This window comes from Massilia timonae CCUG 45783 (assembly GCF_000315425.1).
Taxonomy (GTDB): Bacteria; Pseudomonadota; Gammaproteobacteria; order Burkholderiales; family Burkholderiaceae_D; genus Telluria; species Telluria timonae.
Genome location: NZ_JH992922.1, coordinates 1,341,234 through 1,454,328 on the forward strand (window position 1 = coordinate 1,341,234; position 113,095 = coordinate 1,454,328).

Annotated in this window: 100 protein-coding genes; 62 read left to right on the top strand and 38 right to left on the bottom strand. The window is 65.5% G+C overall.

All coding sequences use genetic code 11. From position 1 onward, the window contains the following. Positions 1-1,524 (bottom strand): IS3 family transposase gene (locus HMPREF9710_RS05635; RefSeq protein WP_229409735.1). Its coding sequence is split into 2 segments (ribosomal slippage), with 1,525 coding nucleotides annotated over them: positions 1-1,062 and positions 1,062-1,524; the frame shifts between segments, so codons are not numbered across the junction. This gene is flagged as partial in the annotation. A 293-nt stretch (positions 1,525-1,817) separates the two neighbouring features. Between HMPREF9710_RS05635 and HMPREF9710_RS05645 the strand changes: the two genes are divergently transcribed. Then, the gene (locus tag HMPREF9710_RS05645; RefSeq protein WP_005664665.1) at positions 1,818-2,861 is read left to right on the top strand and encodes a retropepsin-like aspartic protease; all 1,044 of its coding nucleotides are present in this window, start codon (positions 1,818-1,820) and stop codon (positions 2,859-2,861) included. Between the two features lie 7 nt (positions 2,862-2,868). On the opposite strand, the gene HMPREF9710_RS05650 is transcribed toward HMPREF9710_RS05645, so the two are convergent. Both HMPREF9710_RS05650 and HMPREF9710_RS05655 read right to left on the bottom strand, forming a co-directional pair. After that, positions 2,869-4,311: a DHA2 family efflux MFS transporter permease subunit gene (locus HMPREF9710_RS05650; protein WP_005664668.1), complete on the bottom strand. Its 1,443-nt coding sequence runs from the start codon at positions 4,309-4,311 to the stop codon at positions 2,869-2,871. Between the two features lie 117 nt (positions 4,312-4,428). After that, positions 4,429-4,992: an acyloxyacyl hydrolase gene (locus HMPREF9710_RS05655; RefSeq protein ID WP_005664670.1), complete on the bottom strand. Its 564-nt coding sequence runs from the start codon at positions 4,990-4,992 to the stop codon at positions 4,429-4,431. Positions 4,993-5,194: 202 nt separating this feature from the next. Between HMPREF9710_RS05655 and HMPREF9710_RS05660 the strand changes: the two genes are divergently transcribed. Continuing rightward, positions 5,195-5,851: a suppressor of fused domain protein gene (locus HMPREF9710_RS05660; RefSeq protein WP_005664672.1), complete on the top strand. Its 657-nt coding sequence runs from the start codon at positions 5,195-5,197 to the stop codon at positions 5,849-5,851. Between the two features lie 3 nt (positions 5,852-5,854). On the opposite strand, the gene HMPREF9710_RS05665 is transcribed toward HMPREF9710_RS05660, so the two are convergent. Continuing rightward, positions 5,855-7,048: a M20 aminoacylase family protein gene (locus HMPREF9710_RS05665; RefSeq protein ID WP_005664674.1), complete on the bottom strand. Its 1,194-nt coding sequence runs from the start codon at positions 7,046-7,048 to the stop codon at positions 5,855-5,857. 174 nt (positions 7,049-7,222) lie between these two features. Here HMPREF9710_RS05665 and HMPREF9710_RS05670 point away from each other — a divergent pair, with 174 nt between their 5' ends. The 4 genes from HMPREF9710_RS05670 (at position 7,223) to HMPREF9710_RS05685 (ending at position 14,047) form a co-directional block, all read left to right on the top strand. Beyond that, a complete protein-coding gene (locus tag HMPREF9710_RS05670) occupies positions 7,223-9,325 on the top strand; it encodes a molybdopterin-containing oxidoreductase family protein (protein WP_005664676.1) in 2,103 nt (700 codons plus the stop codon). Positions 9,326-9,350: 25 nt separating this feature from the next. Next, positions 9,351-10,427, top strand: coding sequence for an aminopeptidase (locus HMPREF9710_RS05675; RefSeq protein WP_005664678.1), 1,077 nt, complete (start codon positions 9,351-9,353; stop codon positions 10,425-10,427). 160 nt (positions 10,428-10,587) lie between these two features. Beyond that, entirely contained in the window at positions 10,588-12,279 is a 1,692-nt protein-coding gene (locus HMPREF9710_RS05680) for a long-chain-fatty-acid--CoA ligase (protein WP_005664679.1), read from the top strand. 85 nt (positions 12,280-12,364) lie between these two features. Next, positions 12,365-14,047 (top strand): long-chain-fatty-acid--CoA ligase, encoded by a 1,683-nt coding sequence (locus HMPREF9710_RS05685; protein WP_005664680.1) that lies wholly within the window; start codon positions 12,365-12,367, stop codon positions 14,045-14,047. Positions 14,048-14,080: 33 nt separating this feature from the next. On the opposite strand, the gene HMPREF9710_RS05690 is transcribed toward HMPREF9710_RS05685, so the two are convergent. Continuing rightward, positions 14,081-14,524, bottom strand: a complete 444-nt coding sequence (locus HMPREF9710_RS05690; RefSeq protein WP_005664681.1) for an acyl-CoA thioesterase — start codon at positions 14,522-14,524, stop codon at positions 14,081-14,083. Positions 14,525-14,586: 62 nt separating this feature from the next. Between HMPREF9710_RS05690 and HMPREF9710_RS05695 the strand changes: the two genes are divergently transcribed. Beyond that, complete coding sequence (locus HMPREF9710_RS05695) at positions 14,587-16,464, top strand: ABCB family ABC transporter ATP-binding protein/permease (protein WP_005664683.1); 1,878 nt, start codon at positions 14,587-14,589, stop codon at positions 16,462-16,464. 4 nt (positions 16,465-16,468) lie between these two features. Here HMPREF9710_RS05695 and HMPREF9710_RS05700 read toward each other — a convergent pair whose 3' ends face one another. Together HMPREF9710_RS05700 and HMPREF9710_RS05705 are read right to left on the bottom strand one after the other, a co-directional pair. After that, entirely contained in the window at positions 16,469-17,752 is a 1,284-nt protein-coding gene (locus HMPREF9710_RS05700; RefSeq protein WP_005664685.1) for a metal-dependent hydrolase family protein, read from the bottom strand. An 89-nt stretch (positions 17,753-17,841) separates the two neighbouring features. Next, on the bottom strand, positions 17,842-19,110 hold the full coding sequence (locus HMPREF9710_RS05705; protein ID WP_005664686.1) for a dicarboxylate/amino acid:cation symporter: 1,269 nt from the start codon (positions 19,108-19,110) through the stop codon (positions 17,842-17,844). Positions 19,111-19,400: 290 nt separating this feature from the next. Here HMPREF9710_RS05705 and pyrC point away from each other — a divergent pair, with 290 nt between their 5' ends. From pyrC to HMPREF9710_RS05725, 4 genes are read left to right on the top strand one after another with little or no spacing between them, the layout of a single operon-like run. After that, complete coding sequence (pyrC, locus tag HMPREF9710_RS05710; RefSeq protein WP_005664688.1) at positions 19,401-20,450, top strand: dihydroorotase; 1,050 nt, start codon at positions 19,401-19,403, stop codon at positions 20,448-20,450. A gap of 8 nt (positions 20,451-20,458) precedes the next feature. Further along, positions 20,459-21,250: a DUF3025 domain-containing protein gene (locus HMPREF9710_RS05715; protein ID WP_005664690.1), complete on the top strand. Its 792-nt coding sequence runs from the start codon at positions 20,459-20,461 to the stop codon at positions 21,248-21,250. 14 nt (positions 21,251-21,264) lie between these two features. Beyond that, complete coding sequence (locus HMPREF9710_RS05720) at positions 21,265-22,254, top strand: Gfo/Idh/MocA family protein (RefSeq protein ID WP_005664691.1); 990 nt, start codon at positions 21,265-21,267, stop codon at positions 22,252-22,254. Between the two features lie 10 nt (positions 22,255-22,264). Then, on the top strand, positions 22,265-22,621 hold the full coding sequence (locus tag HMPREF9710_RS05725; protein WP_005664693.1) for a glyoxalase superfamily protein: 357 nt from the start codon (positions 22,265-22,267) through the stop codon (positions 22,619-22,621). Between the two features lie 12 nt (positions 22,622-22,633). Here HMPREF9710_RS05725 and HMPREF9710_RS05730 read toward each other — a convergent pair whose 3' ends face one another. Beyond that, a complete protein-coding gene (locus HMPREF9710_RS05730; protein ID WP_005664695.1) occupies positions 22,634-23,380 on the bottom strand; it encodes a tetratricopeptide repeat protein in 747 nt (248 codons plus the stop codon). A gap of 182 nt (positions 23,381-23,562) precedes the next feature. Between HMPREF9710_RS05730 and HMPREF9710_RS05735 the strand changes: the two genes are divergently transcribed. Beyond that, positions 23,563-24,300 (top strand): NYN domain-containing protein, encoded by a 738-nt coding sequence (locus tag HMPREF9710_RS05735; protein ID WP_005664697.1) that lies wholly within the window; start codon positions 23,563-23,565, stop codon positions 24,298-24,300. A 16-nt stretch (positions 24,301-24,316) separates the two neighbouring features. Here HMPREF9710_RS05735 and HMPREF9710_RS05740 read toward each other — a convergent pair whose 3' ends face one another. Both HMPREF9710_RS05740 and recG read right to left on the bottom strand, forming a co-directional pair. After that, positions 24,317-24,700, bottom strand: a complete 384-nt coding sequence (locus HMPREF9710_RS05740) for a hypothetical protein (protein ID WP_157225435.1) — start codon at positions 24,698-24,700, stop codon at positions 24,317-24,319. 31 nt (positions 24,701-24,731) lie between these two features. Next, positions 24,732-26,792 (bottom strand): ATP-dependent DNA helicase RecG, encoded by a 2,061-nt coding sequence (recG, locus tag HMPREF9710_RS05745; protein ID WP_005664700.1) that lies wholly within the window; start codon positions 26,790-26,792, stop codon positions 24,732-24,734. Between the two features lie 105 nt (positions 26,793-26,897). Between recG and queA the strand changes: the two genes are divergently transcribed. The 5 genes from queA (at position 26,898) to secF (ending at position 32,546) form a co-directional block, all read left to right on the top strand. Beyond that, on the top strand, positions 26,898-27,920 hold the full coding sequence (queA, locus tag HMPREF9710_RS05750) for a tRNA preQ1(34) S-adenosylmethionine ribosyltransferase-isomerase QueA (protein WP_005664702.1): 1,023 nt from the start codon (positions 26,898-26,900) through the stop codon (positions 27,918-27,920). Between the two features lie 10 nt (positions 27,921-27,930). Continuing rightward, on the top strand, positions 27,931-29,070 hold the full coding sequence (tgt, locus tag HMPREF9710_RS05755) for a tRNA guanosine(34) transglycosylase Tgt (protein WP_005664703.1): 1,140 nt from the start codon (positions 27,931-27,933) through the stop codon (positions 29,068-29,070). A 177-nt stretch (positions 29,071-29,247) separates the two neighbouring features. Then, positions 29,248-29,577, top strand: a complete 330-nt coding sequence (yajC, locus tag HMPREF9710_RS05760; protein WP_005664704.1) for a preprotein translocase subunit YajC — start codon at positions 29,248-29,250, stop codon at positions 29,575-29,577. A gap of 56 nt (positions 29,578-29,633) precedes the next feature. Then, on the top strand, positions 29,634-31,508 hold the full coding sequence (gene secD / locus HMPREF9710_RS05765) for a protein translocase subunit SecD (protein ID WP_005664706.1): 1,875 nt from the start codon (positions 29,634-29,636) through the stop codon (positions 31,506-31,508). A 15-nt stretch (positions 31,509-31,523) separates the two neighbouring features. Continuing rightward, positions 31,524-32,546: a protein translocase subunit SecF gene (secF, locus tag HMPREF9710_RS05770; RefSeq protein WP_005664708.1), complete on the top strand. Its 1,023-nt coding sequence runs from the start codon at positions 31,524-31,526 to the stop codon at positions 32,544-32,546. A gap of 381 nt (positions 32,547-32,927) precedes the next feature. On the opposite strand, the gene HMPREF9710_RS05775 is transcribed toward secF, so the two are convergent. The 5 genes from HMPREF9710_RS05775 to HMPREF9710_RS05795 form a co-directional block, all read right to left on the bottom strand. Continuing rightward, entirely contained in the window at positions 32,928-34,748 is a 1,821-nt protein-coding gene (locus tag HMPREF9710_RS05775) for a glycoside hydrolase family 15 protein (protein WP_005664709.1), read from the bottom strand. Continuing rightward, a complete protein-coding gene (locus HMPREF9710_RS05780; RefSeq protein ID WP_005664711.1) occupies positions 34,741-35,538 on the bottom strand; it encodes a glucose 1-dehydrogenase in 798 nt (265 codons plus the stop codon). The genes HMPREF9710_RS05775 and HMPREF9710_RS05780 overlap by 8 nt, the downstream gene beginning before the upstream one ends. A gap of 264 nt (positions 35,539-35,802) precedes the next feature. After that, positions 35,803-36,636, bottom strand: a complete 834-nt coding sequence (locus tag HMPREF9710_RS05785; RefSeq protein WP_005664712.1) for an HDOD domain-containing protein — start codon at positions 36,634-36,636, stop codon at positions 35,803-35,805. Positions 36,637-36,724: 88 nt separating this feature from the next. Next, complete coding sequence (locus HMPREF9710_RS05790; protein ID WP_005664713.1) at positions 36,725-37,006, bottom strand: hypothetical protein; 282 nt, start codon at positions 37,004-37,006, stop codon at positions 36,725-36,727. After that, positions 37,003-37,437: a MarR family winged helix-turn-helix transcriptional regulator gene (locus HMPREF9710_RS05795; protein ID WP_229409737.1), complete on the bottom strand. Its 435-nt coding sequence runs from the start codon at positions 37,435-37,437 to the stop codon at positions 37,003-37,005. Before HMPREF9710_RS05795 ends, HMPREF9710_RS05790 begins: the two co-directional genes overlap by 4 nt. A 218-nt stretch (positions 37,438-37,655) precedes the next feature. On the opposite strand from HMPREF9710_RS05795, the gene HMPREF9710_RS05800 reads away from it, so the two are divergent. The 10 genes from HMPREF9710_RS05800 to HMPREF9710_RS05845 all read left to right on the top strand — a co-directional run bounded on the left by HMPREF9710_RS05800 (position 37,656) and on the right by HMPREF9710_RS05845 (position 53,001). Continuing rightward, positions 37,656-38,594, top strand: a complete 939-nt coding sequence (locus tag HMPREF9710_RS05800) for a GlxA family transcriptional regulator (RefSeq protein ID WP_005664717.1) — start codon at positions 37,656-37,658, stop codon at positions 38,592-38,594. Between the two features lie 133 nt (positions 38,595-38,727). Then, positions 38,728-39,969 carry an acetylornithine/succinyldiaminopimelate transaminase gene (locus HMPREF9710_RS05805; protein ID WP_005664719.1) on the top strand — a complete coding sequence of 414 codons (1,242 nt, stop codon included), beginning with the start codon at positions 38,728-38,730 and terminating at the stop codon, positions 39,967-39,969. A gap of 115 nt (positions 39,970-40,084) precedes the next feature. Beyond that, a complete protein-coding gene (locus HMPREF9710_RS05810) occupies positions 40,085-41,146 on the top strand; it encodes an arginine N-succinyltransferase (protein ID WP_005664720.1) in 1,062 nt (353 codons plus the stop codon). After that, positions 41,137-42,189 (top strand): arginine N-succinyltransferase, encoded by a 1,053-nt coding sequence (gene astA, locus HMPREF9710_RS05815; protein WP_005664722.1) that lies wholly within the window; start codon positions 41,137-41,139, stop codon positions 42,187-42,189. Before HMPREF9710_RS05810 ends, astA begins: the two co-directional genes overlap by 10 nt. Beyond that, positions 42,182-43,678: a succinylglutamate-semialdehyde dehydrogenase gene (gene astD / locus HMPREF9710_RS05820; protein WP_005664723.1), complete on the top strand. Its 1,497-nt coding sequence runs from the start codon at positions 42,182-42,184 to the stop codon at positions 43,676-43,678. The genes astA and astD overlap by 8 nt, the downstream gene beginning before the upstream one ends. A 2-nt stretch (positions 43,679-43,680) precedes the next feature. Then, a complete protein-coding gene (astB, locus tag HMPREF9710_RS05825; RefSeq protein WP_005664725.1) occupies positions 43,681-45,021 on the top strand; it encodes an N-succinylarginine dihydrolase in 1,341 nt (446 codons plus the stop codon). Positions 45,022-45,121: 100 nt separating this feature from the next. Continuing rightward, positions 45,122-49,813, top strand: a complete 4,692-nt coding sequence (locus HMPREF9710_RS05830; protein ID WP_005664727.1) for an NAD-glutamate dehydrogenase domain-containing protein — start codon at positions 45,122-45,124, stop codon at positions 49,811-49,813. A 3-nt stretch (positions 49,814-49,816) separates the two neighbouring features. Further along, positions 49,817-50,803: a succinylglutamate desuccinylase gene (locus HMPREF9710_RS05835; RefSeq protein WP_005664730.1), complete on the top strand. Its 987-nt coding sequence runs from the start codon at positions 49,817-49,819 to the stop codon at positions 50,801-50,803. 101 nt (positions 50,804-50,904) lie between these two features. Further along, on the top strand, positions 50,905-52,017 hold the full coding sequence (locus HMPREF9710_RS05840; protein WP_005664732.1) for an NADH:flavin oxidoreductase/NADH oxidase: 1,113 nt from the start codon (positions 50,905-50,907) through the stop codon (positions 52,015-52,017). A gap of 123 nt (positions 52,018-52,140) precedes the next feature. Continuing rightward, the gene (locus HMPREF9710_RS05845) at positions 52,141-53,001 is read left to right on the top strand and encodes a head GIN domain-containing protein (protein WP_005664734.1); all 861 of its coding nucleotides are present in this window, start codon (positions 52,141-52,143) and stop codon (positions 52,999-53,001) included. Here the strand turns inward: HMPREF9710_RS05845 and HMPREF9710_RS05850 are convergent, their stop codons facing one another. After that, positions 53,002-54,192, bottom strand: a complete 1,191-nt coding sequence (locus tag HMPREF9710_RS05850) for a globin domain-containing protein (RefSeq protein WP_005664736.1) — start codon at positions 54,190-54,192, stop codon at positions 53,002-53,004. A gap of 258 nt (positions 54,193-54,450) precedes the next feature. Between HMPREF9710_RS05850 and HMPREF9710_RS05855 the strand changes: the two genes are divergently transcribed. Together HMPREF9710_RS05855 and HMPREF9710_RS05860 are read left to right on the top strand one after the other, a co-directional pair. Next, entirely contained in the window at positions 54,451-55,932 is a 1,482-nt protein-coding gene (locus tag HMPREF9710_RS05855; RefSeq protein WP_005664739.1) for an APC family permease, read from the top strand. Between the two features lies 1 nt (position 55,933). Next, entirely contained in the window at positions 55,934-56,608 is a 675-nt protein-coding gene (locus HMPREF9710_RS05860) for a CatA-like O-acetyltransferase (protein ID WP_005664741.1), read from the top strand. On the opposite strand, the gene HMPREF9710_RS05865 is transcribed toward HMPREF9710_RS05860, so the two are convergent. From HMPREF9710_RS05865 to HMPREF9710_RS05880, 4 genes are all read right to left on the bottom strand, one after another. Next, on the bottom strand, positions 56,571-57,665 hold the full coding sequence (locus HMPREF9710_RS05865; protein ID WP_005664742.1) for an alpha/beta fold hydrolase: 1,095 nt from the start codon (positions 57,663-57,665) through the stop codon (positions 56,571-56,573). The genes HMPREF9710_RS05860 and HMPREF9710_RS05865 overlap by 38 nt on opposite strands. 161 nt (positions 57,666-57,826) lie before the next feature. After that, positions 57,827-59,986 (bottom strand): S46 family peptidase, encoded by a 2,160-nt coding sequence (locus HMPREF9710_RS05870; protein WP_005664744.1) that lies wholly within the window; start codon positions 59,984-59,986, stop codon positions 57,827-57,829. Between the two features lie 294 nt (positions 59,987-60,280). Further along, positions 60,281-61,546, bottom strand: a complete 1,266-nt coding sequence (gene cls / locus HMPREF9710_RS05875; protein WP_005664746.1) for a cardiolipin synthase — start codon at positions 61,544-61,546, stop codon at positions 60,281-60,283. A gap of 82 nt (positions 61,547-61,628) precedes the next feature. Next, entirely contained in the window at positions 61,629-61,898 is a 270-nt protein-coding gene (locus HMPREF9710_RS05880) for a GlsB/YeaQ/YmgE family stress response membrane protein (RefSeq protein WP_005664749.1), read from the bottom strand. Between the two features lie 301 nt (positions 61,899-62,199). Between HMPREF9710_RS05880 and HMPREF9710_RS05885 the strand changes: the two genes are divergently transcribed. After that, positions 62,200-63,522, top strand: a complete 1,323-nt coding sequence (locus HMPREF9710_RS05885) for a hypothetical protein (RefSeq protein ID WP_005664751.1) — start codon at positions 62,200-62,202, stop codon at positions 63,520-63,522. An 87-nt stretch (positions 63,523-63,609) separates the two neighbouring features. On the opposite strand, the gene HMPREF9710_RS05890 is transcribed toward HMPREF9710_RS05885, so the two are convergent. Genes HMPREF9710_RS05890 through HMPREF9710_RS05900 form a run of 3 tightly spaced genes read right to left on the bottom strand, consistent with a single transcriptional unit; the run spans position 63,610 to position 65,315 of the window. Beyond that, positions 63,610-64,179, bottom strand: coding sequence for a YceI family protein (locus HMPREF9710_RS05890; protein WP_005664752.1), 570 nt, complete (start codon positions 64,177-64,179; stop codon positions 63,610-63,612). A gap of 36 nt (positions 64,180-64,215) precedes the next feature. After that, positions 64,216-64,770: a YceI family protein gene (locus HMPREF9710_RS05895; RefSeq protein ID WP_005664755.1), complete on the bottom strand. Its 555-nt coding sequence runs from the start codon at positions 64,768-64,770 to the stop codon at positions 64,216-64,218. Continuing rightward, positions 64,767-65,315, bottom strand: coding sequence for a cytochrome b (locus HMPREF9710_RS05900; RefSeq protein ID WP_005664757.1), 549 nt, complete (start codon positions 65,313-65,315; stop codon positions 64,767-64,769). The genes HMPREF9710_RS05895 and HMPREF9710_RS05900 overlap by 4 nt, the downstream gene beginning before the upstream one ends. 187 nt (positions 65,316-65,502) lie before the next feature. Between HMPREF9710_RS05900 and HMPREF9710_RS05905 the strand changes: the two genes are divergently transcribed. Continuing rightward, complete coding sequence (locus HMPREF9710_RS05905; RefSeq protein ID WP_371855224.1) at positions 65,503-67,422, top strand: TOL_0244 family TonB-dependent receptor; 1,920 nt, start codon at positions 65,503-65,505, stop codon at positions 67,420-67,422. 38 nt (positions 67,423-67,460) lie between these two features. On the opposite strand, the gene purB is transcribed toward HMPREF9710_RS05905, so the two are convergent. Beyond that, positions 67,461-68,852, bottom strand: coding sequence for an adenylosuccinate lyase (gene purB, locus HMPREF9710_RS05910; RefSeq protein WP_005664761.1), 1,392 nt, complete (start codon positions 68,850-68,852; stop codon positions 67,461-67,463). Between the two features lie 157 nt (positions 68,853-69,009). On the opposite strand from purB, the gene HMPREF9710_RS05915 reads away from it, so the two are divergent. Both HMPREF9710_RS05915 and HMPREF9710_RS05920 read left to right on the top strand, forming a co-directional pair. Further along, a complete protein-coding gene (locus tag HMPREF9710_RS05915; RefSeq protein WP_005664763.1) occupies positions 69,010-69,624 on the top strand; it encodes a glutathione S-transferase C-terminal domain-containing protein in 615 nt (204 codons plus the stop codon). A 14-nt stretch (positions 69,625-69,638) separates the two neighbouring features. Beyond that, positions 69,639-70,565, top strand: coding sequence for a PfkB family carbohydrate kinase (locus tag HMPREF9710_RS05920; RefSeq protein WP_229409739.1), 927 nt, complete (start codon positions 69,639-69,641; stop codon positions 70,563-70,565). Between the two features lie 80 nt (positions 70,566-70,645). Here the strand turns inward: HMPREF9710_RS05920 and bfr are convergent, their stop codons facing one another. The 3 genes from bfr to HMPREF9710_RS05935 form a co-directional block, all read right to left on the bottom strand. Further along, the gene (gene bfr, locus HMPREF9710_RS05925; RefSeq protein WP_005664766.1) at positions 70,646-71,116 is read right to left on the bottom strand and encodes a bacterioferritin; all 471 of its coding nucleotides are present in this window, start codon (positions 71,114-71,116) and stop codon (positions 70,646-70,648) included. Between the two features lie 304 nt (positions 71,117-71,420). Beyond that, a complete protein-coding gene (locus tag HMPREF9710_RS28795; protein WP_157225437.1) occupies positions 71,421-71,969 on the bottom strand; it encodes a response regulator transcription factor in 549 nt (182 codons plus the stop codon). A gap of 190 nt (positions 71,970-72,159) precedes the next feature. Then, a complete protein-coding gene (locus tag HMPREF9710_RS05935; RefSeq protein WP_005664770.1) occupies positions 72,160-72,369 on the bottom strand; it encodes a (2Fe-2S)-binding protein in 210 nt (69 codons plus the stop codon). 235 nt (positions 72,370-72,604) lie between these two features. Here HMPREF9710_RS05935 and HMPREF9710_RS05940 point away from each other — a divergent pair, with 235 nt between their 5' ends. From HMPREF9710_RS05940 to HMPREF9710_RS05950, 3 genes are read left to right on the top strand one after another with little or no spacing between them, the layout of a single operon-like run. Next, positions 72,605-72,868, top strand: coding sequence for a FeoA family protein (locus HMPREF9710_RS05940; RefSeq protein ID WP_040775774.1), 264 nt, complete (start codon positions 72,605-72,607; stop codon positions 72,866-72,868). Between the two features lie 4 nt (positions 72,869-72,872). Next, positions 72,873-74,753 carry a ferrous iron transporter B gene (feoB, locus tag HMPREF9710_RS05945; protein ID WP_005664773.1) on the top strand — a complete coding sequence of 627 codons (1,881 nt, stop codon included), beginning with the start codon at positions 72,873-72,875 and terminating at the stop codon, positions 74,751-74,753. Between the two features lies 1 nt (position 74,754). Continuing rightward, positions 74,755-75,009: a DUF6587 family protein gene (locus HMPREF9710_RS05950; RefSeq protein ID WP_005664775.1), complete on the top strand. Its 255-nt coding sequence runs from the start codon at positions 74,755-74,757 to the stop codon at positions 75,007-75,009. Between the two features lie 9 nt (positions 75,010-75,018). Here HMPREF9710_RS05950 and HMPREF9710_RS05955 read toward each other — a convergent pair whose 3' ends face one another. Beyond that, positions 75,019-75,891 (bottom strand): DUF72 domain-containing protein, encoded by an 873-nt coding sequence (locus tag HMPREF9710_RS05955; protein ID WP_040775090.1) that lies wholly within the window; start codon positions 75,889-75,891, stop codon positions 75,019-75,021. 142 nt (positions 75,892-76,033) lie between these two features. Here HMPREF9710_RS05955 and HMPREF9710_RS05960 point away from each other — a divergent pair, with 142 nt between their 5' ends. From HMPREF9710_RS05960 to HMPREF9710_RS05970, 3 genes are read left to right on the top strand one after another with little or no spacing between them, the layout of a single operon-like run. Further along, complete coding sequence (locus HMPREF9710_RS05960; RefSeq protein ID WP_005664779.1) at positions 76,034-76,708, top strand: glutathione S-transferase; 675 nt, start codon at positions 76,034-76,036, stop codon at positions 76,706-76,708. Positions 76,709-76,720: 12 nt separating this feature from the next. Beyond that, a complete protein-coding gene (locus HMPREF9710_RS05965) occupies positions 76,721-77,497 on the top strand; it encodes a 5'-3' exonuclease (protein WP_005664780.1) in 777 nt (258 codons plus the stop codon). 15 nt (positions 77,498-77,512) lie between these two features. Continuing rightward, positions 77,513-77,911: a response regulator gene (locus HMPREF9710_RS05970; RefSeq protein ID WP_005664781.1), complete on the top strand. Its 399-nt coding sequence runs from the start codon at positions 77,513-77,515 to the stop codon at positions 77,909-77,911. A 6-nt stretch (positions 77,912-77,917) separates the two neighbouring features. Here HMPREF9710_RS05970 and HMPREF9710_RS05975 read toward each other — a convergent pair whose 3' ends face one another. Next, the gene (locus HMPREF9710_RS05975) at positions 77,918-78,649 is read right to left on the bottom strand and encodes a GAF domain-containing protein (protein WP_005664782.1); all 732 of its coding nucleotides are present in this window, start codon (positions 78,647-78,649) and stop codon (positions 77,918-77,920) included. Positions 78,650-78,818: 169 nt separating this feature from the next. Between HMPREF9710_RS05975 and HMPREF9710_RS05980 the strand changes: the two genes are divergently transcribed. Continuing rightward, the gene (locus tag HMPREF9710_RS05980; RefSeq protein WP_005664783.1) at positions 78,819-80,597 is read left to right on the top strand and encodes a putative bifunctional diguanylate cyclase/phosphodiesterase; all 1,779 of its coding nucleotides are present in this window, start codon (positions 78,819-78,821) and stop codon (positions 80,595-80,597) included. Between the two features lie 3 nt (positions 80,598-80,600). Here the strand turns inward: HMPREF9710_RS05980 and mnmA are convergent, their stop codons facing one another. Beyond that, positions 80,601-81,713, bottom strand: coding sequence for a tRNA 2-thiouridine(34) synthase MnmA (gene mnmA, locus HMPREF9710_RS05985; RefSeq protein WP_005664784.1), 1,113 nt, complete (start codon positions 81,711-81,713; stop codon positions 80,601-80,603). 18 nt (positions 81,714-81,731) lie between these two features. Continuing rightward, positions 81,732-82,214 carry an NUDIX hydrolase gene (locus HMPREF9710_RS05990; RefSeq protein WP_005664785.1) on the bottom strand — a complete coding sequence of 161 codons (483 nt, stop codon included), beginning with the start codon at positions 82,212-82,214 and terminating at the stop codon, positions 81,732-81,734. 246 nt (positions 82,215-82,460) lie between these two features. On the opposite strand from HMPREF9710_RS05990, the gene HMPREF9710_RS05995 reads away from it, so the two are divergent. From HMPREF9710_RS05995 to HMPREF9710_RS06020, 6 genes are all read left to right on the top strand, one after another. Further along, on the top strand, positions 82,461-83,573 hold the full coding sequence (locus tag HMPREF9710_RS05995) for a Re/Si-specific NAD(P)(+) transhydrogenase subunit alpha (protein ID WP_005664786.1): 1,113 nt from the start codon (positions 82,461-82,463) through the stop codon (positions 83,571-83,573). 40 nt (positions 83,574-83,613) lie between these two features. Beyond that, on the top strand, positions 83,614-83,964 hold the full coding sequence (locus HMPREF9710_RS06000; protein WP_005664787.1) for an NAD(P) transhydrogenase subunit alpha part 2: 351 nt from the start codon (positions 83,614-83,616) through the stop codon (positions 83,962-83,964). Then, entirely contained in the window at positions 83,961-85,418 is a 1,458-nt protein-coding gene (locus HMPREF9710_RS06005; RefSeq protein ID WP_005664789.1) for an NAD(P)(+) transhydrogenase (Re/Si-specific) subunit beta, read from the top strand. Before HMPREF9710_RS06000 ends, HMPREF9710_RS06005 begins: the two co-directional genes overlap by 4 nt. Before the next feature lie 142 nt (positions 85,419-85,560). Further along, positions 85,561-86,166, top strand: coding sequence for a TetR/AcrR family transcriptional regulator (locus tag HMPREF9710_RS06010; RefSeq protein ID WP_005664791.1), 606 nt, complete (start codon positions 85,561-85,563; stop codon positions 86,164-86,166). A 159-nt stretch (positions 86,167-86,325) separates the two neighbouring features. Beyond that, on the top strand, positions 86,326-87,477 hold the full coding sequence (locus HMPREF9710_RS06015) for an alkene reductase (protein ID WP_040775779.1): 1,152 nt from the start codon (positions 86,326-86,328) through the stop codon (positions 87,475-87,477). After that, a complete protein-coding gene (locus HMPREF9710_RS06020; protein ID WP_005664795.1) occupies positions 87,474-88,226 on the top strand; it encodes an SDR family oxidoreductase in 753 nt (250 codons plus the stop codon). Before HMPREF9710_RS06015 ends, HMPREF9710_RS06020 begins: the two co-directional genes overlap by 4 nt. 88 nt (positions 88,227-88,314) lie before the next feature. Here the strand turns inward: HMPREF9710_RS06020 and HMPREF9710_RS06025 are convergent, their stop codons facing one another. The 4 genes from HMPREF9710_RS06025 to HMPREF9710_RS06040 are packed head-to-tail and all read right to left on the bottom strand — an operon-like array spanning position 88,315 to position 92,603. Beyond that, the gene (locus tag HMPREF9710_RS06025; protein ID WP_005664798.1) at positions 88,315-89,463 is read right to left on the bottom strand and encodes an FAD-dependent monooxygenase; all 1,149 of its coding nucleotides are present in this window, start codon (positions 89,461-89,463) and stop codon (positions 88,315-88,317) included. Further along, positions 89,460-90,806 (bottom strand): Xaa-Pro aminopeptidase, encoded by a 1,347-nt coding sequence (gene pepP / locus HMPREF9710_RS06030; protein WP_005664800.1) that lies wholly within the window; start codon positions 90,804-90,806, stop codon positions 89,460-89,462. Before pepP ends, HMPREF9710_RS06025 begins: the two co-directional genes overlap by 4 nt. After that, positions 90,803-91,525: an N-acetylmuramate alpha-1-phosphate uridylyltransferase MurU gene (gene murU / locus HMPREF9710_RS06035; RefSeq protein ID WP_005664802.1), complete on the bottom strand. Its 723-nt coding sequence runs from the start codon at positions 91,523-91,525 to the stop codon at positions 90,803-90,805. The genes pepP and murU overlap by 4 nt, the downstream gene beginning before the upstream one ends. 7 nt (positions 91,526-91,532) lie before the next feature. Next, the gene (locus HMPREF9710_RS06040) at positions 91,533-92,603 is read right to left on the bottom strand and encodes an aminoglycoside phosphotransferase family protein (RefSeq protein WP_005664804.1); all 1,071 of its coding nucleotides are present in this window, start codon (positions 92,601-92,603) and stop codon (positions 91,533-91,535) included. 114 nt (positions 92,604-92,717) lie between these two features. On the opposite strand from HMPREF9710_RS06040, the gene HMPREF9710_RS06045 reads away from it, so the two are divergent. The 5 genes from HMPREF9710_RS06045 to HMPREF9710_RS28210 all read left to right on the top strand — a co-directional run bounded on the left by HMPREF9710_RS06045 (position 92,718) and on the right by HMPREF9710_RS28210 (position 98,735). Further along, positions 92,718-94,970, top strand: a complete 2,253-nt coding sequence (locus HMPREF9710_RS06045) for an LPS-assembly protein LptD (protein ID WP_005664807.1) — start codon at positions 92,718-92,720, stop codon at positions 94,968-94,970. A 69-nt stretch (positions 94,971-95,039) separates the two neighbouring features. Next, entirely contained in the window at positions 95,040-96,434 is a 1,395-nt protein-coding gene (locus HMPREF9710_RS06050) for a peptidylprolyl isomerase (RefSeq protein ID WP_005664809.1), read from the top strand. Positions 96,435-96,438: 4 nt separating this feature from the next. Further along, on the top strand, positions 96,439-97,530 hold the full coding sequence (gene pdxA, locus HMPREF9710_RS06055) for a 4-hydroxythreonine-4-phosphate dehydrogenase PdxA (RefSeq protein ID WP_005664811.1): 1,092 nt from the start codon (positions 96,439-96,441) through the stop codon (positions 97,528-97,530). Between the two features lie 14 nt (positions 97,531-97,544). Then, a complete protein-coding gene (gene rsmA, locus HMPREF9710_RS06060; protein WP_005664813.1) occupies positions 97,545-98,318 on the top strand; it encodes a 16S rRNA (adenine(1518)-N(6)/adenine(1519)-N(6))-dimethyltransferase RsmA in 774 nt (257 codons plus the stop codon). Between the two features lie 249 nt (positions 98,319-98,567). Then, complete coding sequence (locus tag HMPREF9710_RS28210; RefSeq protein ID WP_005664814.1) at positions 98,568-98,735, top strand: hypothetical protein; 168 nt, start codon at positions 98,568-98,570, stop codon at positions 98,733-98,735. 184 nt (positions 98,736-98,919) lie between these two features. Here HMPREF9710_RS28210 and HMPREF9710_RS06065 read toward each other — a convergent pair whose 3' ends face one another. Next, positions 98,920-99,555, bottom strand: coding sequence for a hypothetical protein (locus tag HMPREF9710_RS06065; protein ID WP_005664819.1), 636 nt, complete (start codon positions 99,553-99,555; stop codon positions 98,920-98,922). Between the two features lie 20 nt (positions 99,556-99,575). Continuing rightward, positions 99,576-100,160: a hypothetical protein gene (locus tag HMPREF9710_RS06070; protein ID WP_005664821.1), complete on the bottom strand. Its 585-nt coding sequence runs from the start codon at positions 100,158-100,160 to the stop codon at positions 99,576-99,578. A gap of 240 nt (positions 100,161-100,400) precedes the next feature. On the opposite strand from HMPREF9710_RS06070, the gene HMPREF9710_RS06075 reads away from it, so the two are divergent. The 3 genes from HMPREF9710_RS06075 to HMPREF9710_RS06085 all read left to right on the top strand — a co-directional run bounded on the left by HMPREF9710_RS06075 (position 100,401) and on the right by HMPREF9710_RS06085 (position 104,602). Further along, the gene (locus HMPREF9710_RS06075; protein WP_005664823.1) at positions 100,401-101,102 is read left to right on the top strand and encodes an HAD family hydrolase; all 702 of its coding nucleotides are present in this window, start codon (positions 100,401-100,403) and stop codon (positions 101,100-101,102) included. 119 nt (positions 101,103-101,221) lie between these two features. After that, positions 101,222-102,250, top strand: coding sequence for a heat-inducible transcriptional repressor HrcA (gene hrcA / locus HMPREF9710_RS06080; protein ID WP_005664825.1), 1,029 nt, complete (start codon positions 101,222-101,224; stop codon positions 102,248-102,250). Positions 102,251-102,400: 150 nt separating this feature from the next. Continuing rightward, the gene (locus HMPREF9710_RS06085) at positions 102,401-104,602 is read left to right on the top strand and encodes a FepA family TonB-dependent siderophore receptor (protein WP_005664827.1); all 2,202 of its coding nucleotides are present in this window, start codon (positions 102,401-102,403) and stop codon (positions 104,600-104,602) included. Positions 104,603-104,700: 98 nt separating this feature from the next. Here the strand turns inward: HMPREF9710_RS06085 and fur are convergent, their stop codons facing one another. Further along, the gene (gene fur, locus HMPREF9710_RS06090; RefSeq protein WP_005664829.1) at positions 104,701-105,132 is read right to left on the bottom strand and encodes a ferric iron uptake transcriptional regulator; all 432 of its coding nucleotides are present in this window, start codon (positions 105,130-105,132) and stop codon (positions 104,701-104,703) included. A 79-nt stretch (positions 105,133-105,211) separates the two neighbouring features. On the opposite strand from fur, the gene HMPREF9710_RS06095 reads away from it, so the two are divergent. From HMPREF9710_RS06095 to HMPREF9710_RS06130, 8 genes are all read left to right on the top strand, one after another. After that, positions 105,212-105,838, top strand: coding sequence for an outer membrane protein assembly factor BamE (locus tag HMPREF9710_RS06095; RefSeq protein WP_005664831.1), 627 nt, complete (start codon positions 105,212-105,214; stop codon positions 105,836-105,838). Continuing rightward, positions 105,838-106,650 (top strand): 4-hydroxy-tetrahydrodipicolinate reductase, encoded by an 813-nt coding sequence (dapB, locus tag HMPREF9710_RS06100; RefSeq protein WP_005664834.1) that lies wholly within the window; start codon positions 105,838-105,840, stop codon positions 106,648-106,650. The genes HMPREF9710_RS06095 and dapB overlap by 1 nt, the downstream gene beginning before the upstream one ends. After that, positions 106,650-106,976 (top strand): barstar family protein, encoded by a 327-nt coding sequence (locus tag HMPREF9710_RS06105; protein ID WP_005664835.1) that lies wholly within the window; start codon positions 106,650-106,652, stop codon positions 106,974-106,976. Before dapB ends, HMPREF9710_RS06105 begins: the two co-directional genes overlap by 1 nt. Positions 106,977-107,106: 130 nt before the next feature. Continuing rightward, entirely contained in the window at positions 107,107-109,749 is a 2,643-nt protein-coding gene (gene leuS, locus HMPREF9710_RS06110; RefSeq protein ID WP_005664837.1) for a leucine--tRNA ligase, read from the top strand. 8 nt (positions 109,750-109,757) lie between these two features. Then, a complete protein-coding gene (locus HMPREF9710_RS06115) occupies positions 109,758-110,267 on the top strand; it encodes an LPS-assembly lipoprotein LptE (protein WP_005664839.1) in 510 nt (169 codons plus the stop codon). A gap of 14 nt (positions 110,268-110,281) precedes the next feature. Continuing rightward, entirely contained in the window at positions 110,282-111,295 is a 1,014-nt protein-coding gene (gene holA / locus HMPREF9710_RS06120; protein WP_005664841.1) for a DNA polymerase III subunit delta, read from the top strand. A 66-nt stretch (positions 111,296-111,361) separates the two neighbouring features. Then, positions 111,362-112,627, top strand: coding sequence for a glutamate-5-semialdehyde dehydrogenase (locus HMPREF9710_RS06125; RefSeq protein ID WP_005664842.1), 1,266 nt, complete (start codon positions 111,362-111,364; stop codon positions 112,625-112,627). Between the two features lie 21 nt (positions 112,628-112,648). Next, a complete protein-coding gene (locus HMPREF9710_RS06130) occupies positions 112,649-113,062 on the top strand; it encodes a CopD family protein (RefSeq protein ID WP_005664844.1) in 414 nt (137 codons plus the stop codon). Positions 113,063-113,095 lie beyond the last annotated feature (33 nt).

Consider the following 113,095-nt stretch of genomic DNA (forward strand, 5'->3'; position numbering starts at 1 on the left):
TCCGTTCCGGATTCAACCAGACTTGATCGTCAAGTTCCCAGTTCCTGGTGCCCTGCGACCAGCGCTGCGGGTTGCGCTTTCTAGCCTCGTGATAGACCTGCTCACGAAGCTTCAAAATCGCCGCGTCTTGCCCGCAGTGGCGCTGTGCCGGGGTCACGAATTTCAGGCCGCTGTGCTTGTGATCGTGGTTATACCAACGCACGAATTTCTGCGTCCATGCCTGCGCCTCTTCCAGGCTTCCGAATGGCTTGTTCGGGTAATCTGGGCGATATTTGCAGGTCTTGAACAGCGACTCGGCGTATGCATTGTCATTGCTTACACGTGGCCGGCTGAACGAGGGCGCCACACCCAGCTGTTCCAACGTGGCCAACATGGTGGCGCCCTTCATGGCGCTGCCGTTGTCCGAATGGAGCACCAGTGGACGACCGGCCAGCCCCTCGGCCAAGCTAGTGCGGCGCATCAACCGTGAAGCCAGTTCCGCCGATTCCGCCACGTGCACCTCATGCCCGACGACTTTGCGGCTGAAGATATCGAGCACCATGTACCAGTAATAGTATTGGCCTTTGATGGCGGCCGGCATCCAGGTGATATCCCAGCTCCACACTTGGTTCGGAGCCGCGGCGCAATGACTCGTGAGCACGCGCTCACAAGGTTTCTTCGCGCGGCCCCGATGATGCTGTTGCGCCGCCGCTTTCAGAACGCGATAGAAGCTTGACTCGGACGCCATGTACACGCCCCGATCGGCCAGCGCTGGCACGATCTGGCTGGGCGGTAAGCTGGCGAATTCCTCGCTGTTGGCAACGGCGAGGATTTCGGTACGCTCATCCTCGCTCAGCTTGCTGACCGGTTCTGGCCGCACGCTGGAGGGACGACCGTCGCCGGCCACGGCATCGTCGCCATTGCGCACCCAGCGCTGGAAAGTACGCAAGGTAATGTCCAGCTCGATGCAGGCTGGCGCCAACCGGCTGCCGGCGGCCTCTGCTTCACGGATCAACTCAACACACAACAGGCGATCTGGGACGCTGATCAGTCTTCCTCTTTGTCCCCCCAGATCGCCTGGGCTTTTTTTCGCAGGATCAGCAGCGCGGCCGCCTCGGCCAGCGCCTTCTCCTTGCGCTGTAAATCCTTCTCCAGTTGCCGGATGCGCTTTTTGTCCTCCTTCGACTGCGCCTGCTGCTCCCGCGTCTGCTTTACCACGCTCGCATTGGCCGACATGCATGCGGCACGCCACGTGGCAATCTGCTCCGCGAACAGGCCCTTGCGACGGCAATACTCGGCCAGTTCGCTTGTGTTCAGCGCAGCCGTTTCCAGTACCACGGAAAACTTGTCTTCCGAAGTCCATTCCTCGGCATTCTTTCCACTACCTGGCACCAGCGTTCCTTGATTACGAAGTTGACGGCGCCAAGTATAAAGGGTCTGTTCGGTGATCCCGCTCTCGCGGGCCAACTCCGACACCAGCCTGTTCTGCGGCGGCATCATCTGCCGAAGTAGCGCTTCTTTCCGTTCTGCTGAATACTGCTTCACACGATCTCTCTTGCCCGTCCCCGGTTGGTATTTACTTCATCAGGTGACGCGACAACTATTCTGACACCGGGGGATTACGACCCGCTAATGCACTAATGCATGTCGCACGGAAAAGAATCACGGAGTTGATTGCGCCGGAAAGTCAATGATTTTGTCGTCGCCAGAAGCGGATTTCACCTCCAATTACCTGATTTGCATAACTTCAATCCCAAGCGGGTAATCTCGTGGCGCCGATCACTTACATGCATTGAAGTATCTATACTGTGTCTTTCCTGAACTTGCTATGGATGGCGATGACCAATCGATTCTCGACGCTGTATGTCCGCCTGGCCGGCCCGCTTTTGCTCGCGGCCCTGATGAGTTCCAGCCCTGCGATTGCGCAATCGCTCCCTGCCAGCTGCGAGATGGGTGAACTGGCCACGGTGCCGCTCACGTTCACCGACGATCTGCGTCCCATCATGAAGGCCAGTCTCAACGGTTCCCCTATTTCCGCCGTGGTGAACATCGGCTCGCCACAAACCATCGTCCTCAACAAGAAGACCCTGGATCGTCTCGCCATCAAGCTACGTCATGTCACCAGTACCACGTTCCAGGAAAGTAGGAGCGGCACAACGGATTTCATCCCGCAAGGTGAATTCATGCCGTCTGGCCAATTCATCGTCAGGGAAGGCGTAACGACCTTTGTCGACGACGCCTCTTTCGGTCGGACGAAGCTGACGGACAGCTGGTATCTGGTCGAGGATTTTATGGACGACACTTTCGGCGCAAGGGTTGGCGCCGGCAATCTCTTGCTCACGGATCTCGAAGTCGCCCTGGACGAGGGCTATCTGAAACACTTCAACCCGCAAGGCTGCTTCAGGGAGCATCTCGCCTACTGGGACCCGGACGCCGTCGCCGTCCCCATCCGGGTAGACCTGTGGAAGCGCGATCCACGTCCGGTGTTCAGCGTGCTCATCAACGGCAAGGAGGTCTGGGCGCTATTGTCGACGGCGACGCCGCATTCCTACCTTCCGGCAGTCGCCGCGGAGCGGCTGGGATTGACGCCCGCCGCATCCGGCGCGACCCGTGAGGACCCGCTTCCCGGCCACGGCCAGGACAAGCCGGTGTGGAACGTGCCAGTAGGTCAGATGTCGATCGGCGGACTCGAGGTCAAGGACTTCAATGTGCGCCTGATGGACCTGCCGTATTCAGGCGCGATCCTGATATTGGGCACCGACTTCCTGCACCGCCACCGGACCTATATCGCGATGAGCCAGCGGCAGGTGTACTTCTCCGCCGTCAAGAATCCGATCCTGAAACGCGGCTCGGTCGAAGTGATCTCGCAACCGGTGAAATAAGGCGCCGTCACTGCGCCGTCACCGTCACCGGCTCGGCCGTCGGCGCCACGCTCTGCCCGCGGCTGATGCTGTCGCCATCGTTGCGGCGCAGGCGCCAGAACACGGCCGAGGAGAGCAAGGTCAGCACCGCCAGGACGGCGAAGCCATGGTGCAGCGCCTGCGTCACCTGGCCCTGGTTGGTTTGCGACACCCCGCCCAGGAACCAGGCGGTGACGATCGACCCTGCCGCCAGGCCAAAGCTCATCGACAATTGCTGGAACGAGCTGGAAATCGTGCTGGCCATGCTGGTATCGGCCGGCTCGACGTCGGCATAGGCCAGCGTGTTCATGCTCGAGAACTGCAGCGAGTTGAAGAAGCCCTGCATCAGGCCGATGCCGACGATCACCGCCAGCGGCGTGCCGGCATCCACCAGCGTGAACATCGCAATGGTCACGCCGATCATGATCGTATTCACCAGCAGCACCCGGCGATAGCCGAAGCGCGCCAGCAAGCCGGGCGCGAACACCTTCATGCCCATTGCCGCCAGCGCCGACGGCATCATCAGCAAGCCCGATTGCCATGCCGGCAGTCCCAGGCCCAGCTGGTACAGCAGCGGCAGCAGGAAGGGCAGGCCGCCGACGCCGAGACGGGTGAGGAAGCCGCCCAGCACCGCGATACGGAAGGTGCGCACCTTGAGCAGGGTCAGGCGCAGGAGCGGGAATTTGGTCCGGCAGGCATGCCAGGCATACGCGCCCAGCAGGCCGAGCGCCAGCAGGAACAGCAGGCCGGCCGTCATGCCGTCGAGCGTATGCTCGCCAAACACTTCCAGCACCCACGACAACAGGGCGGTGCCGCTGCTGAACAGGATCAGGCCGGGCACGTCGAGCGGACGCCGCTGTTCGGAACGGTAGTCAGGCATATGGCGCCAGACAAAATACAGCGCAGCCAGTCCGACTGGAATATTGACGAAGAAGATCACGCGCCACGAGGTCCAGTGCACGATCAGGCCGCCGACCGTCGGCCCCAATAGTGGCCCGATCAGGGCAGGGATGATGACGAAGTTCATCGCCCCCAGCAGCTCGTTCTTGGGGAAGGTGCGCACGATCGACAGGCGGCCGATCGGGATCATCATGGCGCCCCCCAATCCTTGCAGCAGCCGGGCGCCGGTCATCATGTGGGCGCTCACTGACAGCCCGCACAGCACCGATGCGAAGGTGAACACGGCAATGGCCGTGAAGAACACGCGCCGGGTGCCGAAGCGGTCGGCCATCCAGCCGCTCAAGGGAATGCCGACCGCAAGGCCGAGGATGTAGCTGGTGACGACCGACTTCAGGCTCAGTGGGGTGACGCCGAGGCTGGCGGCAATGCTGGGAATGGCGGTATTGACGATGGTCGCATCGAGCTGCTCCATGAACAGGGCAGTCGCGACGAGCCAGGGAAGGTAGCGCTTGAGGGTGGGCGAAGGGGTCAATCGGGCCTCGTGAAAACGGCAGGCGGCAGTGGCCGCCAGAGGCACGATTGTGTCACAAACTGCAAGACGACCGCGCCATGGACCGGCCGCTGCCGGCCCATGCGCGCATCATGCACATCAGAAGCGGTAAGCCGCCTTGGCGATGAACCAGTTGGCGCCCGCGTTCGGGCTCTTGATGCTGGCGTTCGAGTAGTGCTGGTACTTCAGGCCGAAGTCCCATTTCTGGGTGGTGTAGCCGATGCCGATGTGGTCGCCGAACTGGAAGGCGGTCGACAGTTCCTTGTCTTCGTTCTTGTACAGGGTCGAGAACAGGTTGACGCCGATACCGATCTCGCCATACAGGCCGAGCTTGTTGTCATTCTGGTAGCGGAACACCGGGGTGAAGCCGATGACGCCGATGTTTTTGTTCTGGCCACGGACGTTCTCGTAGGAATTCAGGCGCCACAGGGCCAGGTTGCCTTCCCAGTAGCCCGACAGGTGACGGCCGTTGCCGGCGAACCAGCGCTTGTCCCAGTCGGACTGGACCGCGATGCGGTACATGCGCTGCTGCGGGTTGGTGCCGACTTCAAACGAGGCGGAGTCGATGTAGCCATTGCCGACGGTGGACTGGGCCGAGGCGAACGGAGCGAACAGCGCGGCGCAGAGTGCAGCCAGCGCGCTGATTTTCTTGGTAGTGATCATGGTTATCCTTGGAAGGAAAAAGCGTCATTCTTATTTGATACGCTATTGTACAAGCGAGAACAATAGCGTGCTGGCGGCCACGCAACCATGCGGCGAAGGTATCATAGACGCCCGCTGCGACATAACCACATCAACAATAATGGCCGAACCAACCGCTCCAACCGAACCAAGCATCGCTCCGTTATACCCGCTCGCCGCCCCCATGGCGCGCCAGCCCGAACCCGCGGTGCTGCCGCACGATCCGGTGGGCGAGCACATCGCCGCCCACCTGGGCAAGCCCGCCCTGTACTTCCACGAGACCCAGGCCGACGGCGTCCAGGTCGACATCCACGTGGTCAAGCCGACCGCGTCCTATCCCTATGTGCGCCTGGTGACATCGGGCATGAGCAAGCAGCCGATGAATGTGCCGGAAGGCGCGCCGGCTTATGCCGAGCTCATGATGGCCCTGCCGGCGAACTGGCAGCTGGACGAAGCCGCGATGCAGGACGAGCGCTGGTACTGGCCGGTGGCCCTGCTGCGCCACCTGGCGCACTATCCGCACAAGGAGCGTACCTGGATCGGCCTCGGCCACTCCTTGCCGAACGGGAACCCGGCCAAACCGTATATCGCTAGCATCGGCTTCTGCGGCGCCATCGTGCTGCCGCCCGCATCGAGCCCGGAACCGTTCCATTCGGTCACGGTCGACGGCAAGGACGTCTATTTCCACTGCGTCGTGCCGCTCTACAAGGAAGAGCTGAACCTGGCGCGCCGCCGCGGCTTTCCGGAACTGATCGACAAGTTCAATGAGTACGACGTCACCGACGTGGTCGACCCGGCGCGCAAGAACACGGCCCGAAAGAAATTCCTCGGGCTGTTCTAAGGCTTAGGCCACCGGCAGGCTCATCTCCGCCAGCCGCACCCAGTAGCTGGCGCCGATCGGCAGCAGGTTGTCGTTGAAGTCGTAGCTGGCATTGTGCAGCTGGCAAGGGCCGAGCCCATGGCCGCCGGCGCGGTGATCGCCTTCGCCATTGCCGATGAAGACATAGCAGCCCGGCTTGGCTTGCAGCATGAAGGCGAAGTCCTCGGCGCCCATGGTCGGTTCGACATCGGCATTGACCTGGGCCGGGCCCACCACCGCGCGCATCGCCTCGATCGCGAACGCGGTCTGTTCCGGATGGTTGACCAGCGGCGGGTAATTGCGCTTGAAACCGAAGTCGATGCTGGCGCCAAAGCCAGTTGCGATGCCATTCGCCATTTCTTGCATGCGGCGCTCGACCAGGTCGAGCACCTCGGTGGTGAAGGTGCGCACCGTGCCGACCAGTTCGGCTTCATCGGGGATGATATTGGTGGCGCTGCCGGCATGGATCTGCGTGATGGACAGCACCGCGGTATGCAGCGGGTTCTTTTCGCGCGAGACGATGGTCTGCCAGGCTTGCGCGATCTGCACCGCCACCATCACCGGATCGATGCCGCGATGCGGCTGCGCCGCGTGCGCGCCCTTGCCGCGCACGGTCACGCGGAACTCGTTACTCGAGGCCATCATCGGGCCGGAAACGACGCCGAAATGCCCTTCCGGGATGCCTGGCCAATTGTGCATGCCATACACGGCGTCCATCGGGAAGCGCTCGAACAGGCCGTCGTCGATCATGCGCTTGGCGCCGCCGCCGCCTTCCTCGGCCGGCTGGAAGATCAGGTACACGGTGCCGTCGAAGTTGCGGTGCTGCGCCAGGTAGTGGGCGGCGCCGAGCAGCATCGCGGTGTGGCCGTCATGGCCGCAGGCGTGCATCTTGCCCGCGTGGGTCGAAGCATGCGCGAAGCCGTTCAATTCTTGCATCGGCAGCGCGTCCATGTCGGCGCGCAGGCCGATCGCGCGTTGCGAGGCGCCGTTCTTGATGATGCCGACCACGCCGGTCACGCCCAGGCCGCGCACCACGGGGATGCCCCATGCGCCCAGGCGTTCGGCAACGATGTCGGCGGTGCGGTGTTCTTCGTAGCACAGCTCCGGGTGGGCATGCAGGTCACGTCGGATGGCCTGGATCTCTGCTTGAGACGCCAGGATAGGTTCCACTAGTTTCATCGTGTTCTCCTCGCTGTTTGCGAATGTGTTACCACGCTGTCCAGTCTTTGCATGGCATCGTTTTAACTATTGTAGCTTGCCTCAAACAGACTTGACAGAGGAGGGCGCGAAGCCCGCCGGAATCGTATAAAGTATTGGATTCACGCAGTTTTTTCACCGAAGTCCGATAAGAAAATGACCATTACCCACGTCCGTGCGACCTGCCCCCACGATTGTCCCGACACCTGCGCCATCCTCGTCAAAGTCGAAGACGGTGTCGCGAAAGAAGTGAAGGGCGATCCGGAGCATCCGACCACGGCCGGGGTGTTGTGCACCAAGGTGTCGCGCTACGTCGACCGCACCTATCACCCGGACCGCGTGCTGTATCCGATGCGCCGCGTGGGCCGCAAGGGAGAAGGGAAATTCGAACGCATCAGCTGGGACGAAGCGCTCGACACCATCGCAGGACGTCTGAAAGACATCGGCGCACGCGACCCGCAAGCCATCCTGCCGTATAGCTATTGCGGCACCATGGGCCTGGTGCAGGGCGAATCGATGTCGCTGCGCTTCTTTAATAAACTGGGCGCCTCGCTGCTCGATCGCACCATCTGCGCCACCGCCGGCGCCACCGGTTACCGCTACACCATCGGCAGTTCGATCGGCACCGACCTGGAGGAATTCCAGGACGCCAAGCTGATCCTGATCTGGGGCGGCAACCCGATCGCATCCAACCTGCATTTCTGGATGCGCGCGCAAGAAGCCAAGCGCCGTGGCGCAACGCTGATCGCGATCGATCCCTATCGTTCCCTGACGGCCGAGAAGTGCCACCAGCACATCGCCCTGTTGCCAGGCACCGATGCGGCGCTGGCGCTGGGCATGATGCACGTTTTGATCACCGAAGACCTGCTCGACCACGACTATATCGAGCAACACACGCTCGGCTTCGAACCCCTGAAGGCGCGCGCCCTGGAGTGGACGCCGGAACGCACCGCCGACACCTGCGGCATCACGGTCGACGAAGTGGTCAACCTGGCGCGCCTGTACGGACAAACCGTCAAGAATGGCGACGCGGCCGCGATCCGCATCAACTATGGCATCCAGCGCGTGCGCGGCGGCGGCATGGCGGTGCGCAACATCGCCTGCTTGCCGGCGCTGGTGGGCGCCTGGCGCCTGCCGGCCGGCGGGATCCAGCTGTCGACCTCGGCGTCGTTCCCGACCAACCGCCCGGCCTTGCAGCGCCCGGATCTCCTGGCGGGCCGCACGCCGCGCACGATCAATATGACCACCATCGGCGACGACCTGCTCAGGGAAGCGTCGCCCGGGTTCGGCCCGAAGATCGAAGCCGTCATCGTCTACAACGCCAACCCGCTGGCGATCGCGCCCGATTCGCGCAAGGTGCAGCAGGGCTTCGAGCGCGAAGACCTGTTCACCGTGGTGCTCGAACACTTTCATACCGATAGCGCCGACTATGCCGACATCCTGTTGCCGGCCACCACCCAGCTCGAGCACGTCGATGCGCACCTGGCCTATGGCCACCTGTACATGATGGCGAATAACGCCGCCATCGCCCCGGTGGGCGAATCGAAACCGAACACCGAATTCTTCCGCCTGCTGGCGGCGCGCATGGGCTATGACGACCCGTGCTTCCTGGAGAGCGACGACGAGATCGCGGCCCAGGCCTTCAACAAGAACGATGCGCGCGCGATCCACTTCGACTGGGAGTCGCTCAAGCGCAGCGGCTGGAAAAAGCTGAACATGCCGGCCGCGCCGTTCGCCGAGGGCGGTTTCACGACCCCGTCCGGCAAGTGCGAGTTTTTCTCGGAGAGCATGCTGGCCGATGGGCTCGATCCGGTGCCCACGTATATTCCGCCTTACGAGTCTGTTGCTTCCAACCCTGTACTGGCCGAAAAGTACCCGCTGGCGATGATTTCTCCGCCGGCGCGGAACTTCCTCAACTCGACGTTTGTCAATGTAAAGAGCCTGCGCGCAACTGAGGGCGAACCGCACCTCGACATCCACCCGGACGACGCCGCGGCACGCGGCATCGCCCACGGCGACATGGCGCGCATTTTTAACGACCGCGGTTCGTTCATCGCCCGCGCACGCGTGACCGACAAGGCGCGTGCTGGATTGGTGGTGGGCTTGTCGATCTGGTGGAAGAAACTCGCCAGCGACGGCAAGAACGCCAATGAAGTCACCAGCCAGCGTTTGACCGACATGGGCCGGGCGCCCACTTTCTACGACACCCTCGTGCAGGTCGAAAGAGCTGCACCCTTGACGCGAGATGAAACCATCTAGATTTTCCCAGGCCTTCAAGCCAGTCATGGTCGCGGCAGCCGCGGCCCTCATGTTGTCAAGCTGCTCATCCCTCTCCTACTACACCCAGGCCGCGCAAGGCCAGCTGCAATTGCTGACCAATGCGCGCCCGATCGACGACTGGATCGCCGATAGCAACACCAACGTCAAGTTGCGCCACCGCCTCGAATCGGCGCGCCAGATCCGCCGCTTCGCCATCCAGGAAATGAAGCTGCCCGACAACGGCAGCTATACCAACTACACCAATCTCGGCCGGCCCTACGTGTTGTGGAACGTGGTCGCCACGCCCGAGCTGTCGCTCAAGCCCATCCAGTGGTGCTTCCCGGTGGCCGGCTGCGTCAGCTATCGCGGCTACTACAGCAAGGCCGAGGCCCAGGCCTATGCCAAGCAATTGCGCGCGCAGGGCAATGACGTCGAGGTCGGAGGCGTGAGCGCCTACTCGACCCTGGGCTGGTTCAGCGATCCCCTGATGTCGACCTTCATCAATTATCCGGACGCCGAGCTGGCGCGCCTGATCTTCCATGAACTGGCGCACCAGGTGGTCTACGTGGCGGGCGATTCGCAGTTCAACGAATCCTTCGCCAGCGCGGTGGAGCAGGCCGGCGTGGAAGCCTGGCTCGAGCGCTTCGGCAATCCCCAGATGAGCGAAGCGTACGAGCGCTACAAGACCCGCAAGAGCGACTTCCTGGCCCTGCTGTTGCGCTATCGCGGCGAGCTGGAGCGTACGTACAAGAGCATGGAGCCCGACGGCGTCAAGCGCGCGGCCAAGGCGCGCCTGTTCCTGGCGCTGCAGGACGACTACCAGGTGCTCAAGGCGAACTGGGGTGGCTACGCGGGCTACGACCGTTTCTTTGCCGAGCCGCTGTCGAACGCCCACCTGGCCTCGGTGGCGACCTATAACGATTTCGTGCCGGCGTTTCGCGTTTTGCTGCGCCGCGAGAAGTCGTGGCGCGGCTTCTACAAGGCTGTCAACCAGCTGGCCAAGCTCGACAAGGAAGAGCGGCATCGCGTGCTCAAGCGCCTGGGCGCGACGGCCACGCCGGGCACGCTGGTGGTGCAGCGCACCATCGGTGCGTCTCCGTAGAGGACCGGTTCCAATCGCGGTAAAACCGCTTGCGCACAGGGGCGCTGCCCGATAGCATCACCATCAGCGATGGCAAACCTATAAGCCACGTGTGCAGGCGCGCCGGCAAACACCTCCGGCCGCCCGACCAGAACGATAAAAATCGAGACAGAGGTGAGCGATGGACAAAATTTGGCTGCAGTCGTATCCCCCGGGCGTGCCTGCGGAGATTGATCCGGATCAATACCGCTCCTTGGTGCATTTGCTCGAAGAATCCTTCAGCAAATATGCGGACCGCAAGGCCTATGTGTGCATGGACAAGTTCATCACCTACGGCGAACTCGATGCGTATTCGAAGCGGCTGGCCGCCTGGCTGCAGAGCCGCGGCCTGGCCCCCGGCGCGCGCGTGGCGATCATGATGCCGAACGTGCTGCAGTATCCGATCGCGCTGGCCGCCGTGCTGCGCGCCGGCTACACCGTCGTCAACGTCAACCCGCTGTACACCGCGCGCGAACTGGAGCACCAGATCGGCGACTCGGGCAGCGAAGCGATCATCGTGCTGGAAAACTTTGCCCACACCGTGCAGAAGGTGATGGGCAAGACCCCGCTGCGCCACGTGGTGGTGGCCAGCATGGGCGAGATGCTGGGCGGCGTGAAGGGCATGCTGGTCAACTTCGTGGTCCGCAACGTCAAGAAGATGGTGCCCGAGTTCTCGCTGCCGAACATGGTCACCTTCAAGGAAGCGCTGGCCCAGGGCGAGCGCATGCCGTTCAAGCCGGCCGAGCTCAGGATCGACGACGTCGCCTTCCTGCAGTACACGGGCGGCACCACCGGCGTCTCGAAAGGCGCCACGCTCACCCACCGCAACGTGATCGCCAACGTGCTGCAGACCGAGGCCTGGGCCGAGCCGTGCATGCAGCAGGCCGCGGGCGAGCAGGTCACGATCGTGTGCGCGCTGCCGCTGTACCACATCTTCGCGCTGACCGCATGCGCGATGTGGGGCATGCGCATGGGCGCCCTGAACGTCCTGATCGTGAACCCGCGCGACATCCCGGCCTTCGTCAAGGAACTGGCAAAGTACCGCGTCAACATGCTGCCGGCCGTGAACACGCTGTACAACGCGCTGGCCAACAACCCCGACTTCGCCCACCTCGATTTCTCGGCGCTGCGCATGTGCAACGGCGGCGGCATGGCGGTGCAAAAGCCGGTGGCCGACAAGTGGCGCCAGATCACCGGCGTGGCCATCGTCGAAGGCTACGGCTTGTCCGAGACCTCGCCGGTGGCCACCTGCAACCGTGCCGACAGCACCGAATTCACCGGCACCATCGGCCTGCCGGTGCCGTCGACCGATATCGCGATCGTCGACGACGAAGGCCGCCACATGGCGCCGGGAGAAATCGGCGAGATCGCCATCCGCGGCCCGCAGGTGATGACCGGCTACTGGAACCGTCCGGACGAAACCGCGAAGGTGATGACCGCCGACGGTTTCTTCCGCTCGGGCGACGTCGGCGTCATGGACGCCGGCGGCTACGTGAAGATCGTCGACCGCAAGAAGGACATGATCCTGGTCTCGGGCTTCAACGTGTATCCGAACGAGCTCGAAGGCGTAATCGCCGGCCATGCGGGCGTGCTCGAATGCGCCGTGGTCGGCGTGCCCGACGACCATTCGGGCGAGGCGGTCAAGGTATTCGTGGTAAAGAAAGACCCTGGCCTCACGGCCGAACAGCTGATGGACTACTGCAAGCAGCAGTTCACCGGCTACAAGCGACCGAAGTACATCGAATTCCGCGACGAGCTGCCGAAGACCAACGTCGGCAAGATCCTGAGGCGCGCGCTGAGGGACGAGAAAAAGCAGGCGGAGACGGTGGCATAAGCATTGTGACGGGACTACCCCGGCGAAAGCCGCCCCGTCGGGCGGCTTTCGCGTTTTATTGGAACCAACAAGGAAGGCAGGACAGATGGACAAATTTTGGCTCTCGTCGTACGAGAACGGCGTGGCGGCTCAGATCGATCCGACCCAGTACCGCTCGCTGACGCATTTGCTGGAGGAGGCGTTTCGCAAGTACGCCGACCGCAAGGCCTATGCCTGCATGGGCAAGTCCATCACGTTCGCGGAACTCGACGCCATGTCGCAGCGGATGGCGGCCTGGCTGCAGGCGCGCGGCCTCAAGCCGGGCGCGCGCGTAGCGATCATGCTGCCCAACGTGCTGCAGTATCCGGTGGCGCTGGCAGCCGTGCTGCGCGCCGGCTACGTGGTCGTCAATGTCAACCCGCTGTACACGCCGCGCGAGCTGCAGCACCAGATGGTCGACTCGGGCGCCGAGGCGATCGTGGTGCTCGAGAACTTCGCCCACACGCTGGAGCAGGTGGTGCGCCAGACGGGGGTGAAGCATATTGTCCTGGCCACCATGGGCGACCTCCTGGGCGGCCTGAAAGGCTCGCTGGTCAACCTGGTGGTGCGCAAGGTCAAGAAGATGGTGCCGGCCTATTCGCTGCCGGACGCGGTCGGTTTCAACAAGGTGCTGGCCGAAGGCGCGCGCGAGACCCTCAAGCCGGTCGCGATCGGCCACGACGACGTCGCCTTCCTGCAGTACACCGGCGGCACCACCGGCGTGTCGAAGGGCGCGGTGCTGCTGCACCGCCACGTGATCGCCAACGTGCTGCAGAACGAAGCCTGGTTCGGGCCGACCCTTGCCAAGCTGAAGGCCGGCGAACAGCCGCAGTTCGCCTGCGCGCTGCCGCTGTACCACATCTACGCGCTCACGGTCTGCGCGCTGCTGGGCCTGCGCATCGGCGGCATGAACCTGTTGATCCCGAACCCGCGCGACATCAAGGGCTTCGTGAAGGAGCTGGGCGGTTATCGCATCAACATCTTCCCGGCCGTGAACACGCTGTACAACGGCCTGCTCAACAACGACGATTTCGCCAGGCTCGATTTCTCGGGCCTGATGGTGTGCCCGGGCGGCGGCATGGCGGTGCAGAAGGCCGTGGCCGACAAATGGCTCAAGACCACCGGCATCCCGATCGTCGAGGGTTACGGCCTGTCCGAGACCTCGCCGGTGGTGACCGCCAACCGCTGCGACATCACTGAATTCACCGGCACGATCGGCTTGCCGCTGCCGTCGACCGAGCTGCGCATCCTGGACGAGGCGGGCAACGAAGTCCCGTTCGGCACCGCCGGCGAGATCGCCGTGCGCGGCCCGCAGGTGATGGCCGGCTACTGGCAGCGCGACGACGAGACGGCCAAGGTCATGACCGCCGACGGCTTCTTCAAGACCGGCGACATCGGCATCATGGACGACAAGGGCTATACCCGCATCGTCGACCGCAAGAAGGACATGATCCTGGTCTCGGGCTTCAATGTCTATCCGAACGAAGTGGAGGGCGTGGTGGCCGCGCACCCGGGCGTGCTGGAAGTGGCGTGCGTGGGCGTGCCGGACCAGAACTCGGGCGAGGCCGTGAAGCTGTACGTGGTGAAGAAGGACGCCGACCTCACCACCGAACAGCTCAAGGAGTTCTGCAAGGAGCAGCTGACCGGCTACAAGCGGCCCAAGTTCATCGAGTTCCGCGAGACCCTGCCGAAGACGAACGTCGGCAAGATCCTGCGGCGCGAACTGCGCGACGAGAAGAAGAGCGCCTGATGCCGAAGGCCGCCGATCCGGCGGCCTTTTTCTTTACCGGTGCGCCACCAGCGATTCGAGCGGCGGCAGCTGGCGCGGCTTGCGGTCCGGGCCGGTGGCGACATAGGTCAGCGTCGCCTCGGTCACCTTGACCACCTCGGCCGCCAGGCGGTTGCGCTCGGCGTACACCTCGACGAAGACGGTGACCGAGGTGTTGCCGACCTTGGTGATGTCGGCGTAGAACGACAGCAGGTCGCCCACGAACACCGGATTCTTGAACAGGAAGGAGTTGACGGCGATGGTCGCCACGCGGCCGTTGGCGCGGCGGGTGGCCGGCAGCGAGCCGGCCAGGTCGACCTGGGCCATGATCCAGCCGCCGAACACGTCGCCATATACATTGGCGTCGGACGGGGCGGGCATGACGCGCAGTTCCGGCATCTTGCCTGCGGGGAGGCGGACCGTGGTGGGCGTGGTGACGGTGTTGTCTAGCGTGGTCATCGTGAATTCTCGGTAAAAGCTACAATCGACCCGAATTGAACCATAAATCCCGAAGCCCCGTCATGCGCCGCAATTCCGCTCCACTCCCGCCCGATACCAAAGCTGGTCCCCGCAACGACTGGGCCACCCTCAAAACCCTGTTCCCCTACCTGTGGGTCTATAAATGGCGGGTGATGGCCGCCATGGCCGCGCTGGTCGGCGCAAAACTGGCCAACGTCGGCGTGCCGCTGGTGCTCAAGAAGATCATCGACGGCCTGGCGATCGACCCGGCCCACCCGCATGCGCTGCTCGTGCTGCCGCTCGGGCTGCTGGTCGGCTACGGCCTGCTGCGCCTGTCGATGACGGTGTTCACCGAGCTGCGCGAATTCCTGTTCGCGCGCGTCACCCAGCGCGCGGTGCGCACGATCGCGCTCAAGGTGTTCCGCCACCTGCACGCGCTGTCGCTGCGCTTCCACCTGAACCGCCAGACCGGCGGCATGACGCGCGACATCGAGCGCGGCACGCGCGGCGTCAATTCACTGATCTCGTATTCGCTGTTTAACATCTTGCCGACCCTGGTCGAGATCACGCTGGTGCTGGTCTACCTGGTGTTCAACTACGATATCTGGTTCACCATCATCACGGCGGTGGCGCTGGCGTCCTACATCACCTTCACCGTGGTGGTCACCGAATGGCGCACGCACTTCCGGCGCACCATGAACGAGCTCGAATCGAAGGCGTCCACCAAGGCGATCGACTCGCTGCTCAACTACGAAACGGTCAAGTACTTCGGCAACGAGGACTACGAGGCGCGGCGTTACGACGAAGGCCTCAAGAACTACGAGAACGCCGGGGTGCGCTCGCAGACTTCGCTGTCCTTCCTGAACACCGGACAGTCGCTGATCATCGCGACCGCCGTCACGCTGATCCTGTGGCGCGCGACCGAGGGCGTCATTGCCGGCACCATGAGCCTGGGCGACCTGGTGCTGGTCAATACCTTCATGATCCAGCTCTACCTGCCGCTCAACTTCCTGGGCGTGATCTACCGCGAGATCAAGCAAAGCCTGGCCGACATGGAACGCCTGTTCGGCCTGCTGGACCAGAACCGCGAAGTGGCCGACAGCCCGAAGGCCCAGCCATTGGCGACGAAAGGCGCCGAGGTCGCGTTTTCGCACGTCGAGTTCAGCTACGAGGCCAAGCGGCAAATCCTGTTCGATGTCGACTTCACGATTCCCGCCGGGACCACGACCGCGGTGGTGGGGCATAGCGGCTCGGGCAAGTCGACCCTGTCGCGGCTGCTGTTCCGCTTCTACGACGTGAACGGCGGCGCGATCCGCATCGACGGCCAGGACCTGCGCGACATCACCCAGGAATCGCTGCGCGCCGCGATCGGCATCGTGCCGCAGGACACGGTGCTGTTCAACGACACGATCGAATACAACATCGCCTATGGCCGGCCCGGCGCCAGCCGAGAGGACATCGTGGCGGCCGCGCGCGCGGCCTCGATCCATGACTTCATCGAGAGCCTGCCGGACGGCTACGGGAGCATGGTGGGCGAGCGCGGCCTGAAACTGTCGGGCGGCGAAAAGCAGCGGGTGGCGATCGCGCGCACCTTGCTCAAGGATCCGGCGATCCTGATCTTCGACGAGGCCACGTCGGCCCTCGATTCACGCTCGGAGCAGGCGATCCAGGCGCAGCTGAAGGAGATCGCGAAGAACCGCACGACCCTGGTGATCGCGCACCGCCTGTCGACGATCGCCGATGCGCAGCAGATCATCGTGCTCGACCACGGCAGGATCGTCGAGCGCGGCACGCATTATTCGCTGCTGGCGGAGCAGGGCCTGTATGCGCAGATGTGGGAACGGCAGCTGGCGCGGCCGGACGAGGACGTGGCCTCGCCGCCGCTGGAAATGGCGGAGGGCATGGACGGCGCGCCATCCATGCCGAACACGCATTCCTGACGGCTCAGGGCTTCTTGTAGACCACGCCATCTTTCATTACAAACTTGACCTGCTCGAGCACTTTCACGTCCTGCAAGGGGTCGCCCTCGACCGCGATGATGTCGGCCGCGAAGCCCGCGTCGACCGCGCCCAGGCGCTTCGGCTGGTCGAGCAGGGTGGCCGCGTTCACGGTGGCCGAGCGGATCGCGTCGATCGGCGTCATGCCCGCTTCGACCATGTAGCCGAACTCCCTGGCGTTTTCGCCGTGCGGGAACACGCCGGCATCGGTGCCGAAGGCGATCTTCACGCCGGCCTTGTAGGCACGGCCGAAGGTGGCTTGCAGCTGCGGGCCGATCGCGGCCGCCTTCGGGCGCACCAGGGCCGAATAATAATTCGGATCCTTGGCCTTGTCGGCCACGTAGCGGCCGGCCGAGATGGTCGGCACGTACCAGCCGCCGCCCTTCTTGAACAGGGCAATGACCTCGTCGTCCATCAGGGTGCCGTGCTCGATCGAGTCGACGCCGACGCGCAGCGCGCGCTTCATGCCTTCGGCGCCGTGGGCGTGGGCCGCGACGCGGAAACCGTAGTCCTTCGCGGTGCTCACCACGGCGCGCAGCTCGTCCTCGGTGTACTGCGAGTTGTGGCCGCTGGCGGCCTGGCTCAGCACGCCGCCGGTGGCGGTCACCTTGATCAGGTCGGCGCCGTCCTTGTAGCGGGTGCGCACCGCCTGGCGCGCTTCCTCGGGGCTGTTCAATACACCTTCGACCGGGCCGGGCGTGCCGATCTTTTCGGACAGGAAGTGCGACAGGTTGTTGGTCGGGTCGGCGTGGCCGCCGGTGGTGGCCAGCGATTTCCCGGCGGTGAACATGCGCGGACCCGGCACTTCGCCGGCGGCGATGGCGCGCTTGAGCGAGATGTTCAGGTTGTCGGCGGCGCCCAGGTCGCGCACCGTGGTGAAGCCGGCCATCAGGGTGCGCTCGGCGTACTTCACCGAACGATAGGCCATGTCGGCCGGATTGGCGGCCAGGCGGTCGCGATAGGCGTCGACCGCGGGCTGGGTTTCGCTGGTCAGGTGCACGTGCATGTCGATCAGGCCCGGCAGGCAGCTGTGGCGCGACAGGTCGATGTTGCCGGCCTGCTGGGTCATCGGCCCCACCGACACGATGCTGCCGTTCTCGATCACGATGCTGACGCGCTCGCGCCAGGCGCCTTTCTGGACGTCCAGCAGCCGGCCGCAGTCGACCGTCTGGGTGGCGGCGTGCGCGCTGTTCAGGGCCAGCAGCATGCCGGCGGCAACCATCTGTTTCATCTCTCGCTCCCTCTTTTCATTATTGACGCATAAAAAAAGGCCCTCCATCGCTGGAAGGCCCTGGTGCTACAAGCAGCCGTTCGCCACGCTTATCGCAGCGGTGAGACGGCCGGTTCCTTGTTCGGTTCTCCCAGGTCGCCCTCCCACTTGGCGACGACGGCGGTGGCGATGCCGTTGCCGATCACGTTGGTGGCCGAGCGCGCCATGTCCAGGAAGTGGTCGATCGCCAGCAGCAGCAAGAGGCCCGCTTCCGGGATGTCGAACTGGTTCAGGGTGGCCGCGATCACGACCAGCGAGGCGCGCGGCACGCCGGCCATGCCCTTCGAGGTCAGCATCAGCACCAGCATCATGGTGATCTGGGTGCCCAGCGACAGCTCGATGCCGTAAGCCTGGGCGATGAAGACGGCGGCGAAGGTGCAGTACATCATCGAGCCGTCCAGGTTGAACGAGTAGCCGATCGGCAGCACGAACGAGGCCAGGCGGTTCTTGACGCCGAAACGCTCCAGGCTTTCCAGGGTGCGCGGGAAGGCGGCTTCGGACGAGGCGGTCGAGAAGGCCAGCACGGTCGGGCCGCGCAGCTCGGAGATCAGGCGCAGGATGCGCGGGCCGATCACGGCCATGCCGATGCCGATCAGGACGATCCACAGCAGCGCGATGCCGAAGTAGAACTGGGCCATGAAGATGCCATAGGTCGACAGCACGCCCAGGCCGCTCTTGGCGATGATGCCGGCCACTGCCGCGAACACCGCGATCGGGGCGAAGTTCATCACATAGCCGGTCAGCTTGAGCATCACGTGGGCGACGCCGTCGATGGCGTCGATCATCGGCGTGGCGCGCGCGCCGACGGCGGCGGCGGCGGTGCCGAAGAACACCGAGAACACCACGATCTGCAGGATCTCGTTCTTGGCCATGCCGTCGACGATCGAGGTCGGGATCAGGTGGGTGATGAAGTCCTTCATCGTCAGGCTGCCGCTGGTGATGCCCGAGGTCGCGTCGACCGGCGGCATCATGCCTGCAGCGTGCAGCGCGTCGCCCGGACGGAAGATGTTCACCAGGACCAGGCCCAGCGACAGCGAAATGATCGAGGCGATCACGAACCAGCCCAGCGCCTTGACGCCGATGCGGCCGACTTCCTTGGCGTCGCCCATCCTGGCGATGCCGACCACCAGGGTCGCGAACACCAGCGGCGCGATGATCATCTTGATCAGGCGGAGGAACATCGTGGTAATCAGCGACATCGTGTCGGAGAAGCTCGTAGCGCCTGCCACATCGGTATTGGCGTTGACCAGGTAGCCGACGACGATGCCGACCACCAGGGCGATCATGATGAAGGTAGTCAGGCGATTTCGATTATTCATAAAGCTTCCTGTCGTGTGGACCTGTGCAGGGCCGGCGGCGGCGGATTGCGCTGTCGCTGGCAGGTTGTTCGGGCAATGACCGGTTTTCGAGGACCGAAGGCCGGTTGATACTGAAGATTATGGCAAGTTCCGCAGTATCCTAGGCACTGTTAGTGCTGTCAAGCACGCTTACACCGTTGTCGTTACGGTAATCCGACATGCTTTTCCGGCCCGCCGAACGCACCCTGCGCGGCGTGGCGCAGCGCAGGTAAAATACGCCTTTCATACGCCATTCGTTTCCGAGAGCCGCCATGTCCACCATCGAGACCCCAGACACCATCACCATCACCCGTCCAGACGACTGGCACCTGCACCTGCGCGACGGCGCGGCGATGGCCAGCGTATTGCCGCACACCGCCCGCCAGTTCGGCCGCGCGATCGTGATGCCGAACCTGAGGCCGCCCGTGACCACGGCCGCCGCCGCCCTCGAGTACCGCGCCCGCATCCTGGCCGCGCTGCCGGAGGACATGCGCTTCGAGCCCTTGATGACGCTGTACCTCACTGATAACACCGATCCGGATGAGATCCGCCGCGCCCAGGACACCGGTTTCATCCACGCGGTCAAACTGTATCCGGCTGGCGCCACCACCAACTCGGACGCCGGCGTCACCGACCTGAAAAAGTGCTACAAGACGCTGGAAGTGATGCAGGAAGTCGGCATGCCGCTGCTGGTGCATGGCGAAGTCACCGACAACGAGATCGACCTGTTCGACCGCGAAGCCGTATTCATCGAGCGCGTGATGCGCCCGCTGCGCCGCGACATGCCGGCCCTGGGCGTGGTGTTCGAGCACATCACCACCAAGGATGCGGCCCAGTACGTGGCCGAGGCCGAGGGCCCGATCGCGGCCACCATCACCGCCCACCACCTGCTGTACAACCGCAACGAGATCTTCCGCGGCGGCATCCGCCCGCACTTCTACTGCCTGCCGGTGCTCAAGCGCGAAGAACACCGCCTGGCGCTGGTGACCGCCGCCACCAGCGGCGACGAGCGCTTCTTCCTGGGCACCGACTCGGCCCCGCACGCGGTGCACACCAAGTACGCCGCCTGCGGCTGCGCCGGCTGCTACACCGCGCTGCACGCGATGGAGATGTACACCGAAGCCTTCGCCCAGGCCGGCGCGCTCGACAAGCTGGAAGCCTTCGCCAGCTTCAACGGCCCGGCCTTCTACAACCTGCCGCGCAACGAGGGCACGATCACGCTCAAGCGCGAAAGCTGGACCCTGCCTGAGTCGGTGCCGATGGGCGAACACCAGCTGGTGCCGCTGAACGCGGGCGAGAGCATCAACTGGAAGATGGTATAAGCACTACCGTGCTGCCACCGATCGACTGGGCGCAGCCGTGGTACGACACGGTGCGCCCGGCATTCGAGCGAGCTGCGCCGCCGCTTGACGGCTTCATCGACGCCTTCAACGTGGCGGCGCGCGAACTCGACCTGCGTAATGGCGCCGGCATGCCCTTGTGCTTCGTGCCGCAAGCCGCGCTGCCGGAAGGGATGGCGTATGAAGAATTCATCGGCGCCACCGGCCAGGTGCCGACCCGCGACAACCTGCACGATTTCTTCAATGCGCTGGTATGGCAGACCTTCCCGGGTATCAAGCGCGCGCTGAACGCGTTGCAGGCGGCGCAGATCGCGCAGGCCGGCGTCGGCAAGTCGCGCGGGCCGGCGCGCGACGCCGCCACCATCTTCGACGAGAACGCGGCCTTGCTGGTGGTGCGCGACAATGACGCCGGGCGCGCGCTGGTCGAGGACTTGCGTGCGCACCGCTGGCTGGAGGCCCTGTACGATAAGCGTGACTTGTTCGGCAGGGACGCCGAGGTCTGGCTGTTCGGCCACGCGCTGATGGAAAAGCTGGTGGCGCCGCGCAAGGCGATCACCGCGCACACGCGGGTGGTGGTCGCCGGCGACGACTACTTTGCGCTGGCGGCGGATGCGCGCCGCGCCTGGCTCGACCGCGAGGTGGCGGCCAGCCTGGCGGGCGAGGCCCTGGCGCCGGGCGGCTTCACGCCCCTGCAGGTGCTGGGCATTCCAGACTGGTGGCCCGGACAAGACCCTGACTTTTATCTGGATACGACTGTGTTCCGTCCAAAGCGGACGGCTTGAATTGGGAGAAGCCGATGGCTGAAACGGTACGCTGGGGAATTCTCGGCACGGGCAAGATTTCGCGTGCCTTTGCCAATGCACTGAAGGACGTGCCGGGCGCCGTGCTGGCCGCCGTGGGCTCGCGCAGCCCGGACAAGGCCGCGGCCTTCGCCGAGGAGTTCGGCGCGCTGGCCAGCTACGGCTCGTGCGAGCTGCTGGCCCAGGCCGAGGGCATCGACCTGATCTACATCGGCACGCCGCATCCGGAACATGCCGGCAACGCCTTGATGGCGCTGCGCGCCGGCAAGGGCGTGCTGTGCGAGAAGCCGTTCACGATGAACCTGCGCGAGGCCGAGCAGGTGGTGACCCTGGCGCGCTCGAAGCGCCTGTTCCTGATGGAGGCGATGTGGACGCGCTACCTGCCGGCCTACCTGGAAGTGAAGCGCATCCTGGCCTCGGGCGAGATCGGCACTCCGCGCCAGGTCGTCGCCGACTTCGGCTTCGCCGCCGCCTTCGGTCCCGAGCACCGCGTCTTCAATCCCGATCTCGGCGGCGGCGCGCTGCTCGACCTGGGCATCTATCCGCTGTCGGTCGCGGCCGGCCTCCTGGGTCCCGTGCTCGAAGTGCGCGCGCAAGCCCAGATGGGACCGACCGGCGTCGACGTGCAGACCGGCTTCACGCTCAAGCATGAAGGCGGCGCCATGTCGGTGTGCAGCTGCTCCTTCCTGGCGCGCTCGCCGGCCGAGCTGACCGTGTCGGGCGAGCGCGGCCAGGTGCGGATGAACACCATGTTCCACCGCGCGACCTCGGTCACCGTCAAGCTCGAAGACGGCAGCGAGCGCACGATCGAGACCCCGTATCTCGGCAACGGCTATGTGCACGAGGCGATCGAAGCCCAGCGCTGCTGGCGGCAGGGGCTGCTGGAAAGCCCGTCGATGACGCAGGACGAGACGCTGGCGCTGATGGGCGTGATGGACGAGATCCGGCGCCAGATCGGCCTGCGCTACGCGGCCGACCGCGCTTGAGGCGGGCGTCATGAAGCTCGGGAGCGTCACGCCGATCCTGCGCATTTTTGATGAAGCCAGGGCGCGCGAGTTCTATGTCGACTACCTCGGCTTCACGGTCGACTGGGACCACCGCTTCGGCCCCGGCATGCCGCTCTACCTGCAGGTGTCGCGCGGCGACTGCGTGTTGCACCTGAGCGAGCATCACGGCGATTGCTGCCCCGGCGCGGCGCTGCGCATCGAGGTCGACGACATCGATGACCTGCATGCCGAGCTGGCTGCCAAACAATATGGTTATGCGCGGCCCGCGATCGAAGATACGCCGTGGGAAACGCGCGAGTTGAGCGTCAAGGATCCGTTCGGGAACCGGCTGACCTTTGCCGGCTAGCGGGTCGGGATCCTACTTTGGCGCGGTGGCGGCATCCAGCCGTTTGAACAGCTCCCGGTGCAGTTCCCGCGTATGCTTTTCCATGTGCGTGCGCGCATGCTTGACCTCCTTCAGCTCGCGCTGCGCCACCGCCTCCTTGCCGTTGGCAAGCGCCCATAGCGCCAGTTCGACGCGCGCCTCGATGCTGCCGAAGCGTTCGACCACGGCCTCGAATTCGGCGCCTGCCTCGTCCTGCCGACCATCAGCGGCATAGGCGCGGCCCAGCGCCAGCCCGACTTCGCCGGCGCGAAAATCCGGACGCTTCGACTGCAGCGGCGCCAGCAGCGCAATCGCCGCCGCCGGCTGCCCGTGCGCCGCATTGGCGCGCGCGGCGCCCAGGATGACCTCGGGATCGCCCGCGAAAGGTCCGTTCAGGCAGGCTTTGTAATGGCGCACCGCTTCCTCCGATTCGCCGGCTTCCAGCAGCGCGGCGGCCAGGCGCATCTGGTTGTGGGCGGTCGGCGTCAGGTCGAACGCGCTCCGTGCCTCGCGCACGTCGCGGCCAGCATCGAGACTCTTCTGGAGCGCCCGCCCGGCGATGCGGCCACGGCGCTCGAGGCGCGAGGCCGGGAGGTATTCCACGACGAAGTAAGCGAGGCTGCCGAGCAGCGGGAACGAGAACAGGATCAGCAGCCAGTACAGCTGGCGACCGTTGCGCACGGCGTGGATCGCGAAGAAGAGGGCGATGAGGAAGTGCAGTCCAAGTCCGATGAGTGGCATTGCAGGTTCCGGGTTCAGTGTTGGTCGGGAAGACAACAAAGATAGCCGACCTCGCAGCCTGGATGTCTCACCGATTCCCACAGTGCGTTCCTCGCAACAGCGTTAGCGGATCGTGAGGCAGGGCGTGTTTATCCAGCCGAGATCCTGCTAGAGTGAAACGCAATTGCCCAAAAGGAACTCATATGACCCCGGACCAGAATGTCGCCGTCCTCGTGGACTGCGAGAATGCGCAGCCGACCGTGATCGGCGAGGCGATGCAGCTTGCATCGACCCTCGGACGGGTGGCCTTGCGGCGGGGTTACGGTAACCACACGGCCCTGGCGAGCAAATGGCAGGACGTGCTGGTGCGCCATGGGTTCGCCCCCTGCATGCAATTCCAATATGTGGCCGGCAAGAATACGGCGGACATCGCGCTGGCGCTGGATGCGCTGGAGATGCTGCTGGACCGGCGCGCCGACCGTTTCGTCATCGTCACCAGCGATTCCGATTTCGTCGGCCTGTGCCGCAAGCTGCAGGAGCGCGGCGCCAGCGTGCATGTCTTCGGTGAGGCGAAAACACCGGCGGCCTTGCGCCACGCCTGCGACAGGTTCCATGAATCGGCCCGGCCGGCGCCGCCGGAGGCCGCGCCGGCACCTGCAGCGGCTGTGGCGGCCGTCAAGCGCAGGCCGAGGTTCGTGGTCGAGGCGGTACGCTCGCTGGCGCTGTCATCGCCCGATGGCCGGGTCGATCTCGGCGCGCTGGGCAACCATCTGAGGGCGGCTCACCCCGGCTTTTCCCACGCGGCCTATGGGTACAAGAACCTGCGCACGATGCTCGAGGCGTACGATCTGTTGCGGATGCACCAGACCGAAGGAGGCCACTGCCGTGTGGGCCTGGCGTCGGACGGTGCCCCGCAGCCAGCCATCCTGCACGCGGTATAGCCCCGGCGCGGAACGCTCAATCCGGGACCGGCGCATCCACGATATGCCGCACGTCGAGCGCGCGGATGCGCGGCTCGACATAGTAGCCGCCCGCTTCCACATAGCTGAGGCAGTAGCGCAGGCACACGCGGCATTGCTGGACCGCGCAGCGGTTGTATGGGAAATAGTGGAGGGCGATCGGCGCGTCCGGCGACCAGTAATTGGTCCCGTGCGGATGGTATTCGGCGAAGGTCGGATCAAAGTAGGGATCGCCGGCCAGCGTGCCGGCCGGGCGCATCTGCGCTTGCGGGAACGATACCGGCGTGCGCGTCCACCCAGGGTAGCTCGCGATCTCGCATGCGCAACTGTCCGGCGCTGGCGCCGAGGCCGAGGCCAGGGCGCGCAGTTCATCGATACTCAATGGTTGTTCCGGCTTCATCGTCTTCTTTCGATCAGACCTTCAGGAATTCCTCGCGCCCACCCAGCCAGCGCGCCAGGTGCGCATCGACCACCGCGATCTTCTCGGGCTTTTCGCCGTCGAGCAGATACTGCGCCACGTCGCGCGCCCGGTCGACCAGCCAGCCATCGAGCTCCAGGTCGGCAAAGCGCAGCATCGCCTGGCCCGACTGGCGCGCGCCCAGGAATTCGCCCGGGCCGCGGATCTCCAGGTCGCGCCGCGCGATCTCGAAGCCGTCGGTGGTCTCGCGCATCGTCATCAGGCGCTGCTTGGCCACCTGGCCCAGCGGCGATTGATACAGCAGCAGGCACACCGAGGCCGCCGAGCCGCGACCCACGCGCCCACGCAGCTGGTGCAGCTGCGACAGGCCGAAGCGCTCGGCATGCTCGATCACCATCAGGGACGCATTCGGCACGTCGACGCCGACCTCGATCACGGTGGTCGCCACCAGCACGTGCACCTGGCCGGCCGTGAACGCATCCATCACTTCCTGCTTTTCGAGCGGCTTCATGCGGCCATGCACCAGCCCCACCTGCAGCTCGGGCAGCGATTCGGCCAGGGTCTCGTAGGTCTCGGTCGCGGTCTGCAATTGCAGGGCTTCGGATTCCTCGATCAGCGGACAGACCCAGTACACTTGCCGGCCTTCGAGCGCCGCTGCGTAGACGCGTTCGATCACTTCGTCGCGCCGCATCTGGTCGATCGCGCGCGTGACGATCGGGCTGCGGCCCGGCGGCAGCTCGTCGATCACCGACACCTCGAGGTCGGCGTAATACGTCATCGCCAGCGTGCGCGGGATCGGGGTGGCCGACATCATCAATTGGTGCGGCACCAGGCCGTCGCTGCCCTTGTTGCGCAGGGTGAGGCGCTGGCCGACGCCGAAGCGGTGCTGTTCGTCGACGATCACCAGGCCCAGTTTCGCGAACTGCACCGTGTCCTGGATCAGCGCATGGGTGCCGATCACCAGGTTCGCCTCGCCCGACTCGATCAACTCGTTGGACGCGGCCTTCTCTTTTTTCTTGAGGCTGCCGGTGAGCCAGGCGACTTTCACGCCGAGCGGCTCCATCCAGGCCGCGATCTTCCTGAAATGCTGCTCGGCCAGGATCTCGGTCGGCGCCATCAGCGCCGCCTGGTAGCCGCTGTCGATCGCCTGCGCGGCGGCCAGCGCCGAGACCACGGTCTTGCCGCTGCCGACGTCGCCCTGCAGCAGGCGCTGCATCGGATAGCCTTCTGCTAGGTCCGTGCGGATCTCTTCGACCACGCGCTGCTGGGCGCCGGTGAGCTTGAACGGCAGCGCCGCCAGGAAGGCTTCGGACAACTTGCCCACTGCACGCAGATGCGGCGCGCCTTTTTCGCGCCGCGCGCGCTGCGCCCGTTTCAGCGACAGCTGCTGCGCCAGCAGCTCGTCGAACTTCATGCGTTCCCAGGCCGGGTGCGATTTCTCTCCCAGCGCGTGTTCGTCAACGTCGGCCGGCGGATAGTGCAGCAGCTTCACGGCCGGTTCGAAGTCGATCAGTCCCATCTTGGCGCGGATGCCGGCAGGGACGGTATCGCTCCAGTCGATCCGCTTCATCGCATCGGCGATCGCGCGCCGCAGCACCGTTTGCGACAGGCCTTCGCCGGCCGGGTAGACGGGCGTGAGCGAATTCGGCAGCGGCGCGCCTTCGTTGACCACTTTATAAGCGGGGTGCACCATCTCGGCCCCGAAGAAGCCGTGTTTCAGTTCGCCGCGCGCCCGGATGCGCACGCCTTCGGCCATCTGCTTGACCTGGCTGCCATAGAAATTCATGAAGCGCAGCAGCAAATCGCCCGATTCGTCGGCGATGGTCACCAGCAGCTGGCGCCGCGGCTTGAACGAGATTTCGTTCTTGGTCACCACGCCTTCGACCTGCGACACGTGGCCGCCGCGCAGGCAGGCTTCGCGGATGGACACGATCTGGGTCTCGTCCTCGTAGCGCATCGGCAGGTGCAATACCAGGTCCATGTCGCTGCGCAGTCCGAGGCGGGCGAGCTTGCTTTCGAGGGTCTTGGGTGGATTTGTGGTCTTGGAGGCGGGCATATCGCGGCAAAATGGCGCTCGCTGGCGTAAAATAGAAGGTTCGCCATCAGCGCTGGAGCCTGTATTGTAAAGCTGGCAGCGCTTATTTTCCCAGAATTGAGAATAATGTACTCGCTTTCCGATTTCGACTTCGAGCTGCCCCCCGAGCGCATCGCGCAGCTGCCGCTGCCGGACCGCAGCGCCTCACGCCTTTTGCAGCTCGACGGTGATCAGATCCTTGATCGCCATTTCTCCGACATCGTCGACCAGCTCCAGCCGGGCGACCTCTTGGTGATGAACAATACCCGCGTGCTCAAGGCGCGCTTCTTCGGCGTCAAGGAAACCGGCGGCCAGGTCGAGGTGCTGGTCGAGCGCGTGCTCGACGACCGCACCGTGCTGGCCCAGGTGCGCGCCTCGAAGTCGCCCAAGCCGGGCAACCGCATCCGCCTGGCCGATGCCTTCGACGTCACCACCGGCGCACGCGCCGGCGAATTCTTTACGCTCCACTTCGAGGGCGACGTGTTCGAGCTGATCGAAGCCCACGGCCGCCTGCCGCTGCCGCCGTATATCGAGCACAGCGCCGACGAATTCGACGAGCAGCGCTACCAGACCGTGTACTCGAAGGAACCGGGCGCGGTCGCCGCCCCGACGGCCGGCCTGCACTTCGACCAGCCGCTGCTCGACAAGTTGGCGCAAAAAGGCGTCAAGTTCGCCTACGTCACCCTGCACGTCGGCGCCGGCACCTTCCAGCCGGTGCGGGTCGAGGATTTGAGCGAGCACAAGATGCACACCGAGTGGTACACCATTGCGCAAGAGACGGTGGACGCGGTGCGCGCCGCGAAAGCGGCGGGCCGCGACGTGGTCGCCGTCGGCACCACCAGCCTGCGCGCGCTGGAATCGGCCTCGCAAAGCGGCGAGCTGGTCGCCGGCAGCGCCGATACCGCGCTGTTCATCACGCCCGGCTACACCTTCAAGACCGTCACACGCCTGGTCACCAACTTCCACCTGCCCAAGTCGACCCTGCTGATGCTGGTGTCGGCCTTCGCCGGCTTTGAACCGATCCGCAAGGCCTATGCGCATGCGATCGCCAACGAATACCGCTTCTTCAGCTATGGCGACGCCATGCTGCTTACCACCGAATCTCGCTGAAAAGAATACGATGCTCGAATTCACCCTGCTCAAGAAAGACACCAGCGGCCTGTCGCACGCCCGCCGCGGCCGCCTGAAGCTGAACCACGGCACCATCGAAACCCCGATCTTCATGCCGGTCGGCACCTATGGTTCGGTCAAGGCGATGTCGCCGGTCGAACTGAAAGAAGTCGGCTCGCAGATCATTCTCGGTAACACCTTCCACCTGTGGCTGCGTCCCGGCGTCGACGTGATGAACAAGTTCGGCGGCCTGCACCAGTTCATGGGCTGGGACAAGCCGATCCTGACCGACTCGGGCGGCTTCCAGGTGTTTTCGCTCGGCGCCATGCGCAAGATCACGGAAGAGGGCGTCAAGTTCGCCTCGCCGATCGACGGCTCGCGCCAGTTCCTGTCGCCCGAGATCTCGATGCAGATCCAGCGCGCGCTGAACTCGGACATCGTGATGCAGTTCGACGAATGCACGCCTTATGAAATCGACGGCCGTCCGGCCACCGCGGAAGAGGCGGCCAAGTCGATGCGCATGTCGCTGCGCTGGGCCCAGCGCTCGATGAACGAATTCACCGGCGGCGGCAACCCGAACGCACTGTTCGGCATCGTCCAGGGCGGCATGTACGAGCACCTGCGCGACGAGTCGCTGGCCGGCCTCGAGGATATTAATTTCCCGGGCCTGGCGATCGGCGGCCTGTCGGTGGGCGAGCCGAAGGAAGACATGAAGCGCATCCTGGCCCACGTCGGCCCGCGCCTGCCCGAGAACAAGCCGCACTACCTGATGGGCGTCGGCACCCCGGAAGACCTGGTCGACGGCGTGGCGAACGGCGTCGACATGTTCGACTGCGTGATGCCGACCCGGAACGCGCGCAATGGCTGGCTGTTCACCCGCTTCGGCGACATCAAGATCAAGAACGCGCGCTACAAGGAAGACCAGGCGCCGCTGGACGAGAGCTGCGATTGCTATTGCTGCAAGAATTTCTCGCGCGCCTACCTGCACCATTTGCACCGCTCGAACGAAATCCTGGGCGCGCGCCTGAACACCATCCACAACCTGCATTACTACCTGAAGCTGATGCAGGAAATGCGCGACGCCATCGATGCCGACCGCTTCAACGAGTTCCGCATCGAGTTCAATGCGGGCCGTGCACGCGGCGTGTAAGCACTTGCTCACTCGCTGAGCCGGGCGCTGCCGTATTGACGGCGGCGCCAGAATTTAATTTCTAGCAAGCTCTTGCAATACCGAAAAGCAAGATCACCTACCTCCAGATTTGGTTTTCGGCGACTGGCCGATGCTAGAATACACCGCTTATTTTTTAACTTCACCATCGGAGTTCTTGTGTTCATTTCCAACGCTTACGCGCAAACCGCCGCCGCTGACCCAGGCATCATGGGCAGCCTGACGACCTTCCTGCCGCTGATCCTGATGTTCGTGGTCATGTACTTCCTGATGATCCGTCCTCAGCAGAAACGCCAGCGCGAGCTGAAAGCGATGATGGATGCACTGACCAAGGGCGACGAAGTCGTCACCGCCGGCGGCATCGTGGGCCGCGTCTCGAAAGTGACCGACGCCTACGTGACCCTGGAAATCGCGACCGGCACCGAAATCACCGTGCAGAAGAACGCAGTGACCACCCTGCTGCCGAAGGGCACCCTGAAAGCCCTGTAAGAGCAAGCTCCGTGCGGCCCGCGGGCCGCACTGCCCAACCTGAACGCCGGAACACTATGAATCGCTATCCCGTCTGGAAATACCTAATGATCGTCATCGCGCTGCTGCTCGGCGCGTTGTACACGGCGCCTAACTACTTCGGCGAAACGCCGGCGTTGCAGGTGACATCGGGCCGTTCGACCCTGAACATCACCAGCGCCTCCACCACCCTGGTCGAGGATGCGCTCAAGCGTGCCGGCATTGCCCATACCGGTCTCTCCCTCGAAGGCACCGGTCACACGACGTCGGTGCGTGTGCGCTTCGCCGGCACCGAAGAACAATTCAAGGCCAAGCTGGCCCTGGAACGCGAACTGAACCGCGACCCGGCCAACCCCGATTACATCGTCACCGTCAACCTGGTCACCAATACCCCGGCCTGGATGGAAAAGATCGGCGCCGGCCCGATGAGCCTCGGCCTCGACTTGCGTGGCGGCGTGCACTTCCTGCTGCAGGTCGATACCCGTGCGGTGGTCGACAACAAGGTCAAGGCGCTGCAGGCCAGCGTGCGCAGCAACCTGCGCGACGAGAACGTGCGCCACGCCGGCATCGAACGCGTGGGCGACACCATCGAAGTGCGCTTCCGCGACGCCGCGACCCGTTCCGCCGCACGCAATGTGCTGACTTCGCGCTCGAACGAGCTGAACTTCGCCGACGCCGCCGACGGCGCCGACCAGAAGCTGGTCGTCAGCCTCAAGCCGGACGCGATCAAGCGCAGCGTCGAAGACGGCGTCAAGCAGAACATCGTGACCCTGTCCAAGCGTATCAATGAGCTGGGCACCACCGAACCGATCATCCAGCAGCAGGGCGCCGACCGCATCGTCGTGCAGCTGCCGGGCGTGCAGGACGTGGCGCGCGCCAAGGACATCATCGGCCGCACCGCCACCCTCGAGCTGCGCATGGTCGACCAGACCGTGACCCCGGGCACCGAGCTGTCGGCGGCGATCCCGCTCAATTCCGAACTGTTCACCGAGGGCCGCGGCGCCCCGGTCGTGCTGTCGCGCGACATCATCCTGACCGGCGAATACATCTCGAGCGCCACCGCCAGCTTCGACCAGAACCAGCAGCCGGCCGTCTCGATCGACCTGAACGGCGACGGCGGCCGCCGCATCCGCCAGGCCACCCGCGACAACGTCGGCAAGCGCATGGCGATCCTGCTGAAAGAGAAGGGCGTCTACAACGTCCTGTCGGCACCGACCATCCAGAGCGAGCTGGGCTCGACCTTCCAGATCACCAATATGGGCACCTCGCAGGACGCCAACGAACTGGCCCTGCTGCTGCGCTCCGGCGCGTTGTCGGCGCCGATGGAATTCGTCGAGGAACGCGTGATCGGCCCGCAGCTGGGCGCCGAGAACATCGAACGCGGCCTGCACTCGACCATCTGGGGCTTCGTGGCGATCGCGGTCTTCATGATCGTCTACTACCACCTGTTCGGCGTGTTCTCGGCGCTGGCGCTGGCGGCCAACGTGCTGTTCCTGCTGGCCCTGCTGTCGATCCTGGGTATTACGCTTACCCTGCCGGGCATCGCCGCCATCGCGCTGGCGCTGGGCGTCGCGATCGACTCCAACGTGCTGGTCAACGAGCGCATCCGCGAAGAGTTGCGCGCCGGCGCCCCGCCGCAGGCGGCGATCGCGGCCGGTTCCAAGCACGCCTGGGACACCATCGTCGACTCCAACGTGACCACCCTGATCGTCGGCCTGGCGCTCCTGATCTTCGGTTCCGGTCCGGTGCGCGGCTTCGCCGTGGTGCACTGCCTGGGCATCCTGACCTCGATGTTCTCGGCGGTCGTCGTGGCCCGCGGTTTCGCCAACCTGTGGTACGGCCGCAAGAAGAAGCTGACCAAGATTTCAATCGGCACGGTCTGGCAGCCGGGCATGTCGCCCACCAAGAAGTAAGGACTCGAGACTGACATGGAATTTTTCAAGATCAAACGGGACATCCCGTTCATGCGCCACGCCCTGATCCTCAATGCGATCTCGGTGCTGACCTTTGTCGCCGCGGTGTTCTTCCTGTTCAGCAAAGGGCTGAACTTCTCGGTGGAATTCACCGGCGGCACGGTGATGGAGCTGCGCTATCCGCATGCGGCCAACCAGGAAAAGATCCGCGACACGCTGCGCGGCATGGGCTATTCGCACCCCGAGGTGGCCAGCTTCGGCACCGCCCAGGACATCATGCTGCGCCTGCCGATCATGGAAGGCACGGAAGCGGCCGGCACCTCGGCGCGCGTCTTCAACGCCATCTGCGCCGCCGACGGCGGTGCGCCGAAGCAGAGCCAGATCACGACCGACAAGGGCGAAGTCGTCAACCACACCAGCTGCGCCAGCGCGTCCGGTGAAGAGCTGATCAGCCTGCAGCGCGTGGAATTCGTCGGTCCGTCGGTCGGCGAAGAACTCGCGCAGAACGGCCTGAATGCGCTGATCATGGTCGTCGTCGGCATCATGATCTACCTGGCAATCCGCTTCGAATGGAAATTCGCCGTCGCCGCCGTGGTCGCCAACCTGCACGACGTGGTCATCATCCTGGGCTTCTTCGCCTTCTTCCAGTGGGAATTCTCGCTGACGGTGCTGGCGGCCACCCTGGCGGTGCTGGGCTACTCGGTCAACGAATCGGTCGTCATCTTCGACCGGATCCGCGAGATGTTCCGCAAGCAGCGCAAGATGTCGACCTCGGAAGTGATCGACCACGCGATCACCAGCACCATCTCGCGCACCATCATCACCCACGGCTCGACCCTGATGATGGTGCTGTCGATGCTGTTCTTCGGCGGCTATGCGCTGCATTACTTCGCGATCGCACTGGCCATCGGCATCTGCTTCGGCATCTATTCGTCGGTGTTCGTGGCGGCGGCGGTGGCCATGTGGCTGGGCGTCAAGCGCGAAGACCTGATCAAGCCGATCAAGGAAAAGGACGAGACCGACGGCGCGGTGGTCTGAACTACCCGCTCCGCATGAAAAATGCCGCCCCGGCCCTGCTGCGGCGGCATTTTGTTTGATGCGGATCCGTTGCGCGGCGAATTTGACAGTGTTGTGTGTGGCAGCGCACGGAGTAGGCTATCGCGCACCCCTATAGTGAACCTGTCTCTTTCAGGACATCCCTAGTTTTGGACTTCACCCGCTTCCGCAACGAGGCGGGTTTTTTTTGCCCGGCGTTTCCAGCCCTGGAAACCGAAATGTAAAAAAGACATGTTAAATGTGAAATGGCGCACCGAGGGTGGGGCGCCGCTCGCATAAGATGGACTCGTCTCTTTCAGGACATCCCTAGTTTTGGACTTTACCCGCACCGGCAACGGCGCGGGTTTTTTTTGTCCGCAGTATCTATAACTGCCAGGGATGCTCGATCTTGCCGTCGAGCGCCGCATCGAGATAGGTCGCGGCGCTGATCAGGGCCAGGTGAGTAAAAGCTTGCGGGAAGTTGCCGAGTAGCTCGGCCTGATTGGTGAATTCCTCCGCATACAGGTGCACGTGGTTGCCGTAGGCGAGCAGCTTTTCCATATTGTTGCGGGCCTGGTCGATGCGGCCGGCGCGCGCCAGGCATTCGACGTACCAGAAGGAGCAGGCCGCGAACGCGCCTTCCTGGCCCTCGAGGCCGTCGTCGCGGTCGTAGCGCAGCACCAGCGCATCGTCGCCGAGCTGGGCCCCGATCGCGTCCAGGGTGGCCAGCCACTGCGGATCGGTCGAGCCGACGAAGCGCACCAGCGGCATCATCAGGAGCGCGCCGTCGAGGTCGCGCGAACCCTTGCTGCGCACGAAGTGGCCGAGCTCCTCGTTCCAGAAGGTGTCCCAGATGTAGCGCGAGATCTCGTTGCGTGCCGCGATCCAGCGTTCGAACGGCGCCCGCAGCGAGCGCTTGCTGGCCAGGCGCACCGCGCGGTCGACCGCCACCCAGCACATGAGTTGGGAATGCAGGTGCTCGCGCGGCGGCTCGCGCCCTTCCCAGATGCCGGCGTCCGGACGCTGCCAGTTCTCGCAGACGAAGTTGACGACTTCGCAGACGCCTACCCAGTCGGCATGCGAAATCGCTTCGCCATATTTATTGCTGAGATAGATCGAATCGAGCAGGGCGCCGAAGATGTCGAGCTGCAGCTGGGATGCGGCGGCATTGCCGATGCGTACCGGCTTGGAGCCGGCGTACCCCGCCAGGTGGTCGAGCTCGATTTCTTCTCCCATCGGGCTGCCGTCCAGCGCATACATGATGCGCAGGTGGGCGTCGGTCGAATCGTGCTTCGGCCGCTCGGCCGACCAGCGCGTGAACGCCTTGGCTTCGTCGACGTAGCCGAGCCGCATCAGCGCGTACACGGTGAACGAGGCGTCGCGGATCCAGGTGGCGCGGTAGTCCCAGTTGCGCGAACCGCCCAGCACCTCGGGCAGGCCGAAGGTCGCGGCCGCGACCATCGAGCCGTGGCGGCACGAGGTCATCAGCTTGAGCACCAGCGCCGAGCGGTTGACCGCCTCGCGCCAGCGGCCTTTATAGGTGGAGCGCCGGGTCCAGTCCTGCCAGCGCCGCACGACCTCGGCCAGCAGGGCGTCGCGCGCGCCGGCATCGAGCGCCGAGTCGCCATCTTCGTCGAGCACGAAATCCATGACGTCGCCGTCGCGCAGCACGATGGAGGCGCCGGCGCCGCCGTCGGTCGCGGTGAATTCGACCGGCGCCGACAGGCGCAGGCGCGGCGCGCCGCTGGCCGCGAACAGCACGTGGTCTTGCCCCACCGTGACTTCGGGCCGCTGGCGCGCGTAGTCGAAGCGCGGCTGGCAATCGACCCGGATGCGGGCTTCGCCGCTGCTGACCCGCACCCGGCGCACCAGGCGCGCCGCGCCATGGCCGAGCTCCCCGGGACCGACCATGAAATCGATGAGTTCGACGTTGCACGTCTCGCCCAGCCACTGGGTCAGCAGCACATTGGTGTCGGGCACATAGGTCTGCACCACGCGCATGTCATCCATCTCGGGCGCGATGGTGAAGTGACCGCCCTGTTCGGGGTCGAGCAGGGCGGCGAAGATGCTGGGGCTGTCGAAGTCGGGCCAGCACAGGAAGTCGACCGTGCCATCGAGCGCCACCAGCGCGATCGTGGCCATATTGCCGATGGCGCCATGCTCGCCGATCGGACGTGGCGGGCGCGTTGCGTTGGGTTCAGCCATTGTCTTCGAACCCTGGATAGAGCGCCATGCCGCCATCCACATAGACCGTGGCGCCGGTCATGTAGTCGGCCAGGTCGGAGGCCATGAACAACGCCAGGCTGGCCACGTCGTCGACCTCGCCGATGCGTCCATACGGTATCAGCTCGAGCAGCTTCTTGCCCGCCTCGCCTTCGGTGGCGTCTTCGTTGATCGGGGTGCGGATGGCGCCGGGCGCGATGCCGTTGACGCGGATGCGTTCCTGCGCCACTTCCTGGGCCAGCGAGCGCATGAACATGCCGATGCCGCCCTTGGACGCGGCATAGTTGACGTGGCCGGCCCAGGGAATCGTCTCGTGGACCGAGCTCATGCACAGGATGACGCCGTTGGCGCGCATGCGGCCGCGGTTGCCCTGCCGGCGAAAGCGTTTCACCGCGGCGCGGGCGCACAGGAACTGGCCGGTCAGGTTGACGTCAAGCACGGCTTTCCATTCGTCCAGCGACATGTCGGCGATGCGCGCATCCTTCTGCATGCCGGCGTTGGCGACCAGGATGTCGAGGCCGCCGAAGGCCTGGTCGGTCTGCGCGAACAGGCGCTCGACGTCGTCCTCGCTGGACACATTGCACTGCACCGCCAGCGCCTGGCCGCCGGCTTCCTTGATCTGGCGTACGACTTCGTCGGCCTTGTCCTGGCTGCTGTTGTAGTTGACCACCACCTTGGCGCCGGCCGCGGCGTAGGCGATGCAGATGGCGCGGCCGATGCCGGAGTCGCCACCGGTCACGAGCGCCACCTGGTCGTTCAGGCTGATTTGCATGGGATGTCCTCCAGAGCGTGATTGCGCCGGACGCGCTCTGCGGTCGCGTCCTGGCTGGACGACCTTAGCAGAAAGCAGGGATGGAACATGCACGCCTGGACGGGCGTCTGGTGCAAGGCAAACGGAATGCGGCGCTTGTTCGATAGTGTGCGTGAACGTACGGAGTGCGCTACGCCGCAAGCATAAGATGGACCTGTCTCTTTCAGGACATCCCTAGTTTTGGACTTGGCCCGCTCCTCACCGAGCGGGCGTTTTTTTGCTCGCTTACAGCAGCGCCGACGTCAGGCTCTTCACTTCCTCGCCCGACTCTTCCAGCACGCCCTTGAGCGTGCCTTCGCCGAACACGAAGTCGATGGTCGCGGCCGCGGCATGGGTGGTGGCGCCAGGCGGCGCGAACAGCGGAGACGGCAGCGGCGACAGGTCGTTGGCCAGCAACAGGGTGTCGCCCAGGGTTTCCGGCGGCAGCGCGCGCATGCCGTCCCACAGCGCTTCGATCGCGCTCATGACCGGCGCCGGGACGCCCAGCTTGTGCAGCACGCCGCGGCCGATGGCCGCTTCGCCATGGTCGAGCCAGGCATCGAGGTTGTCGTCCAGCAGGCCGGGCAGGGCTTCGGCGCGCGACAGCAGATAAAAGCCGCCGACCTCGTGCACGATGCCGGCGAACAGCGCCGTTTCGGGATCGACGAAGGACACGCGGCGCGCGATCACCTGGCTGAGGGCCGCCACGTGGGCCGAGTGGGCCCACAATTGGTCGGCCTTGTGGCGCAGGCCGGGATCGCGGATCTCGCTGGCCAGCTGGCGCACGATCACCGAGGCCGCCAGGGCGCCCAGGGTGCGAAAGCCCACGCGCTGGACCGCCGCGCGCACATTGGTGACGTCGTTGCCGCTGCGGTTATAGGCCACCGAGTTGGCGATCGCGACCGTGCGCGCCGCCAGCAGCGGCTCGGCCTGCACCAGGCGGGCGGCGGCGTCGATATGGCAGTCGGGTTCGCCCAGCGCCCGCTGCAGGGTCAGCGTGGCGTTGACGCTGGTGGGGAAAGCAAGTTCGCCGCGGCTGGCTTCGGCGGCGATGCTGTCGAGTGCGGAGACTTGGTCCATGAAAAAATTATACCCCTAACACAACACCTTGCTTGCAAAAATATTGCCCTACGGTATCGATTTCAATGGAGCCGTGGCATCCAGGTGCTTACTCTTCGCCGAAAATGGCGTCGCAGCCTTCCTTCTGTTCTTCGAGGTTTTCCAGTTCGTCGACCAGGCCGAGGTCGAGCAGTTCCTCGACCGCGTTCATGTAGCTGTTGAGTTTGGTTGCGCCGATGAGGCGATAGATCTCGCCGGCTTCGTTGCGCACGCCGATCAGCATCGGTTCCTCGCGCACTTCGTCCAGTGGGGCGACGTCGAGCAGGATGTTGCCGATGATGTGCTTGTCGAAATGGGCTGGCTTCTTGCCGTCGATGAGAGAGGTTTTCAAGGCGTTTCCTTCAGGTGGAATGGGGAGGGAGTGGGGCTGTCGCCATCGTCGTTGCCGCGGATGCGCGCGCGCAGCAGGCCGAGCGCGTCTTCGAGCGCAGCGAAGTCGGCATCGCTGTAGGCGGTGAACAATTCTTTTCCACGTGCAATCACTTTCGGGAACACATCGCAGAACACCTGGTCGCCGGCAGGCGTCAGGCGCACGAAGAACGATCGCTTGTCGTCGCAGCTGCGCTCGCGCAGCACCAGGCCTTTTTGCTCCAGGCGTTCGATGACGCCGGTCAGGGTGCCCTTGGTGATCAGGGTGCGTTCGCCCAGTTCCTTGTAGCTCATGCCGGTCGTATTGCCCAGCGTGGCGATGATATCGAACTGCGCATGCGTCAACCCGTTCTGGCGCACCGCGTCGCCCGAGACCCGCTCGAAGCCTTGCATGCACTCGGCCAGCAGCCGGACGCTTTTTAGATATCGTTCCCCCATGGGCCGGGATTATAGCCGTCCGCCGCGCCTTCCGTTGCCCGCTACGCAAGATTCTGCAGGAGGCATGGCCGGCTCGAAACGCGCTGGTTGATCTCCGGTATGATAGACGACCATGTTCTTTCATCACGCCCGCCGCGAATTCACTTCCCCAATGGCATCCGTCACCCGCCGCGATGCAGCCTGACCTGTCCCTGCTGGCGCAGGAGCGGCCGCTGCGCATCCTGCTGGTGAACGCCGGCGAGCCCGATGCGCTGACCTGGTCCGGGCTGTACCAGCCGCTGCGGCTGGCGGCCAAGGTGCTGGGGCCGGAGCGCCTGCACGTCGACGTGCGCGGTCCCGATAAATTCATGGGCGATGCCGGGCGCCACTGGCACCTGGTGCTGCTGGTGGCCGACGAGTCCGAGGCGGCCCTGCGCCCGGCCAACCTGCGCGCGCTGATCGAGCGCTGCCGCGCCGCGCCATACTGGGGTGGCGTCGGCGCCGGCGTGCTGTGGCTGGCCGACGCCGGCGTCCTGCATGGCGCCCGCACCGCCTTGCCCTGGGCCCTGTATCCGGACGTGAACGCCCAGGCCGAGCAGGCCCTGCTCACGCCCCACCTGTACGAATTCGACGCCAACCGCCTCACCTGCTGCGGCGGCGCGGCCAGCATCGACTTCGCACTGACCCTGGTCGAGCTGCTGTTCGGCGCCACGGCCCAGGCGCAAGTAAAGGAAACCCTGTGCATCGACCGGGTGCGCGGCCCGGACGAACGCCAGCGGGTGGCGCTGCAGGCCCGCTTCGGCGCCCTGCAGCCGAAGCTGTCCGAGGCGGTGGCGCTGATGGAAGCGAACATCGAAGAGCCGCTCTCGACCGACGAGATCGCCCAGCTGGCCGGCATTTCGCGGCGCCAGCTGGAGCGCCTGTTCAAGCAATACCTGGGCAGCCTGCCGTCGCGCTACTACCTCGAACTGCGCCTGCGCCGCGCGCGTCAGTTGCTGCTCGACACCAATCACTCGATCGTGCAGGTCGGGCTGATGTGCGGCTTTTCTTCCGGATCGCATTTCTCGACGGCATTCGGCGCGCTGTTTGGTAATACACCAAGGGAAGAACGCCAGCGGAAACTTGCTCAATAGTCAAGCAGCGTCAAAAATGAAAATGCCTGTCGCACTTCTAAAAGAAGTTGTCAGGAAGCGTTTCTATAATGGCCCGATCATGCGGTGAACTCACCCCGCACCACCCACACCCATTGGATGAGGAAAAGAAGCCATGAACGCAAAGCTTGATTCGGGTATCGCCACGCTGCCTGTCACCCGGCAGACCTTCGACGAGGTCCTGGTCCCCACCTACGCCCCGGCCGCGATGGTGCCGGTGCGCGCGTCGGGCCTGGACCTGTGGGACCAGGAAGGCAAGCATTACCTCGACTTCACCTCGGGCATCGCCGTCACCGCCCTGGGCCACGCCAATCCGGAAGTGAACGAAGCGCTGACCAGGCAGCTCAACACCCTGTGGCATATCGGCAATGGCTACACCAACGAGCCGGTGCTGCGCCTGGCCTCGGCCCTGATCGACGCCACCTTCGCCGAACGCGCCTTCTTCTGCAACTCGGGCGCCGAAGCCAATGAAGCGGCCCTGAAACTGGCGCGCAAGTACGCGCACGGCAAGTTCGGCCCGCACAAGTCGCGCATCGTGTCCTGCCTGTCGTCGTTCCACGGCCGCACCCTGTTTACCGTCTCGGTCGGCGGCCAGCCGAAGTACACCGAAGGCTTCGAGCCGCTGCCGCAAGACCTCTCCCACATCCCGTACAACGACATCGAGGCGGCGCGCGCCGCCATCACCGACGACGTCGCGGCCGTGATCGTCGAGCCGATCCAGGGCGAAGGCGGCGTCATCCCGGGCAACCCGGACTACCTGAAGGCGCTGCGCGAGTTCTGCGACAAGACCGGCGCGCTGCTGGTGTTCGACGAAGTGCAGTCGGGCATGGGCCGCACCGGCTCGCTGTTCGCCTATGAACAGATGGGCGTGGTGCCGGACGTGCTGACCTCGGCCAAGGCGCTGGGCAACGGCTATCCGATCGGCGCCATGCTGACCACCACCGAGATCGGCCAGTACCTGGCGGTCGGCACCCACGGCACCACCTACGGCGGCAACCCGCTGGCGTCGAGCGTCGGCCTCAAGGTCCTGGAGCTGATCAACCAGCCGGCCTTCCTGGGCCGCGTCAAGGAAGCCAGCGCCAAGGTCATGGCCAATCTGCAGCAGCTGGCGGCGGATTATCCGAACGTGTTCGGCCAGCCGCGCGGCATGGGCCTGCTCATCGGCCTGCCGATGGCCGAAGGCTTCAAGGGCCGCTCGAAGGACTACACCAAGCTGTGCGAGAAGCTGGGCCTGATGCTGCTGATCGCAGGTCCCGACGTCGTGCGCCTGGCGCCGGCGCTGGTGGTGACGGACGAACAGATCGTCGAAGCCGACCGCCTGATGCGCGCGGCGGTGGCGGAATTCGCCGGCGCCTGATCGCCACACCCCGGTCGCGGCCGGCCCGCCCGGAAGGGCGGGGCCGGCTGCGGGCATTGTCCTTACTTACTGTCTTCACTGATTGCCTCCACTTACGTATCACCAGGGAGTACACATGTATGTTGTCCGTCCGGTAGATCGCGCCGATATCGGCGCGCTGGAAGCGATGGCGGCCATCTCGATGCCGGGCGTGCACACGCTCCCGCGCACGCGTGAAGGCATAGTCGCGGCGGTCGAGCGCTCGATCGCCTCGTTCGCGGCCCAGGTCGATATCCCGAGCGAAGAGTCGTACCTGTTCGTGCTGGAAGACCTGCGTTCGCGCGAAGTGGTCGGCACCGCCATCATCCACGCCTCGGCCGGCTCGAACGGCACCTATTTCGCGTTCCGCAACGACGTGATCCAGCAGGTCTCGCGCGACCTGAACATCAGCCACAGCGTGCACGCGCTGACCCTGTGCTCCGAGCTGACCGCCTATTCGCAGCTGTCCGGCTTCTTCCTGCGCCACCGCGACAGCGCCGGCGTCGAGGCCGCGCTGCTGTCGCGCGCGCGCCTGCTGTATGCGATGCTGGCGCCGCACCGCTTCGGCGACCGCTTCTTCGTGCCGCTGGCCGGGCGCCTGGATGCCGACGGCCAGTCGCCGTTCTGGAATGCGCTGGGCCGCAAGTTCTTCAAGATGGATTTCCTCGAGGCCGAGCGCCTGATCGAGGGCGCCCGCAACCGCACCCTGATCGTCGAGCTGATGCCGCACTATCCGGTCTACGTGCCGCTGCTGCCGGGCGACGCCCAGGCGGCGCTGGGCCAGATCCATCCCGGCGGCCAGATGGCCTTCGACCTGCTGGCGCAAGAAGGCTTCGAAGCCGACGAATACATCGACATCTTCGACGGCGGCCCGATCCTGCAGGCGCACAAGAACGCGCTGCGCTCGTTCTGCGCCTCGTACAAGCTGCGCGTGGGCGCGGGGCCTGCTCAGGGGCATGAACCTGCTCCCGATGTGGCGCCTGTCGACTACGCCGTCGCCACCGTCGACAACGGTTTCCGCGCCGTGACCGTGCGCACGGCGCCGATCGAACATGCGCACACCATCGCGCTGCCGCGTGACGTCCAGCAGGCGCTGGGCGTGGCGCCGGGCGACGAAGTGGTGTGCGTGCGCATCCAGGGAGAACCCGCATGCTCGTGATCCGTTCCGCCAAGACCTCCGACCTGGACGCCCTGATCGAGATGGCGCGCCAGGCCGGCAGCGGCATGACGACGCTGAAGCCCGATCCCGAGATGCTGGGCCAGCGCCTGGCCACCTCCGAGGCCTCGTTCGCCCAAACCATCCCGCCCGAGCAGCGCGACTACATGTTCGTGCTCGAGCACACCCAGGACCGCAGCATCGCCGGCGTGTGCGCGATCAAGGGCGCGGTCGGCCTGACCGAGCCGTTTTACAACTACCGCATCGGCACCCTGGTGCACTGCAGCCGCGAGCTGAACGTGTTCACCCGGATGGAGACGCTGTACCTGTCGAACGACCTCACCGGCTCGACCGAACTGTGCTCGCTGTTCCTGCTGCCGCAGTACCGCGCCGGCTTCAACGGCAAGTGGCTGTCCAAGAGCCGCTTCCTGTTCATCGCCCAGTTCCAGCACCTGTTCACCGAAAAGATCATCGCCGAGATGCGCGGCTACCAGGACGAGGCGGGCGACTCGCCGTTCTACGAAGGCCTGGGCCGCCACTTCTTCAAGATGGACTTCAACCACGTCGATGGCCTGACCGCGATCGGCAAGAAGTCCTTCATCGCCGAGCTGATGCCGCGCCAGCCGCTGTACGTCGACTACCTGCCGCAATCGGCGATCGACGTGATCGGCAAGGTGCACACCTCGACCCAGCCGGCGCGCCGCCTGCTGGAGCAGGAAGGCATGCATTACGAGGGCTACGTCGACATCTTCGACGCCGGTCCGGTGCTGCAGGGCCGCGTGTCCGAACTGCGCGCGGTGCGCGACAGCGTGCTGGCGGTGGCGGCCGAAGGGCTGCCGGTCGAAGACCATGACGCTGCCCCGGACACCGAGCACATGCTGGTGTCGAACACCCGCCTCGGCGATTTCCGGATGATCCTGACCCGCGCCGTGCCGGGCGCCACCAGCGTGGTCCTCAAGCCCGAGGAATTGGCCCAGCTGGGCTGCAGCGCGGGCGACAACGTGCGCACCCTGACACTCAATACCAGGAAGACTTCCCATGGCTAATCTCTCGAACTACATCAACGGCGAGTGGCTCGCCGGCAGCGGTCGCGAACTGGCCACCGTCGATCCGTCGACCGGCCGCCAGACCTGGACCAGCAGCGAATCGACGCAGGAAGACGTGGCGCGCGCGGCCCAGGCGGCGCGCGACAGCTTCGAAGCCTGGGCCTTGCGCCCGCTCGAAGAACGCATCTCCATCGCCACCCGTTTTCGCGACCTGCTGAAAGAGAACGCCGAGGAGCTGGCGGCGACCATCGCCGAGGAAGTCGGCAAACCGCTGTGGGAAGCGCGCACCGAGGTTGCGACCATGGCCAACAAGATCGACATTTCTGTCCTTTCTTACAGCGCGCGCACCGGCGAAAGCCTGGCCAAGGTCGCGGACGGCAATGCCGTGCTGCGTCACCGTCCGCACGGCGTGTTCGCCGTGTATGGCCCATACAACTTCCCCGGCCACCTGCCGAACGGCCACATCGTGCCGGCCCTGATCGCCGGGAATACCGTCGTGTTCAAGCCGAGCGAGTATGCGCCGCGCACGGCGGTGAAGACCGTCGCACTGTGGGAGAAGGCCGGCCTGCCGAAGGGCGTGCTGAACCTGGTCAACGGCGGCCGCGAGACCGGCATCGCGCTGGGCCAGGAACCGCTGGTCGATGGCGTGCTGTTCACCGGCAGCAGCCAGACCGGCTCCGCCTTGCATAAACAGTTCGGTGGCCAGCCGGGCAAGATGCTGGCGCTGGAAATGGGCGGCAACAATCCGCTGGTGGTGTGGGATCTCAGTGACAACCCCTTGGATATCGACGCCGCCGTCCACCACACCGTGATGTCGGCCTTCATCTCGGCCGGCCAGCGCTGCACCTGCGCGCGCCGCCTGGTCATCCAGGACAACGAAGCGGGCCAGGCCTTCCTGAAGCGCCTGGTCGACGTCGCGGCGAACCTGCAGGTCGGTCCATCGAATGCCGAGCCGCAGCCATTCATGGGACCGGTGGTCTCGAGCGCCGTCGCGGCGCGCCTGGTGCAGGCGCAGGCCGACATGGCGACGAAAGGTGGAAAAATCCTGCTGCAGATGCGCCAGCTGGACAAGGACGCCGGCTTCGTCACCGCCGGCATCGTCGACACCACCGATGCACAAGGCATCCCCGACGAAGAATGGTTCGGCCCGCTGCTGCAGGTGATCCGCGTGGACGACTTCGACGCAGCCCTGTGCGTGGCCAACGCCACCGAATTCGGCCTGGCTGCCGCGCTGCTGTCGCCGTCGGAAGAACTGTGGAAGCGGTTTGCCGTGCGCGCCAGGGCCGGCATCGTCAACTGGAACCGTCCGACCACGGGCGCGGCCAGCTCGGCGCCGTTCGGCGGCGTCGGCAAGTCGGGCAACCATCGCCCTAGCGCGTATTACGCGGCCGACTACTGCGCCTACCCGGTGGCCTCGATCGAGACGGCCGAACTGGAAATGCCGGCCAAGCTGTCGCCCGGCCTGGCCTTCCCGGCGCAAGGAGCCTGAGCATGCGTGACGCCCGTGAATTCAACTTCGACGGCCTGGTCGGCCCGTCGCACAACTATGCCGGCCTCTCGTTCGGCAACGTCGCCTCGTTCAACAACGTGCGCTCGGCCTCGAACCCGCGCCAGGCCGCGCTGCAGGGCCTGGCCAAGATGCGCGAACTGGCCGCGCGCGGCTTCGCCCAGGCGGTGATGCCGCCGCAGGGCCGTCCGAACTTCCGCTTGCTGCGCAGCCTGGGTTTCTCCGGCACCGACGCCGACGTCCTGGCGCGCGCCTACCGCGAAGCGCCCGTGATCCTGGCCTGCGCCTGGTCGGCCGCGCCGATGTGGACCGCGAACGCCGGCACCGTCAGCCCGTCGGCCGACTCGCTCGACGGCCGCGTGCACTTTACCGCAGCGAACCTGAACAACAAGCTGCACCGCTCCGAAGAGCACCTGCAGGCGACCCGCACGCTGCGCGCGATCTTCGCCGACAGCAATCGTTTCGTGGTGCACGACACCCTGCCGTCGGTGCCGGCCTTCGCCGACGAGGGCGCCGCCAACCACACGCGCTTCGCCGCCAGCCATGGCGCCGCCGGCGTCGAATTCTTCGTCTATGGCCGCGTGGAGTTCGACCCGTCGGCCCCGGCCCCCAGGAAATACCCGGCGCGCCAGACGCTCGAAGCGTCGCAAGCGATCGCGCGCCTGCACGGCCTGGACCCGGCGCGCACCGTGTTCGCCGCCCAGAATCCGGACGTGATCGACCAGGGCGTGTTCCACAACGACGTGATTTCGGTCGGCAACGGCAACGTGCTGTTCTATCACGAGCAGGCGTTTGCCGACGAAGAGGGCGCCCTGGACGCGCTGCGCCGCGCCCTGGCCGGCGTCGATACCGAGCTGCAGGCGGTGCGCGTGGCGAGCGGCCAGGTGCCGGTGGCCGATGCCGTGGCCAGCTACCTGTTCAACAGCCAGCTGCTGTCCAAGCCGGACGGCCGCATGGCGCTGGTGGTGCCGCACGAGTGCCGCGAGAACCCGGCCGTGGCCAACTACCTGGCCGGCCTGGTCGCCAGCGGCGGCCCGATCGACGAGCTGGTCGAATTCGACCTGCGCCAGAGCATGCGCAATGGCGGCGGACCGGCCTGCCTGCGCCTGCGCGTGGTGCTGACCGACGAAGAAGCCGCCGCCATGCACCAGGGCGTGATCATGACCGAGGCGCTGTATGCGCGGCTGGTGGCCTGGGTCGAGCAACATTACCGCGACCGCATCGAGCCGAAGGACCTGGCCGATCCGCAGCTGGCCATCGAATGCGCGACGGCGCTGGAAGAACTTACCCGCATCCTTGGATTGCCGGGGCTGTACGATTGGTAACGATGTAGTATTCGGGCGGGAGATCCCTGCCCTAGATAAGCAGGGCAGCGCTGGGCCACGAGCTTGCGGCGCACCAGGCACACAACTTTGGAGAAGCAAGATGAAAGACATGCCCAACGATCTGCGCAACCAGACGCTCGCGCTGGTCAACGCCAACCAGTCCGCCGACAGCGCCCAGGTCAATGCCCTGACCGCCGCCTGGATCGGATCGCTCGACGACGAAGACCTGGCCGGCACCGCGCCGCAAAGCCTGGCGCCGGTGCTGGTGGAAGGGTTCTCGCAACTGGCCCAGCGCAGCGGCCCCGGCGCCCAGATCGCCACCATGCGCTATTCGGACGGCCGCGGCGGCATCGCCACCGCACTCTTGATTCTGAACGACGACCGCCCCTACCTGGTCGACTCCTTCGTGATGGCCCTGCGCCGCGAACGCCTGACCGCCGCCGGCGTGATGAACGCCGTGCTGCCGGTGCGCCGCGACGGGCAGGGCGTGGTGGTCGCGGTCGGCGAAGCCGGCAGCCCGCTGGAATCGATCGTCCTGTGCCTGCTGAATGATGAACTGCAGTTCGAAGAACTGGACAAGCTGACCGCGCGCCTGCGCATGGTCGCCAACGACGCCGCCACCGTGCAGCGCGACGCCGTCGCCATGGGCGACCGCATGACCGCCGTGGCCGCCGCCGCCGCTGCCGCCGGCACCCCGGAAGGCCAGGAAGTCGCGGCCTTCCTCGAGTGGGCCAAGAACGAAGGCTACGAGCCGTTCGGCTACGCCTACTACGTCGTCAAGCCGGGCGCGCGCGAACTCGAACGCGACATCCCGAGCCGTATCGGCGTGCTGAAGGATACCGCGCACCCGGTCTACGGCACCTGCCTGGCCAGCATTCCGGGCGACTTCGAAACCCTGTCGCTGCGCGCCGAGAACCTGTCGATCGTCAAGGCCGACGTGGCCGGCACCCTGCACCGCGACGCGCCGCTGGACTTCATCGGCGTGCGCGACCTGGATGCGCAAGGCAAGATCCTGGGCGAGCACTGCTTCATCGGCCTGTTCACCCGCGCCGCCACCTCGACTCCGCTGGCGCGCCTGCCGTTCGCGCGCGGCCGCGTGGCGCGCGTGCTGTCGATCGCCGGCGTGCGCCAGGAGGGCTTCCGCGCCGAGAAATTCATCGAGATCCTCGAATCGCTGCCGCGCACCGAAGCGCTGGAAGCCGAGCCGGAATGGCTGGCCGAAGTCTGCAGCGCCGTGGTCTCGCTGTACAAGCAGCCGCGCGCGAAGGTGTTCGCGCGCCGCGACGTCTACCAGCGCCACCTGAACGTGCTGGTCTACCTGCCGCGCGAGCGCTTTTCCGCCGCGGTGGCCGCCAGCCTGGCCGGCGCCCTGAAGGAAAGCTCGGGCGCGCGCGACGTCGACGTCCAGACCCTGGTGGCCGACGGTCCGCTGGCGCGCGTCTACCTGATCGCGCACGCCGCGCGCTATCCGCTCGACCTGGAAAGCGATATCCAGCGTCCGCTGCTGGGCGTGCTCGATGGCTGGCACGACCGCTTCGCCGAGTTGATCAACTCGGTCGACGAAAGCCGCCAGCGCAGCCTGATGCGCAAGATCGTGCCGACCCTGCCGGTCAACTTCGTCACCGCGACCGCGCCCGAAACCGCGTTCCGCGACGTGCATGCGCTGCTCACCAAATGCCGTCCGGACCGCGTGACCGCGCGCATCGAGAACGATGACGCCGCCGGCGCCTCGATCCGCCTGTATTCGAGCGAGACCGTGCCGTCGCTGTCGCGCATCCTGCCGGCGCTGCAGAACGCCGGCATCGCGGTCGACCGCGAGCAGACCTACCGCCACACCGGCCTGGACGGCGTGCGCCGCTACGTGACCGCGCTGACGGTCGACGCCGAGAGCGCCGCCAAGCTGGCCAAGCCGGGCATCGCCCACGTGGCCGAAGAGCTGTTTTCCGCCCTGTTCAACGACGAGGCCGAAGACGGCCGCATGAACGGCCTGACCATCGAAGGCGGCCTGGCGCTGCGCGAAGTGCAGCTGGTGCGCGCCTACATCAGCTACTGGCGCCAGCTGGGCTCGAAATTCTCGGTGCGCTACATGGCCGAGACCCTGCGCACCCAGCCGGCCCTGGTGAAGGAATTCGTCGCCGGCTTCATCCAGCGCTTCGACCCGGCCCTGAGCATTGAAGAGCGCAACGAAGGCAGCAGCAAGCTGACCACCCTCAAGACCGGCCTGCCGAGCGTGAACCATGCCGACACCGAAGAGATCATGGGGGCCCTGGTCGACCTGGCACTGGCCACCGTGCGCACCAACTACTTCCAGAACAGCGGCGAGAAGATCATCTTCAAGGTCGACACCAGCAACCTGGCGCTGGCGCCGGAGCCGCGTCCCTACCGCGAAATCTACGTGTTCTCGCGCCGCTTCGAAGGCGTGCACCTGCGCGGCGGCCCGGTCGCCCGCGGCGGCCTGCGCTGGTCTGACCGCATGGAAGACTACCGCACCGAGGTGCTGGGCCTGGTGAAGGCGCAGATGGTCAAGAACGCCGTCATCGTGCCGGCCGGCTCGAAGGGCGGCTTCGTGTGCAAGCAGATGCCGGCCGGCGCTCCGCGCGAGGTGGTGGCGGCCGAGGGCGAGGCAGTCTATCGCCTGTTCATCGCCAGCCTGCTGGAAGTGACCGACAACCGCGTGCAGGGCGAGATCGTTCCGCCTGCTGCGACCGCGCGCCATGACGGCGACGATCCTTACCTGGTGGTGGCGGCCGACAAGGGCACCGCGACCTTCTCCGACATCGCCAACAGCATCGCGGTGGAGCGCGGCTTCTGGCTGGGCGACGCCTTCGCATCGGGCGGCTCGAACGGCTACGACCACAAGAAGATGGGCATCACCGCCAAGGGCGCGTTCGAAGCGGTCAAGCGCCACTTCTACGAACTGGGCCACGACCTGGCCAACAACCCGATCACCGTGACCGGCGTCGGCGACATGTCGGGCGACGTGTTCGGCAACGGCGTGCTGCTGTCGCGCCAGCTGAAGCTGGTGGCGGCCTTCGACCATCGCCACATCTTCCTCGATCCGACCCCGGACGTGGCGGTGTCGTTCAAGGAGCGCGAGCGCATGTTCGCGCTGCCGCGCTCGTCGTGGGAAGACTACGACAAGAACCTGATCTCGGCTGGCGGCGGCGTGTACCCGCGCAATGCCCGCTCGATCGAGCTGTCGCCGCAGATCCGCGAAGTGCTGGGCATCGAGGAGACCTCGCTGCCGCCTCAGGAACTGATGCACCGCATCGTCAAGGCGCCGGTCGACCTGTTCTACAACGGCGGCATCGGCACCTATATCAAGGCCTCGACCGAAACCCACGCGCAAGTCAAGGACCGCGCCAACGATCAGATCCGTGTCAACGGCAATGAACTGCGCTGCAAGGTGGTGGCCGAGGGCGGCAACCTGGGCGCGACCCAGGCCGGCCGCATCGAGTTCGCGCTCGCCGGTGGCCGCATCTTCACCGATGCGATCGACAACTCGGCCGGCGTGGATTGCTCGGACCACGAAGTCAACGTCAAGATCTGGCTCGACACCGAAGTCAACGCCGGCAAGCTGCCGGAAAGCGACCGCAACCGCATCCTGAACGAGATGACGGGCGAGATCGAGCGCCTGGTCTTGCGCGACAATACGCTGCAGACCCATTTGCTGACCCGCGAAGTGCAGGCGCAGGCCAATAGCGCGGTGGTCGACGGCTACATGGCCCTGATCGGCAACCTGGAAGCCGAAGGCGCGGTCTCGCGCGAGCTGGAGCAGCTGCCAACGGACGTCGAACTGCAGCGCCGCAAGTCGCTGGGCCTGGGACTGACGGCGCCGGAGCTGGCGGTGGTGATCGCCAACGTCAAGAACCGCTTCAAGCGCACGCTGGCGGCGCTGCCGCTGACCGATGAAGTGTGGGCCGACTCGCTGCTGCGTCCCTACTTCCCGGCCCAGCTGGTGGCGACCCGCGATCCGCTGGACCATCCGCTGGCCAACACCATCCTGGCCACCGTGCTGGCCAACGAGGCGGTCAACCGCTGCGGCCCGTTGATGCTGCGCGACCTGGCGCTGGAACACCGCATCGACGAGACCGAAGTGGTCAAGGCCTGGGCGCGCGCCTGGGCGGCGCTGCACCTGGCGCCGGTATTCGAGGCGCTCGACCATGACGCCCTGGTGGTGCCGCGCGACGTCTCGGTCGCGGTCGACAACCGCAGCCGCGCCATGCTGCGCGCCGTGGTCGAAGGCGTGCTGTCGCTGCCGGCCAATTCGGAAGGCCTGAAGGAACTGTCGACCCTGTTCGCCGAGGCCGATGGGAGCCAGGCGCCGCAGATCCGTTCGGAGGCCGACGGCCACACCGGCCTGCCGGTGCCGTTCGCGGCGGCCTGGAAGGCGGTCGAGATCATCGAATCGCAGGCCTCGTTCCTGTTCGCCGCCGTGTCGGTGCAGCGCCCTGGCGGCATGACCCTGCTGCAGTTCCTGCAGATCGGCACCGTGCTGCGCCAGAAGGTCGGCATCGATACGCTGGAACTGGGCCTGAAGCTGCCGGCGCAGAGCAAGTCGCAGGAACAGCTGCGCAACTATGCGCTGCAGTCGCTGCGCCGCGCCCAGCAGCGCCTGCTGCTGCAGGTGATCGAGCGTGCGGGCCAGGATGGCAATATGGAAGCGGCGGTCGAGGAAGTGATGGCCGCGCGCGGCCTGACCGGCTTCGCCCAGCCGGCCGACCTGGAGCAGGCGATGCTGGACGTGTGGGCCTTGTCCGAAGGCCTGAGTCCGGAACGTCTGGCGGCCTGAATCGTGAGCGCATTGCCTGAAGCAGTGCGCGCGCTGGCCGAGGCGGATTTCGCCTCGGTCGCGCAGCGCTTCGAAAGCGCCGGCTTTGCGGTCGCGCAGCCGGCGTCCGGCGTGCTGACCGTCAAGGCGGCGACGCCGGATGCCGGCCGTCCCAGCGTGCTGGTGTCGGTGGGCGTGCATGGCGACGAGACCGGGCCGATCGAGATGGTCGCCTGGCTGGTCGAGGCGCTGTCGCGCACGCCGGAAGCGCTGGCGGTGGACCTGATGCTGTGCGTCGGGAACATCGATGCCATCCGGTTGGCCAAGCGCTTCGTCGATGCGGACCTGAACCGCATGTTCCGTGCCGAGCGCGGTGCGCTGGCCGGGACCTTCGAGGCCGGCCGCGCCGACGTGCTGATCGACGTCACGCGCGCCTTCTTCGAAGGCAGCGGACCGCAACGCTGGCATCTCGACCTGCACACGGCGATCCGGCCTTCGCACTATCCGATGTTCGCGATCGTGCCCGAGCTGATCGCAGACCGGGCCCGCGAAAGCCTGATCGCATGGATGGGCGAGGCCGGGATCCAGGCCATCATCATGAATCCGGCTTCCGCCGGCACCTACAGCTACTTCACGTCCGAGCACCTCGGCGCGGCCGGCACCACGGTCGAGCTGGGGCGGGTCGGCACGCTGGGACAGAACGACCTGTCGCAGTTCGCCGATGCGGCCAAGGCGCTGGAGCGCCTGCTGCGCGGGCAGCCTGCCGGTGAAGCGAAGGCGGCGCCGCACGTGTTCGCGACGGCGCGCTCGATCATGAAGCTGTCCGATGCGTTCAGCATGCGCGTGGGCCGCGAGACCTGGAACTTCACGCCGATGAAACGTGGGGAGGTGATCGCGCTGGATGGCGACACGGTCTATACGGTCGAGCATGACGAGGAACTGGTCGTGTTCCCCAACCCCGACGTGCGAGTAGGACTGCGCGCCGGGATCATGGTGGTGCGCATTCACTGAAGCGCAGTGCACAGAAGAGCGGGCCGCGGCTCGCTCTCTTGCCTTCTGCACGAATCCTTCCGGCGGGCTAGACTGGACCTCCTTGAAAAGCAGGAGGCACCATGAGCAAGCTGTTCTCTCCCTATTCCCTGGGCACTCTCGAGCTGTCCAACCGCATCGCCATCGCCCCGATGTGCCAGTACTCGGCCGTCGACGGCCTGCCCACCGACTGGCACATGATCCACCTCGGCAACCTGGCCCTGTCCGGCGCCGCGCTCCTGATCATCGAAGCCACCGCCGTCACCCCAGAAGGCCGCATCTCTCCGGACGACCTGGGCCTGTGGTCCGATGATCACGCCACCGCGTTGGCGCCGGTGATCGCCGCGATCCGCCGCCATTCCCCGATCAAGGTCGCGGTCCAGCTGGCCCACGCCGGGCGCAAGGCGTCGAGCGAAGTGCCATGGGAAGGCGGCGCCAACATCCCGCCCGACCAGCCGCGCGGCTGGCAGACGGAGGCCCCGTCCGCGGCGCCGCATGCCGACGGCGAGACCGTGCCGCTGGCGCTGGACGCCGACGGCCTGGTGCGGGTGAAGGACGCCTTCGTGGCCGCCGCCCGCCGCGCCCAGGCGCTAGGCCTGGACGCGATCGAGCTGCATGGCGCCCACGGCTACCTGCTGCACCAGTTCCTGTCGCCGCTGGCCAACCACCGTGACGACGCGTATGGCGGCTCGCTGGAGAACCGCATGCGCTACCCGCTCGAGGTGCTGGCCGCCGTGCGCGGGGCGGTGCCGGGGATGACGGTGGGGATGCGCATCTCGGCCACCGACTGGGTCGAGGGCGGCTGGGACCTGGAGCAGAGCGTGCGCTTCGCCCACGCATTGAAGGCCCAGGGCTGCGACTTCATCCACGTCTCGACCGGCGGCGTCTCGCCCCTCCAGCAGATCCCGCTGGGGCCGGGCTACCAGATCGAATTCGCCGAACGCATCAAGCGCGAGACCGGCTTGCCGACCATCGGCGTGGGCCTGATCACCGAGGCGCGCCAGGCCGAGGACATGCTGCAGCGCGACCAGGCCGACGTCATCGGCCTGGCGCGCGCCATGCTGTACGACCCGCGCTGGCCGTGGCATGCGGCGGCCGAGCTGGGCGACCAGGTGTTCGCGCCGCCGCAGTACTGGCGTTCGCAGCCGCGCGAGCACAAGGAACTGTTCGGCGATACGCGGCTGCGCCAGCGCTGATCCGTTCGCGCCGTTTTTTTGCAGTCCAGCGCGGCTTTATCGCAGTTCGTCGCATGCAGATGGCGACGGGGCAGGGGGCTTGCTAGAGTGCCATCACTCGAACAACAACCTGATTGGACTGCCATGCGTACCCTTATCGCCCTTGCCTCCCTTGCAGCGCTCACCGGCTGCGCCATCATCGTCGCTCCGGGCGACGGCGAGACCCGCGTGCATACCGCGTGGAGCAGCGATGCGAAGGAAGGCAACGGCGTCGCCGCGCGCGACCAGCGCGCGATTGGCGCACTGCCGGCCATCAGCGTGAGCGGCTCGCTGCCGGTCGAGGTACGTGTCGGCCCGGCGCCGTCGCTGGTGGTCGAGGCGGATAGCAACCTGCTGCCGCTGATCCGCACCGAGACCGAGGGCGACACCCTGCGCATCTATTCCGAAAAAAGCCTGCGCAGCAAGACTCCGTTGCGCATCGTGTACACCGTGCCGCGTCTTTCCGAGGTGCGCGCTTCCGGCGCGACCCGCGTCGAAGTGAGCGATCTGGCTGGAACGCCGCTCGACGTACGCAAGAGCGGTTCGTCCGAAGTGCGCCTGAGCGGCAAGGTCGGCAACCTGAATGCGCGCTCCAGCGGCTCGGGCCTGCTCGACGCGAGCCGGCTGCAGAGCGACGGCATCGACGCGACCCTGTCGGGATCGAGCCGCATGCGCCTGGGGCAGGTAAAGGGGGATCATGCGCGCCTGGATCTGAGCGGATCGAGCTCGCTTGACGCCAGCGGCGCGGTGCGCTCGCTGAGCGCCCGCGTGAGCGGCTCGGCCAGCGTCGACCTGGCCGACCTGAAAACCGAGGACGCCGACCTCGGCGCCAGCGGTTCGGGTGGCATCCGCGCCACGGTGAAACAGTCGCTGTTCGCCCGCACCTCGGGCTCGGGCGGCATCCGCGTGTATGGCCACCCGGCCCAGCGCAGCATCACCGGCGACCGGGTGCACCTGCTGGATTGATCAGATCAGGTTGTCCAGCAGGTCCGGGCCGAACACTTCGCGGTGCAGGCGTTCGGCCGGGGCGCCGTCTTCCAGCAGCGCATTCCACTGCGCCTGCATGAACGGCAGCGGGCCGCACATATAGACATTGGTCTCGCTGCGCGGCCACGCCGGCAGGCGCGCCAGGTCCATGAAGCCGGGCAGGGTGCCGGGAGCGTCGCCCTCTTCATGGAAGGTCACCACTTCCAGGTTCGGCATGCGCGCCCGGGCCGCCGCGACGTCGGCCTGGTGCGGATGGTGTGCGGCGCAGCGCGCGGCGTGCGCGAAGATCACGCGGCGCTGCGGATTGACCAGGGCGATGCGGTTCAGCGCGCCGATCATCGGCGTGATGCCCACGCCGGCCGACAGCAGCACCACCGGCTCGTCTGACTCGGTATCCGGCAGGAAGTCGCCGAAGGGATGGCTCACCTGCAGGATGTCGCCCGCTTCCACGTTCCGGTGCAGCCAGTTCGACACGGCGCCGGCTGGAATGTCGGCCTTGCCTTCCTCGCGCTTGACCGAGATGCGCATCGAATCGACGCCATGCGCATCCGACAGGCTGTACTGGCGCAGCTGACGGAACCCGTCGTCGAAGATCGCTTCCACGCTCACGTACTGGCCGGCCTTGAACGGCGGCAGCGGCTCACCATCCTGCGGCACGAAGCGGATCGACAGCACGTTCTCGCTTTCGCGTACCACTTCCGTCACGCGCATCGGACGCAGATGGCCAGGCTCGATGCCGGCGTCGGCATACATTCTGGCTTCGGCGTCGATGAAGACCTTGGCCAGCGAGCCATAGGCTTCTTCCCAGGCTTTCATCAACGGTTCGACGGCGGCGTCGCCCAGGGTCGACTTGATCGCGCCCAGCAGATGGAAGCCGACGATCGGGTACTTGTCGGCGGTCAGGCCGACCGAGACGTGCTTGTGCACGATGCGGCTGACCACCGGGCCGAGGGCGGCCGCGTTGTCGATGTTGGCGGCATAGGCGAACAGCGCCGAGGCGAGCGACTGCTGCTGCACGCCGCTGGCCTGGTTACCCATATTGAACAGCTGGCGCAGTTCCGGGTGGGCCTTGAACATACTGGCGTAGAAGGTGGTCGTGATGGCAGGACCGTGCTGGCGCAGGACGGGAACCGAAGCGTCGATATAGGGGCGGGAAGCGGCGGAAATCATGGAAGTTCCTTAATAGATGCAATTTAAACGCATGTTTGAAGGCTGAAAAAAGCCCGCCTGTGGGTCTTCGCGTGCGGGCAACGGCAAGTCGACGGAAGAATTCTATCAAAGATGCTCTGCAAATGCAGCTTATTTAAACTCCTTGTTTAAACTAATTATTGCGAGGGAGGCGGACTCACCTATAATCGCAACTTCGTTTTTGAGACTGTTGAGCTGCGGCCGTCGCCGCGATCACTACCGCGCATCGAAGGACTCGCCGTGAACCAGACCCTGGGCCAGAAGCTGTTACGTACCAAATCGGCAGCACGCCATCACGAGGAAACCGCCAGCGTCGGCGTCGCCGGCGCCGTGCCCGGCCTGCATCGTTCGCTCGGCCTGTTCCCCCTGACCATGATCGGCGTCGGCGCCACGATCGGCACCGGCATCTTCTTCACGATGGTCGAAGCGGTGCCGAAGGCCGGCCCTGCGGTCGTGCTGTCGTTCCTGCTGGCGGCGCTGACCGCCGGCCTGACCGCGCTGTGCTACGCCGAACTGGCCGGCCGCGTGCCGGCCTCGGGCTCCTCGTATTCCTTCGCCTACGCCACCGTCGGCGAATTCGCGGCCTTCATCGTCGCCGCCTGCCTGCTGCTCGAATACGGGCTGGCGGCCAGCGCGACCTCGATCGGCTGGTCCGACTACCTGAACAACTTCTTGATGAACGCGTTCGGCTGGCAGATACCGGAGCAACTGCGCTCGCCGATGTTCGTCTCGGACCACCATAACGTGACCTTCCATCCGGGGAACATCAACCTGCCGCCGATCCTCCTGGTGATCATGTGCGGCTTCCTGCTGGTGCGCGGCGCCAGGGAGTCGGCCACCACCAACGCCATCATGGTGATCATCAAGCTGGCGATCCTGGTGTTCTTCGCCGCGATCGCCTTCACCGGATTCGACGCCAACAACTTCCAGCCCTTCTTCAATATGAACGAGGCCTCGGGCTATGCCGGCATGGCCGGCGTGACCGCCGCCGCCGGCACCGTGTTCTTCTCCTTCATCGGCCTGGACACCATCGCCACCGCCGGCGAAGAAGTGAAGGACCCGCGCCGCAACGTGCCGATCGGGATCCTGGCCGCGCTGATCATCGTGACCGTGTTCTACATGCTGGTCGCGGTGGCCGCCATGGGCGCCCAGCCGGCCCATATGTTCGAAGGCCAGCAGGCCGGCCTGTCGGTGATCCTGCAGAACGTGACCGGCCAGGCCTGGCCGGCGCTGGTGCTGTCGGCCGGCGCCGTGGTCTCGGTGTTCTCGGTGACCCTGGTGACGATCTACGGCCAGACCCGCATCCTGTACGCGATCAGCCGCGACGGCCTGATCCCGCAAGTGTTCCAGAAGGTGAGCGCGCGCACCCAGGCGCCGGTGAAGAACACCATCATCGTGTGCGTGGTGGTGGGCCTGGTGGCTGGCAGCGTCGACTCCACCTTCCTGTGGGATATGGTGAGCATGGGCACCCTGACCGCCTTCATGGTGGTCTCGATCGCGGTGCCGGTGATCCGCAAGCGCCAGGGCGCGGACGCGCCGCCGGGCTTCCGCGTGCCGTTCGGCCCCTACGTGATCCCGGGCCTGTCGGTGCTGGCCTGCCTGTACATCATGAAAGACCTGTCGCCCGCAACCTTCCGGGTGTTCTTCATCTGGATGGCAGTGGCGGTCGTGGCCTATTTCGGATACGGCATGCGCAACAGCCGCCTGAACAAGGCAAAGTAGGATGGACAAGTTCGAACGACGGCGCGACCGTTTCGCGCTGTTCGACGGCATGGACAGCCCGTCGGTCAACCTGTGCTTTCCGCTCGAGCTGCCGGACTTTCGCCCGTGGTGCAAGCAGCAGGACCTGGCGCCGTTCCACGTGCTGCTGTGCGCGGTGCTGCGCTCGGTCCTGAAGATCGAGAACTTCCGTTATCGCATCCACGACGACGAAGTGATCCGCATCGAGCGCCTGATCCCGTCGTTCACCGTCAAGAACCTCGACGACGACCTCAATTTCGCGACCTTCGACTGGTCGGATGACCTGCGCGAATTCGTCGCGCGCGGCCGTGCGGCCGGCATTGCCGCGTCGAACATGACCGGGCTGAACCAGCGCTACGCCACGCTGTCGCCGCGCGAGGCCAAGGACCAGGTGTTCGTCACCTGCATCCCGTGGCTCGAGTTCACGGCGATCCAGCATCCGACCACCCGCGTCGGCCGCTCCGATATTCCCTCGTTGGCCTGGGGACGCTTCCGCGACGGAGCGGACGGCAAGCTCGTGCTGCCGTTCTCGGTGCAGGCCCACCACGGCTTCGTCGACGGCTTCCACATCTACCAGCTGGGCCAGCAGATCGTGTCCGAACTGGCCGCGATGATGCGTCCTACTTCACCAGCGGCCGCACGTACTCCAGCAGGCTGACCAGGGTCTTGCCCGGTTCTTCCCACGGCGCCATGTGGGCCGAACGCTCGAACCAGACCGCACGCTTCGACGGCGCCTTCACCTGCGCCAGCCAGGACTCAAGCGGCGCGGTCGGCGTCGTGTAGTCGTGCCGGCCCAGGAACATCACGACCGGGATCGGAAACGCTTTCACGCTTGAATAATCGACCTCGACGAATTCGGGCAGCAGCCGGCCCAGCGTGAGCAGGCTGCCGGCGTCGATGGCCTTGACCTGCTCCATCGTGTAGTCGGGCGAAAGCAGCGGGCCCTTGAAGAAATAGGTCGATTCGCTGCGCCAGGCCGACAGGCCGCCGTAGTGCTGCGGCCACTTGCGCGCGGCGACGATGCGCTCGCGCGTGATCGGCCGCTTGCCGGGGTAGGGGGCGATCGCCTGCAGCTCCTTCAACGCTTGCCTGTCGTCGTGGATGCGCGCCTGCTCCAGCGCATATTCGAAGCTGATGCGTTCATTCTCGCGCACGCTGATCACCTGGCCGATGCCGACGTAGGCGTGGAACAGGTCGGGGCGTTTCAACGACGCCGCCATCGAGATCACGGTGCCCCAGCTGTGCGCCATCAGCACCAGCTTCTGCTGGCCGTAGCGCCCGCGCAGGTGTTCGGCCACCTCGATCAGGTCGTCGACGTAGCGCTCGATGCGGATCGTCTCGCCCACGATGGCGGGATCGGTCTCGCCATAGCTCTTGCCGGCGCCGCGCTGGTCGTAGTTGGCGACCGTGAAGAACTCCTCGATCGGGCGCTGGAACTGCCACATGGTCGGCGTGATGGGTGAAGCCGGGCCGCCGTGCACGAACAGGATCATCGGATTGGCGCGGTCCTGCCCGCGCACATTGATCCATTGGTCGATGCCGCCGATGCGGGTTGTATAGGATTCCTGCACGCCGTGCGGCGCCACGATGCGCTGCAGGTCTTCGACCGCGGCGCGGGCGCCGGCCAGCCGCTTCGCATCGCTACTGTCCTGTGCCGAGGCGTCCGCGCACAGCATGCCCAGCGCGGCCAGGCAGCACACCAGGGTGTTCTTCATCTCGCTCTCCCGAAACTGTTTGAACCGAGTGTAGCGAGCGGCCCGCGGCGCGTCGCGGCGTGCGCGACAGGCGGGCGAAACGGCGGAATGGACTGCGCGAAACGCCATGAAAAAGGCCGCGCCCCTTGCGGTGACGCGGCCCTTGAAGGAAGAAAGAACGATTACAGCGCGTTCATCTCTTTCAGCAGATTATCCGCCTTGTCGACTTCCTTCATATTCCACAGCATGTAGCGGGTGTCGACCTGGATCGAGCGGGTCATGGCCTTGTTGAAGTCCCAGTCCGAGATGATCGAATCCAGGGTGCCGTCGAAGGCCAGGCCGATCAGCTCGCCCTTGGCGTTCAGCGCGGCCGAACCCGAGTTGCCGCCGGTGATGTCCAGCGTCGCCAGGAAGTTGACCGGCAGGGTCTTGAGCTTCGGATCGGCATACTTGCCGAAGTTCTTCGCCTGGATCGCGGCCAGCTGGTTGTCCGGCGCATCGAACTCGCCTTCGCCGGTGTGTTTGGCGGTCACGCCGGCCACGGTGGTGAAGGCGGTCCAGCCGGTGGTGCCGTCGGCGCCCACGTCACGGCCGGCGATCTTGCCGAAGGTAACACGCAGCGTGGAATTGGCGTCCGGGTAGACCGCCTGTCCACGGCTGTTCATGTAGGCGATCTTGGCCTTCATGTAGTTGCCGTAGGCTTGCTGGATCTTGCCGGCGGCTTCCTCGCCTTTTTCCTCGTCCTTGATGTCGGCGTCGTACATCGCGACCGCGGCCTTGATGAAGCTGTCGTTCGAGGCCTTGAACTCGGCCGGCGATTTCTTGAGCCACGCGGTGCGCTCTTCCTTGCTGGCCAGCTTGGAACCGGCATAGATGCGGTCCAGCGCCGACTTCAGTTCGGCTTCGCTCATGCCCGGCTTGATGCCGAGGGCGGCGTCGAAGGCCGCGTCATGCTCGGCGGCCGGCTGCGCGTTGTACTGCTTCAGGAAGTTCAGCACCAGCGCCTTGTCGACTTTTTCGTCGTAGGTGCGGTCCTGGCCTTCGATGACCGAGGTCAGGCGCGGCAGGTCGCGGTCCTGGTAGCCGGTCTTGCGCTCGGTGTCCGGCTTGGCGCGCTCGTTGGCCAGGCGGTACAACGTGCGCGCCGAGCTCAGGAACTTCGGCTGCGCGTAGGTCAGGAAGAAGCCTTTCCTGGTGCCGGCGTCGCGTTCGGCGATCAGCTTTTCGGCCGCTTCGATGTCGGCGCCGTATTGGGCCTTGCGCGCCGCATCGGCGTTTACCCAGGCCTTGAGCGCATTGTGCTCGGCGGTCTTGCGCTGCAAGAAGTCGCTGTTCTGGTACGAGACCAGCATGCCCTTGCGGTTCTTGTAGTAGTTGTTCACGCCGGCGATCTGGCCGGCGTATTTCAGGCGCGCGGCCGGGTCGTTCCTGGTCTCGCGGTCGATGATGGCCAGGGTCTCGCTAGATGCTTGCACGAAGGCCGGGTAGTTCCAGTCGAAGGTGAAGGCCACTTCGGACGGCAGGCGGTGGCGGTTGGTGCGGCCAGGGTAGCCCAGCACCATCACGAAGTCGCCTTCCTTGGCGTGGTCTTGCGCCAGCTTGATGACGTGCTTCGGCTTGTACGGCACGTTGTCCTTCGAGAACTCGGCCGATTTGCCGTCCTTGCTGACGTAGGCGCGGTAGAAGCCGTAGTCGCCGGTGTGGCGCGGCCACATCCAGTTGTCGGTGTCGCCGCCGAACTTGCCCACGCCGTCGGCCGGCGCGTGCACCAGGCGCACGTCGCGGATCTCGAGCTGCTTCAGGCGGTAGAACTCCAGGCCGCCGTAGAAGCTGGCCACGGTGCAGCGGTAGCCGGCATCCTGTTCGCAGGCCGCCACCAGGGTCTTCTGGTTCTTCTCGATGGCGTCGATGCGGGCCTTGCCGGTCAGCTTGGCGACTTCAGGGGTGATGACCTGGTTGCTGACGTTGGTGACTTCGTCGGTGACGAAGATGCGGCTGCCTGGCGATGCCGGCAGTTCCTCGGCCATGGTCTTGGCCAGGAAGCCGTTCTTCAGCAGGTCGCGCTCCGGCGTCGAATTGACGGCGATGCTGTTGTAGACGCAGTGGTGGTTGGTGACCACCAGGCCTTGCGGCGACACGAAGGAAGCCGAGCAGCCGCCCAGGCTGACGATGGCGCCCATCGGGAACTCGGTCAGCTTGGTCAGGTTGGCTGGATCCAGCTTGAGGCCGGCGGCTTTCAGTTGCTTGGCCACTTGTGGCAGCTGTTGCGGCATCCACATGCCTTCGTCCGCGTGGGCGGCGAAGCTGCTCAGGATGGCGAGCGAGAGAAGAGTCTGTTTCATGCGCGTGTGATCTGGTTGGGAAGGGAAACTCATGAACTAAGAACCTGTCTCGGTAGGTAGGAGTCGCTGCTGGCGCGCCTGGCAAGCGTGGGCGGCGTTGCTCGTCGTTGCATGGCGCCGCCATGCGGCCTCCTCGCGCCTTGCCCACACTTGCCATGCATCGCCATCAGCTTCCCCCCACCTGCCGAAACAGGTTCTGGAGCGTCCATGAGTATGGTAATCCCATGCAGGATCGTCAACCGCTATTTCGGCCGCGCAAGCAAATTCCGTTTTAGCCTCGTTTCGCCGTGTTTACTACAGCTGCTTGTCGATCAGCGACACCGCCCAGGTGCTCATGCGCTGCCACCACGGGCGCTGTGCGAACTTGTGTTCGGTCACCGGCGTGGCGCGCGCCCAGTCCTGTTCGTAGATCTCGCTCATCTGCGCCGCGAAGCCTTCGTCCAGCACGTTCAGGTTGGCCTCGTCGTTGATGCTGAACGAGCGGTTGTCGAAATTGGTCGAACCGACAGATACCAGCAGTTTGTCGACGATCAGCGTCTTGACGTGGTACATGGTCGGCTTGTATTCCGAGATCTGCACGCCGGCGTCGAGCAGCTCGGGCCAGCGGTCGCGCGAGGCGGCTTTCACCAGGTCGGAATCGATGATCGGGCCCGGCGTGATCAGGCGCACCCGCACGCCGCGTTTCGCGGCCGCGATCAGGGTGCGGATGGTCAGGTCGTCCGGCACGAAGTAGGCCGCCGACAGGTCGATCGTCTCGCGCGCGGCGGTGATCGACATCAGGTACATCAGGTGCATGCTCTCGCTGCCGCCGGTCGGCGAGCTCGAGAACATCTGGGCCGGCATCGTGCCTTTCGGCTCCAGGGCCGGGAAGTAGTCGGGACCATCGAGCACCATGCCGGTAGCCTTGGTCCAGTTGTCGTTGAACACCGCCTGGATCTGGCCAACCACCGGGCCTTCGATCCTGAAGTGGCTGTCGCGCCAGTGATTCTCGTCTTCTGCATTGCCGCGCCACTGGTCGGCAATGCCGACCCCGCCGGTAAAACCGATCTTGCCGTCGATGACCAGCAGCTTGCGGTGGGTGCGGTTGTTCATGCGCGCCAGCTTCCACCAGACCGGCTTGTGATAGCGCTGCACGCGCACGCCGGCCTTCTTCATGTCATCCACCAGCGCATTGTCCATCTTCATGCTGCCCATGAAGTCGAGCATGACATGGACCTTCACGCCGGCGCGGGCGCGCTCGGACAGCGCCTCGGAAAATTCCTTGCCGATCGATTCCGACCAGTAGATATAGGTTTCCAGGTTGATCGACTTTTCCGCCTGGCGGATCGCGGCCAGCATGGCGGGGAAGATCTGGTCGCCATTGATCAGGGCCTCGACCTTGTTTCCTTCAAGTATAGGGGGACCGAGCAGCACACCCATCGAGCGGCGAAATTGCGGGTCGTGGGTGTCGTACTGCCGTGTCAGTTGCCGCTCGATCTGTTTCTCGCTCGGCATGAAATTCAGCGCCAGCACACCGAGCACCAGCGTGGCGGCGATCGTGATCAACACTGTCCAGAACATTTTTGGGCTCATCAATAAAACCACGAAGGAAAAAAAACCAACGCGCGTGGCGTTGGTTTTTAGGAGCGGTGTTTCGCACTCATTAACGAACGCGACCGCGACGCAGCAGATTCACGATGGCCAGCAGGATGACCGCGCCCAGGAACGAGACCAGGAGCGAAGCGACACTGAAGTCGTCCGAGTTGATGGTGCCGGTGCCGAACAGCGGCGACAGCAGCCAGCCGCCCAGGAAGGCGCCAACGATACCTACGACAACGTTAAGAATGATGCCTTGCTCTGCGTCGGTTTTCATGACCATGCTGGCAAGCCAGCCCAGGATGCCGCCGACGACGATCCAGATGATGAATAACATGGTTGCTTCCTCCTCAAGTAAAAAGACATACCCCCAGGCCCAACAATTGCCGTGACCATGGGAAAAAGTCTAGAGATGCTCCCCCATCAGGTCGGTGCGGCAACTCACGTTAGATAGCGTTTTTGCATCGCTGTTCATGCACCGGTCCGTTGTCGGCCAGGCTCCACCGGGGAATGCGGCGGGTCAGCGCGCAAGCGTGCGTGAACGAACAGAGCCATAAAGACGAGCGGCATAAGGTGGATGTCCCTGGCAGCGCCGCTTCACAGCGCCTGGCCACCCCAACTACCAGAAAGGATTCGTCATGAGCAGCTACGACACCACTCGTCAGAACCAGAACCAGCGCATGGTCACGGGCCTGTTCCCGGACCGCGCCAGCGCCGAGCGCGCCTATGGCACCGTGTCCGATCGCGGCTATACCCGCGACGACGTCAACCTGATGATGTCCGACACCACCCGCCAGACCCACTTCGCCGATAAAGATACGGAACTGGGCAGCAAGGCGGCCGAAGGCGCCGGCATCGGCGCCGGCATTGGCGGCACCATCGGCGCCGTGCTGGCCGGTATCGCAGCGGTCGGCACCACCCTGGTGCTGCCGGGCCTGGGCGTGGTCGTCGCCGGTCCATTGGCGGCGGCCCTGGCCGGCGCCGGCGCGGGCGGCATCACGGGCGGCCTGATCGGCGCGCTGATCGGCGCCGGCATCCCCGAAGAACGCGCCAAGCATTATGAAGAAGGCATCAAGAACGGCGGCATCGTGATGGGCGTGCATACCCGCTCCGATGAAGACGCGGCCCACATCCAGGAATCGTGGACCAAGCAGGGCGGCTCGCACGTGATCGGCGCCGGTCTGGGCATCGCGGGCGGCGCGGCGCTGGGCGCCACGGTCGGCACCGTGGCCGGTCCGATCGGCACCGTGACCGGCGCCGTGGTCGGCGGCGTGGCGGGCGGCATCGCCGGCAAGGGCGTGGGCGAAGTGGTCAATCCGAAGGCCGGCGACGATCTCGCCGAACACCACCTGGCCAAGGGCGTGGGCGCCGGCACCGGTGCAGCCGCCGGTGCGGCGGTCGGCGCCGTGGGTGGCCCGATCGGGATGGCGGCGGGCGCCGTGGTCGGCGGCCTGGCTGGCGGCGCGGCCGGCCGTGGCGCCGGCGAGGTCGTCAATCCGAAGGCCACCGACGAACTGCATGACCACAACCTGGCGCAGGGCGTGGGCGCCGGTGGCGGCGCCACCGCGGGCGCGATCATCGGCGCCGCGGCCGGCCCGCTGGGCGTGGCGGCGGGCGCGGCGATCGGCGGCCTGGCGGGCGGCGCGGCCGGCAAGGGCGTCGGCCACATGGTCAATCCGCACGAGGAAAACGAGTACTGGCGCACCCAGTACCAGACCCAGCCTTATTACTCGCCGGGCTACACCTACGACGACTACGCGCCGGCCTATGCGCTGGGCTACAACAGCTATGGCAAGTACGATGGCGGCTATGACGCCAACGAAAGCCACCTGGCCGGCGAGTGGGAACGCTCGAAGGGCAACTCGCGGCTGAAGTGGGAGCAGGCCAAGTCGGCCACCCGCGCCGGCTGGCACCGCGTCGAGCGCGCGATTCCGGGCGATTTCGACCGCGACGGCCGCTGATCGCACGGCGTTGAAACGCACGTAAAAAAGCCCCGCCGGTTTGCGCCGGCGGGGCTTTTTACATGATTCGATCGATGGCGCGGTCGATCAGCGCTTGACGGCTTCGACCTGGATCGCCAGCTTCACTTCCGGCGAGAAGTTCGGCAGGCCGAAGCTGATGCCGAAGTCGTCGCGCTTGAAGGTGCCCACCACGTCGGCGCCGCAGGCTTCCTTCTTGAGCATCGGGTGCATGATGCACTTGAACTTGTTGATCTGCAGGGTCAGCGGCTTGGTCACGCCGTGCAGGGTCAGCTCGCCGTCGACCGAGGTCGGCACGTCGCCGGTGTACTTGATCGACTTCGACTTGAAGGTCGCGGTCGGGTATTTGGCGGCGTCGAAGATGTCCGGCTTCTTGGCGTGCTCGTTCATCTTTTCGTGGCCGAAGTCGATGCTGTTGATGTCGACGGTGATGTCCAGCGAGCCGGTCTTGGCTTCGCGGTCGAGGGTCACGCTGCCGCTCGACTTGTTGAACTTGCCGCGCCATACCGACAGGCCCATGTGGTCGGCTTCGAAGCTCGGATAGGTGTGGTTCGGTTCGATGTCATAGGTGACCGGCGCGGCGAAGGCGGTGCTGGCGGCGAGGGCGGCGGCGGCCGCGATCAGGTGCTTGATCTTCATGTGGTGATGTCCCTTTGATAGGTGTGGTGGTGAAGTTTAAGGCGCCGCGGTGACGCGGAACTTGATGACGACTTCATCGGCGACCATGCTCGTGTCCTTCCACTCGCCTTCGCCGATGTTGAAGGCCAGCCGCTTGATCGGCAGCTGCCCCTCGAATACCTGTTTGCCGCCTTCGGCCTTGACCGCCAGCGGGAAGGTGACGTCCGCGGTCTTGCCCTTCAGGGTCAGCTTGCCCGACACGTTCAGCTTGCCGGCGCTGCCAGGCACGATGCTGGTGGACACGAAGCTGGCCTTCGGGAATTGCGCCGAATTGAACCATTCCTTCTTGGCGACTTCCTTGTTGTACATCGGGTCGCCGATGTCGAAGCTGGCGGTATTGATCTCGACGTTCGCCTTCGAGGCGGCCGGCTTGGCCGCGTCATAGTCGATGCTGGCGCTGAAGCTGCGGAACGGCGCCTCGACCGGCACGTTCATCTGCTTGAACACGGCCGAGACGCTGCTCCTGGCCGCATCGGTCTTCAGTGGGACGGCGGCGGCGATGGCGCTGGCGCCGACCAGGGTCGCCACCAGCAGGGCCTTGAATGGTTTCATCGTTTTTCCTTCGGGGTAGGGATAGGGAGCATGCGCTGCATCACGCCGTCGCGGTCGACCAGCAGGTGCTTGAACGCGGCCAGCACGTGCAGGGCGACCAGGCCAGCCAGCAGCATATTGAGCCAGTAGTGCACGCCGCGCAGCACGGCGCGCAACTCGGGATCGGGCCCGATCAGCACCGGCAGCGGGATTTCGCCGAAATACACCACCGGGAAGCCGGCCGCCAGGCTGAAGAAATACCCCGACAGCGGCACCGCGAACATCAGCACGTACAGCAGGATGTGCAGGCCGTGCGCGGCGCCGCGCTGCCAGGCCGGCATCTCGTCGGCGTACTGCGGCGGATGGTTGAACAGGCGCCACAGGAGGCGCAGCGCCGCCAGGCCGAGTACGGTAACGCCGGCCCATTTATGCCAGTTGGTGTAGCGGATCTTGGCCATGCTGATGCCCTGGATGTCGGTCATGACCAGGCCGAGCGTGAACGTGCCGATGATGGCGACGGCGATCAGCCAATGCAGCACGATTGCAGGCATCGTATAGCGGCGCATGTTGTCTCTGGGTAACTAGTACGAGTTAGAACTAACCAACTATAGCAAAAAAGCGATCACCCGTGCTGCCGGGCTTGAATTTCTGTCGCAAACACTAGCACGGACTTGTAAATCATGCACCGTTCGGCTCGACCGAATGTAAAATCCGGTCATGAGCGCATTTATTACTTATTGCTGCCGGAACCTTGTGTTGGCCACGGGCACAGCCGCCTGCCTGGCATTGCCCGCCACGGCGGCGCCTGGCGGGCAGATGCAAGACCTGGCCGACCTGTCGATCGAGGAGCTGGCCAATATCCAGGTCACCTCGGTCTCGAAGCGGCCCGAGCGCCTGCAGGACGCGGCGGCGGCCGTGTTCGTGATCACGGCCGACGACATCCGCCGCTCCGGCGCCGATTCGCTGCCCGAGGCGCTGCGCCTGGCGCCCAACCTGCACGTGGCGCGCATCAACGGCTATGCCTATTCCATCAGCGCGCGCGGGCTCAACAGCGGCGGCAGCGCGGTGTCGAACAAGCTGCTGGTGCTGATCGACGGCCGCTCGGTGTACACGCCGCTGTTCTCGGGCGTGTTCTGGGACGCGCAGGACGTGCTGCTCGAAGACGTCGAGCGCATCGAGGTGGTCAGCGGGCCGGGCGGGGTGCTGTGGGGCCTGAACGCGGTCAACGGCGTCATCAACATCACCACCCGCTCCGCGCGCGATACGCAGGGCGCAATGGTGGCGGCGCACGGCGCCGACGACGGCGACGCCGGCGCCGCCTTCCGCCAGGGCGGCGCCAGCGGGGACGGCGTCGCCTGGCGCGCCTTCGGCAAGTTCACGCGCCGCGCCGACGGCGATGGCGTCGGCGGGAGCATCGACGACGGCTATCGCCGCGCCATGGCCGGCGTGCGCGCCGACTGGGAGCGGGGCGCCGACCGCTTCACGGTGCGGGGGAATGTCTACCAGGGCCGGCTCGACCAGCCGGCGCCGGGCGAGATCGCCACCCCGGGCGGACCGAACCGCTTCGGCCGGGTGCATTCGGATGGCGCCAACCTCACGGCGCGCTGGCAGCGGGTGCTGGACGATGGCGGCAGCGTCGACGTGCAGGCCTATCTCGACCACACGCTGCGCGAGGCGCCGCCCTTGTTCGCCGAGCGCCTCACCACCGCCGACCTGCAGTTCCAGCACACGCTGCCGGCGCACGGCCGCCATGGCGTCGTCTGGGGCGCCAACTACCGGCATTCGCGCGACCGGGTCGACAACAGCCCCTACGTCGCTTTCTTGCCGGCGCGCACCACCCAACGCTGGGGCAGCCTGTTCGTGCAGGACGAGATCACGCTGCGCGACGACTGGCGCCTGGTGCTGGGCGGGCGGGCCGAGTACAACCATTACACGGGCACCGAGTTCCTGCCCAGCGCGCGGCTGTCATGGCGGCTGTCGCCGCAGCATGCGCTGTGGGCGGCCCTGGCGCGCACGGTGCGCGCGCCGTCGCGCCTGGACGTCGATGCCTGGGTGCCCGGCCAGCCGCCTTACATCCTGCAGGGCGGGTCGCAGGTGCGCAGCGAAGTGGCGCGCGTCGTCGAGCTCGGCTACCGCGGCCAGCCGGCGCCGGCGCTGTCGTATTCCGTCACGCTGTTCCACCACGACTACGAGCACTTGCGCACGCAAGAATTCGACCCGACCCGCACTTACCTGGTGTTCGCCAGCCTGATGGAAGGCTATGGCACGGGCGTGGAAGCCTGGGGCAGCTGGCAGGCCATGCCGCGCTGGCGCCTGTCGGCCGGCTGGACGGCGCTGCACCAGCGCCTGTACACCAAGCCGGAAAGCAACGACATTGGCAGCGTGCTGGCGGCGCGGCGCGACCCCACGTACACCCTGCAACTGCGTTCGAGCTACAACATCGACGATGCGCGCGAGATCGACGTCAGCCTGCGCCGGGTGGCCGAGCTGGCGGCGGTCGGCGTGCCTGCGTATACGGCGCTGGACGCGCGCTTCGGCTGGCGCCTGCGGCCGGGCCTGGCGCTGTCGGTGTATGGAGAAAACCTGAATGGCGGGCACACCGAGTTCGGCACGGCGATGTACCGCGCGCAGTTCGAGCGCCGGGTGGGGGTCAAGCTGAGGTGGGATTACTGAGGCGATGCCGCCGGAGCGGCGGCATCGCATGATACGGCTTAGATGTCGGCCGCCAGCTTCGCCGCCAGGCCGGTGTAGTTCGCCGGCGTCATCGCCAGCATCAGGTCCTTGGCTTCCTGCGGCACGGCCAGGGTCTCGATGAACTCGCGCAGCGCGTCGCGGGTGATGCCCTTGCCGCGGGTGAGTTCCTTCAGCTGCTCGTAGGGGTTGGCGATGCCGTAGCGGCGCATCACGGTCTGCACCGGCTCGGCCAGCACTTCCCAGTTCGCGTCCAGGTCCTGCTCCAGGCGGGCGGCGTTCACCTCGAGCTTGTTCAGGCCGCGCAGGCAGCTGTCATAGGCCAGCAGGGCGTAGCCGAAGCCGACGCCGATATTGCGCAGCACCGTCGAATCGGTCAGGTCGCGCTGCATGCGCGAGACCGGCAGCTTGTCGGCCATGTGGCGCAGCACCGAATTGGCCAGGCCCAGGTTGCCTTCCGAGTTCTCGAAGTCGATCGGGTTGACCTTGTGCGGCATGGTCGACGAACCGATCTCGCCCGCCTTCAGTTTCTGCTTGAAGTAGCCCAGCGAGACGTAGGTCCAGATGTCGCGGTTCAGGTCGAGCAGGATGGTGTTGGTGCGCGCGATGGCGTCGAACATCTCGGCCATGTAGTCGTGCGGCTCGATCTGGATGGTGTACGGATTGAAGGTCAGGCCCAGGCGCTGTTCGATCACGTTCTTCGAGAAGGCCGGCCAGTCGAATTCGGGATAGGCCGACAGGTGCGCGTTGTAGTTGCCGACCGCGCCATTCATCTTGCCCAGGATTTCGACGTCGGCGATGCGCTTGACCGCGCGCTGCAGGCGCGCGACCACGTTGGCGAATTCCTTGCCGAGCGTCGTCGGGCTGGCGGTCTGGCCATGGGTGCGCGACAGCATCGGCAGCGCCGCGTTGGCGTGGGCGATCTCGGTCAGTTTCGCGATGATGGCCTGCAGGGCCGGCAGCAGCACGCCGTCGCGCGCGCTTTTCAGCATCATGCCGTGCGAGGTGTTGTTGATGTCTTCCGAGGTGCAGGCGAAGTGGATGAACTCGCTGGCCGCGACCAGTTCAGGCACGTCCTTGACCTGCTCCTTGAGCCAGTATTCGACCGCCTTGACGTCATGGTTGGTGACCGCCTCGATTTCCTTGATGCGCGCGGCATCCTTTTCGCCGAACTCGGAGGCCATCTTGTCGAGGTGAGCGATCGCTTCGCTTGAAAACGGCTTGATCTCGGCAAAGCCAGCCTGCGACAGTGCCTGCAGCCACGCGATCTCGACCTTCACGCGGTGGTGCATGAAACCCGTTTCCGACAGGATCGGGCGCAGCTTGTCGGTTTTCGAAGCGTAACGGCCGTCGAGCGGGGACAGGGCCGACAATGTCGGGGAAACTGCGGGGGACAGGGCGGTAGAGGTCATGGCGGGCGGTCCGGTCAAAAACGCGGATTTTACCACCGGACGGGCGGCGAACCCTTGCGCATGCCGCGGTGCGGGAGTGTGTTGGGGCGGCGACAGCGCAGGTTTTGCGGCAGGGCCCGATGCTATACTGGGCTTCGATTCCCAACTGCGACCTCCCATGAAACTCATCGGTTCTGTCACCAGCCCCTACGTCCGCAAGGTCCGTGTCGTGATGGCGGATAAAAAGCTCGACTATTCCTTCATCCAGGAGAACGTCTGGGCCGCCGACACCACCATCCAGCAGACGAATCCGCTGGGCAAGGTTCCATGCCTGGTGATGGAAGACGGCAGCACCCTGTACGACTCGCGCGTGATCGCCGAATACCTCGACACGCTCACTCCGGTCTGCAAGCTGCTGCCGCCGAACGGGCGCGACCGGGCCGAGGTCAAGGTCTGGGAAGCCCTGGCCGACGGCGTGCTCGATGCGGCCGTGCTGGTGCGCCTGGAAACCACCCTGCGCCCCGAAGCCCAGCAAAGCCCCGAATGGATAGCCCGCCAGTGGGGCAAGGTGCACGCCGGCCTGCGCGTGATGTCCGAGCGCCTCGGCGAGTCGGCTTTCAGCGCCGGCAACCACTATTCGCTGGCCGACGTCGCCGTCGGCTGCGCCCTGGGCTGGATCGCCTTCCGCTTCCCCGACATCGACTGGCGCGGCGACTACCCGAACCTGGCCCGCCTGTTCGACAAGCTGTCCGAGCGCCAGTCGTTCAAGGACACCGTCCCCTTCCTCGCATGAGCGGCACGCCGGGCATGTCCACCGCCGTGGTGTTCGGCGAAGCGCTGGTCGACGATTTTCAGGCCGAGCAGGTCGTCGGCGGGGCGCCGTTCAACGTGGCGCGCCACCTGGCCGCCTTCATGGCGCCGGTGCTCAGCATCACCCGCATCGGCGACGACAAGAGCGGCCAGCTGGTGCGCGCCGAGTTCGAGCGCTTCGCCATGAGCGAGGCCGGGCTGCAGCTCGACCCGCTCGAGGAAACCGGCCGCGTGCTGGTCGAGCGCGGCCCGCGCGGCCACCGTTTCACGATCCTGCCCAACCAGGCCTACGACTTCATCGACCGCGCCGCTGCGGTGGCGAGCGTCGACAGCGTCACGCCGGGCATCGTCTATTTCGGCATGCTGGCCCAGCGCCATGAGGTGTCGCGCGGCGCTTTGAGCGCCGTACTGGATGGCGCCGCCGGCACGGCTGTGCGCTTCCTCGACCTGAACCTGCGCGACGGCCAGTACGACGAGCGCGGCGTCACCCGCTCGCTGCAGGCGGCGAACATCGTCAAGGTCAACGAAGAAGAATTGCAGGCGCTGTTCGGCTGGTACTTCCAGATCAAGCCCGACGATCCGCCGCTGGCGGCCGGCGAGGTGCATGCCTCGTGCCAGGCATTGCTCAAGATGTTCTCGCTCGACGCCCTGATCGTCACCCTGGGTCACCGCGGCTCGGTGTACTTCGACAGCGAGGGCCGGGTCCTGACCCAGCGCGACCATCCCGCGCCGCCGTTCGTGATCGATACGGTGGGGGCGGGCGACGCCTTCGCGGCGATCTTCCTGCTGGGACGGATGCGTGGCTGGCCGCTGGAAACCGCCTTGTCGCGCGCGAACGAATTCGCCGGCGCGATCTGCGCGATTCCCGGCGCGGTGCCGAGGGATATGGGGTTCTACGACAAGTGGATGACGCGCTGGCGCTGAAGACCGGGCCGGATGGCGCGCAATGCAAAAGGGCCGGCGCAAGTCGGCCCTCGGTTGATCACGACGCGATCACGCCGTGATCACGAAGCGATCTGGCTTTGCAGGTAATTCTGGATGCCGACCTTGACGATCAGGTCGAGCTGGGTTTCCAGCCACTCGATGTGTTCTTCGGTGTCTTCCAGGATTTCCAGGAACAGGTCGCGCGACACGTAATCGGCGGCCGCTTCGCAGGCGGCGATGCCTTCCTTGACGGTCACTTGCGCGGCGCGTTCCAGCTTCAGGTCGCATTCCAGCATTTCCTGGGTCGATTCGCCGATCAGCAGCTTGTGCAGCGCCTGCAGGTTCGGCAGGCCGTCCAGCATCAGGATGCGGTCGATCAGCTTGTCGGCGTGCTTCATTTCGCCGATCGATTCTTCGTATTCTTTCTTGCCCAGTTTTTCCAGGCCCCAATGGCGGTACATGCGCGCATGCAGGAAATACTGATTGATTGCGGTGAGTTCATTGGTCAGCTGTGCGTTCAGCAGACGGATGACGTTTTGATCGCCTTTCATTTGGAGTGCCCCTGGTGATTTTGAATGGGCTCCATGATAGCAAACAAGCCGTCACGATATGCCCTCAAAAGAGAGAAATTTCGCGAAAAAAGCGCATTAAATCGAAGAAAAAGCCACGAAATACGCCGTAATAGAAACCGTTCTCACTCCATGTTGAAAACGCTTCTCGCTACCGCGAAAATGAAAATGAAAGCGCTTCTCATTTCATCGTGCGCATCTGTTTTTATCATCCCTCATCCATTAAAAAACCATTAATCGTTGCTTGGCATGATTCGCCCTTCCATGGTTCGCCGCGATACGCCCGTCAATTGCGGCCGGCGTCATCCGTATTCCCGCGTCCATGTCGCCGATGCCTACACGTCCCAGGTTTCTTTTCCACACACCCACCCGGCGTCTTTTCGCCATCGGCGCAGGCACGGCGGCGGCGCGCTGCTGGCGCGCTTCGACGCCACCCTGCCGCGTCTTGATGGGCGGCGTGGAGCGCGAGGTGCGGGTGGAGGTCGATCCGGCGGCGATGGCGGCGCTGGGCGTCACCGTGACCGACCTGTCGCGGGCCCTGGCCGCCGTCTCGCGCGACGCCTGGGTGGCTGCGCGCGATGATGTGGCCGGGCCGCTCCATGAAGGCGAGCAGGGTGCGGTAGTCGCAGGCGTTCAAGGTCACCGGCTGGCCGTCGCAGGTGACGGCCTGGCGTGCCACGTCCCGCACCACGTTGCGGCAGGCGAGCGTCGGCACCGTCTTGCCTACGCTGCGCCGGGTCACGGCGCGCATGCGCGCCCACAGCTCGCTGAATTCGACGGGTTTCACCAGGTAGTCGTCGGCGCCGGCATCCAGGCCGGCGATGCGCTCGGACATCTGGGCACGCGTTCGCGGATGGCGGCGGCCAGCATGGCGTCGTCCTCGACGAGCAGGATGTTCATGGGGCGTACCCGGAAGTCGTTGACCGGCCAGTATAGCCGGCCGCGATGAACGACTTTTTAAGCGCAGGCCGCGGACGAAAGAAGCCCCGCGACGTGGCGGGGCAGGAGAGAGGAGATCCGGAAATTCAGGCCGCTTGCGGGATGCGGCGCACTTCGGTGATCGTGGTCTTGCTGTCGATGTGCTCGTGCAGGACTTCACGCGCATAGCTGACGCACTTGCCGCACATGGTGCCGACGCCCAGTTCCTTGCGCAGTTCTGCGATGGAGGAGATGCCCAGGTCGGCCGCCTGGCGGATTTCACGGTCGGAGATGTTGTTGCAGACACAGACGATCATCGAAACTACCCTTGCTGTTTATGCTACAAAAATGCGAATCATTCTCATTTGCGTTGCTATTTTCTGTAAACTCGGCCGCGAAATCAAGCGAATTCTGCGTGCCGTGTGCACTATTTTTGAGCTTTTCGATCCGGCAATGACAAGCTGCAAATAGAAATAATTCGCATTTAGCGCTATGATGTCGGCATTATTCCTGTCGCTGTCTCATAAGCGCAACAACCATCTGGAAGCTGCCATGACCCTAGCCCCCACCCTGTCCACCCTCGACTCGCTGAAAGCGGGCCAGAGTGCCACCGTAGTCCAGCTGGCGCCGCATGCGCAGGGCGGCGTCGACATTCAGCGCCGCCTGATGGAGCTGGGCTTCGTGCCGGGCGAGCGCATCCGCGTGCTCAAGCGGGTGCTGGGCGGTCCGCTGGCGGTCAAGGTCGGCGAGTCGACCTTCGCGCTGCGCCGCTTCGAAGCGGCGCTCGTGTCGATCAATTCGATCAAGGCGGACTGAGCGCATGGGAGTGATGGAACAACAAGTGGCGGCCCGCACCCCGCTGGTCGCACTGCTCGGCAATCCCAATTGCGGCAAGACCGCGCTCTTCAACCGTCTCACCGGCTCGCGCCAGAAGGTCGCGAACTACGCCGGCGTCACCATCGAGCGCAAGGAAGGCAGCTTCAAGTCGCCGGCCGGACGGGCGTTCCGCGTGCTCGACCTGCCGGGCGCCTACAGCCTGAATGCGCAGACGCCGGACGAAGGCATCACGCGTGACGTGGTGGCCGGCCTGCGCGCGGGAGAACAGCCGCCGGACGCGGTGCTGTGCGTGGTCAACGCGACCAATCTGCGCCTGAACCTGCGCCTGGTGCTGGAACTCAAGCGTCTCGGCCTGCCGATGGTGCTGACCCTGAACATGGTCGACGTCGCCAGGAAGCGGGGCATCGAGATCGACACCGCGAAGCTGTCGCAGGAACTGGGCATGCCGGTGGTGGAGACCGTCGCCATCCAGTCGGGCGGCGAACAGGCCCTGCTGGCCGAGCTGGATCGCATGCGCTTCGACGCGCCGGTCAAGGCCAATCCGCTGTCGGCGATCGACGCGGTGCCGGTCGAGGAGACCCAGCGCGAGGTGCGCCGCATCCTGGCCGCCGCCGTCTCCACCGCCAAGGACACCGGCAACCTGACCGAGAAGATCGACAACGTCGTGATGCATCCGATCGCGGGCCCGGTCATCCTGGCCGCGCTGATGTTCCTGATCTTCCAGGCCGTGTTCAGCTGGGCCGGCACGCCGATGGACATGATCGAGGCCGGCGTCGGCGCCCTGGGCGGATTCGTCGGCGACCTGCTCGGCGAAGGCATCCTGCACAGCCTGATCGTGGACGGCATCATCGCCGGCGTCGGCAGCGTGCTGGTGTTCCTGCCGCAGATCCTGATCCTGTTCTTCTTCATCCTGCTGCTCGAAGACGTGGGCTACCTGCCGCGCGCGGCCTTCCTGCTGGACCGCATCATGGGCAGCGTCGGCCTGTCGGGGCGCGCCTTCCTGCCGCTGCTGTCCTCGTTCGCCTGCGCGATCCCCGGCGTGATGGCCGCGCGCACGATCCAGAATCCGCGCGACCGCCTGGTGACGATCATGATCGCGCCCCTGATGACATGCTCGGCGCGCCTGCCGGTGTATGCGCTGCTGATCGCGGCCTTCATCCCCGACCAGACCGTGGCCGGCATCCTCAACCTGCAGGGCCTGGTGCTGTTCATCCTGTACATGGCCGGCATCCTGTCGGCGATGGGCGTGGCCTGGTTCATGAAGCGCCGCAGCACCTACAAGCAGCACGCGCTGATGCTCGAACTGCCGGCCTACCACTGGCCGCAGCTGAGCGCCCTGGCCTCGGGCCTGTGGGAACGCACCAAGATCTTCCTGATGCGGGTCGGCACGCTGATCCTGACCATGATGGTCCTGCTCTGGCTGCTGTCGAGCTTCCCGGGCGCGCCGGAAGGCGCGGCCGAGCCGCCGATCTACTACAGCGTGGCCGGCATGATCGGCCGCGCGCTGGAAGTGATCCTGGCGCCGATCGGCTTCAACTGGCAGATCGCGATCGCGCTGGTGCCGGGCATGGCCGCGCGCGAAGTGGCGGTCGGCGCGCTGGGCACCGTGTACGCGCTGTCGGGCGGCGACGAAGTCGGCGACACGCTGGCGCCGCTGATCGCGCAATCGTGGTCGCTGGCCACCGGCCTGGCGCTGCTGGCCTGGTACGTCTACGCGCCGCACTGCCTGCCGACCCTGGCCACCGTGGCCCGCGAAACCGGCAGCCGCAAGTACGCCTGGATCATGGCCGGCTACATGTTCGGCCTGGCCTACGTGGCGGCCTTCATTGTCTACCGCGTCACCCTCGCCATCACTGGAGCCTGATATGCAGGAATTGGCCGTCATTGTTATCGTGCTTGCCTCCGCGCTGTACCTGGGCGCGAAATACATGTCGGCCGGCCTGCGCGCGCGCCTGGTCATGCACCTGACCCGGGGCGGTCGCAAGTCCGTCCTGGCGCGCTGGCTGGACAAGTCGGGCGGCGGCGGTTGCGGCGGCGGCAGCTGCGGCAGCGGTTGCACACCCAAGCAACCGGATCCGCCCGGCAAGCACCGCGTGATCAGGCTGCACCAGAAGCACTGAGTTTTCTCTTCAATCCCGCAGCGCCGCGATCAGGCGCTGCGCGTCGAACGGCGCATGCACCTTGATGTCGTTGTCGAAGTAGCAGTAGACGTCGCGCTTGCCGCGCTTGCGCGGCGCCTTGCTCGATGCCAGGCAGGCATCCTGCGGTTGTCCCCCATCGCGCCAGGCGCGGATCTTCCTTGCCCAGTTCTCGATCGCATCGTCGTCGTAGCCGCTCGCATACAGTTCCTTGTCGCCATGCAGGCGCACGTACACGAAGTCGGCCGTCACGTCCTCGATCTGCGGCCAGCGCCCGGCGGTGTCGGCCACCACCAGCGCCACCTTGTGCTTGCGCAGCAGGGCGATGAAGGCGGGGTCGCGAAAGCTCTCGTGGCGGATCTCGACCGCGTGCCGCATCGCTCTCCTTGGTCCGGGATCGAGCGTGACCCTGCCTTCCATGCGCGCCTCATGACCCTTGGCCAGTTCGGCCGCGGCATGGGTATCATGCGGCAGCAAGGAGAGAAACGTCTCGAAGCGTTCCGGCTCGAAGGCGAAGTTGGGCGGGAACTGCCACAGCATGGGGCCGAGCTTCTCGCGCAGCTCGAACATGCCCGAGGCCAGCACATTGGCCAGCGGCTTGGCGACGTCGCGCAGGCGCAGCATATGGGTGATGAAGCGGTTGCCCTTGACCGCGAACACGAAGCCGGGCGGCGTGGCAGCGTACCAGGCGGCATAGCTCGCGGGCCGCTGCAGCGAGTAGAACGCGCCGTTGATCTCGATGCTGGGCAGCTGGGTCGCGGCGTATTCGAGCTCGCGGTGCTGGGCCAGCCCCGGCGGATAGAACTTGCCGCGCCACGGCACGTAGCGCCAGCCCGAGATGCCGATGTAGGTCGATCCGCTCATGCCTGCCACGATACACGGCGCGGCGGCGCGCGGTCGTGCGCTGGCGCACCCAGCCGGGGCCCATGCCGCCGGAGCGGCGACGCCCTTTTGGCAAAGGCGCAACAGTGCTAAGCTAGCGCCCATCGTCACTCCCAGAGCCGCCATGATCGTCGTCCATCACCTGAACAATTCGCGCTCGCAGCGCATCCTGTGGCTGCTGGAAGAGCTGGGCCTGGAGTACGAGATCAAGCGCTACCAGCGCGACCCCAGGACCATGCTGGCCCCGCCCGAGCTGAAGGCGGTGCACCCGCTGGGCAAGTCGCCGGTGATTACCGACGGCGACCTGGTCGTGGCCGAGTCGGGCGCCATCGCCGAGTACCTGGTCGAGCGCCATGGCGAGGGCCGACTGCGGCCCGCGGCCGGCACCCCGGCGCGCCTGCGCTACACCCACTTCCTGCACTATGCCGAGGGGTCGGCGATGCCGCCGCTGCTGCTCAAGCTGGTGTTCGACAAGGTCGAGAACAGTCCGATGCCGTTCTTCGTCAAGCCGATCGCGCGCGGCATCGCGCAAAAGGTCAAGGGCAGCTTCGTGCTGCCGCAGATCGCGCTGCACCTGGGCTACCTGGAAGCGGAACTGGGCAAGCATCCCTGGTTCACCGGCGAGGAGTTCACGGCGGCCGACATCCAGCTCAGCTTCCCGCTGGAGGCGGCGGCCTCGCGCGGCGGACTCGATGGCAAGTACCCGAACCTGAGCGATTTCCTCGAGCGCATCCACGCGCGGCCGGCCTACCAGCGCGCGCTCGAGCGCGGCGGCAAGTACGAGATTGGAAAGGCCTGACGGAGTCCCAGCATGGCCAAGCTGCTCGCCATCGACGGCCTGAACATCGTGCGCCGGGTGTACGAGGCCAGTCCCGAGCCCGATTCAAGCCTGAAGGCCAGTATCGCGCTGCGCCACGCCTTCTCGTCGTTTCGCAACGTGCTCGAGACGCATGCGCCGACCCACGTGCTGGCGGCCTTCGACCATGGCGGCGAGAACTGGCGCCACGCGCTGTATCCGCGCTACCGCGAGGGCAGGGCGGCGATGCCCCATGAATTGCGCGCGGCGCTGCCCGAATTCCACGAGCGCCTGCGCGCCGCGGGCCTGCACGTGGTGTCGATTCCCGAGGTCGAGGCCGATGACGTGATCGCCACCGGCGTGATGCGCTGGCTGTCGGAAGGACGCGGCGAAGCCATCGTCGCCACCACCGACAAGGACCTGCACCCCCTGATCGCGCATGGCGCGCTGGTGTGGGACCATTTCAAGAACGAATGGCACGACGACGCCTGGGTGCGCCAGCGCTTCGGCGTCGCGCCCGAGCTGCTGCACGACCTGCTGGCGCTGATGGGCGATCCGACCGACGGCGTGCCGGGCGTGTCCAAGATCGGCATGAAGACCGCCGCGCGCCTGCTCAATGCCTATGGCAGCCTCGACGCCGTCATTGCCGGCGCCGGCATCCTCAAGACGCCGCTGGGAGAAAGGCTGCGCGCCGAGCGTGAGATACTCGAGATCTCGCGTTGCCTGGTGTCGCTCAAGCTCGATGTGCGCCTGGGCGTGACCTGGAACATGCTGGCCTATGAATCGAATTAGAAGGAAAACGACGCGATGCTCAAGGCGGTAATCGTGGATGGAAACGCGGTGTCGCGTTCGATGCTGGGCACCGTGCTGGCCGACGGCAGCTACGAGGTGGTGGGCGCGACCCACACCAGCGCGCTCGGCTACGGCCTGGCGATCAAGCACCGTCCGCACGTGATCTGCATCGCGCGCGAGCAGGTCGAGGACGGCAACAACGTGGTCGAGCAGCTGCGCGCCGAGCTGCCCAAGACCCTGATCTTCCTGGTCTCGGGCACGCTCGACGCGCAGGCCGTGCAGTCGGCGGCGGCGCGCGGCGTGCACGGCTTCATCGTCAAGCCGTTCAAGGCCGACACCGTGCTCAAGACCATCCGCAATACCGTGATCGCCTTCGTCAAGAAGCAGCAGGCTTCCGCCGCCAAGCCCGATTGACGGTTCCTAGCCGCGGCGCCCGATTTCGTCGGACGCGATCGCGGCCAGTTCGCGCAGCGCGCGCAATTCGCGCTCGCGCAGGCGGCGCGGCTCGCGGTCCAGCACGCACAGCGAGCCGAGCGCCATGCCGCGCGCGTCCAGCACCGGATAGCCGGCATAGAAGCGGATGTGCGGTTCGCCCGTCACCAGCGGATTGGCGGCGAAGCGCGGATCGGCGCCCGCGTCCTGCACCACGAAGGCGGCGTCCTGCATGATCGTATGGCTGCAGAAAGCGACCTCGCGCGGCGTCTCGCTTTGCGCCAGGCCGATGCGCGACTTGAACCACTGGCGCCGGCCAGAGAGAAGCGTGAGCAGGGCCATCGGACAATCGGTCACATGGCTGGCCAGCCAGGTCAGGCGGTCGAATACTTCTTCCTGGGGCGAGTCCATCAGCCTCGTCGCGGCGAGCGCCGCCAGGCGCTGCGCTTCGTTGCGCGGCGCCGGATAGGCGGGAGCGGGCGCGGGGAGGAATTCTCCGGTCGGCGGGGACGCGTCCACCGCGGCGGCGTCCGCTTCGCGCTGGCGCAGCAAACGATGCACCTCGCTCAGATGCACGCGGCGATGGCCGCCCGGCGTTTTCCAGGTCGGCAGCGCGCCGCCTTCCATCCACACCTGGGCAGTGCTCACCGCCACGCCGAGCAGGCGCGCCGCGTCGCGTGTGGTCAGGATCGGATCGTCGTTCTCGGTTTTCATCGTCATGGAGGCTGTATTGCTCTGATCGCTCAATTTTACACGAAGCAACATAAAATAACGAATATGACGACCGATTACCGATAATTGTTGACTCATGGAATTTTTTTCGCAACAATAGCTTCTACTTCGTCAATTTCGTCACTTTTTGCGCGTGTGCGTACCAGTCAGGGCCCCCATGAATTCACCTATCGAACCGGCACTATTTGCTTGTTCTGCTCAAGAAGCGGCGCGTCTCGAGGCCCTGCACCGCCTGGAACTGTTGGACACGCCGCCCAGCGAGGCCTTCGACCGCATCACGCGCATGGCCGCCCAGCTGTTCAACCTGCCGATCGCGGCGGTGTCGCTGACCGACAGCGACCGCCAGTGGTTCAAGTCGAAGGTCGGCGTCGAGCATGATTCGATCCCGCGCCTGCGCGCGCCGTGCGCGGAGGTGGCCGATACCGCCCACCTGCTGGTCGTGCCCGACCTGCTTGAAAACGCCTATTTCCGTGACAGCAAGCTGGCCGCCGACGGCATCCGCTTTTATGCCGGCGCACCGCTCGTGACCAGCGACGGTTTTGCGCTGGGCGCGATGTGCGTGCTGGGCACCGAGCCGCGCCAGGTGACGGCGGCCGAGAGCCAGGCGCTGCAAGACCTGGCGACGATGGTGATGGCGCAGATCGAGCTGCAGCACGCGCTGGGCCGGATCGACCCGATCAGCGGCCTGCCCAACCGCAACCAGTTCATCAGCGATTTCACCGACCTCGAGCTGGCCGGGCCGGCCGGCGACATGCGGCTGGCGGCCCTGGTCAGCCTGGCCAGCCCGCAGGAACTGAGCGACGCCCAGCGCGTGATGGGGTCCGGCTATCTCGACGAGATGGTGCGCGACGCGGTGCCGCTGCTGCGCCTGGGCGGCGCCGGCAAGATCTACCATGTCGCCAGCACCCAGTTCGCCTTCTTCGCGCCACCCGGCGTCTCGCTCGAGACCTTCCGCGCCCAGCTGCAGTCCTGGCTCGACGCCCGTTCCGGTCATGGACAGGCGCGCTTCATCACCACGACCACGGTCGGCATCGCCCCGTTCACGGTCGGCCAGACCGAGGGCCTGGACCTGCTGCGCAATATGCACAGCGCCGCCCACGACGGCCTGGCCGCCGAGCGCTGCGTGCGCGTGTTCTCGTCCGAGCACGACGCCATCCTGCAGCGCCGCTTCTGGCTGGTGAACGCCTTCCGCGCCGCGCTCGAGAGCCGCAGCCAGCTGCACCTGGTGTACCAGCCCAAGGTCGCCCTGAAGGACGGCGCCTGCGCCAGCGTCGAGGCGCTGCTGCGCTGGACTCATCCCGAGAAAGGCGCCATCTCGCCGGGCGAATTCATCCCGGTGATCGAAGGCACCTCGCTGGCGCGCGCCACCACCGAATGGGTGCTGGCCGCGGCGATGCGCCAGGTGGCCGCCTGGCGCCAGGACGGCGTCGCCTTGCAGGTGGCGGTCAACGTGTCGGCGGTGAACCTGGAAGAACCGGATTTCTGCGACCGCGTGCTGAAGCTGCTGGCGCGCCACCGCGTGCCGGCGTCCAGCCTGGCGATCGAACTCACCGAAAGCGCGCTGATGCGTAATCCGAAGGTGGCGCAGGTCACGCTGGAACGCCTGGCGCGCGCCGGCGTGCAGCTGGCGATCGACGACTTCGGCACCGGCTACAGCAGCCTGGCCTACCTGCAAAGCCTGCCGGCGAACGTGGTCAAGATCGACCAGAGCTTCATGCGCAACCTGGCCCACGACGAACGCCGGCGCGCGCTGGTAGGGACGATGATCAAGCTGTCGCACGACCTGGGCCACAAGGTGGTGGGCGAAGGCGTGGAGACGGTGGAAGTGGAAGACTTCCTGCGCGCGGCGGGCTGCGACGAGGTGCAGGGTTACCTGCATGCGCGCCCGCTGGCGCCGAGCGCGCTGGCCGAATGGCTGGCCGGGCGCGCTCGCTGAGGATTACGCGACGCCCGAGCGGGCGTCGATGATGCCGCCGCCCAGGCAGACGTCGCCGTCGTACAGCACGGCCGACTGGCCGGGCGTGACTGCCCATTGCGGATCGCTGAAATCGAGGACGAATCTACTGTCGCCTTCGGCCAGCACGCGGCAGGCCACGTCGGCCTGGCGATAACGGGTCTTGGCCGACAGCTCGCGCGGCGCCGGGGCTTCGCCCGCGATCCAGCTGGCCTGGCCCGCTTCCAGGCGGTTCGACAGCAGCCATGGGTGGTCATGGCCCTGCACGATGTACAGGGTGTTGGCCTCGATGTCCTTGCGCGCCACGAACCATGGCTCGCTGGTGCCGTCCGCGTTCTTGCGCGACTTCAGGCCGCCGATGCCGATGCCCTTGCGCTGGCCCAGCGTGTAGAACGACAGGCCGACGTGCTCGCCGACCTTGGTGCCGTCGTCGAGCCTGATCGGGCCCGGCTTGTACGACAGGTAGCGGTTCAGGAAGTCGCGGAACGGGCGCTCGCCGATGAAGCAGATGCCGGTCGAATCCTTCTTGGCGGCATTCGGCAATTTCAGCTTTTCGGCGATCTTGCGCACTTCGGTCTTGGGGATCTCGCCCAGCGGGAACAGCGACTTCGAGAGCTGCGCCTGGTTCAGGCGATGCAAGAAGTAGCTCTGGTCCTTGGTGGCGTCGAACGCCTTGAGCAGCTCGAACTTGCCGCTGCCGGTGTTCTGGCGCACGCGCGCGTAGTGGCCGGTCGCGATCAGGTCGGCGCCCAGCTTCATCGCATGGTCGAGGAAGGCCTTGAACTTGATTTCGGCGTTGCACAGCACGTCCGGGTTGGGCGTGCGGCCGGCCTGGTATTCGCGCAGGAACTCTGCGAACACGCGGTCCTTGTATTCGGAGGCGAAGTTGACTGCCTCGATGTCGACCCCGACCACGTCGGCCACGCTGGCCGCGTCGATCCAGTCCTGGCGCGTCGAGCAGTATTCGGAGTCGTCGTCGTCTTCCCAGTTCTTCATGAACAGGCCGACCACGTCGTAGCCTTGTTCTTTCAGCATCCACGCCGCGACCGAGGAGTCGACTCCGCCCGACATCCCGATCACGACTTTTTTCTTGCTCATGTTACGTCCGTATTGAATTCAGATCCCGCCCTCGAACACCGAGGAATGGGTGTATAGCAGGGACAGCGGCGTGCTTCGTCCGGCCAGATAGTCGTCCACGCACTGGAGCACGATCGGGCTGCGGTGGCGGTCGGCGGTGGCGGCGATCTCGTCGCGCGTCATCCACAGGGTGCGCAGGATGCCTTCGTCGAGCGGCTGGTCGAACTTGCGGCCGACTGTGCCGGCGAAGGTGAAGCGCAGGTAGGTGACGTCGGCATTGCGCGACTTCGAGTGGTAGCGCGACATGTACATGCCCACCAGCGTGCGCGGGATGAACTCGTGGGCGGTTTCCTCGAGCGCTTCGCGCACGACCGCCTGCTCCAGCGATTCGTGCGGGTCGAGATGGCCGGCGGGCTGGTTCAGCTTGACGCCCTCGCTCGTCTCTTCCTCGATCAGCAGGAAACGGCCCTCGTGCTCGATGATCGCAGCCACGGTAACCGATGGTTTGAAGATGTCGCTCATGCCTGTCCTTGAAAATGAGCCGGTATTCTACCTCGGGCCGGGCCTGCTCTGCTCAGCCTTGCCCCGCCTGCGGTGCTTGCCTGTCGTTAATTGGGCTTGATCTGTCGCAAAAATGCGCGCAAATACACTGCTTACCTTGTGTTTGCTCAGCACAACAGCATTATCACCAAAAGAAATTTATATTTGGGCAATTGTTGTAAAGACGTGATAGATTGGGAGCCGGCGCATCCACGTACGGAGGAATCCATGAGGATAGGCATACCGGCCGAGACAAGGCCGGGCGAGACACGTGTTGCAGCAACACCTGAAACCGTCAAGAAGCTGGCCGCGAAACACCAGGTCCTGGTGCAGTCCGGCGCCGGCCTGCATGCCGCGGCGCCCGACAGCGCCTATGAAGCGGCCGGGGCCAGCATCGTCGACGGCGCCGCCGCCTTCGGCGCGGACATCGTCCTGAAGGTGCGCAGCCCCGATGCCGCCGAACGCGGCCTGATGCGGCGCGACGCGGTGCTGGTCGGGATGCTCGATCCCTTCGACGCCGACAATCTCGCCGCGCTGGCCGCGAGCGGCCTCACCGCCTTCGCGCTGGAAGCGGCGCCGCGCATCACGCGCGCGCAGTCGCTCGACGTGCTCTCTTCGCAGGCGAATATCGCCGGCTACAAGGCCATCCTGCTGGCCGCCAACACCTACGGACGCTTCATGCCGATGCTGATGACGGCGGCCGGCACGGTCAAGGCGGCGCGCGTGCTGATCATGGGCGTGGGCGTGGCCGGGCTGCAGGCGATCGCCACCGCCAAGCGCCTGGGCGCCGTGATCGAGGCGTCCGACGTGAGGCCTCCGGTCAAGGAGCAGGTGGAGTCGCTCGGCGCCAAATTCATCGACGTGCCGTATCTCACCAGTGAAGAACGCGAGATCGCCCAGGGCAGCGGCGGCTATGCGCGGCCGATGCCGGCCGACTGGATGCGGCGCCAGGCCGAGCTGGTGCACGAGCGCGCGAAACTGGCCGACATCGTCGTCACCACCGCCCTGATCCCGGGCCGCAAGGCGCCCACCCTGATCGGCGAGGAGACGGTGCGCGCCATGAAGCCGGGCTCCGTGATCGTCGACATGGCCATCGCCCAGGGCGGCAACTGCCCGCTGACGGAGCTGGGCAAGACAGTCATCAGGCACGGGGTGCACATCATCGGCGAGCCGAACCTGGCGGCGCTGGTGCCGGCCGATGCGTCGGCCCTGTATGCGCGCAACGTGCTGGACTTCCTCAAGCTCGTGATCGACAAGGACGACCGCTTCTTCATCGACCGCGAGGACGAGATCGTGACCGCGACGCTGGTGTGCGCGGGCGGGGACGTGTTGCGCAAGTAGATTCAGTCGGGCCAGAACAGAACAGGACAGGAGACTAGGCATGGACATCAGCCACACCATCATCAACCTGATCATCTTCGTGCTGGCGATCTACGTCGGCTACCACGTGGTCTGGACCGTCACCCCCGCGCTGCACACGCCGCTGATGGCGGTCACCAATGCGATTTCGGCGATCGTGATCGTCGGCGCCATGCTGGCCGCGGGCCTGACCGAGGGCCTGACCGGGCGCGTGGCCGGCACGGTCGCGGTGGCGCTGGCGGCGGTGAACGTGTTCGGCGGCTTCCTGGTCACCCAGCGCATGCTGGAGATGTTCAAGAAGAAGGAGCCGAAGGCCGCGAAGGCGCCGGTCGAGGGCAAGGTCGAGGAGAAGATCGAGGAGAAGCAGGCATGAACGCCATCAGCATGAACGTCGTCACCCTGTTCTACCTGGTCGCCTCGGTATGCTTCATCCAGGCGCTCAAGGGCCTGTCTTCGCCCTCGACCGCGCGCATCGGCAACGCCTTCGGCATGGCCGGCATGGCGATCGCCGTGGTGACTACCGTGGCGCTGATGCTCAAGCTGCAGGACAGCCTGGGGCAGGGCGGCGGCTCGGGCTTCGTCCTGGTGCTGCTGGGCGTCGTGGTCGGCGGCGCGATCGGCGCCTATGCCGCGAAGAAGGTCGAGATGACCAAGATGCCCGAGCTGGTGGCGGCCATGCACTCGCTGATCGGCCTGGCGGCGGTGTGCATCGCGATCGCCGCCGTGTCCGAGCCCTGGGCTTTCAATATCGCCACCCGTGAGACGCCGCTTCCGTTCGGCAACCGGCTGGAGCTGTTCATCGGCACCTTCGTCGGCGCGGTGACCTTCTCGGGTTCGGTGATCGCCTTCGGCAAGCTGTCGGGCAAATACAAATTCCGCCTGTTCCAGGGGGCGCCGGTGCGTTTCGTCGGGCAGCACATCCTGAACCTGGTGCTGGCGATCGCGATCGTGGCGCTCGGATTGATGTTCTGCTTCGCCGACGGCGTGGCGCCGGCCTGGACGCCCTTCATCGCGATGGCGGCGCTGGCCTTCGTGCTGGGCGTCCTGATCATCATCCCGATCGGCGGGGCCGACATGCCGGTGGTGGTGTCGATGCTGAACTCGTATTCCGGCTGGGCGGCGGCCGGCATCGGCTTCTCGCTGAACAACTCGATGCTGATCATCGCCGGCTCGCTGGTCGGCTCGAGCGGCGCGATCCTGTCGTACATCATGTGCAAGGCGATGAACCGCTCCTTCTTCAACGTGATCCTGGGCGGCTTCGGCGGCGAGGCGGTGAGCGACGCCGGCGGCGAAAAAGAGCAGCGTCCCGTGAAATCCGGTTCCGCCGAAGACGCCGCCTTCATCCTGCAGAACGCCGAGTCGGTGATCATCGTCCCCGGCTACGGCCTGGCGGTGGCGCGCGCCCAGCACACGGTCAAGGAGCTGGTCGACAAGCTCACGGAGCGCGGCGTGACGGTGCGCTATGCGATCCACCCGGTGGCCGGCCGCATGCCGGGCCACATGAACGTGCTGCTGGCCGAGGCCGAGGTGCCCTATGACCAGGTGGCCGAGATGGAAGACATCAACGGCGAATTCGGCCAGACCGACGTGGTGCTGGTGCTGGGCGCCAACGACGTGGTGAACCCGGCCGCGAAGGACCCGAAATCGCCGATCGCCGGCATGCCGATCCTGGAGGCCTACCGCGCCAAGAGCATCATCGTCAACAAGCGCTCGATGGCTTCCGGCTATGCCGGCCTGGACAACGACCTGTTCTACCAGCCCAACACGATGATGGTGTTCGGCGACGCCAAGAAGGTCATCGAATCGATGGTCAAGGCCATCGACTAAGGGGGCGGCGCGGGAATGGAATGACAACTTCCGGCCAGGAAGTGATCCGATCATCCATTCCCGCCCTCGGTGCTGGCGCCGGCCACAAAAATAATGTGAGAAAGTTCTAGACGACTGGTCTAATTCGATCTATAGTGACGTCATGGCCAAGACAACGACACATGACTCTTCCGACGTCCGGGACAATATTGTCGCGGTCGGGCAGCGCGTCATGGCCGGCAAGGGTTTCTCGGCGGTCGGCTTGAACGAGATCCTGGCCACGGCGGGTGTGCCGAAGGGATCCTTCTATCATTACTTCGGGTCGAAGGACGCCTTCGGCGAAGCGCTGCTGGCAAAGTATTTCGAGGATTACCTGGCCGACATGGACCGCATGTTCCAGCAGGCCGACAAGACCATGGCGGAGCGCCTGGTCGCGTACTTCGAGTCCTGGCGCGCCAACCAGTCGTTTTACGATTGCCAGGGCAAGTGCCTTGCAGTCAAGCTGGGCGCGGAAGTCGCGGACCTGTCGGAACCGATGCGCCTGACCCTCAAGCAAGGTACCGACGGCATCGTGACCCGCCTGGCCCAGGCGATCGAAGGCGGCGCAGCCGATGGCTCGCTCGCGGCGCAGGCAGATCCCGCGCAGTTGGCGGCAACCCTGTACCAGCTCTGGCTCGGCGCCAGCGTCATGGTCAAGATCGTGCGCGATGCATCGCCATTCGATGCCGCGATGGAAACAACACAACGCCTGCTGCGCCTGGCCCGCTGAAGGCGGGTCGCACCGGACGCTTCCAGCGAAGCGTCTTTTTTGGGCGCCAGGATTAGACGACTGGTCTACTCCATAAATTGCAGGAGCAAGCCCATGAATAAACTGACCGTAACCCAGGCCGAGCCGATTGTGCCCGCCACCGAACCGAAAGACTCCTCCATGTCCCATCATCCATCCTTGTTCACGCCGGCGCCCCTCGGGCGCCATACGCTGAAGAACCGCATCGTGCTGCCGCCCCTGACCCGCCAGCGCTCCACCCAGCCGGGCGACGTCGCCAACGACCTGATGGCGAGCTATTACCGCCAGCGCGCCAGCGCCGGACTGATCATCACCGAAGGCACGCAGATCGAGCCGCGCGGCAAGGGCTACGCCTGGACGCCGGGTATCCATGACGCCGCGCACATCGCCGGCTGGCGCAAGGTGACCGAGGCCGTGCATGCCGAGGGCGGCATCATCTTCGCCCAGCTGTGGCACGTCGGCCGGGTCTCGCACGCCGCGCTGCAACCCGACGGCGGCGCGCCGGTGGCGCCGTCCGCCATCCGGGCCGCCGGGGTCAAGGTCTTCATCGAGACCGGCCCCGGCGCCGGCGAGCTGGTGGAGCCATCGGTGCCGCGCGCGCTGAGCGTGACCGAGATCGGCGAGCTGGTCGCCCTGTACGCCCAGGCGGCGCGCAACGCGCTGGCCGCCGGCTTCGACGGCGTCGAGATCCATGCCGCCAACGGCTACCTGGTCAACCAATTCATCTCGGCCCACTCTAACCACCGCAGCGACGAATACGGCGGCTCGCTGCAGAACCGCCTGCGCTTCCTGCGCGAGATCGTGCAGGCGGTGGGCGAGGTGGTCGGACCCGACCGGCTCGGGGTGCGCTTCGCGCCGCTGTTTTCCGGCACCGACGAAGAACGCGTCTACATCGGCCTGGTCGAGGACGATCCGCACCAGACCTATCTGGAAGCGATCGCGGTGCTCGAACGCGCCGGCGTCGGCTACCTGTCGATCGCCGAGGCCGACTGGGACGGGGCGCCCGACCTGCCGCTCTCGTTCCGGCAAGCAGTGCGCGCCGCCTTCAGCGGCAAGATCCTGTACGCCGGCCGCTATACCGCCGAGAAGGGCGCGCGCCTGGTCGAGGCCGGCCTGGCCGACCTGATCGCTTTCGGTCGCCCCTTCATCGCCAACCCGGACCTGCCCGAGCGCATCGCCCAGGGCTGGCCGCTCAATCCGCTCAACGCCGCCACCATGTACGGCGGCGGCGAGGCCGGCTTTACCGATTACCCGCGCCATGCGCAAACCATCAACCAAGGAGAACCAGCATGAATCAGCACATGAACCAGCAAATCGAAGGCAAAGTAGTCTTGATCACCGGCGGCGGCACCGGCATCGGCGCGGAGGCTGCGCGCCTGCTCGCCGAACGCGGCGCCCGGGTCGCCGTCGCGGCCCGCCGCAAGGACAAGATCGACGGCGTCGTCGCCGAGATCGCCGCCGCCGGCGGCGAGGCCAGGGGCTATGTCCTCGACGTCACCGACAAGAAGCAGGTGGAGGCGGTCGTGGCCGCCGTGGTCGTCGACTTCGGCCGGATCGACGTCCTGATCAACAACGCCGGCCTGATGCCGATTCGTCCGATGGCCGAGGTCAATACCGACGAATGGGACGCCATGATCGACGTGAACATCAAGGGCGTCCTGTACGGGATCGCCGCGGCCCTGCCGCGCTTCCTGGCCCAGCAAAGCGGACACATCATCAATCTGAGTTCGGTCGCCGGGGTCAAGGTGTTCTCGCCGGGCGGCACGGTCTACTCGGGCACCAAGTTCGCGGTCCGGGCCATCTCGGAAGGTCTGCGCCACGAAGTCGGAAGCAAGGTCCGCGTCACCTCGATCGAGCCCGGCGCCGTGGAAAGCGATCTCAAGCACAGCACCACGGGCGGCGCGACCCAGACCGTGCTCGACTTCTACCGGCAAGCGATTCCGGCCGCTTCGGTGGCGCGGGCGATCGCCTTCGCGATCGAGCAGCCGGCCGACGTCGACATCAATGAAATCGTGCTGCGACCGACCGCACAGGAATTCTGACCAGGAATTTTTGAACCGGGAGCGAAGCCGCTCCCGGCGCCCTGCCGCCAGCCGGCGGCAGGGCCGCGCATCCACCCGACAGGAGCGGTTAGCGGCGGCCGAACATCATCAGGTCGGCCAGGAGCATGCGCGCGGGCCTGGCCAGGTCGAGCGCCGCCAGGCCCAGGCCCAGCAGTGGTTGCAGCGGCTTGCTGCCGGTGAAGGCGCGGGCCATGGTGTCGGTCAGGCCGATCGTCAGCTTGCGGTCTTGCGCGCGCTCTTCCTGGAAGCGTTCGATCGCGGCCGGGCTGGCGTCGCGCGCCAGCTGGCGCGCCAGGACGGCGGCGTCGCGCAGGCCCAGGTTCAGGCCCTGCCCGGCGACCGGGTGCAGGGTTTGCGCGGCATTGCCGATGGCGACCGTGCGCGCCGTGGCGCGCGCTTCGGCGTTCAGGCCGAGGGGGAAGGCGACGCGGGGGGACACCTTGGTAAACGCGCCGAGGCGCGTGCCGAAGGCTTCGCCCAGCTGCTTCAGGAACGCCGTGTCGTCCAGGTCGAGGATCGTGCCGGCGCGCGCGCGGCGCACGCACCACACCAGCGCATACTGGTGGCCGTCGGGACCGTCTTCCGGCAGCAGGGCCAGCGGGCCTTCGCCGGTGAAGCGCTCGAAGGCGCGGTGGGCGATCGGCGCGTCGCTCGTCACGCGCGCGATCACGGCGCTCTGTTCGTAGTCGCGGCTCCTGGCGCGCTGGTCTTGCCGGCCGAAGATGCCGCCCTCGGCCTGGACCGCCACCTGCGCGCGCACCATGCGGCCGTCGTCCAGCGCCAGCAGCACGCCAATGGGGGTGTCGTCCAGCGCCTGCACGCGCGCCGGGCGCAGCATGGCGACGCCGGCCGCCTCGCAGCGCCGCGCCAGGGCGTCGACCACGGCGCCGTAGCGCGTGACGTAGCCCAGTGCCGCGACGTCGTGGTCGCGGCGGTCCATCAGGCTGCGACCCAGATGGCCGCGGCGCGAGACGTGGATCTGGTGGATCGCGGTGGCCGGCAACGGCCAGGCCTTGAGCTCGTCCAGCAGCTGCACGCTGCCCCAGGACAGCGCGATCGAGCGCGGGTCCGAGATCGCCTGGCCCAGCGACTTGCCGTCGATCAGGGCGATACGTGCGCCCGGCACGCCGCGCCGCACCAGGAAGGCCGCCAGCGCCAGGCCCACCGGGCCGGCGCCGCAGATCGCCACGTCGAAGTCCAGATCCGCTTGCGTCATCGTGTTTCCCGCATCAGTGCTTCGATCTCCGCCACTTCCTTCGGCGCGCCGGCGGTCAGGATGCGGCAGCCGGCGTCGGTCACGACCACGTCGTCCTCGATCCGGATGCCGATGTTCCAGAATTGTTCCGGCACGCCTTCGCCGGGCCGCACATAGATGCCCGGCTCCACCGTCAGCGCCATCCCCGGCAGCAGGGGCCGCGACGGCTTGTCGGGCAGGCTCGGGTCGCGGTAGGCGCCGACGTCGTGCACGTCCATGCCCAGCCAGTGGCCGGTGCCGTGCATGTAGAACTGTGCGTAGGCGCGCGCTGCGATCGCGTCGTCGAGCGAGCCCACCTTGTTCCGGTCCAGCAGGCCCAGGTCGAGCATGCCTTCGGTGAGCACCCGCACCGCCGCATCGTGGATCGCGCTGTACGGCCGGCCCGGATGGATGGCCGCGAGCGCCGCGGCCTGGGCGCGCAGCACCAGTTCGTACAGCGTGCGCTGGGCGTCGCTGAAGCGGCCATTGGCGGGATACGTGCGCGTGATGTCGCTGGCGTAGCCGTCCAACTCGCAGCCGGCGTCGATCAGCACCAGGTCGCCATCGGCGATACGGCGGTCGTTGGCGTTGTAGTGCAGCACGCAGGCTTGCGGGCCGGAGGCGACGATCGAGGGATAGGCCGGGAATTGCGCCCCGTTGCGGCGGAACTCGTGCAGCAGCTCGGCCTCGATCTCGTACTCGAACATGCCGGGCCGGGTGGCGCGCATCGCGCGCGCATGGGCCTGGGCCGAGATCACGCCGGCGCGCGCCATCAGGGCGATTTCGTGCTCGTCCTTCAAGAGCCGCATTTCGTCCAGCATGGCCAGCAGGTGGTGCATCGTCTGCGGGGCCGTCACGCCCGTGCGCCCGCGTGCGCGCACCGCCTTGAGCCAGCCGGCCACCCGGGCGTCGAGTTCGGCGCCGTGGCCCAGCGCGTAATACAGCGCCGGCGCGTCGGCCAGGATGTCGGCCATGCGCGCATCGAGTTCATCGATCGGCCAGGCTTCGTCGAAGCCGAAGGCATCGCGCGCCGCTGCGGGACCGAAGCGAAAACCCTCCCAGATCTCGCGCTCGACATTCTTCTCGCGGCAGAACAGGATCGTGCGCGCCGGCCGTTCTCCCCGGGCCGCGACCAGCGCCACGAAGCTTTCCGGTTCGGCGAACCCGCTCAGGTAATAGAAATGGCTGTCGTGGCGGTAGGGATAGTCGCTGTCGCCGTTGCGCGGCACTTCCGATGCGGTGCCGAGCACGGCGACCGCGCCCGGCTGCATCCGCCCCAGCAGCTGCGCGCGCCGGGCGGCATGCGCAGCGCAATGCGGCATCATGACGCCGTCTTGGCCGCCCGCAGCGGCGCGTTCAGTTCTTCCAGCTGCCCCACGGTGCCGACGTTGACCCACTGGCCCTGGTAGATCTCGCCGCCGACGCGGCCCTGTTCGATGAACTTGCGCATCAGGGGCCCGAACTTGAGGAATTCTCCGGCCTTGATCCCGTCGAACATCTCGGCGCGATACACGCCGATGCCGGCGAAGTTCCACTTGGTGGCGCCGTCGTTCTTGAGCGTGTACATGTCGAGCGCGAAGTCGCCCTCCGGGTTGTGCCACGGGTTCGGCGTCAGCCACAGCCAGGCGATGTCGCGCTGGTCGACCGGGTAGGGAACACCCACCGCGTCTTCATCCTTCAGCGCGTCCAGCGCCAGCGAAAAATCGAAGTAGGGCGCATAGATGTCGCCCGACACCGCCAGGAACGGTTCGTCGCCCAGCAGGTGCAGCGCATTGGCGATGCCGCCCGCGGTCTCGAGCGGCGTCGGCTCGTGCGAGTACACGATGCGCGCGCCATAGCGGCTGCCGTCGCCCAGTTCTTCCTCGATCATGTGGCCGAGGTGGGAGTGGTTGATGACAATCTCGGTAATCCCGGCGCGCACCAGGTTGAGCACGTGCCAGGTGATCAGGGGCCGCCCGCGCACTTTCAACAAAGGCTTCGGTAGCAGGTCGGTCAGGGGCCGCATGCGCTCGCCGCGGCCGGCGGCGAAAATCATCGCTTTCATGCGGACCTCAGAAGGTGTAGCCGACTTGCGGCGCCTTGTTTTCCAAGGCGTCGAGCAGGCGCAGCAGCGGCTTGAGTTCGGTGTAGCGGTTCGCGGTCTTGCGCACGTAGTCGATCACCGTCGGCAGGTCGCCCATGTAGTGCGACTTGTTGTCGCGGTAGTTCAGGCGGCAGAAGATGCCGAGGATCTTCAGGTGGCGCTGCATGGCCATGAACTCGAAGTCGCGGTAGAAGGCGTCGATGTCCGGGTTGACCGGCAGGCCGGCCCCCTTGGCGCTCTGCCAGTAGCGCACCACCCAGTCCAGCACGATCTCTTCGTCCCACTGGATGTAGGCGTCGCGCAGCAGCGAAGCCAGGTCGTAGGTGACGGGGCCGTACACGGCGTCCTGGAAATCGAGCACGCCGGGGTTGCCCTGGTCGAGGAACATCAGGTTACGCGAATGGAAATCGCGGTGCATGAACACCTGCTGCTGCGCCAGCACGTTCGAGGCGATCGCCTCGAATACCTTGTCGAGTTGCGCCTGCTGCTTGTCGTCGAGCGTGACGCCCAGGTGGCGGTTCAGGTACCACTCGGGGAAGATGTTCAGCTCGCGCAGGATGAAGGCGCGGTCGAACTCGGGCAGCACGCCAGGCTGGCTGGCCATCTGGAACTTGAGCAGGGCGTCGACCGCGTCCGAATACATGAAGGCGGCGTTGTCGCTGGACAGGCGCGCCAGGTAGGTGGTGGTGCCCAGGTCGCCCAGCAGCAGGAAGCCCTGCTCGACGTTGCGCGCGGCGATCGCCGGCACGGTCACGCCGGCGTCGAACAGCAGGCCCTGCACGTGGATGAAGGCCGGCACGTTCTCGCGTTCCGGCGGCGCGTCCATGGCGACCAGGGTCGCGCCCAGCTTGTCCTGCATGGCGGGCACGACGTCGTAGCGGAAGTAGCGGCGAAAGCTCGCATCGACGGAGGCAGGGCGGCCGGTTCCGACTTCCACCAGGCCGGTCGAGGCCAGCCAGTCGTTCAGCTGTGCCAGGCGCGGATCGGTAGCAAGCGCGGCGCTGACAGAAGTGGAAGAATTTTGATACAAAGATGACATGAAGCGGCCTGACGAATCCGGTTGGTTGAGCTAATTCCCATATAATAAGGGATTCATTCTAAAAAAACCGCCCTTTATGGTGCACGTCCGATTTTCCATGAGCTGCGATTTTCCATGAGCTGGTCGTCAAGCCAACCTTTCCCACCGCGGCAGGTCCTCGCGCTCTATGCATTGGTTTCCGCAACCGCGGTTCCGGCATTCGCCCAGAGTGTTCCCCCTGCGCCACAAGCTGAAGACGAACTTCCCGTCGTTATCCAGGCCGAGGAGATCGGCGGCCGTCCCGACCGCCGGCTGGACCTCAACCGCAACGTCGAGATCACGCGCGGCCAGAGCGGCATCACCGCCGATACCGCCTGCTACCTGCGGGTCGAGGACGAAGTCACGGCCACCGGCAACGTGAACATGTGGCGCTTCGGCGACCGCTACAAGGGCGACGAGCTGCAACTGAACCTCGAGACCGGCAAGGGCTACCTGCTCAATCCGACCTATTTCCTGGCCGACAGCAATGGCCAGGGACAGGCCGACCGCATCGACTTCCTGGGCGAGCAGCAGGCCCTGGTGCGCAACGGCACGTACAGCACCTGCGAAGGCCCCGATCCCGACTGGTATCTCAAGTCGAGCACCCTGCGCCTGGACAACGGCCGCGACGTCGGCACCGCCGGCAAGACCATCATCTATTTCAAGGACGTGCCGATCATCGGCACCCCGGCGATGTCGTTCTCGCTGTCGGGCCAGCGCCGCTCCGGCTGGCTGCCGCCCACGGTGGGCTTCGGCTCCCAGGGCAAGGCCGAGGTGATGGTGCCGTACTACGTCAACATTGCCCCGAACCGCGACCTGACGCTGTATCCACGCATGATGTTCGACCGCGGCTTCCAGATGGGCGCCACCGGCCGCTACCTGGGCAGCACCTACCAGGGCGAGACCCACGTCGAGGTCTTGCCGGACGACCGCGAGACCAATACCACGCGCTGGCGCGTCGACTCGCTGCACAGCCAGTCGATCAAGCCGAACTGGTCGTACGGCTGGAACCTGCACGGCGCCTCGGACGACGAATACCCGTCCGACTTCTCGCGCACCGTCGCCGCCAGCGCCGAGCGCCAGCTGCTGCGCGAGGTGCGCACCGATTACTATGGCCAGTTCTGGAGCCTGACCGCGCGCGCCCAGAACTACCAGGTGCTGCAGGACCCGGCCGCCGCGACCAATCCGAGCCTGACGGTGCCGCGTCCCTACGACCGCCTGCCGCAGATTAACTTCCGCGCCGCGCGCTACGACGTGGCCGGTTTCGACTGGTCGATCGACGCCGAGGCGACCCGCTTCGATCACCCGACCCTGGTCACCGGCAACCGCGCCGTGGTGCAGGGCCAGGTGAGCTATCCGATCGTGCGTCCGGGCTGGTTCGTCACGCCCAAGCTGATGTACAACGCGGCCAAGTACGACATCCAGGACCATATCGACCGGGCCGGCCTGGACACCAAGCTGACGCGCACGATCCCGACTTTCTCGTTCGACAGCGGCATGGTGTTCGAGCGCCAGACCACGCTGTTCGGCGGCGCCGCCACCCAGACCCTCGAGCCGCGCCTGTTCTATGTGTACACGCCGTACGAGAACCAGGACGACGTGCCGCTGTTCGACACCGGCCGCGCCGGCTTCAACTACGCCCAGCTGTTCTCCGAGAACCGCTACGTGGGCCTGGACCGCGTGTCCGACGCCAACCAGGTCACGGCCGCCCTGGTGTCGCGCTTCATCCAGGAAGACGGCGCCGAGCGCCTGCGCCTGGCCTTCGGCCAGCGCCTGTATCTCGAAGAGCCGCGCGTGCGCATCCCTGGCGAAGAACAACACAAGAGCCGTTCCGACCTGCTGCTGGCCGCCGCCGGCACCATTTCCGAGTCCTGGACCTTCGATAGCGGCGTACAATACGATGCGAACGGAAGCAGTTTGTACAGCTCGAATGTGGGTGTACAGTGGCGTCCGGGGCCGATGAAGGTGTTGAACGCCGAATACCGTTATCAGCGTGACAGCTTCCGCAATATCGACCTGTCGGCGCAGTGGCCGATCGGCCGCCGCTGGTATGGCGTGGGCCGGGTCAGCTACGCGCTGCGTTCGTATGGGGTGGGGCAGGAGGTCAATCCGGCCACCGGCGGCAAGCTGATCGAGAGCCTGATCGGTCTCGAATACAAGGCCGATTGCTGGGTGTTCCGGATGGGCGCGCAGCGTTTCGTGACCGCGGCGCAAGAGACGTCGACGCCGATCTTCTTCCAGCTCGAGCTCAATGGCTTGTCGCGCCTGGGCCTGGGTAATCCGCTCGAGTCGTTCAACAAGAGCATCCCGGGCTATACGCGACTGAATACCGGAATTGGACGTCCATAAGCAAGCGTTCAGACTAGCAGTCCATAATTCGTCCTTGATGTGAACTATCCTGAAATGAGTGCTTTCCAGATGATGCGTACTACCCGTTTGCAGTCCCTCCAGATGGCGGCAGCACTGCTGTGCGCGCTGTCCGCCGGCCAGGCGCTGGCCCAGGCCGCCACCACGCCAGCCGCCAAGGCGGAAACGCCGGCGTCCACCGGCGGCGGCTTCCTGCCGCCGGCATCGGCCAATGCCAAGGTGATCGATTCGATCCAGGTCGTCGTCAATGACGAAGTGATCACCCGCAATGAAGTGGCCGGCCGCGTGGCCCAGGTCAGCCAGAACATGAAGGCACGTAACGCCCAGATGCCCGACCCGGCCACCATGGAGCGCCAGGTGCTCGAGGCGATGATCGTCGAACGCGCCCAGCTGCAGCTGGCCAAAGAGATGGGCGTCAAGGTCGACGACCGCACCCTGGACGCCACCATCGGCCGCATCGCCGAAAATCAAAAGATGTCGGTGCAGGACATGCGCAACCAGATGGAAAAAGAGGGCATGCCGTTTGCCCAGTTCCGCGAAGACATCCGCAACGAGATCATGATGCAGCGCCTGCGCGAGCACGAGGTCGACAGCAAGATCCAGGTGTCCGAGGCCGAGATCGACACCTATATGGCGGCCGCCAAGGCTGCCGAGGCCGACCGCATCGAGGTCGACATCTCCCAGATCCTGGTGCGCGTGCCAGAGAACGCCTCGCCCGAGCAGATCGCCGCGCGCGCCGCGCGCGCCGAGGAAGTGATGCGCCAGCTGCGCACCGGCGCCGACTTCGCGCGCATGGCCTCGACCTATTCCGACGCGCCCGACGCGCTCAAGGGCGGCGAGATCGGCTGGCGCGACGCCGACCGCCTGCCGCCGATGTTCTCGACCGAGCTGCGCAAGCTCGAAGCGGGCCAGGTCACGCCGATCCTCAAGACCAACGTCGGTTTCCACATCCTCAAGCTGGCGGGCAAGCGCTCGCTCGGCGGCGAGACCGAGAAGTCGGTAGTCGAGCAGACGCACGCGCGCCACATCCTGATCAAGGTCACCCCGACCATGACCGAGGGCGAGGTCAAGCGCAAGCTGCTCGAGCTGAAAGAGAAGATGGACAACAATGCCGGCACCTTCGAAGACCTGGCGCGCCTGCACTCGCAGGACGGTTCGGCCTCGAAGGGCGGCGACCTGGGCTGGTTGTATCCGGGCGACACGGTGCCGGAATTCGAGACCGCGATGAATGCGCTCAAGCCCGGCGAGGTGTCGGACGTCATCCAGTCGCCGTTCGGCTTCCACCTGATCCAGGTCATCGGACGCAAGAGCGAAGACGTCACCCAGCAGAAGGAGCGTAACGTGGCGCGCCAGGTGCTGCGCGACCGCAAGATGCAGGAAGCGATGGAAGACTGGATGCGCCAGGTGCGCGACCGCGCCTACGTCGAGTTCCGCGAGGAGCAGTAACAAGATGGTTGCGCCACAGGCGCCCGGGCGCCCGTTGGCGCATTGGGGGGCCGCATCCCCAAGGCCCGTGCTCGCTATTACAGTCGGCGAGCCCGCCGGCATCGGTCCCGAGATCGCGATCCGCGCCGCCTGGGCCCTGCGCGAGCAGGCCAACTGCGTGCTGCTCGGCGACGCCGCCTTCCTGGCGATGACGGCCAGCTATATCGATCCAGCTATCCGCCTGTCGGCGCTGTCGACCCAGGCCTTGCGCAACGGCGGCCTGCCGCACTTCGGCGCCGACCGCCTGGCGGTGGTCGACGTGCCGCTGGCGGCGCACGTGGTGCCGGGCCGGCTCGATCCCGAGAATGGTCTTGCCGTGCTGGCCACGCTGGACCTGGCCATCGAGGGCTGTGGCTGTGGGTGGTTCGACGCCATCGTCACCGCGCCGCTGCAAAAAAGCACGATCAACGATGCCGGCATCGCGTTTTCGGGACACACCGAATACCTGGCCGAGAAGACCGGCACGCCCAAGGTGGTCATGATGCTGGCCGGCGCGCCGGCACATGACCAGCCCTACCTGCGCGTCGCCCTGGCCACCACCCACCTGCCGCTGAAGGATGTGCCGGGCGCGCTCACGCGCGACAACCTGACCCAGGTGCTGGACATCCTGCACGCCGACCTGCGCGACAAATTCGGCATCGCGGCGCCCGTGATCCTGGTCACCGGCCTGAATCCGCACGCCGGAGAAAACGGCTATCTCGGCCGCGAAGAGATCGACGTCATCACGCCGGTGCTCGAGGCCGCCCGCAGCCGCGGCATCGATGCGCGCGGCCCGTATCCGGCCGACACCCTGTTCCAGCCCAAGTACCTGAAGGATGCGGATTGCGTGCTGGCGATGTACCACGACCAGGGCTTGCCGGTGCTGAAGCACGCGACCTTCGGGCGCGGCATCAACGTCACCCTGGGCCTGCCCCTGATCCGCACCTCGGTCGACCACGGCACCGCCCTCGACCTGGCGGCCGAGGGCCTCGGCCTGGCCGACTGCGGCAGCATGGAAGAGGCGATCCGCGCCGCCATGCACATGGTGGCCGCGCGCCGCCAGGCCACTTCCGAATAACCAAGAAAGCAAGCATGAAACACGTCGCACGCAAGCGCTTCGGCCAGAACTTCCTGACCGATGACCATGTCCTGAACAATATCATCGACGCCATTGCGCCGCGGCGCGGTGAAACGATGGTCGAGATCGGCCCGGGCCTGGCGGCGATGACGGCGCTGCTGCTCAAGTCGCTCGACCATATGCACGTCGTCGAGCTCGACCGCGACCTGGTGGCGCGCCTGGAAAAAGCCTACCCGCGCGAGCGCCTCAGCGTGCATTCGGGCGACGCGCTCAAATTCGATTTCGGTTCGATCCCGGTGCTGGAGGGACAAAAACTGCGCGTGGTCGGCAACCTCCCGTACAACATTTCCAGCCCGCTGCTGTTCCACCTGGCCGAGTTCGCCCATCTGGTCGAGGACCAGCACTTCATGCTCCAAAAGGAAGTGGTCGAGCGCATGGTGGCCGAGCCGGGCACCAAGGCCTACAGCCGCCTGTCGGTGATGCTGCAATGGCGCTACGACATGGCCATGCTGTTCATCGTGCCGCCGACCGCCTTCGATCCGCCGCCGCAGGTCGACTCGGCCATCGTGCGCATGGTGCCGACCCGGCGCCAGTTGCCGTGCGACGGCAAGCGCCTGGAGGCGGTGGTGGCCAAGGCCTTCTCGCAGCGGCGCAAGGTCATTCGCAACTGCGTGGCCGGCATGTTCACCGAAGCGCAGCTGGTCGAGGCGGGCATCGATCCGGGCGTGCGTCCGGAAGCGGTCAGCCTGGAACAATACGTGGCGCTGGCCAACCTCCCCGTATCCTGACCCAGGGTGGTCGGCTACGCCGACCACGCGTTCAGCATCATCTGCCCCCATCAGCGCCGCCCGTCGGCGCTTTTTTGCGTCCAAACACGTCCTGCTGCGCCGCAGCATACGGGTTATCACGTATTTTCGGGCGCCTGGTCGCCGTTTTACGCAGTCTGTCGCATCCCGCTGGAGAACTGCGGCCCCATTTTCTATAGTGCTCACATGGACAGCCGATCCGGCGCCTCAACCGACCCACAGGAGCAAGAAATGAACGTCCTCAAGCACATGGAAGCCATCTTCATCGCCGCCGCCATCCTCGCCGGCTTCAGCAGCTACGCCGTCGCCGCCAATGCGCGATCGAGCGAGGCTTACCAGTCGCAGGTGTCGGTGGGCATGGAAAAGATCGCCGTGGTGAAGGTCAGCGCCGCCCGCTGAGCAGCGCCGGCACACCGTACCGATGCGGCAGGCAAAAAAAAAGCCCGCTCAAGGAGCGGGCTGAAATCCAATTCTTTTCTGAGGAGAGTTGGAGGAGACAGGAGTTATTATGCTGCGCGACAGCATATAAATCCAATTTTCCTTTCAAATACTCGACATAAGAATTGTGTATATCTGGCCAGGCTTACGCCGCGACGCAGTTGACCTGGATATTGGTCACTTCTGCATCAGGCATGACGCCAGTGCCGTTGACCACGGTGCAGACCTGGCCAGTCGGGTTGGCAATCACCACCACGCCATAGGTCGTGCCATAGCTGACATTCGGCAGCTGGAAGTCGATCGGCGTCGTGACGCCGGCGGCCGGCTTCGTTACCGTACCCGCGCCGCCGGTGCTGCCGTTGGCCAGCACCAGGCCGTCGGCGGTCAGGCCATTGACCTTGCCGCTCAGCGGATAGTTGTTCACGATGCAGACGTAGGTGACGTTGATCTCCGCCAGCCGGCCCGCCGTATCGTTGAAGTTCGGGATCGTATTGTCCGGCGTAACGCATTGGCGCTGGAATTGCGGCGTCGACTTGAAGACGACGTTGTACACGTCACCATACTCGAGCTTGTTCGGGAACTCGAAGTTGACCGGGTCGCCCGGCTTGGCAGGCGGGTCGATCGGCAGGTCCATGCCATTGGTGGTCAGGACGGCGCCCGGATAGACGATGCCGGAGATCGTGCCTTTCACGGCGAACTCGGCTTTGTCGCTGCCGCCACAGCCGGCCAGGCCCGCGGCCAGCGCCAGCGCGAGGGCCGGACGGATCAGGGAAGACTTCATGCGTAACGCTCCAGGAAAAATTAAGGGGTGCAGGTGACGGCCACGTTGGTGACGTCGGCAGGTCCCACGGTGCCGCTGCCGTTGTTGACAGTGCAAGTCTGATTGGCAGGCTGTTGCAGGATGGTGACACCGTAAGGCGAATCTTCGGCGACATCGGCCATCTTGAACGAGGTGGCGCCGGCCTGGAGTGCCACACGGTCGGAACCGTTGACCAGCACCAGCTCACCTTTCAGGTTGCTGACGCTGCCAGAGAGAGCGTGGCGCTTGAGCGTACACGTGATGTAGACGGTGTAGACGTGATAGCCCGCGCGGCCACTCGCATTCTGGATATCGCAGCGCTCGACGTTCGATGGCGTGGATTTGATTTCGACGGAATAGCGGTCGTCGGTCGAGATCAGGTTGTCGAATGCCCAGGTCGCCGCACCGGTGCCATCGGCCGGCGGCGTGATCGCCTTTTCCTGGCCGTCGTTGGTCAGTACCAGACCGGTTTTGGTCACACCGGAAAAACTACCGCCCAGCACCAGCTGGCCATCGCTGCCGCCGCAGGCAGACAGTGCGACCGCGCAGGCCAGCGCCGCGCCGGCACGCAGGTAGGAACTCTTCATAACATCTCCAAAAAATCTAGCGGGAAAGCGCAGCTGCGCGGTGAGAATAGAAAAATCGCTCAACATTTTAGTCCATTTGGCAAGCAGCTGGTCCATTTCGGGCGTATATGGTTTTGTATCTTGGTGTAACCATAATTCAACAAAGGCAACATTCCAGGGTGCTAACGGCGTGCGCATTGCGTTCGGCGTAGCGCGTCGCTATGCTTGGGGCGCACCTTTTCTCCCTTAGTCTGGAAGCCGATGACCCGCCAACCCTGGCCGAAAGCCGTCCTGTTCGACCTCGACGATACCCTGTGGCCGATCGCGCCCGTGATCCTGGAAGCCGAAAAACTGTTGTATGCCTGGCTCGGCGAGCACGCGCCGCGGGTGGCCGAACGCTTCACGATCGACAGCCTGCGCGCCGCGCGCCTGGAATTGCTGGCCGCGCGCCCCGAATTCGGGATCGACCTGGGCGCGCTGCGCCATGCCGGCCTGGTCGCCGCCTTCGAACAGGTGGGCGAGGATCCCGGCAAGGTCGAGCTGGCGATGACCGTGTTCTTTGCCGCCCGCAATGCCGTGACGCCCTACGAGGATGTCGTGCCCGGGCTCGAGCGCCTGAAGCGACGTGCCCTGGTCGGCTCGGTCACCAATGGCGTGGCCGACCTGCAGACCATCGGCCTGGCCCACCACTTCCAGGCTTCGGTGGCGGCGCGGCAGTATGGCCGCGCCAAGCCCGATCCCGGCATCTTCCTCGCCGGCTGCGCCGCGCTCGGCGTCCTGCCTGGCGAGACCCTGTACGTGGGCGACGACCTGTTGCTGGACGTGCAGGGCGCCCAGCGCGCCGGCCTGCGCGCGGCCTGGATGAACCGGACCGGCAAGGTCAACGAATTCGCCCATGAAGTCCGGCCCGACGTCGAAGTGGCCAGTCTCGACGCGCTGCTCGACTGGCTTGAATCCTTGTAGAAGCGCGAGCACGAGCGTTGGACATGCGTCACAGCAAGCCTTGCGCTGCCCGTGCCATGCCCCAACCTGCCTATAATGCACACGTTAAATACGCGCGCCATTAAACGTTTCCCGGAATCATGCAACTCGACCAACGTGCCCACACCCTGCTCAAAGCCCTCGTCGAGCGTTATATCGCCGACGGCCAGCCGGTAGGCTCGCGCGCGCTGTCCAAGCTGTCGGGCCTGGAATTGTCGCCAGCCACGATCCGCAACGTCATGGCCGACCTCGAGGAGATGGGCTTCGTCGCCAGTCCGCACACCTCGGCCGGCCGCATTCCGACGCCGCGCGGCTACCGAGTGTTCGTCGACACCCTGCTGACGGTGGGGCCGATCGACGACAAGGCGGTCGATGCCGAGCGCATGCGATTGCCGCAGCCCTTGTCCAACCTGCAACCGCAGAAACTGATCGCCAACGCGGCGCAGATGCTGTCCTCGCTGTCGCAATTCGCCGGCGTGGTGCAGAGCCCACGCCGCGAATCGGTCTTCCAGCAGATCGAATTCCTGCGCCTGGGCGAAAAGCGCATCCTGCTGGTGATCGTCGATCCGCGCGGCGACGTCCAGAACCGGCTGCTGCTGCTCGATAAGGATTATTCCCCGGCGCAACTGACCCAGTCGGCCAATTACCTGAACCAGAACTTCGCCGGGCTGTCCTTCGACGAGGTGCGCAAGCGCTTGAGCGGTGAGCTGCAGCAATTGCGCGACGATATGGGCCGCCTGATGCAGGCGGCGGTCGAGGCTGGCAGCGAAGCGATGGCCGAGGGCGACGACATGGTCATCGCCGGCGAGCGCAACCTGCTGTCGGTGTCCGACCTGTCATCCAATATGAGCTCGCTGCGCCAGATGTTCGAGATGTTCGAGCAAAAAACCGGCTTGATGCAATTGCTCGACGTATCGAGCAAGGCTGGCGGCGTGCAGATCTTCATCGGCGGCGAGTCGAAGCTGGTGCCGATGGACGAGATGAGCGTGGTGACCGCGCCGTATGCGGTCGACGGCCGCATCGTCGGCACCCTGGGCGTGATCGGCCCGACGCGGATGGCCTATGAACGAGTGATTCCGATCGTCGACATCACGGCCAAGCTGCTGTCGAACGCCCTCAGCCACTCCTGAATCGCTAAAAACTTAAGCCAGTGCAAGGCTGGCAACCTTCTTGCCACAATTTGACAAAGTTTTGGAAATGCAAATGAGTATGATTCTCAATTGCATTGAGCCGGAGCGCTCCGGCTTGTCCAGAACAATCAAATAACAGGAACAAGAGGGATGAAACTGACAGCAAACCGCATGACGCCGCTCGCCGCCGCCGTCGGACTGGCGCTCCTTGGCTTGCCGGCCATGGCCCAGCAATCCAACCAGCCGATGCACCAGGTGCACATCGTCGGCACCGCCGAGGAAGAACTCAAGCAGGCGATCGGCGTCTCGGTCATCACCTCGGAAGACATCGAAGCGCGTCCGCCGGCGAATGATCTGGCCGAGCTGATCCGCACCATGCCGGGCGTGAACCTGACCGGCAACAGCGCCAGCGGCCAATACGGCAACCACCGCCAGATCGACCTGCGCGGCATGGGCCCGGAAAACACCCTGATCCTGGTCGACGGCAAGCCGGTCAGCTCGCGCAACTCGGTGCGCATGGGCCGCAGCGGCGAGCGCAACACGCGTGGCGACACCAACTGGGTGCCGGCTGAAGCGGTCGAGCGCATCGAAGTGCTGCGCGGCCCGGCGGCGGCGCGCTACGGGTCCGGCGCCGCCGGCGGCGTGATCAACATCATCACCAAGGCGCCGGGCGACTATCTGACCGGTTCGGTCACCGCCTATGCGCTGGCGCCGGAGCACGGCGAGGAGGGCAACAGCAAGCGGCTCGGCTTCAACCTGTCCGGTCCGCTGGCCGGCAAGCTCTCGTTCCGCGTATTCGGCAACGTCAACAAGACCGATGCCGACGAGCTGGCGCTGAACGCCACGCCGGACAATACCGCCAACGGCGCGATCCCGCCGGCCGGCCGCGAGGGCGTGCGCAACCGCGACATCGGCGGCCTGCTGCGCTGGGACTTCATGCCCGACCAGGTGCTGGAATTCGAATCCAACTTCAGCCGCCAGGGCAATATCTACGCCGGCGACCGGGCCGTGAATGCGGCCGGCTTCCCGATCCTGGGCGAGCTGGCCAACGCGGCCGCCGAGACCAACGTCATGCTGCGCCGCACCGCCGCGCTGACCCACCGCGGCAAGTGGGGCGCCACCACCTCGCGCCTGTGGCTGACCTATGAAGGCACCGACAACACCCGCATGAACGAAGGCCTGGCGGGCGGGCCGGAAGGCAGCATCAGCGACCCGACCAAGAAGTCGACTTCGGAGCTGGAAACCTATGGCGCCAACGGCGAAATCAGCACCCCATTCAATGTCGGCGGGGTGGCGCAGATGCTCACCGCCGGCTTCGAGGCGCGCAAGGAAAAGCTCAACGATCCGTATTCGATGACGCAGGCTGCCACCGCGATTCCCGGCATGCAGGAAGGCAGCCGCGATGGCCGTTCGAGCGCCGAAACCTATGCCGTCTACGTCGAAGACAATATCGGCGTAAACACCGCATTCACCCTGACCCCAGGCCTGCGCTTCGACAAGCACAGCCAGTTCGGCACCAACTGGAGCCCGAGCCTGAACGCCTCGTATGCCTTGAGTCCAACCCTGACCCTGCGCGGCGGCGTGGCGCGCGCGTTCAAGGCGCCGAACCTGTACCAGTCGAACCCGAACTACCTGTACTACACGCGCGGCAACGGCTGCCCGATCAATAACCCGAACCTGGGCGGCGGCTGCTATGTGCGCGGCAACGAGAACCTGGCGCCGGAGACCTCGCTCAACAAGGAGATCGGCATCGGCTGGAAGGACCGCGGCCATGAGGCCAGCCTGGCCTACTTCCACAACGACTACAAGAACAAGATCACCGGCGGCATGGATCGCCTGCTCGGCAACACCTCGGCCAATGGCCGGTTGTTCCAGTGGGAGAACTCGCCGGAGGCGGTGGTGCAGGGCGTCGAGGGCAACCTGACGATCCCGTTCGGTCCGCGCCTGAAGCTGACCAACAACCTGACCTACATGATCGAGAACGAGAGCAAGAGCAATGGCGAGCCGCTGTCGGTGATTCCCGAATACACGCTGAACTCGACCCTGGACTGGAAGGTCAATGCCAGACTGACGACGCTGTTGACGGTGTCCTATTACGGCAAGCAGGAACCGCGGCGCCTGACCGGCACCGGCGGTCAGGCCAGCGGCGAGGCGCTCAACACGCTGGCGCCGTATGCCGTGGTGGGCGCCAACGTCGGCTACGCCTTCACGCCGAAGCTGTACCTGCGCACCGGCATCAACAACCTGTTCGACGAACGCCTGTTCCGGCGCAGCACCAACGGCAGCACGGGCGCCGAGTCGTACAATGAACCGGGCCGCTCGCTGTTCGTGAACCTGACGGCGTCGTTCTGACGACGCCTGGATAGAGAAAGGGCGCATGGGATGACTCCCATGCGCCCTTTACTTACTTTTACACTGTTACTTTTACACCGGCCGTGCCGGCCGCAGGATTACTCCGGCTTGGCGATGCCCCGGCACTCCGGGCAGCTGCCATAGATCGCCAGCGCATGCTCGACGATCGTGAAGCCGTGTTGCTCTGCAATCATCTGCTGGCGCTTCTCGATCTCGTCGTCGTAGAACTCTTCGACGCGGCCGCAGGTGACGCACACCAGGTGGTCATGGTGGGAACCGGCGTTGAGCTCATAGATGGCCTTGCCGGTCTCGAAATGGTTGCGGTTGAGCAGGCCGGCCTGCTCGAACTGGGTCAATACGCGGTAGACGGTCGCGAGGCCCACGTCCATATTGTCAGCAAGAAGGATCTTGTAGACGTCTTCCGCCGTCAGATGCCGTACGGAGCTGTTCTGGAAGATTTCCAGGATTTTCAGTCGTGGCAGCGTGGCCTTGAGGCCGCTCGCCTTCAGGTCGGTCGGGTTGTTACTCATGTTTGTCACTCGAATATTGGCGGAGTGCTTTATGATATAGCGTTTTGAAAGCTCCCGCTCGAACGTATTGAGGTTAACTATGCCTGTCAAACAAGCCGTATTCCATCGATTCTCCGCCAAGGCGGCGCTGGCGGCGGGCCTCGCCTGCACCTTGACGCTGTCCGGCTGCGCCTCCTGGCGCAACCAGACGCGTCCGGCGCCGCCGGTGGCGACGGATGCGGCCGCCAGTGCGTCCGACGCGGAAAAGTCGGCCGCCATCGCCAATGCCGGCGCCCAGACCGTCCAGGCGACGCGCCTGCAGCGCTTCCTGTGGATCTTCTCGCCTTATCGTCCAGACATTCAGCAGGGCAACTTCGTCTCGCAAGAGATGCTGGACCAGCTCAAGGCCGGCCAGACCCGCGACCAGGTGCGCTTCCTGCTCGGTTCGCCGCTGCTGATGGATGCCTTCCACGCCGACCGCTGGGATTACCCGTTCTACCTGGCGCGCGGCAATGGCGAGCTGACCACCAGCCGCGTGACCGTGTTCTTCAAGAACGACGTGGTCGAGCGTTTCGAGGGCGGCAACCTGCCGAGCGAGCGCGAGTACATCGACCGCATCGCCGGTCCAGCCAAGAAGAAGTCGGAGCAACTGCCTCCGAAACCGGCCGATGCGCCGGCTGTACAAATTAATGCGGGCAACACCGAACGTCGCCCAGGAACGCCATAATGACCATGTTGAATATCGCCGTTGCCGGCGCCAGCGGCCGCATGGGCCGCATGCTGATCGAAGCCATCCAGGAAGCGCCCGACATGCGCCTGGCCGGCGCCCTCGACGTCCCGGGTTCGCCCTTCATCGGCCAGGACGCGGGCGCCTTCGCCGGCATCCTGACCGGCGTGGTCATCGAAGACAGCATCAAGCACGGCCTGCACAATGCCGACCTGCTGATCGACTTCACCCGCCCCGAAGGCACCCTGCAGCACCTGGAATACTGCGCCGCCAACGGCAAGCAGATGGTGATCGGCACCACCGGCTTCGACGAGGCCGGCAAGGCCGCGATCCGCGCCGCCGGCGAAAAAATCGGCATCGTGTTCGCCCCCAACATGAGCGTGGGCGTGAACGTGACGCTCAAGCTGCTCGAAATGGCCGCCAAGAGTTTTTCGGAAGGCTATGACATCGAGATCGTCGAGGCGCACCACCGCCACAAGGTCGACGCGCCGTCCGGCACCGCCCTCAGGATGGGCGAAGTGATTGCCGACGCCATTGGCCGCGACCTGAAGGAATGCGCCGTCTATGGCCGCGAAGGCGTCACCGGCGAACGCGATCCGTCGACCATCGGTTTCGCCACCGTGCGCGGCGGCGACGTGGTGGGCGACCATACCGTGATGTTCCTCGGCACCGGCGAGCGCATCGAGATCAGCCACAAGTCGAGCAGCCGCGTGACCTATGCCCACGGCTCGCTGCGCGCGGCGCGCTTCCTGGCGGACAAGGCCAACGGCCTGTTCGACATGCAGGACGTGCTGGGCCTGAAGGACAAATAATGGCCGTGGCAGAACTGAACGGCGCCCTCATCACGGACGAAGCGTCGTTCCACCAGCAGAGCCGCGAGGCCTTCGGTTTCCCGGCCTCGTATGCGGACAGCATCGACGCCTGGGTCGACTGCATGAGCTATCTGCGCGACGACGAGAACATGACCAAATTTAAGCTCAAGCCGGACGAGATGCTCGAAATCGTCATCCTCGAGGCCGACAAGATGAAGGCGGCGGCGCCCGACCTGCTCGAAGAGCTGAGCTATTGCGTCGGCGGCATCAACGAGCGCTATGAGGACTACGGCGAAAAGCCGGCGCTGGAACTGGTCCTGCGCTGATCCTCGAAGGCAGCGTTCAACGCGACGCTGCCTTTTTTGCATTTTCCCTCGCGCACCGCGCCGTCGCCGCAGTGCAAAATGAACGGGTTATAATGACCGGTTCCACCTTCCACATTACGTCTGCAGAATCATGCAAGAAAAATATAGTCCAGCCGAAGTAGAACAGGCCGCCCAGGCCTACTGGAAGTCGATCGACGCCTACAAGGCCGTCGAAAACGACCCGCGTTTCCCCAAAGGCAAGTATTACGCCTGCTCGATGCTGCCTTACCCATCGGGCAAGCTGCACATGGGTCACGTGCGCAACTATACGATCAACGACGTGATGTACCGCTACCTGCGGATGAACGGCTATAACGTCCTGATGCCGATGGGCTGGGACGCATTCGGCATGCCGGCCGAAAACGCGGCGATGGCCAACAACGTCCCGCCGGCCGAATGGACGTATTCGAACATCGCCCACATGCGCGGCCAGATGGAATCGATGGGCCTGGCGATCGACTGGTCGCGGGAGATGACCGCCTGCAAGCCGGACTACTACAAGTGGAACCAGTGGATGTTCCTCAAGATGCTCGAGAAGGGCATCATCTACCAGAAGACCGGCACCGTGAACTGGGACCCGATCGACCAGACCGTGCTGGCCAACGAGCAGGTCGTGGACGGCCGCGGCTGGCGCTCGGGCGCGCTGATCGAGAAGCGCGAGATCCCGATGTACTACGTGCGCATCACCGACTACGCCGACGAGCTGCTCGACCACGTCGACAACAAGCTGCCGGGCTGGCCGGAGCGCGTGCGCACCATGCAGGCCAACTGGATCGGCAAGTCGACCGGCGTGCGCTTCGCCTTCCCGCACACGATTGCGGGCGACAATGGTGAGCTGATCAATGATGGCAAGCTGTACGTGTTCACCACCCGCGCCGACACCGTCATGGGCGTGACCTTCTGCGCCGTGGCGCCGGAACACGCGCTGGCCCAGCACGCGGCCCGCAACAACCCGGCCCTGCAGGAATTCATCGCCGAGTGCAAGATGGGTTCCGTGATCGAGGCCGACATGGCGACCATGGAGAAGAAGGGCATGCCGACCGGCCTGTTCGTCACCCATCCGGTCACGCAAGAACAGATCCCGGTCTGGGTCGGCAACTACGTCCTGATCACCTACGGCGACGGCGCCGTGATGGGCGTGCCGGCGCACGACGAGCGCGACTTCGGCTTCGCGAAAAAATACAACCTGCCGATCAAGCAGGTAGTGGCGGTCGAGGGCCAGGAATTCTCGCTGGAAGCCTGGCAGGAGTGGTACGGCGACAAGGAAAACGGCCGCACCATCAACTCGGGCAAGTACGACGGCCTCGATTACATCTCGGCCGTGAACGCGGTCGCGGGCGAACTGGCAGAACAGGGCCTGGGCGAAAAGAAGACCACCTTCCGCCTGCGCGACTGGGGCATCTCGCGCCAGCGCTACTGGGGCACCCCGATCCCGATGATCCATTGCGGCGAGTGCGGCTCGGTGCCGGTCCCCGAGGCCGACCTGCCGGTCGTGCTGCCGGAGCACCTGGTCCCGGACGGCACCGGCAATCCGCTGAACAAGGACGAAGCCTTCCTCAAGTGCGACTGCCCGCAATGCGGCAAGCCGGCGCGCCGCGAGACCGACACGATGGACACCTTCATCGATTCGTCGTGGTACTACATGCGCTATACCTCGCCGGGCTCGAACGAGGCGATGGTCGACGCCCGCAACGATTACTGGATGCCGATGGACCAGTACATCGGCGGCATCGAGCACGCCGTCATGCACCTGCTGTACGCGCGCTTCTGGACCAAGGTGATGCGCGACTTCGGCCTGGTGAAATTCGACGAGCCGTTCGTGAACCTGCTCACCCAGGGCATGGTGCTCAACGAGACCTATTACCGCGAGGACGCCGCCGGCAAGAAGACCTGGTTCAACCCGCTTGAGGTCGAGCTGACTTTCGACGACAAGGGCCGTCCGCAGAACGCGGTCCTGAAGGCGGATGGCCAGCCGGTGGAAATCGGCGGCACCGAGAAGATGTCGAAGTCGAAGAACAACGGCATCGACCCGCAGGCCCAGATCGAGCAGTACGGCGCCGACACCGCGCGCCTGTTCACAATGTTCGCCTCGCCGCCGGAGCAGACCCTGGAATGGTCGAACAGCGGCGTCGAAGGCGCCAGCCGTTTCCTGCGCCGCGTGTGGGCCTTCGGCTACGCCCAGCGCGAACGCATCGCGGCATCGTTCAACGGTGAAGCGCAGGGTACGCTGAACGACGACCAGAAGACGCTGCGCCGCGAAGTGCACAAGGTGCTGCAGCAGGCCGACTACGACCTGAAGCGCATCCAGTACAACACCGTGGTCTCGGCCTGCATGAAGATGCTCAACACCCTCGAGTCGGCGAAGCTGGACGACTCGGCCGCCTCGAACGCGATCGTCGCCGAAGGCTTCTCGATCTTCCTGCGCCTCCTGAACCCGGTCGCGCCGCACATCACGCACGCGCTGTGGCAGGAGCTGGGCTTCGCCGCCGCCCATGGCGACATCCTGAACGCCGCCTGGCCGCAGGTCGATCCGGCCGCGCTGGAGCAGTCCGAGATCGAGATGATGATCCAGGTGAACGGCAAGCTGCGCGGCTCGGTCAAGGTGCCGAAGGAGGCCGACAAGGCCGCCATCGAAGCCGCCGCGCTGGCTTCCGAAGCGGTGCAGAAGTTCATCGAAGGCACGCCGAAGAAGGTCATCGTGGTGCCGGGCAAACTCGTCAACATCGTGGTGTAAGGATCAATATGTCGAACAAGACCCTGGTGCGTGCGCTGGCGGCGCTCTTGATGGCAGGCGTGCTGGCAGGCTGCGGCTTCCAGCTGCGCGGCAGCGACGGCCAGTACAACCTGCCGTTCCAGAGCATCTGGCTGTCGTTCAACGAGTCTTCGCCGCTGGGCACGGAGCTCAAGCGCAACCTGCGCGCGGGCGACACCGTGCGCATCGAGACCGACGCCTCGAAGGCCCAGACCCTGTTCGACGTGATCAGCGAAACGCGCGGCAAATCGATCCTGTCGCTCAACAGCCTGGGCCGGGTGCGCGAGTACTCGCTCAGCTACACCCTGGTGTTCCAGGTGCGCGACGCCAACAATCGCCAATTGCTGGCGCCGACCGAGATCACCCTGCGCCGCAACATCGCCTTCGACGAATCGCAGGTGCTGGCCAAGGAATCCGAAGAAGCGCTGCTGTACCGCGACATGCAGTCCGACCTGGTGCAGCAGATCCTGCGCCGCCTGGCGGCGATCAAGCCGGCATAAGGAAACCAGTACCGATGCAGTTGCGGCTCGAGGCGCTCGACGGCCATCTGAGCAAGGGCTTGGCGCCCTTGTACGTGATCACCAGCGACGAGCATCTGCTCGCGCTGGAAGCGGCCGACCGGATCCGCAAGACGGCGCGCGCGCAAGGGTATACCGAGCGCGACGTGCTCACGGTCGAGCGCAGCTTCAAGTGGGGCGAGCTGCTGGCCGCCAACCAGGCGCTGTCGCTGTTCGGCGACAAGAAGCTGATCGAGCTGCGCATCCCGACCGGCAAGCCCGGCAAGGACGGCAGCGCCGCGCTGCAGAGCTACGCGAAAGACCTCAGCCCCGACAACCTCACCCTGATCACGCTGCCGAAGCTGGACTGGCAGACCGCCAAGTCGTCATGGGTGACGGCGCTGCAGCAGTCGGCGGTCTATATCGAGATCCCGAACGTCGAACGCGCCCACCTGCCGGGCTGGATTGGCCAGCGGCTGTCGAGCCAGGGCCAGAGCGCCGAACGCCAGAGCCTGGACTTCATCGCCGACCGGGTCGAGGGCAACCTGCTGGCGGCGCACCAGGAAATCCAGAAGCTGGGGCTGCTGTACGAACCGGGCAAGCTCAGTTTCGAGCAGGTGCACGACGCGGTGCTGAACGTGGCGCGCTACGACGTGTTCAAGCTGTCCGAGGCGATGCTGGGCGGCGACCCGGCGCGCCTGGCGCGCATGCTCGAAGGATTGAAGGGCGAGGGCGAGGCGCTGCCGCTGGTGCTGTGGGCGGTGTCCGAAGAGATCCGCACGCTGCTAAAATTAAAGACCGGCATGTCGCAGGGACGCCCGCTGGGCGCGCTGCTGAAGGAATACCGGATCTGGGGGCCGCGCGAGCGGATGATGGAGCCGGCGCTGCGCCGCGTGTCGCTGGGCACGCTCGAGGCGGCGCTGCAGGACGCGGCGCAGGTCGACCGCATGGTCAAGGGCTTGCGCGCGAAGGGGTTCGCGGGCGATGCGTGGGATGCGATGCTGCAGCTGGCGTTGAAGGTGGCGCGCTAAGACAGCCGCTTTCGATACGGATGTGCATCGCTCGGCGCGCCTGATCGATAACGCAACGGGAATACGATGGACATCACCGCACACATGCACCAACTTGGCCGCCAGGCCAGGATCGCCTCGCGCGCCATGGCGCGCGCCGACACGGCCACCCGCAACCGCGCACTGGAGCTGATCGCGACCGCCATCGAGCGCGACGCCGGGTTGCTGCGCGCGGCCAATCAAAAAGACCTGGACGCCGCGCAGGCCGCCGGCCTGGCCCCGGCCCTGATGGACCGCCTGGCGCTGTCGGATGGCGCCATCGCCACCATGGTCGCCGGCCTGCGCCAGATCGCCACCTTGCCCGACCCGGTCGGCGAGATCTCGAACATGAAGGTGCGTCCGAGCGGCATCCAGGTCGGCCAGATGCGCGTGCCGCTGGGCGTGATCGGCATCATCTATGAAGCGCGCCCGAACGTGACGGTCGACGCGGCGGGCCTGTGCATCAAGAGCGGCAACGCCGCCATCCTGCGCGGCGGTTCGGAAGCGATCCACTGCAACCGCGCGCTGGCCAAGCTCGTGGCCGAGGGCCTGGCGGGCGCCGGCCTGCCGCAAGATGCCGTGCAGGTGGTCGACACGACCGACCGCGCCGCCGTCGGCGCCCTGATCACGATGCCGGAATACGTGGACGTGATCGTCCCGCGCGGCGGCAAGGGCCTGATCGCGCGCCTGATGAAGGAAAGCACGGTGCCGATGATCAAGCACCTGGACGGCATCTGCCACGTCTACATCGACGACAAGGCCGACGTCGAGAAGGCGCTGGCGGTGGCGTTCAACGCCAAATGCCACCGCTACGGCACCTGCAACACGATGGAAACCCTGCTGGTCGCGCGCGGGATCGCCCCCACCGTGCTGCCGCGCCTGGCCGCGCTGTATGCGACCAAAGAGGTCGAGCTGCGCGCCGATGCCGAGTCGCGTGCGATCCTGGCCGGCTATCCGCACCTGGCCAACGCGAGCGAAGAGGACTGGAGCACCGAATACCTGGCGCCGATCCTGGCGGTCAAGGTGGTGGCCGATATGGATGAAGCGATCGACCACATCACTGCCTATTCGTCGAAGCACACCGAGGCCATCGTCACCGAGGACTACACGAGCGCCATGCGCTTCCTGCGCGAAGTAGACTCGGCCTCGGTGATGGTGAACGCCTCGACCCGCTTCGCCGACGGCTTCGAATACGGCCTGGGCGCCGAGATCGGCATCTCGAACGACAAGCTGCACGCGCGCGGCCCCGTCGGGCTGGAAGGACTCACGTCGCTCAAGTACGTCGTGTTCGGGCACGGCGAAGTTCGTCAGTAATCAACAACAACAAGGAATCGCATGTACCTCTGGATCAAAGCCCTGCACATCGTCTTCATCGCCTCGTGGTTCGCCGGCCTGTTCTACCTGCCGCGCATCTTCGTGAACCTGGCCCAGGAAACCAACCCGGCCGCGCTCGAGCGCCTGCAGGGCATGGCGCGCCGCCTGTACCGCTTCACCACGATCCTGATGGTGCCGGCGCTGCTGCTCGGCCTGTGGCTGGCAATGATGATCGGCATGAAGCATGGCTGGCTGCATGCGAAGCTGCTGCTGGTGGTGCTGGCGATCGGCTACCACCACGCTTGCGGGTCGATCCTCAAGAAATTCGAGCGCGGCGTGAATACGCGTAGCCATACGTGGTTCCGCTGGTTCAATGAAGTGCCGGTGGTCCTGCTGCTGGTGATCGTGATCCTGGCGACGGTCAAGCCGTTTTAAGACGCGGCCTGTGCACGTCGTCCCCGCGAAGGC

What these genes read in the sequence shown, in the direction of transcription:
- HMPREF9710_RS05775 (WP_005664709.1), bottom strand. Translation starts at nt 34,748, where the DNA reads ATGGCTGAACCCAACGCAACGCGCCCGCCACGTCCGATCGGCGAGCAT.
- leuS (WP_005664837.1), top strand. Translation starts at nt 107,107, where the DNA reads ATGCAAGAAAAATATAGTCCAGCCGAAGTAGAACAGGCCGCCCAGGCC.
- HMPREF9710_RS05720 (WP_005664691.1), top strand. Translation starts at nt 21,265, where the DNA reads ATGGCTGAAACGGTACGCTGGGGAATTCTCGGCACGGGCAAGATTTCG.
- HMPREF9710_RS06085 (WP_005664827.1), top strand. Translation starts at nt 102,401, where the DNA reads ATGAAACTGACAGCAAACCGCATGACGCCGCTCGCCGCCGCCGTCGGA.
- hrcA (WP_005664825.1), top strand. Translation starts at nt 101,222, where the DNA reads ATGCAACTCGACCAACGTGCCCACACCCTGCTCAAAGCCCTCGTCGAG.
- HMPREF9710_RS05655 (WP_005664670.1), bottom strand. Translation starts at nt 4,992, where the DNA reads ATGATCACTACCAAGAAAATCAGCGCGCTGGCTGCACTCTGCGCCGCG.
- HMPREF9710_RS05890 (WP_005664752.1), bottom strand. Translation starts at nt 64,179, where the DNA reads ATGAAGATCAAGCACCTGATCGCGGCCGCCGCCGCCCTCGCCGCCAGC.
- HMPREF9710_RS06045 (WP_005664807.1), top strand. Translation starts at nt 92,718, where the DNA reads ATGAGCTGGTCGTCAAGCCAACCTTTCCCACCGCGGCAGGTCCTCGCG.
- HMPREF9710_RS06005 (WP_005664789.1), top strand. Translation starts at nt 83,961, where the DNA reads ATGAACGCCATCAGCATGAACGTCGTCACCCTGTTCTACCTGGTCGCC.
- HMPREF9710_RS06050 (WP_005664809.1), top strand. Translation starts at nt 95,040, where the DNA reads ATGATGCGTACTACCCGTTTGCAGTCCCTCCAGATGGCGGCAGCACTG.
- HMPREF9710_RS05735 (WP_005664697.1), top strand. Translation starts at nt 23,563, where the DNA reads ATGACCCCGGACCAGAATGTCGCCGTCCTCGTGGACTGCGAGAATGCG.
- purB (WP_005664761.1), bottom strand. Translation starts at nt 68,852, where the DNA reads ATGACCTCTACCGCCCTGTCCCCCGCAGTTTCCCCGACATTGTCGGCC.
- HMPREF9710_RS05865 (WP_005664742.1), bottom strand. Translation starts at nt 57,665, where the DNA reads ATGAAGAACACCCTGGTGTGCTGCCTGGCCGCGCTGGGCATGCTGTGC.
- HMPREF9710_RS05780 (WP_005664711.1), bottom strand. Translation starts at nt 35,538, where the DNA reads ATGCAAATCAGCCTGAACGACCAGGTGGCGCTCGTGACCGGTGGCGAC.
- HMPREF9710_RS05915 (WP_005664763.1), top strand. Translation starts at nt 69,010, where the DNA reads ATGAAACTCATCGGTTCTGTCACCAGCCCCTACGTCCGCAAGGTCCGT.
- rsmA (WP_005664813.1), top strand. Translation starts at nt 97,545, where the DNA reads ATGAAACACGTCGCACGCAAGCGCTTCGGCCAGAACTTCCTGACCGAT.
- HMPREF9710_RS05900 (WP_005664757.1), bottom strand. Translation starts at nt 65,315, where the DNA reads ATGCGCCGCTATACGATGCCTGCAATCGTGCTGCATTGGCTGATCGCC.
- HMPREF9710_RS06125 (WP_005664842.1), top strand. Translation starts at nt 111,362, where the DNA reads ATGGACATCACCGCACACATGCACCAACTTGGCCGCCAGGCCAGGATC.
- HMPREF9710_RS06020 (WP_005664795.1), top strand. Translation starts at nt 87,474, where the DNA reads ATGAATCAGCACATGAACCAGCAAATCGAAGGCAAAGTAGTCTTGATC.
- HMPREF9710_RS05645 (WP_005664665.1), top strand. Translation starts at nt 1,818, where the DNA reads ATGACCAATCGATTCTCGACGCTGTATGTCCGCCTGGCCGGCCCGCTT.
- HMPREF9710_RS05840 (WP_005664732.1), top strand. Translation starts at nt 50,905, where the DNA reads ATGAGCAAGCTGTTCTCTCCCTATTCCCTGGGCACTCTCGAGCTGTCC.
- HMPREF9710_RS05725 (WP_005664693.1), top strand. Translation starts at nt 22,265, where the DNA reads ATGAAGCTCGGGAGCGTCACGCCGATCCTGCGCATTTTTGATGAAGCC.
- HMPREF9710_RS05975 (WP_005664782.1), bottom strand. Translation starts at nt 78,649, where the DNA reads ATGACGATGAAAACCGAGAACGACGATCCGATCCTGACCACACGCGAC.
- HMPREF9710_RS05705 (WP_005664686.1), bottom strand. Translation starts at nt 19,110, where the DNA reads ATGAATAATCGAAATCGCCTGACTACCTTCATCATGATCGCCCTGGTG.
- HMPREF9710_RS05685 (WP_005664680.1), top strand. Translation starts at nt 12,365, where the DNA reads ATGGACAAATTTTGGCTCTCGTCGTACGAGAACGGCGTGGCGGCTCAG.
- HMPREF9710_RS06000 (WP_005664787.1), top strand. Translation starts at nt 83,614, where the DNA reads ATGGACATCAGCCACACCATCATCAACCTGATCATCTTCGTGCTGGCG.
- HMPREF9710_RS06010 (WP_005664791.1), top strand. Translation starts at nt 85,561, where the DNA reads ATGGCCAAGACAACGACACATGACTCTTCCGACGTCCGGGACAATATT.
- HMPREF9710_RS05660 (WP_005664672.1), top strand. Translation starts at nt 5,195, where the DNA reads ATGGCGCGCCAGCCCGAACCCGCGGTGCTGCCGCACGATCCGGTGGGC.
- HMPREF9710_RS05895 (WP_005664755.1), bottom strand. Translation starts at nt 64,770, where the DNA reads ATGAAACCATTCAAGGCCCTGCTGGTGGCGACCCTGGTCGGCGCCAGC.
- HMPREF9710_RS05665 (WP_005664674.1), bottom strand. Translation starts at nt 7,048, where the DNA reads ATGAAACTAGTGGAACCTATCCTGGCGTCTCAAGCAGAGATCCAGGCC.
- HMPREF9710_RS05880 (WP_005664749.1), bottom strand. Translation starts at nt 61,898, where the DNA reads ATGTTATTCATCATCTGGATCGTCGTCGGCGGCATCCTGGGCTGGCTT.
- HMPREF9710_RS06115 (WP_005664839.1), top strand. Translation starts at nt 109,758, where the DNA reads ATGTCGAACAAGACCCTGGTGCGTGCGCTGGCGGCGCTCTTGATGGCA.
- pdxA (WP_005664811.1), top strand. Translation starts at nt 96,439, where the DNA reads ATGGTTGCGCCACAGGCGCCCGGGCGCCCGTTGGCGCATTGGGGGGCC.
- HMPREF9710_RS05800 (WP_005664717.1), top strand. Translation starts at nt 37,656, where the DNA reads ATGCAGCCTGACCTGTCCCTGCTGGCGCAGGAGCGGCCGCTGCGCATC.
- secD (WP_005664706.1), top strand. Translation starts at nt 29,634, where the DNA reads ATGAATCGCTATCCCGTCTGGAAATACCTAATGATCGTCATCGCGCTG.
- secF (WP_005664708.1), top strand. Translation starts at nt 31,524, where the DNA reads ATGGAATTTTTCAAGATCAAACGGGACATCCCGTTCATGCGCCACGCC.
- HMPREF9710_RS06015 (WP_040775779.1), top strand. Translation starts at nt 86,326, where the DNA reads ATGTCCCATCATCCATCCTTGTTCACGCCGGCGCCCCTCGGGCGCCAT.
- recG (WP_005664700.1), bottom strand. Translation starts at nt 26,792, where the DNA reads ATGCCCGCCTCCAAGACCACAAATCCACCCAAGACCCTCGAAAGCAAG.
- HMPREF9710_RS06065 (WP_005664819.1), bottom strand. Translation starts at nt 99,555, where the DNA reads ATGAAGTCTTCCCTGATCCGTCCGGCCCTCGCGCTGGCGCTGGCCGCG.
- cls (WP_005664746.1), bottom strand. Translation starts at nt 61,546, where the DNA reads ATGTTCTGGACAGTGTTGATCACGATCGCCGCCACGCTGGTGCTCGGT.
- HMPREF9710_RS06040 (WP_005664804.1), bottom strand. Translation starts at nt 92,603, where the DNA reads ATGTCATCTTTGTATCAAAATTCTTCCACTTCTGTCAGCGCCGCGCTT.
- HMPREF9710_RS05960 (WP_005664779.1), top strand. Translation starts at nt 76,034, where the DNA reads ATGATCGTCGTCCATCACCTGAACAATTCGCGCTCGCAGCGCATCCTG.
- HMPREF9710_RS05950 (WP_005664775.1), top strand. Translation starts at nt 74,755, where the DNA reads ATGCAGGAATTGGCCGTCATTGTTATCGTGCTTGCCTCCGCGCTGTAC.
- HMPREF9710_RS05860 (WP_005664741.1), top strand. Translation starts at nt 55,934, where the DNA reads ATGGACAAGTTCGAACGACGGCGCGACCGTTTCGCGCTGTTCGACGGC.
- HMPREF9710_RS05845 (WP_005664734.1), top strand. Translation starts at nt 52,141, where the DNA reads ATGCGTACCCTTATCGCCCTTGCCTCCCTTGCAGCGCTCACCGGCTGC.
- HMPREF9710_RS05870 (WP_005664744.1), bottom strand. Translation starts at nt 59,986, where the DNA reads ATGAAACAGACTCTTCTCTCGCTCGCCATCCTGAGCAGCTTCGCCGCC.
- HMPREF9710_RS05795 (WP_229409737.1), bottom strand. Translation starts at nt 37,437, where the DNA reads ATGCAAGGCTTCGAGCGGGTCTCGGGCGACGCGGTGCGCCAGAACGGG.
- pyrC (WP_005664688.1), top strand. Translation starts at nt 19,401, where the DNA reads ATGTCCACCATCGAGACCCCAGACACCATCACCATCACCCGTCCAGAC.
- astD (WP_005664723.1), top strand. Translation starts at nt 42,182, where the DNA reads ATGGCTAATCTCTCGAACTACATCAACGGCGAGTGGCTCGCCGGCAGC.
- HMPREF9710_RS06075 (WP_005664823.1), top strand. Translation starts at nt 100,401, where the DNA reads ATGACCCGCCAACCCTGGCCGAAAGCCGTCCTGTTCGACCTCGACGAT.
- astA (WP_005664722.1), top strand. Translation starts at nt 41,137, where the DNA reads ATGCTCGTGATCCGTTCCGCCAAGACCTCCGACCTGGACGCCCTGATC.
- HMPREF9710_RS05920 (WP_229409739.1), top strand. Translation starts at nt 69,639, where the DNA reads ATGTCCACCGCCGTGGTGTTCGGCGAAGCGCTGGTCGACGATTTTCAG.
- HMPREF9710_RS28210 (WP_005664814.1), top strand. Translation starts at nt 98,568, where the DNA reads ATGAACGTCCTCAAGCACATGGAAGCCATCTTCATCGCCGCCGCCATC.
- HMPREF9710_RS05690 (WP_005664681.1), bottom strand. Translation starts at nt 14,524, where the DNA reads ATGACCACGCTAGACAACACCGTCACCACGCCCACCACGGTCCGCCTC.
- HMPREF9710_RS05965 (WP_005664780.1), top strand. Translation starts at nt 76,721, where the DNA reads ATGGCCAAGCTGCTCGCCATCGACGGCCTGAACATCGTGCGCCGGGTG.
- HMPREF9710_RS05810 (WP_005664720.1), top strand. Translation starts at nt 40,085, where the DNA reads ATGTATGTTGTCCGTCCGGTAGATCGCGCCGATATCGGCGCGCTGGAA.
- HMPREF9710_RS05885 (WP_005664751.1), top strand. Translation starts at nt 62,200, where the DNA reads ATGAGCAGCTACGACACCACTCGTCAGAACCAGAACCAGCGCATGGTC.
- mnmA (WP_005664784.1), bottom strand. Translation starts at nt 81,713, where the DNA reads ATGAGCAAGAAAAAAGTCGTGATCGGGATGTCGGGCGGAGTCGACTCC.
- holA (WP_005664841.1), top strand. Translation starts at nt 110,282, where the DNA reads ATGCAGTTGCGGCTCGAGGCGCTCGACGGCCATCTGAGCAAGGGCTTG.
- HMPREF9710_RS06130 (WP_005664844.1), top strand. Translation starts at nt 112,649, where the DNA reads ATGTACCTCTGGATCAAAGCCCTGCACATCGTCTTCATCGCCTCGTGG.
- HMPREF9710_RS05955 (WP_040775090.1), bottom strand. Translation starts at nt 75,891, where the DNA reads ATGAGCGGATCGACCTACATCGGCATCTCGGGCTGGCGCTACGTGCCG.
- pepP (WP_005664800.1), bottom strand. Translation starts at nt 90,806, where the DNA reads ATGATGCCGCATTGCGCTGCGCATGCCGCCCGGCGCGCGCAGCTGCTG.
- dapB (WP_005664834.1), top strand. Translation starts at nt 105,838, where the DNA reads ATGACCATGTTGAATATCGCCGTTGCCGGCGCCAGCGGCCGCATGGGC.
- HMPREF9710_RS05990 (WP_005664785.1), bottom strand. Translation starts at nt 82,214, where the DNA reads ATGAGCGACATCTTCAAACCATCGGTTACCGTGGCTGCGATCATCGAG.
- HMPREF9710_RS28795 (WP_157225437.1), bottom strand. Translation starts at nt 71,969, where the DNA reads ATGTCCGAGCGCATCGCCGGCCTGGATGCCGGCGCCGACGACTACCTG.
- HMPREF9710_RS05695 (WP_005664683.1), top strand. Translation starts at nt 14,587, where the DNA reads ATGCGCCGCAATTCCGCTCCACTCCCGCCCGATACCAAAGCTGGTCCC.
- HMPREF9710_RS05830 (WP_005664727.1), top strand. Translation starts at nt 45,122, where the DNA reads ATGAAAGACATGCCCAACGATCTGCGCAACCAGACGCTCGCGCTGGTC.
- HMPREF9710_RS06025 (WP_005664798.1), bottom strand. Translation starts at nt 89,463, where the DNA reads ATGACGCAAGCGGATCTGGACTTCGACGTGGCGATCTGCGGCGCCGGC.
- astB (WP_005664725.1), top strand. Translation starts at nt 43,681, where the DNA reads ATGCGTGACGCCCGTGAATTCAACTTCGACGGCCTGGTCGGCCCGTCG.
- HMPREF9710_RS05680 (WP_005664679.1), top strand. Translation starts at nt 10,588, where the DNA reads ATGGACAAAATTTGGCTGCAGTCGTATCCCCCGGGCGTGCCTGCGGAG.
- HMPREF9710_RS05850 (WP_005664736.1), bottom strand. Translation starts at nt 54,192, where the DNA reads ATGATTTCCGCCGCTTCCCGCCCCTATATCGACGCTTCGGTTCCCGTC.
- HMPREF9710_RS05940 (WP_040775774.1), top strand. Translation starts at nt 72,605, where the DNA reads ATGACCCTAGCCCCCACCCTGTCCACCCTCGACTCGCTGAAAGCGGGC.
- HMPREF9710_RS05970 (WP_005664781.1), top strand. Translation starts at nt 77,513, where the DNA reads ATGCTCAAGGCGGTAATCGTGGATGGAAACGCGGTGTCGCGTTCGATG.
- HMPREF9710_RS05700 (WP_005664685.1), bottom strand. Translation starts at nt 17,752, where the DNA reads ATGAAACAGATGGTTGCCGCCGGCATGCTGCTGGCCCTGAACAGCGCG.
- HMPREF9710_RS06070 (WP_005664821.1), bottom strand. Translation starts at nt 100,160, where the DNA reads ATGAAGAGTTCCTACCTGCGTGCCGGCGCGGCGCTGGCCTGCGCGGTC.
- fur (WP_005664829.1), bottom strand. Translation starts at nt 105,132, where the DNA reads ATGAGTAACAACCCGACCGACCTGAAGGCGAGCGGCCTCAAGGCCACG.
- HMPREF9710_RS05995 (WP_005664786.1), top strand. Translation starts at nt 82,461, where the DNA reads ATGAGGATAGGCATACCGGCCGAGACAAGGCCGGGCGAGACACGTGTT.
- HMPREF9710_RS05670 (WP_005664676.1), top strand. Translation starts at nt 7,223, where the DNA reads ATGACCATTACCCACGTCCGTGCGACCTGCCCCCACGATTGTCCCGAC.
- bfr (WP_005664766.1), bottom strand. Translation starts at nt 71,116, where the DNA reads ATGAAAGGCGATCAAAACGTCATCCGTCTGCTGAACGCACAGCTGACC.
- queA (WP_005664702.1), top strand. Translation starts at nt 26,898, where the DNA reads ATGTACTCGCTTTCCGATTTCGACTTCGAGCTGCCCCCCGAGCGCATC.
- murU (WP_005664802.1), bottom strand. Translation starts at nt 91,525, where the DNA reads ATGAAAGCGATGATTTTCGCCGCCGGCCGCGGCGAGCGCATGCGGCCC.
- HMPREF9710_RS05980 (WP_005664783.1), top strand. Translation starts at nt 78,819, where the DNA reads ATGAATTCACCTATCGAACCGGCACTATTTGCTTGTTCTGCTCAAGAA.
- HMPREF9710_RS06095 (WP_005664831.1), top strand. Translation starts at nt 105,212, where the DNA reads ATGCCTGTCAAACAAGCCGTATTCCATCGATTCTCCGCCAAGGCGGCG.
- HMPREF9710_RS05730 (WP_005664695.1), bottom strand. Translation starts at nt 23,380, where the DNA reads ATGCCACTCATCGGACTTGGACTGCACTTCCTCATCGCCCTCTTCTTC.
- HMPREF9710_RS05785 (WP_005664712.1), bottom strand. Translation starts at nt 36,636, where the DNA reads ATGGACCAAGTCTCCGCACTCGACAGCATCGCCGCCGAAGCCAGCCGC.
- tgt (WP_005664703.1), top strand. Translation starts at nt 27,931, where the DNA reads ATGCTCGAATTCACCCTGCTCAAGAAAGACACCAGCGGCCTGTCGCAC.
- HMPREF9710_RS06105 (WP_005664835.1), top strand. Translation starts at nt 106,650, where the DNA reads ATGGCCGTGGCAGAACTGAACGGCGCCCTCATCACGGACGAAGCGTCG.
- HMPREF9710_RS05935 (WP_005664770.1), bottom strand. Translation starts at nt 72,369, where the DNA reads ATGATCGTCTGTGTCTGCAACAACATCTCCGACCGTGAAATCCGCCAG.
- feoB (WP_005664773.1), top strand. Translation starts at nt 72,873, where the DNA reads ATGGGAGTGATGGAACAACAAGTGGCGGCCCGCACCCCGCTGGTCGCA.
- HMPREF9710_RS05805 (WP_005664719.1), top strand. Translation starts at nt 38,728, where the DNA reads ATGAACGCAAAGCTTGATTCGGGTATCGCCACGCTGCCTGTCACCCGG.
- HMPREF9710_RS05675 (WP_005664678.1), top strand. Translation starts at nt 9,351, where the DNA reads ATGGTCGCGGCAGCCGCGGCCCTCATGTTGTCAAGCTGCTCATCCCTC.